This is a genomic window from Streptomyces sp. NPDC002463 (assembly GCF_042889835.1).
Classification (GTDB): domain Bacteria; phylum Actinomycetota; class Actinomycetes; order Streptomycetales; family Streptomycetaceae; genus Streptomyces; species Streptomyces nymphaeiformis.
The window spans coordinates 1-113,518 of the sequence record NZ_JBIARL010000004.1 but is presented as its reverse complement, the minus strand read 5'-3'; the positions used below and the strand labels follow the sequence as shown (position 1 = coordinate 113,518).

The window sequence follows — 113,518 nt, the reverse complement described above, 5'->3', positions numbered from 1 at the left end:
CGGCGCGCGAGTGCGGGTGCGGGGCCGCGTACGAAGCCTGGGGCGCCAGGGCGGTCCCGCGGCCGGGTAGCGGTGTTCGAGGCCGGCGGCGTGGAAGGCGAGGACGGTCGCCTGGTGGGTGCGTACGCGATCGGGATGCCCGGTCAGCTGACCGTACGCGTCATGGGCGATCAGGGTCTGCGGGCGTACCGCCCTGATGTGGACGACGATCGTTTCGACCAACTCGTCGATCGGCGTAGCCGAGCAGCCGCGGTTCCCCGGCGCCCGGAACGGTCAACGCATCGGCCGGCTGCCCGGGTGGCCCGGCAGGTGAAAACATCCGTCCCACGGAACGCCGTTGGGGGAGAGAAGGGCACCCGGACGCCTACCGGACCACGGCCCGGACCGCCACAATCCCGGTATGACGATCACGCCGGCCCCTCCGAGCGCACCGCCGACGCGCCGCACCCCCCTCGATCTCGCCCGCGGGATCCTCACGGGCGCGGTGATCGGGAGCTCGCTCGCCGCACTCGTCGTCGGCACTGTCCTCGAACACGTTCCCCTGCTGGTCGGCGGCCTGGCCGTACCCATCGCCTACGGACTGCTGGTCCTCGCCGCTGGGGCGCCCAAGCGCGCACGCGAGGCGGCCATCGTCCCCCGTACCGCGCTCGCCATGATCGAGAGCCTGCGCGCCACCGGCGGGGAGACCAGCGACGTGCCCGTCCGCTTCGACCTCACCGTCGCCCCGGACGGCGGACCGGCGTACCGCGTCGAGTCCACCCAGTCCGTCAATCTCGTCGACCTGCCCGACTACAAACCAGGCGGCATCGTCGTCGTCCAGTACCCACCGCACCAGCCGTGGGCGGTGAAGCTGGTGAAGCGCCCGACACCGGAATGGGAGGACCGCGCGACCGCGGCCCGCATCGATTCGGCGCCCGGCCCGGTCCTGGCCGGCGAGCCGCCCCCGGGCGGCACCGTCGGCGGCTACCTCACGCTCCTCGCCCTGCTGCTGGGCGCGGCCGGCGTGGTCTTCGTCTTCCGGGCCGAACTCTTCGGCCCGGAAGACCCCACCGACCGGCCCCCCTCGGCCGCCGGGCCCGTCGGCCCCGGCACCTCGTCCACCACGATCGTCTCGGCCGCGTCCGGCACCGTCGCCCTCGGCCCCGGACAGTCCCTGTTCGACGAGGGCCGGCTGCGTCAGGCGGTCGACTCGCTCACCAAGGGCGACGGCAAGAAGCGCCAGGCCCTCACCGTCGTCGTGCAGGACCGCCTCCTCACCGTCGTCTTCACCCCCGCGGGCTCGCAGGCACCCGGCTTCGACCTGGACGCCCTGCCCTACCCGCGCATCCCCGCCCTCGTCCGGGAGGCCAGGACCACTCTCGGCGTCCGCTCCCCGCGGACCTGGCAGCTCACCGCCGAGAGCCTGTCCGGCGCCCTCACCCTCAGGGTCGGGGTGACCGGCGCCGACGGCGCCGCCTCGTTGGAGGCGAACGGCGACGGCGAAATCGTGCGGCGCGTCCCGGCGCGCTGACGGGACGGACGGGACGGGCGCCCGGACAGAACGGGTGAGCCGGGCGGGGCAGGCGGTTTGGACCAGGAGGAGCACGGATGGGCTGGCACGGATATCTGGCGTTGTGGTGCGTCGTCCTCGGCGCCGTCGCCCTCGTCGGATACGGACGGTCGCTGGCCGGGGTGACCCGCGGCCAGCGGGCGGTCCGCGTCATGGGCCGGATCGAACGGGTCGCGGAGCCCCGGCACGGGAGCTCGGGACGCGAGGGGATCGCCGTGGTCGTCACCTTCCGCGATCCCGCCACGGGGCAGGAGTTCACCGTCACCAACGACGGCGAGTGCGGCGACCGGATCAGCACGGCCTGGACGGGCCGGGAGATCGGCATCCGCTACCCTCCTGGCCGCCCGCACGCCTACCGCTTCACCACCGACCCGGACGCCGGACGGAGCGGGCTCGGCTGGCCCAACTTCGCGGTCTTCCTCATCTACGTCGGGCTGGTCGTCGTCGCCTCGATCGACTGGGGCTGGCCGTGGGCCCTCATCGGCTTCGGCGTGCCCTGGACGCTGCTGGGCGCGACCTACCTGCCCGGGGCCGTACGCGACACACGCCTGCGCATCGAGGGCCTCGCCTCCGGCGGCCCGGTCCCGGGCCGCGTCATCGCGGTACTGAAGGACGTGACGGTCGACGAGGACGGTGAGACCCTCACCAGCCACACCCCGGTCGTCGCCTTCACCACCCACGACGGCACCGCCGTCACCGCCTACCGCACCGAAGGGCTGCGCGATCCCGTCGGCTCGCGCGGCCGGAACCTCACGATCCACTACCGCCCCGACGACCCGGGCGTCTTCACCACGGACCTCGCCGCCGAACACCGCTCCCGCGTCGGCGAGATCGCGTTCGGCGTCGTGGCCCTCCTCGTGGGGGTGGCGGCGGCCGTGGCGGGAGGGATCCTGATCGCGGGCTGACGCCCACCGCCCCTGACGAGCCGGCCCCGCGGCCGACACGACGTCAGACGACAGCCGGCGCGCCGAGTCGCCGCTCACTCCCTCGTCGTGCCGCAGCGCCAGCGGCGCGGCCCGGGCACCCGTCGAACGAGGCATGGCGCGGCTGAAGTCCTGGCAGATCTTCCGTAGATCCCGCATCAGCCCCAACCGCATGAGCGTCGTCACCAAAGCCGTCCTCACCCTGGAGAGGCACCGCTGAAAACGCTCAGTGTTCTGGCCCGCTCCAGGGTGAGGACGGCATTGGTGACGACGCTCACTGCTGAGCTATGAGATCCACCTGGCCTGCGACGGCCGTGGCCGTCCACTCGCCTGAAAACGTCGTGACGCGCGGCAACACCAACGACTGCACCCGGTTCACCACCGTGATGGAAGCGATCCGGTTGCCCCGCATCGGACCCGGGCGGCCCCGCATCCGACCCGATCACGTCCTGGGCGACAAGGGCTACGGCTCGAACGCGATCCGCGCCTGGCTCCGCCGCCGGGGCATCCCGCACACGATTCCCGAGCGGGCCGACCGGGTCGGCAACCGCGCCCGGCGCGGCGGCCACGCACGTCGGCCGCCGGCCTTCGACCGCGCGGTCTCCAAGCACCACAATGTCGCGTAATGGTGCTTCAACCACTTGAAGCAGTGGCGCGGCAGCGCCACCCGATACGACAAAGCAGCCGAATCCTACGAAGCAGCCGTCTTCCTCGCCTCACTCCTGATGGGCGTGACATTGGACGACAGAACCTGGGTCCAGCCTGAAGCGAATCACGCGATTCTCGAACGTTACTGAACGGCCACGTTGCGCTCTGGAACATAGACGCCTGCCGCACCCCTGCCTGGAGCTCCGTCGCGGGCTCCCAGTCACCCCCTATATCCGGTATCTCGATCATCCCAGTCACGACACACAGAGCTGATTCCAACCTGTCGGCGCTGTCCGTCAGCTGGGCGGCTCCGCAACGCGATGAAGCTCCTGGCAGGAGGTGTCACGACCAAGATCCACCGTGCCCCACCAGGAGCTTCGCGTGCTTGTCCACCCTTCCCCAAGCTCTCAACTCCGTTCGAGCAGGGGAGACCCCATTCCGCTACATACGCGAGGCCATCGATGCCTTGGCCGCCCTCGCGCCGACCCTGACCGAGGCGATGAAGACCATCCGGCCCAAGGCGTTCGTGATCCTGGACGGCACCCTCCTGCCGATCGACCGGATCGCCGCCGACACCCCGTACCACTCCGGGAAACACAAGCGCCACGGCATGAACGTCCGGGCCCTCACCGATCCGTTCGGTCGGCTGCTGTGGGCGTCCCCCGCCCTGCCCGGGTCCGTCCGCGCCCTGACCGCCGCACGGACCCACGGGATCATCGACGCGCTCGCCGCGGCCGAGCTGAAGTGCTGGGCGGGCAAGGCCTATCAGGGTGCCGGCCGCCCCGTTCGGGTGCCCTTCCGAGGTTGTCGTCTCAAGCGGTGGCAGCGCCGGCACAACAGCACGCACGCCAAGATCCGCTGTCTGGGCGAGCAGACCATGGCACACCGAAGGGATGGCACCTCTTGCGAAAGCTCCGCTGCAGCATCAACCGCATCACCGCCATCGGCCAGGCCGTCCTCGTTCTTCATCACATGTCAGCGTGAGGTTGGAGAAGGCTCATGGTGTGTGTCCCCCTCCAAGTCGTCCGAGAATGGCTGGATGCCGCCGGAAGGCTCCGGCTGCGCCCGTGACCTGGGGCGACGTACCTCCGCCGGTGGGTTTCAGGCCGACCGGCCCGGCTCCATGGGCCGGGAGCCCGTCCCGTACCGTCCGACTTGTCTGGTCAGCCTGTCTATTGACGAGTCATCACTTAATCGCACAGTGGTACGATCGCGGCGCAAGCGGGGCGGGCGGATGAGCGCGGAACGGCACCTCCGACTTCAGGGGTGTCCTGCGCAGGCGTCCCGATGCGGGCGATTCGCCAGTGCACCGCATTGACGGGAATCCAGCCACTGGCCGTCGGCCGCCTGAAGAGAGTCTTATGACGGAATACATACAGAACCCGATGCTCTGGGCTCTGTTGGTCCTCGTTCTTGCCGCCATCGCCGTCATCGTCCGCCAGCGTAAGGCGGCCCGGGCTTTGAGGCAGCAGATCGACGGGCTCCGGAGCCATTACTCCGACCTGGAGAACCACTACACGCAGTCTGTCGAGGCCGCGCAGGAACAGGCCGAGGAGGCGACGAAGACAGTCCTGAAGTCCGCGATGCGGACACTTCAGGGTCTCGCCGCCGAACAGCAGCTGGTCGTCTCACGGCTGCAGAGCAAGTACGGCGAGTCGGCCATGCTCCAGGACCTGCTCGAGATCGACCACACCAACTCGCAGTTCGGCCGGCGCGCGCAGTCCATCGCCGTGCTGTGTGACGGCTGGCTCGGTCGCCACCGTGACGTGGCGTCCGTGTACGACGTGGTCCGCAGCGCCCAGGGCCGGATCCGGCACTTCCGTCGCGTGGAGATCCTCTCGCGCGTCGACTTCGGCCTCACCAGCCGAGTCGTCGAACCGGTGGCGCTGGCGCTCGCCGAGCTCCTCGACAACGCCACCAGCTACTCCAGCCCGGACACCGTCGTCGAGATCAACACCCGCACCGTGCCCAAGGGCGTGTGCATCGTCGTCGACGACGCGGGCGTCGGCATGAGCGACGAGGAACGGGTTCGCGCCGAGCGACTGCTCTCCAGCAACCGCGTCACCGGAGTCTCCGGACTCGGCAACCCGCCGCAGTTCGGCTTCGCGGTGATCGGCGTGCTGTCCGAGCGCTTCGGCTTCGAGGTGTCCGTGGACTCGTCCTCGCCCTACGGCGGCGTCCGTGCGGTCGTCCTGCTGCCGCACGAGCTGCTCACCAGCATGCCGGTGCAGAAGTCCACGGCGCCGCCCGTGATCACTCCCGGCGTAACCAGCCCGGGTGGACCCGAAGCCGTGCTCGCGACGTCCTCGACCGCCGACGGCCTGCCCAAGCGGCGCCGCAAGCGGCCGATGGCCATCGTGCCCAGCAGTACGCCCGAGCGGGCTCCGAGCCGCTCCGACGCCGAAGCAGCGGCGATCATGGGTGCCTTCCAGCGAGGCACGGAGTCCGGCCGGGCCGCCTTCCCGGAGGAGCCGGACCGCACGAGCGGTACATCTCGTGCAAGCAGCGAAGGACATGAGGTCTCGTGAACGACGATCTGTCATGGATGCTCGACAGCGCCCTGGAGATTCCCGGCGCGTTGCATGCGGTCCTGATATCCGCCGACGGCCTGTTGATGGCCAGGTCGAACGGCTACGGCAAGGACAACGCCGACCGTGTCGCGGCCGCGATGAGCGGTGTGCAGTCGCTGAGCCGCTCGCTCGGTTTCTTCTGCGAGGACCCGAGTGCGCGGTGGCGGCAGACCCTGGTCGAGTTCGACGGCGGCTGGGTCTTCCTGATCTCCGCCGGTGAGGGTGCCTACCTCGGCGTCTCCGCGTCCCCGGACGTCGACATGGCGGACATCACCTTCCGGATGCAGCAGCTCGTGGGCCAGCTCGGCAAGGTGCTCATGACGCCGCCGCGCGAGAACCTCGGCACGCACTCATGACGGGACGCGAGGAGTGGGAGCCGGAGGCCGCCGAGCTGGTCCGGCCGTACGTCATCACCAAGGGACGCGGCCTGCCCGACGAGGAGCAGCTCTCCCTGATCACGCTGGTGACGGTGGCGCCGGAGGAGGGCCAGCGGCCCACCCGGCTCTCCCCCGAGGAGCAGCGGCTGATCGACATGTGTTCCGCCGGCTACCTGTCGGTCGCCGAGATCGCCGGCCACACCCGGCTGCCGCTCGGCGTGGTGAAGATCCTCCTCGCCGCCCTGGCCGAGGGCGGCTACCTCGTCACCCGTTCGCCGGTACGCCGGGCGGCCCTCGCCGACCGGGAGATCCTGGAGGAGGTGCTGAATGGTCTCCGCGCCAAGTTTGGGTGAGCAGGACTACGTGCGCGACGGCGCTTCGCAGATCCCGGTGAAGATCCTCGTCGTCGGGCACTTCGCGGTGGGCAAGACCACGTTCATCGGCTCGATCTCGGAGATCGAGCCGCTGACCACCGAGGAGCGGATGACGCAGGCCGCCGAGCACGTCGACGACCTCAAAGGCGTCCGGAGCAAGACCACCACCACGGTGGCCATGGACTTCGGTCGGCTGACCATCAGCGACCGCATCGTGCTGTACCTGTTCGGCACCCCCGGCCAGCAGCGGTTCGTGCAGATGTGGGAGGACCTCGCGCGCGGGGCCCTCGGCGCGCTGGTCCTCGTCGACCCCGAGCGGCTCGCGGACTCCTTCGGGGTCATCGACCTGATCGAGCAGTACGGGCTGGAATACGCCATCGCCGTCAACCACTTCGACGGCACGCCCTTGCGGGACGAAGCGGCGCTGCGCGAGGCGCTGGACCTGCTCGACGACACCCCCGTCGTCACCTGCGACGCGCGCGACGAGAAGTCGTCCGCCGGCGCACTCACCACCCTGGTCCGCTTCTTGCTGGACCGCACCCGACAGGAGCAGTAGCCGCCATGGACACCCAGACCCCCGCCCCGGTGCCCCCACCCGGCTGCCCCGCCCACGCCTCGGGAGCCCGGATCCCGCTGCACGGACCGGAGTTCGCCGCGGACCCGCAGGCGTACTACGCGTACATGCGCCACTACGGGCCCACCGCGCCCGTGGAGCTCGCCCCCGGGGTGGACGCCACCCTCGTCACCGACTACACCACAGCGCTCCAGCTGCTCCAGGACTCCGCGTCCTTCCGCAAGGACGCGCGTCTGTGGCGGGACTTCAACGAGGGCCGGGTCCCGCGGGACAGCCCCGTCGTGCCCCTCCTCGCCTACCGGCAGAACTGCATGTTCAGCGACGGCGGCGAACACCTGCGGCTGCGCCAGGCGATCACGGACAGCATGGCCCGGATCGACTCGCAGCGGCTGGCCCGGAACACCGAGCGGATCTCGGACTACCTGATCTCCCAGTTCGATTCCCGCGGGTCGGCCGACCTGCTCGGCGACTACGCCAAGCAGCTCCCGCTGTTCGTCTTCAACGAACTCTTCGGCTGCCCGGCCGGCATCGGCGACCGGGTGCTCTTCGGCATCACGGGGATGTTCGACGGGGTGAACGCCGAGAAGGCGACCGCCGTGCTGTTCGGGGCCGTGCAGGAACTGGTCACGCTCAAGCGGAGCCGGCCGGGCGACGACGTCACGTCCTGGCTGATGCAGCACCACGCCAAGCTGAGCGACGAGGAGATGGTCCACCAGCTGGCCCTGCTCCTCGGCGCGGGCGCCGAGCCGCTGCGCAACCTCCTCGGCAACACCCTGCACCGACTGCTCACCGACGACCGCTACGCCGACGGCGGCGGTCTGATCGACGAGGCGCTCGACGACACGCTGTGGGACAACCCGCCGATATCGAACTACGCGCCCCACTACCCGGCCAGGGACATGGAGTTCGCGGGCGAGAAGGTGCAGGCCGGGGACCTGATGCTGGTGAGCTTCGCCGCCGCCAACTCAAGCCCCGCCCTGGCTGCCGCCCGTACGGCCGGCAGCAACCGGTCCCACCTGGCGTGGAGCGCGGGCCTGCACGGCTGCCCGTCCAAGGAGCCGGCCCGGCACATCACCGTCACGGCCATCGAGCACCTGCTCAACCGGCTGCCGGACGTCGAACTCGCCGTACCGGAGGACAGCCTGATCTGGCGTCCCGGCCCCTTCAACCGGGCCCTGGGCGCGCTGCCGGCCAAGTTCACCCCCGTCCCGTCATCGGGACACGGCAGCGCCCGGCCCGGCGCGGGCGCCCCCGCGTCCGATGCGCAGTTCGGCGACCGGCCCGTCGGGGAGGGCAAGGGAGAACGGAAGGGCCGCTGGAGCCAGTTCCTGGCCTGGCTCACCAGCTGATCCACAAGTTTTCCATAGTCTCCATATCTCCGCATGACTATTCGATAGCGAGGGTAGTGATCGACGCGGCACCAATGTTGCGTATGAGGTAGAGGAGATGTCGTGGACCACATATCCACCGACACCGCTATGGCAGAGCCACCGCCCTGGGTCGGTGCGCACCGGGATACCCGCCCTCGTCGGCGGGTATCTTCATGCGTACCCGGATTTCTGGTGGGGTGCCGGTGACCGGCTTGCCGCTCGACATCCTCCCGAATCTGCGGTCCGGCACGCTCGGCGCCCTCACCCGGGCCCAGTTGGTGGGCCTCTGCGACGTGGCGGGACTGTCTCCGGCCGACACGGAGACGTATGCGCACACCCTGGTCGAGGCGCTGGGCCCGGCCGCCGAGCGGTCGCTGGCCCTGCCGCCCCCGGCGCGGACCTTCCTCTCGGACGACCACACCCCCGTCGAGTACTCGCTCTCCTTCAGCCCCGGCCGGGCCCCGGCGCTGCGTGTGCTGGTGGAGCCGGGCTGCGGGGCGGACACCCGGGCGGAGAACGGCCGGATCGGTCTGGACGTCGTCCGCGCGATGGGCCGGCGCTGGGACTTCTCCACCGAGCGGCTCGACGAGATCGAAGACCTGTTCTTCCCGGACCGGCCGAAGGGTCCGCTGGCGCTGTGGATCGCACTGGAACTGCTGCCCGGCGGCGTGCCCAAGGTCAAGGTGTACCTGAATCCGGCCGCGTCAGGGGCGAAACGTTCCGCCAAGACCGTACGGAAGGCCTTGCGTCGACTCGGGCATAAAAGGGCGTACGCGGCGCTGCTGAAGGCTGACGGCCACCCCTTCCTCGCCCTGGACCTGGGCCACTGGGAGACGCCGCGGGTGAAGGTCTACACCCGGCACCTCAACCTGTCGGCCACTGAGGCGGGCAACCTGTCCCGTACGGGCTCCGGCCCGGGACCGGCGGAGATCCAGGAGTTCTTCCGGGCCGCCGCCGCCACCGACGACCTCGACCGGCGCCCCGGCCTGTCCTGCCACTCCTTCACCGAGACGGAGACCGGCCGCCCCAGCGGCTTCACCCTCCACGTCCCGGTTCGCGACTACGCCCGCGACGACAAAGAGGTCCTCGACCGGGCGGTGGACATCCTGCGGAGCCACGGGATGGATCCCGCCCCGCTGGTCCGGTCACTGCCCGCCCTCACCACGAGACGGCCAGAGGACGGAGTGGGCCTCATCGCCTACCTCGCGCTCGTCCACCAGCAGGGCCATCCGCCCCGGGTGACCGCATACCTCTCGTCGGAGGCCTACGCCGTCAGACCGCCGACGAAAATGCGGCACCGCACAGCGGCGGAGGTCTAGCGACCCCCGACGATGGAGCTCCCGGCGGAGATACACCGGAGCTCCGTCGTCGAGGTCGGTCACGGAGCTTGGCCGGGCCTTCAGACGGTCTGGAGTCCTCGCATCTCCTTGAGGTAGGGACCGACGTCGACCTGGATGGAGGAGCCGCCCTCCGCCGTGCCGTAACGCTCGGCGATGCCCCTCAGGTATGCGTCGATCTCCTCGCGCATCGCATCCGCGTCCGGCAGGACGACCTCGCCGCCGATGATGCGCGCGACCCAGTGCGTCTGGCCCTCCACGAGCCGCGTGATCGCGCCCATCGGACGGACCAGGCCGACGAAGTACAGACCGGGCCGGCCGGGAGCGACGACCCGCCGGTACAGCTCGACCGACCCGCCCGGCCCGGCCGGGCACCCCTCGGGCAGGAACGGGAAGTCCATCCCGTAGCCGGTGCAGTAGACGATCGCGTCGGCCTCCTCCGAAGTCCCGTCGGTGAAGACCACCCGCCTGCCGTCGAGGTGGGCGATCCCGGGCCTGGGGTGCACCGCGCCGTGGCGTATGCGGCTGAGGATCTCGTCCGAGATGGTCACGGGGGAGGAGAAGAGCGGGTGGTCCGGCTCGGGCAGGCCGTAGTCGGACAGTCTGCCCCGCGCGATCCGCAGGGCGTTCTCGGCGAAGTCGACCTGCTCGGACAGGGACATGGCGGTGAACCACGGCACCTCGGCCATCTCGTCGACCGACATGCCGTAGAGCTGTTTGGGGACGATGTGCAGTCCCCGGCGCGCCGAGAGCACGGTGCGGGCGGCATGCCGGGAGAGGTCCGTGGCGATGTCCACCGCCGACGCGCCGAGGCCCACGACGACGACGCGCTGCCCGGCGAAGTCGGATCCGTCCTGGTAGTCGACGGAATGCAGAATCCTGCCGGCGAACCCGTCGGAACCGGGCGGCGCGGGCTTCGGCAGCGTCGGCACCGTGTTGTGCCCCGAGGCGACGACGACATGAGCGAACCGCCGCGACTCCAGCGTCCCGTCCGCCCCTCGACTGACGACCGTCCACGACGCGTCGTCGCCCTCCTGCCGCACCGACACGACCTCGACGCCGAACTCGATGCGGTCCACCACCCCCGCCCATTCGGCGAAGGACCGCAGATAGGCCGCGACCTCGCTGTGCCGCGGATAAAGGGGGTACGCGTCGGGCATCGGGAACTCGGTGTACCCCGTGAGCTGCTTCGCGGTGTTCAGATGCAGCGACCGGTACCCGGGCCCCGGCTCACCGGCCGACGGCTGCCGCCAGATCCCGCCGACATCGACCGCCCGCTCGAGACAGACGAAGTCGATCCCCTTGACCGCCAGAGCGTGTGCGGCCGCCAGCCCCGACAGCCCCGCACCGATCACGCACACACTCAAGGTTTCCCCCACAGAACGAACACTCTCCACTGGAACGATCATTCAATGCCCACCTGCCCCACGCCTCACACCCTCAACACCTGCAACACCCCGAGGAACCCGTCACACCCACCGCACCCCGCCGAGCAGCTCGACCACCAGATCCACCCGTTCTGCGCCCCGCGCACAGCCGGAGTCGGCGTTCCGCCCATGGGCACATCCTCGACGGTGGCCCGCAACACCCGAAGCTCTCGTCCCGCCATGTTCTGAGGGGAGGCGCAGTCTTGTCGGCGACTGGGAGCGCGTGGCCGCCGAAACCGTCGCCATCCTCCGCCTGGAAGCCGGACGCAGCACGCACGACCGGCGTCTCGCCGATCTGATCGGTGAACTCACGCTGAAGTCCGCGGAGTTCGCCACATGGTGGAACGACCACCGGGTGCTGCGCCGGACCCACGGCGCCAAGCACTACCAGCACCCGGTCGCCGGCGAGCTCCACTTCTCCTACGAGTCCTTCCAGGTCCCCGGTGACACCGAGCAGACCCTGTGCGTGTACAACGTCGAGCCCGGCTCCCCCACCGCCCGCTCCCTCCGGTTCCTCGCCGACTGGACCACTCCCCAGCCGGCGAGGACCGAACAGCACAGGTGGTAGTCGGCGCACGAGGCGAGGAAGTCCCGGTCGGCGGAACGGATCTCGTAGTAGTCGGGGCCCTGGATCCTGCTCACCGCCATCGGGGCGCCGCCGGACGTCGTGGGAGGCGATCCGTTCGACGACAAGGGCGTAGACCAGGCACCGAGTCGGTCCGTCCTCGGCTATGCGTTCACCGGGGCATCGACTGAAAATCCAGTCAATACATTGGACGGTGAAGCCGGCGTACCGAGCGAGTGGTGGCGCAACAGGGGGCGCGGGCTCGGCACAGGGGCCGGACGGTGCCGGAGCAGGCGCGGGCTCAGTGCAGGCCCGTCGGTGTCGGAGCAGCCGCAGGCTCAGCGCAGGCCGGCCAGCTCCGCTTCGATCGCTCCCCGCATCAGGTCGCGCGCGTGCTCGATCCGGATGCCGCCACCGAGCCAGCGCATGCTGAGCCCTTCCAGGAGAGCGGTGAGCCGCTCCCCCGCCGAGGCGAGCGCCGCGGCACTCGCCATCGGCTGCACCTGCCCGAGCAGGGCAGCCACTTCCTGGGTCCACGTCAGAGTGGCCCGGGCCAGGTCCTCGCGCAGCAGTTCGTCGAAGACGGCGCTGGCCCGGAGCTCGCCCCACGCCGCGCTGTTCTCCCGTACCTCGACGGTGTCCTGGAGCTCGAGGAGGAGCGTCTCCTCGAGCTCCTCCCGGGGGGTCAGGGGCGGCGCGTCGGGAGCGCGTTCGGCGGTGTAGCGCTCGGCGCGGTCGTTGATGAACTCCAAGGTGCGGCGCAGGATCCCCGAGCGGTCCTTGAAGTAGTAGTAGATGAGGGCCGTGGAGACCCCGGCCTCGCCGGCGAGTTCCTCCACGCGCAGCCCGCGGATTCCGCGTCGGGCGATCACCCGCGCAGCCGCTTCCAGGATCTGATCACTGCGGGTCGCCATGCCCGAACTCTACCCCGCACCCTTTCGCGTGCGACGGGCCCGTCGCGCCGTCACGAGCCCTCCGGTTCAGCCCTCCCGGTGGTGCCGGTCCAGGGCGATCGTGACGGAACCGTCCTCCGGGGCTTCGGCCAGGCGGGCGATCACGATCTCCTTCCGGTCCGCGCTCCACACGCAGAAGGGGCGTTCGCCGGCGAGGTCGGCGAACGGCAGTGCCGTCACCGGCTGCGTCTCGATCCCGTGCACGCAGTCGGCCACGGTCGGTTCGTCTCCGTCCGCGATGAAGGCGTCGCTCTCCCCGGACAGGACGAACGCGTCGGCGCCGCGGGCGAGGTACCAGGCGGCGGTGTCCCCGGGGACGACCTTTCCGGCCCGGAGATCGAACTCGTACGAGGTGTCGGGCGAGGTCGGTTCGACGTTCGTGCACCCGGGCACGTAGGGCGCGGCAGCCGTGCCGGCGGGACGGGAGGAGGGGCTCGACGGCTGTGCGGTGAGGGGTGACCGGGCGGTCGGCGTGCGACCGGCGTCGGGTGATTCCGCGTCGCCCGCCGGTACGCCGTCGAGTAGCGGACGGCTCTCCCGCCGGCCAGCAGCGCGCCGACCACGAGCAGGAGGACGAGCGGCATCCGCCCGCCGCGTCGGCGTGACCGGCGCGCGTCCCACGTCATGGCTCGCGATGTCGTCGCCGACCTGGTGGGGCAGCCAGCCGTCGGCGAACTCGGGCCGGCCGCCGACCATGGGGTGGGCGTGGACGGCGGCCATCAGTTCGGCGGTCGTCGGGCGGTCCTCGGGGCGCCGGCCAGGCAGCGCGCGAGCAGGTCCCGCAGCTCGACCGGGACCCGAGAGAGGTCGGGCTGCTCGTGGACCACACAGTAGAGCGCCGCGGACTCCTCCCGTCCCCGAAGGGCGCCGCGCCGCAGGCCATGTACGCGGCGAGGGCACCGAGGGCGAAGACGTCGGTCGCCGCCGTCACCTGCCGGCCCAGGGCCTGCTCGGGCGCCGTGGAGGCGGCGGTCCCGATCCGCAGCCCCGCCCCGGTCAGTGCGGCGGCGTCGGCGGCACGAGCGATCCCGAAGTCGATCGCCCTCGGGCCGTCGGAGGCCGTCAGCACATCGGCCGGCTTGAGGTCCCGGCGCACGACGCCCGCACCAGGGATCCCCTGGAGCGCCTCGGCGATGCCTCCGACAAGCAGAAGGGCCGTGCGGACCGGCAGCGGTCCGTGCCGCCGGACCACCTGCTGCAGGGCCGACGCGGGGACGTATGCCGTGGCGAGCCACGGGGTAAGGGCGTCCACGCCGGAATCGACCACCTGCGCCGTGACCAGGCCGTGGATCCGTCGGGCGCCGGCCACCTCCTGGGCGAAGCGCTCACGGAACCCGGGGGCCGCGGCGAACTCCTCTCTCACCGCCTTCAGCGCGATGGGGCGCCCTCCCAGGGTGTACGCCAGGTACACCACGCCCATGCCACCGGCCCCGAGCAGGCCGTGGAGGCGGTGGCCACCGATCTCGCGGGGGTCGTCGCGGGACAGCGCCGTCTGCGCGGGCCGTGCACACCGCGGCCCTGCCTTCCCCTCCCCCGCCGTGGCCCCCACGCCTCCGTCCTGCCAGTCCACGATCGGAGTCCCACGTGTCCTTCCTCCCCTCCCGACGTTCCGCCCTGCGCTCCTTCGCCGGGATCGGCGCGATCGCCCTCGGCACCTCCGCCTGCGGCCCCACGGATCCGGGCCCGGCCGACGCCCCGAAGAGCCCGGGTCCGGCGCTCGAGATCATCGACCTGCCGCAGCCCGACCTCGACAGGATCACCGGCGAGGGCGACGACTTCGTGCCGACGTACGCGAACTTCCACATCGCGAACGACGCCGTCTTCATGCCGAGGTTCGGCGACACGAAGGCCGACCAGCGGGCGAGGAGCATCCTCCAGGAGCACTTCCCCAAGCGCGACATCGTCCCGGTCCGGATCGACACCATCGCCTCCGGCGGCGGGGGCATCCACTGCTCCACCCACGACCAGCCCGGCAGGCCCGCCGCCTGACGGGTGGACGGCCACGAGGTCCGCGAGAACAGCACGGCCTGGGGCGAGCTGCGCGCCAGCGCGATCCTCGAACCGGACCTCCGCGCGGACCTGGCCCGGGCCTCCCCGACCTGGGTCCATGACGTCGCCGCGCTGCCGGCCCGGGTGTGTCCCGACGTGCCCGCCCCGGTGCTCACGGCGTCCGCCGAACGGCCGACGGCTCTCCTGGAGGGGCTCAGCACCCGCCGGCTCAGCGACGCCCCGACCTCACCCCACGCCCGCGAGCCGCTACGGGAGGCCCCGTCCGCAGAAATTTCGCATCTGCAAACTCGATGATCGAAGTGCGCCTCCCACTGCGCCGGGCGCGCCCCTTCCCGGTGTTACAGCGCTGTGCGCTCGCTGGATGAAGTGAATCGAGGTGCGCGTGTGTTGGTCCGTTTATGTCACCGGGCACCTTCCCCTCGGCGGTTCAAGCCGTTGAGAGGGACACGCAATGACGAGCCACACGACCGAAGTTGATCTGGAGAACCTTCTCCGTCAGGCGCTGCACGCCATGGGTACGGATGCGCGCTGGGCGGTCGAGGCGGACGAGACCTGGTGCCGGGTCGCGCCCGTGGCCGGGACACGGCGCACGCAGGGGTGGAAGCTGCACGTGTCGGCCACGTCCGCCTCCGCGCCGGCGGTCCTCACCAGGGCGCTGCGCGTGCTGCTGCGGGAGCAGTCGGGGTTCAAGTTCGCCCGTTCCCTCGAGCAAGTCGGCGCACTGAACTCCCGGGCGACCCCGCGGGGCAGCTCGGGCAAGTTCATCACCGTCTATCCGCGCTCCGACGCCGAGGCGGCCGGGCTCGCCCAGGAGCTGCACGCGGCCACGGCAGGGCTGGCAGGGCCGCGGATCCTGTCCGACCAGCCCTATGCCGTACGCAGTCTGGTGCACTACCGCTACGGCGCCTTCGTCGGACGGCGCCGGCTGTCGGAGGACGGTCTGCTGGTGTGGTTCATCGAGGACCCCGACGGCAACCCCGTGGAGGACAAGCGCACCGGCCACTACTCCCCGCCGTCCTGGGCCGTCTGTCCGTTCCCCGCCACGGTGCCTGCGGCGCCGCGCGGCGGGGAGGCGACGAGCCGTCCGGTGGTGCTCGGAGGGCGCTTCGCGGTACGCGAGGCGATCCGGCAGACGAACAAGGGCGGCGTGTACCGGGGCAGCGATGCCCGTACGGGTGCGGGCGTGGTGATCAAGGAGGCCCGGCCCCATGTGGAGGGCGATGCCTCCGGCGGCGACGTCCGGGACTGGCTGCGCGGCGAGGCCCGGACGCTGGAGAGGCTCAGCGGCACTGGGCTGGCTCCGGAAGCGCTGGCGTTGTTCGAGCACGGGGGTCATCTGTTCCTGGCCCAGGACGAGGTGCCGGGCGTGACGCTGCGCACCTGGGTGGCCGAGCACTTCCGTGACGTGGGTGGCGAGCACTACCGCGCCGACGCGCTGGCGCAGGTCGGGCGCCTGGTGGACCTGGTGGCGGCGGCGCACGCCCGCGGCCTGGTCCTGCGGGACTTCACTCCGGGCAACGTGATGGTCCGCCCGGACGGGGAACTGCGCCTGATCGATCTGGAGCTCGCGGTCCACGAGGACGAGGACGCTCTGCCGAGCCGTGTGGGGACGCCCGGTTTCAGTGCGCCCGAGCGCCTGGCCGACGCGCCCGTCCGCCCTTCGGCCGACTACTACAGCCTCGGCGCCACCGTGTGCTTCGTCCTTGCCGGGAAGGTCCCGAACCTCCTGGCCGAGGAGCCCGCCGGTACGCCGACCGAGCAGCGGCTCGCCGCATGGCTCACGGCCTGCACCCGGCCGCTTCGGCTGCCGGACGGTGTGGTGGACATGATCCTGGGGCTGATGCGGGACGATCCCGCCGAGCGGTGGGACCCGCACAGGGCCCGCGAGGCGCTGCGGCGGGCGGAGCAGGCTTCGCGGCCCCAGAGCGCGGCCGAGCCCTCCGTACGGCCGGGGTCTTCCACCGGCGCCGCGGTGGATGACGCGGTGGCCGGGCTCGTGGACCACCTCGTCGAGTCGATGACTCCGGGAGACGACCGCCTGTGGCCCGTGTCGACGCAGGCCGGGGAGAGCGACCCCTGCACCGTGCAGCAGGGCGCGGCCGGTGTCCTGGCCGTCCTGACGAGGTGCTTCGAGGTCACCGGCGATCCACGCCTGCCCGGACTCCTCTCCACGGCGGGTCACTGGATCGCGGACCGCACCGACACCCGCTCCCCACGCCCGGGCCTCCACTTCGGCGGCCTCGGCACCGCCTGGGCGCTGTACGACGCCGGGCGCGCCGTCGACGACCGGCGGCTCGTCGACCACGCGGTGGAGCTGGCTCTGGCGCCCCAGCTGGTGACGCCTCATCACGACATCACGCACGGCACGGCGGGCAGCGGGCTCGCCGCCCTCCACCTGTGGCAGCGCACCGGTGACACGCGTTTCGCCGACCTCGCCGTCGACGCGGCCGACCGGCTGACCGCCGCCGTCCGGCGCGAGCCGTCCGGGGTGGGCTGGGCGGTCCCCGCGGAGGCGGACTCCCCGGAGGGCGGCAAACGCTACCTCGGCTTCGCCCACGGGACGTCCGGCATCGGGTGCTTCCTCCTCGCCGCCGCGGACCTCTCGAAACGCCCCGAGCACAGGGAACTGGCCCTGGAGGTCGGCGAGTTCCTCGTCGCCGACGCCGTACGCACGGGCGAAGCAGCGCAGTGGCCCGCCCAGTCCGGAGACGTGCCCACGGCCGCGTACTGGTGCCACGGCGCGGCCGGCATCGGCACCTTCCTCGTCCGGCTGTGGCAGGTCACCGGGGACGACAGGTTCGGAGACCCGGCCCGCCGCAGCGCGCACGCCGTCATGGAACGCGCCTCCCGCTCCGCCCTCACCCAGTGCCACGGCCTCGCGGGCAACGGCGACTTCCTCCTCGACCTGGCCGAGGCCACGGGAGACCCCGTCCACCGGGACATGGCCGAGGAACTGGCCGGCCTCCTCCTGGCCGAGAGGGCCCATCGCCGGGGCCACGTGGTCTTCCCCAACGAGTACGGGGACGTGTCGACCAGCTGGAGCGACGGTTCCGCCGGAATCCTCGCCTTCCTCCTGCGGCTCCGTCACGCCGGCCCCCGGCACTGGATGGTCGCACGGCAGAGCTGAGCGGCCGGAAGCGCTGCCGGCCGGTAGCGCCCCACAGACTCCCGGTGCCGGATGGTCCGGATGCCGGGTCGAGCGGCAGAAGAGTGCTGCCGCCATCTCACAGAAGAAGGAGAATCCCATGGAGAACCAGGACCTCGAGCTGCTGGCCCGCCTCCACGCCCTCCCGGAGACCGACCCGGTGGGCGCTGACGGAGCGGCGTTCGCCGCGACGTGCGAGTGCATCGGCCTGCTGACGCTCCTCAACACGGTCTGCATCGGCATCAGCTGCGCCTAAGCCTGGCACACCATCCGGCCGGCGGCTGTCCCGGGCAGCCGCCGGCCGGAACCACGACCGGAACGCGTGGCCGGCCACGCCTCCCTGGTGGCCGGCCGACCCGTAGACGAGGACGGCACCCCATGCAACGACACGCCGGTGAAGACGATCTCGCCCCGACGGCCCTCAGGACGGCCGCCCTCGCGCGTACGCCCGCCGCGGACGACCCGCCCGAGCCCGCGTGCGCCATCAGCACGCGCGGTCTGGTCAAGAGCTATCCGGGACCGGACGGCACGACCACCCACGCCGTGAGCGGCCTCGACCTGGACGTGCGGCGCGGCGAGACGTTCGCCTTCCTCGGACCCAACGGCGCGGGGAAGTCCACCACCATCTCCCTGCTGTGCGCGCTGGCCCGCCCCACCTCGGGTCGGGCCACGGTGGCCGGCGCCGACGTCCTCACCCAGCCCCATCTGGTACGGCGGCGGGTAGGGATGCTCTTCCAGCACAGCGCGGTGGACCCCGATCTGACGGCCGAGCAGAACCTCCACATCCACGCACGCCTCTACGGCCTTCCCCGCCGCGACGCCCGCCGGCGCACCGCCGAGGTCCTGGAGACCGCCGGGCTGACCGACCGGCGCCGCTCCCCCGTACGGACACTGTCCGGCGGCATGCGGCGCCGGCTGGAGATCGCCCGCCAGCTGCTGCACGCCCCCGGGGTGCTGTTCCTCGACGAGCCGACCACCGGACTCGACCCCCATGCCCGGGCCGAGGTCTGGGAACATCTGCGTGCGCTGCGCGAACGGCACGGCAGCACCCTCTTCGTCACCACCCACTACCTGGAGGAGGCGGAGAACTGCGACCGCCTCGCCATCATCGACCGTGGACGGCTGGTGGCCCAGGGCACGCCCCTCGCGCTCAAGGCCGCGATCGGGGACGACCGGGTCGTGCTGCGTACCGACGACGACGTCGCGGCCAAGGAGGTCGTACGACGCCTGGCCCCGCCCGACCGCGCCGTCAGCGTCGACGCTGACGGCATCTCCCTGCGGCTGCCCGGCGGCAGCGCCTGGATCCCCCGCCTGTGCGCGGCGCTCGAAGCGCTCGGCATCGCCGTGAACGCCGCTTCGGCGACCCCGCCGACGCTCGACGACGTGTTCTTCCACCACACCGGGCGCAGCATCGGCGCCGCACAGCCCGGCCGGGCGGCCGCGGCCGCGACGCGGACCGGAGGTGACCGATGACCGCCCTCGCCTGGACGTCCCCGGAGGCCGCCGACGACGGACGGGCCACCCGGCTGCGGCGCGAACTGCGTGCCGTCCACGCCCTGGTCCACCGCGATCTGCTGCGCCTCACCGGTCAGCGCACCCATACGGCGATGATGCTGATCCACCCCGTGCTCTACCTCCTGATCCTCGGAGGCGGGCTTGCCGCGCTCATCCCCCAGTCGTCCCTGGGCGTCGACTACCGGACGTACCTCTTCCCCGGCATGCTGATGATGACCGTGCAGACGCCCGCCTTCATGGTCGGCATCCGGCTGATCACCGACCGGCAGAGCGGCTACCTGCGCGAGCTCCTGATGGCCCCGGTCCACCGCTCCACCCTGCTCCTGGGCAGCTGCGCCGGGGGCACCCTGACGGCCACCGTGCAGGGCGCCGTCCTGCTGAGTCTGGCCGGCGTGGCGGGCCTGCCCTACGACCCGCTCCTCCTGATCCTGCTCCTTGCCGGGATGATCCTGGCGTCCTTCGCCATCACCGCCCTCGCCCTCGCCCTGGCGGTGACCCTGCGCAGGCCCGAGACGTTCCACACGCTGATGGGTCTGGTGATGATGCCGCTGCTGTTCCTCTCCGGCGCCTTCTTCCCGCTCACGGCCCTGCCCGCCTGGGCCCGCGTCCTGTCCGACGTCAACCCCCTGGCGTACGCGGTCGACCTGCTCCGCCGCACCATCGCCCTGCGGGTGCCGGACCAGGCGGCCGCAGCCGGTATCGAATGGGCCGGCCGGCAGCCGCCCCTGCCGCTCGAAGCGGCCCTCCTCCTGACCGGCGGCGCACTCGCCCTGCTGTGGGCGGCACACCGCTTCAGCCGCCCCGAGTGACGGCCCTCCCGCCCCCCTCCGGGAGCCAGGACCGATTGTCAGTGCTGGGTGAGACGGTGGGAACACCAGACGGAAAGAGGGGGAAACTGTCTTGTCCGGAGCGCAGAACTACATCAACCACGTCGCCCTTGTCCTGGACGCCAGTTCGTCCATGTCGCACCTGAGCCGCAAGGTCGTGGAGGTCGCGGACCAGCAGATCGCCTATCTCGCCCGCCGGTCGAGGGAGCTCGACCAGGAGACCCGCGTCACGGTGTACGTGTTCGCCGACAAGGTGGAGTGCGTCATCTACGACAAGGACGTGCTGCGGATGCCGTCGCTGAAGCAGCTGTACCGGGTCGGCGGCATGACGGCTCTGCTCGCGGCCTCGCTGAAGTCGCAGCGGGAGCTGGCGCAGACCGCCCAGCTGTACGGTGACCACAGCTTCCTGACGTTCGTCCTGACCGACGGCCAGGAGAACGCCAGTCACCGCTGCCCCGACGCCCCTTCCGGCAAGCCGCGCGATCTGGTGAAGGCCATGGCCGAGATGGTCGCGGCCCAGGAGGACAACTGGACCCTCGCCGTCCTCGTGCCCGACCAGATGGGCAAGCGCGAGGCGATGAACTGCGGCTTCCCGAAGGAGAACATCGCGATCTGGGACGCCACGAGCACCCAGGGCCTGGAGGAGGCCGGTCAGGTCATCCGCGAGGCCACGGAGAAGTTCATGGTGGGCCGCACCAAGGGCATCCGTGGATCGCGGGCGGTGTTCTCCACGGGCGCGGAAGCGGTCAACAAGGACACGATCAAGGCGGCCGGGCTCACGCCGGCGGACCCGTCGGAGTACCAGCTGCTCCCGGTGGCCCGTGACGTGGCGATCCGGGAATGGGTCGTCGAGTCCGGGCACACGTACCGCACGGGCTGTGCCTTCTACCAGCTGAGCAAGCCGGAGAAGATCCAGGCCCGCAAGCAGATAGCGGTCCTCGAGAAGACGACGGACCGGGTCTACACGGGGCCCCAGGCCCGGGCCCTGCTGGGCCTGCCGGACGTGGAGACGCGGGTCAGGCCCGACCACAACGACGAGTTCACCATCTTCGTGCAGAGCACCAGCGTCAACCGGAAGCTCGTCTCCCGGACCCGGCTGCTCCTCATGAACTGACGGGTCGTCCGGCGTCGAGATGCGCCGCGATACGGGTGAGGGTCCGGGCGTTGTCCTCGAACAGATGGGCCTGCATGCCCACCGCCCGGGCCGCCTCGACGTTGACCGCGACGTCGTCGACGAAGAGGCAGCTCTCCGGCCGCACGCCCAGGGCGGCGCACACGGCTTCGAAGGCGAGCGGGTCGGGCTTCTCGATGCCGATCTCGTGCGAGTAGACGATCCGCTCGACCAGTTCGTCGAAGCCGTACAGCTCCGTCTCCCGCTCCCGGGCGCCGACGAAGCTGTTGCTCAGGATGCCGAGCCTGCACCGTCCGCGCAGTCCTCGGACGTGGTCGATGAGCTCGTTGTTCGGGTTCCCCAGATACTCCGCCCAGAGATCGGCCATGAAGGCCTCGACGTGGGGGCCGTCGAGGCCCAGGCGTGACGCCACCTCGGCGTGCACGTCGTGCTCGCCGATGGCGCCGACGCTGCCGGCCGCCCACACGTCCCGCATCCGCTCGCTCACGGTGCCGTGGGGCAGCGCCAGCCGCTCCTCCCACCGTTCCACCCATCCGGTTTCCGGCGTGAACTCCAGCACGCCGCCGATATCGAAGATCACACAGGTCTCGGACATCCGGACACTCTGGCCTTCCGCTCCGGGTGGCGGTCAAGCGACGGCCGAGACCTGTGACAGCCCTGTCGCAAACCGTCACCCCCATCCCGCCGGAACGCGTACGGGTCGCCCCTTCCGTACCCTGGCCGCATGCGCATGCGCCCCACCTTGAGCTGGACGCCGGACGAGGACCTGCCACCGGGTACGACGGACCTGGGGCCGGTCTCCGACGCGCTGGAGGCCGGCGGTGTGCTGGTGCTCAGCGGTGCCGGGATCTCCACGGAGTCCGGCATCCCCGACTACCGGGGCGAGGGCGGAAGCCTCAGCCGGCACACTCCGATGACCTACCAGGACTTCACCGGCAGCGAGCAGGCCCGGCGGCGGTACTGGGCGCGCAGCCATCTCGGCTGGCGCACCTTCGGTCGCGCCCTGCCCAACGCCGGGCACCGGGCCGTCGCCGCCTTCGCACGGCACGGGCTGCTCTCGGGCGTGATCACCCAGAACGTCGACGGTCTGCACCAGGCCGCCGGCAGCGGAGGGGTCGTGGAGCTCCACGGCAGCCTGGCGCGGGTCGTCTGCCTGTCCTGCGGCACGTACAGTCCGCGCCGGGAGCTCGCGGCACGCCTGGAGGAGGCCAACGCGGGCTTCGAGCCGGTGGCGGCCGGCATCAACCCGGACGGTGACGCCGACCTCACCGACGAGCAGGTCGGCGACTTCCGTGTGGTGCCGTGCGCGAACTGCGGCGGGGTCCTCAAGCCCGATGTCGTGTTCTTCGGCGAAGCCGTCCCGCCCCAGCGCGTCGAGCACTGCCGCGCCCTGGTCCGCGAGGCGGCCTCGCTGCTGGTTCTCGGTTCCTCGCTCACGGTGATGTCGGGGCTCCGCTTCGTCCGCCAGGCGGCCGAGGCCGGGACCCCGGTCCTGATCATCAACCGGGACCCGACCCGCGGGGACCGGCACGCCCTCTCCCGTATCGCCCTCCCCCTCGGAGCCGCCCTGACCAGCCTTGCCGAGCGGCTCGACATCCCCGCCGACCCTCAGGCGGAGCTCGGCTGAGGCACCGAGGCCGTGCCGGTCATCGGTGCTGAAGCCAGTACACGAGAAACGTCACGGCCGCGGATCCGGCGGCGCCCGCGGCGCCGATCGCGGCTTGCAGGATGAGGCGACGCCACACGGGTGTGCTGGGCTGCTCGCGTGCGACGTCGCCGGTGCCGGTCATTCCTGGTCCTCCTGGGTCCGCCGGGTCCTCGTCTGGCGACGATCCCGGCTCGTGGTGTGTGGCGACCATCGTTGCCCGGGCGTGAGGCGGAAGGGGGAGCTGCGGTGTTGCCGGTTGGAGGTGGCATCGGGGACGCGGCCGGCGGTCGTGTTGCCGACTCAGGTGGCAACACCCGCACCAGGACGCATCCCTGTCGCGCGACGGATACTGCGGGAATGCCTGACAGGACAGTCGAGATGACGGATGCGAATCCCGACCGGCGGCGGAAGCCGGCGCAGTTGGCCGCGCTGAAGGACAGCCTGCCCGCCGAGAAGCGCGCGCTGGCCGAGGATCTTCGAGCGTTGTTCGGTGCGCTGGGCATCAGCGTCCGGCGGTACGCCGCGCGCCGTCATCTCGACGCGAGTTCCGTGACCCGCTACCTCAACGGCGAGCGCGTTCCGCCGTGGGAGTTCGTCGCCGACCTGGTCGGCACGGTCCGGGAGGTCTCCGCGCCGTTGACGCCCCAGGCCGAGGCCGCGCTGCGGGAGACGCACCGGACGGCGCTGAAGTCGAACCGCCGCAGCGGCAAGTTGCAGGAGCTGCAGGACGAACTGGCCGACGTCGACGAGGAGAGCCGTCGCATCAGGACGCGGCAACGCGCTCTGGAGGAGGCCCTGCTCGACCGGGAGCGCAGTCTCTCCGATTCGCTGCGGCGCTGCGAGAACCTCGAACTGAAGCTGGACGAGCAGCAGTCGGCCCATCGGGCGGATGTGGCGCTGTGGGAGGGCGAGTACGAGCAGCTGCAGAGCGAGTGCGGCGACCTGCGTCAGGAGGTGCTCTTCCTGCAGGAGGCGCTCGCCGTCACGAGGGCCGAGCTGATCGCGGCGGAGGAGCAGTGCCATCGTCTGGAGACCGAGCTCGACGCGCTCGCCGAGCTGGAGCGTCCGGGTGAGGGCGCGTCGTCGTTGATGGCCGCGCTGGAGGCGGCCGACCGTACCGCCTCCGTCGCGGAACTGGTCGCGGTCGTGGGTGATCTGGAGGCCCGTACCCAGCAGGCGATGGCGCGGGAGCTCGTGTCGTCGGCGAGCCGTTCCCGCCGGGTCGAGGAGGTCGCGGCGCTGCTTTCGGGCTTACGGCAGGCCGGTCTCCACGCCCATGCGGAGACGGCGGTTCCGGCCCTCGTGATGACACGGCCCGTGGCGGAGACGGCCGCGCTCGCCGCCGCTCTGCACCGGGCGGGCTTCGAGGACGGGGTGGCGACGCTGCTGCGGTCGTCGGTCGAGCTGCATGCGCCGTGCGACATCATCGGTCTCTGTCTCGGTCTGCACCGGGATCAGCTGGGCGAGCTGGCGGAGAGCCTGCTCGCGGCCGCCTTCGTCGTGCGCACGGTGACCGACGTGGTCGCCGTCGTGGTGTGGGCCGCCGGCACCGAGGTCGAGCCGGCGACCCTGTCGGCGCTGGGTCTTGCCGCGGGTCACCGCAGCGCGCAGGAGCTGGCGGAGCTCACCGTCGCCCTGCGCAACGCGGGCCGTGATGGACACGCCCGGTCCCTGCACGACGCGGTGGCGGACCGCGGTGCGGCGAAGGACGTCGTCACCACCGTCGAGTGCTTCACGGCGAGGGGGTTGACCGAGGACGCCGACCGGATCCTCGCGGCGACACAGGACCGGGGGGTGTCCCACGTGCTGTCCCTGGTGAGGTGTCTGGTGCAGGCGGGATACGGCGCCGCCTCGGCGGAGATCGTGGATCGCGCCGTGGAGCGTTGGCAGGTCGACGAGATCGCCGGCCTGATCGCCGCCCTCTACAGCATGGACTGCTTCTCGCAGGCCTCGCAGGCCTTGATGGGCGCCATGCGTCTTTCGGTCGAGTCGACGCGGTTCCTCTTCCGCTACCTGGACGATGTGTACCCCGGTGCCGAGGCGGTGGTGGAGATGGTCTCCGCTTCGGGCAGTCCCGAGCGGGCCGCGTATCTGCTGACGTCCCTGGATCGCGGTGGCCTTCCGTCGCTGGCCGAGACGGTGTTCCAGCAGACCGTGGAGCAGCGGCCGACCGGATACGCGGGGCTCTTCCTCCAGGTCCTGGCCGTGTCGGACGCCGAGGTGATGCGGGAGTCCGCCTTGTACGACCGGGCGTGCGCGGCCCCCGGGCCGGAGATGGCGCCCCTCCTGCTCGCGCTGGCCGCCGCCCGTCTCTTCCCGGCTGTCGACGCGGTGGCGCGAGGCTGCGCCGGCAGCCGGGACCCGGGAGGCCTCGTACTGCTGCTCAAGCGGCTCCACCACCTCGACCACCCCAGTCAGCCACGGGCCGAGAGCGTCGTCGTCCGGATCGTCGAGACGGTCGTGGACGGCTGGGAGGTGGCCGAGCAGGTGAATCTGGCGATCGCCCTGGCCCAGGCCGGACTGGCCCAGGATGCCGACCTGTTCACCCGCCAGGCCTCCGGCCGGCCACGGTTCGGGAACGCCTTGAGGAACGAACAGAACAAGCACGCGCAGAAGGTCTTCTCCCGCACCTTCTGGAGGAAGGGATCTCCGGGCGGGGAGTGACACGTGCCCTAACGTGGGTGCATGCCCACGACGACGCCACGGGTGGCACTGCACCCGCTCACGCACTCCGACCAGGACGAGTTCTGCACGCTCGTGCGGGCCAGCTCGACGCTGCACCATCCGTGGATGCAGCTGCCCGCGACCGCGGCGGAGTTCCAGGACTGGATGCACCGCTTCGACGACGGCAGCAACCTGGGCTTCCTGATACGCGTGCGGGAGACCGGCGAGGCCGCCGGCATGGTCAACATCAACTCGGTCATCCGGGGCCGCTACCAGGGCGCGTCCCTCGGCTACGCGGCCTTCGCCCCGTCCGCCGGGTCCGGGTACATGACCGAGGGCGTCGCCCTGACCCTTCAGTACGCCTTCACCGAACTGCGGCTCCACCGCCTGGAGGCCTGCATCCAGCCGGGGAACAAGGCGTCCCTGGCCCTGGTCCAGCGGCTCGGCTTCCGCTTCGAAGGGGTCTCGCCCGCCTACCTCTACATCGACGGGGAGTGGCGCGACCACGAGCGCTGGGCCGTCAGCGCCCCACAGCCGTGGACACCCGATCCCTCCCTGCCCGAGGTCTGAGCCGCGGACGGCATGACCTCATCCGGCGAGGAACTCCCGGACTCCCCTGAGGCGGGTGCCGATCCGGCGCTGGGTCGCACGGCCGTCGAGGACGATACGGAGGCCGCCGGGCAGGTCCGTGTCGGCGCGGCGGCCGGTCGCGAGGCGTGAGGCGTCGAGGCCGTCCCTCCGCGCGATGAGCGTGCCGAGTTCGTGTCGGGTGACGGCCTCCGGGCCTGCCAGGTGGAAGACGCCGGTCGCGTCGGACCCGGCGAGTTCCCAGAGCGCGGCGGCCAGGTCCCCTACGTGGACGGGGCAGCGGACGTCGTCGGTGAACAGGGCTCCGCGACGCGTGCCCGCCACCAGGTGGTGGACCCTGCGCTCGTGCTCGGACCGGCCGTCGCCGACGATCAGCGAGGTCCGTGCGACGACCGCGTCCGCGCACAGCAGCCGCACGGCGGTCTCGGCCGTCGCCTTCGCCGCCCCGTACGGGCTGACCGGGTCCGGCTCACAGGTCTCGTCGTACGGGTCGGGGCGGCCCGCGAACACGGCGTCGGTGGAGACGTGCACCAGCCGGATGCCCCGTTCCGCGGCCGTCCGGGCCAGACGCACGCCGCCCTCGGCGGTGACCGCCCAGTCCGCCCCGCCGCTGCTCGCGTTGATCACCGCGCTGGGCTCCACCACGTCCAGGAGCTCCCGCAGGCGGGTGGGATCACGCAGATCCAGGCGATGCCACGTCACCCCGGGCGCCTCACCCGGGCGCGAGTGGAAGGTGGCGGCCGTGTCCCGGCCCGCCGCACTGCCCTGGCGGGCGAGTTCGGTGCCGAGATGACCACTGCCGCCGACGATCAGTACCGTCATGCCGCACCACGCTATGCCCACGACGCGGCGAGCGGTGCGGACTTCCGGCCGATGTCACCCCTCAGGGGCTTTCCTCGGGATTTACCGGACCCCGGGCAGGTCAGCGGTCTAGCGTATCGGCATACCATGCCGCCGGCCGCTGTCATACGAGGAGAATCCTGTGCCATCGTCCTGCGACCCCCAGTACGCCCCCGCCGGTGATGTGAGTGCGGCGATGATGCTGGTCGACTCCCGGCTCAAGGCCATCTACGACGGCAGGACCGAGATCGACCCCGAACGGCGCAGGCTGGACGAGCAGTTCACCGCGTCCCTGGGGCCCACGGGGGCCCAGGACCTGCTCGACGGCGTGTGCACGATCATCTTCATGTACATGAAGTGGCTGCGGTTGGCCTGCGAGGAGCACGACAAGGACGTGGTCGAGTACGTCGTGCCCAACCTGGTGACCACGATGCTCCGGATGTCGAGGAGCATCCGGCCCGCGGCCGTCCCCACCATGGCCGGCCTGGCCATCGCGGCGGGCACCGGCCTCAGCCCGAGCCTGTGGCGTCAGCAGTACGGGGACTGGACCCGGGACGAGATGAACGCCCTGGAGGCCACCGCGTTCCTCCTGGCGGAGGTCATCAACCGGATCACCGACGACGAGGACTTCGCCACCCGCCTGGTCACCGACGCCCTGACGAGCGCGGACCGGTCCTGACGCGCAGGCGTCGTCCTCACATACGGTCGGCCATGAAGGCCGTCAGGTCCCGGAGTACGCGCTCCGGGGCCTCCCAGTACGGGACATGGCCCACGCCCTCGTAGATCAGGAGGCGGGAGTCGGGGATCGTGTCGAGGATCGTCTGCTGGTCCTCGCGGGTCAGGAGGGGGTCCCGGTCGCCCCAGACGACCAGGGTGGGCACGAGGATCCCGGACAGGGTGGCCCGGAGGTCGGTCTCCAGGAGTCCGCGCAGAGTCTCGCGCCAGACGTGGGCCGGGGCCTTGATGTTCTCGTCGGCGACGGTCTTCAGGAAGCCGCGTGCCACCGGGGTCGTTGTCAGACCGTCGGCGAAGTCCACGGCGAGTGCGGGATCCACGGGGTCCCGCAACTCCCGCACGGTCTCCCAGAACGCGGCGGCCTGCGGCTTGTCGGCGAGCGTCGCCGGGACGCCGAGCAGGACGAGGCCGGCCACGCGGTCCGGTCGGCGGCCCGCGACGATGCGGGCCTGCACCCCGCCGCTCGATCCTCCGACCAGTACGGCCCGCTCGATGCCCACGCTGTCCAGGAAGGCGACCAGGTCCTCGGCGAAGTCCTCCGGCAGGTAGCCGTCGGGCGGCTTGTCGGCGTCGCCGTGGCCCCGCTGGGTGGGGGCGTACGCGTGCAGGCCGGGAGGCAGGCTGCGCAGCAGCGGCTCGAACGTCCACCAGGAGTCCAGATAGCCGTGCACCAGGACGAGCGGTACGCCCCCCGGACTGCCGGCCTCCGCGTACGGAAGCGTCGGGCGCCCCTCCCCCAGGACGGCACTGTGCACGGCGACGGCGGCCATCGGCGGCCCTCCTCACCTCTCCTTCCTCCAGGATAGGAAGGAGAGGTGAGGGGGGACAGTCGGGGCGCTCGCCGGGGCCCTCAGCGGCTCAGGGCGGTCTCGCCTGCCAGGTACGACAGCTTCTCGGGGTTGCGCACGGCGTAGAGGCCGGTGATGAGGCCGTCGTCGACGCGCATCGCGAGGACGGTGTCGATCTCCCCGTCCAGCCGGACGATCAGCGCCGGATCGCCGTTGATCCCGGCGGGCTCGAGTACCGCCACGGTGGCGATCCTGCCCAGGACCCGTACCACCTCGTCGGCGCCCACGACGGGCGCCAGGGCGGCCCGTACGGCCCCGCCGCCGTCGGTCAGCAGGACGACGTCCGGCGCGAGGACGTCGAGCAGGCGTCGCAGGTCGCCCGTCTCGACCGCGCGGCGGAACGCGTCGACGGTGCGGCGGGTCTCCGCGGCGGAGGCGACGCCGCGCGGCCGGCGCGCGGCGACGTGGGCCCGCGCCCGGTGGGCGATCTGGCGGACGGCGGCCGGTGTCTTCCCGACGGCTTCGGCGATCTCGTCGTACCCCAGGTCGAACACCTCGCGCAGGACGAACACCGCCCGTTCGGTCGGGGTGAGGGTCTCCAGGACGAGCAGCATCGCCATCGAGACGCTGTCGGCCAGTTCGGCGTCCTCGGCGACGTCGGGCGTGGTCAGCAGCGGCTCGGGCAGCCAGGGGCCGAGGTAGGACTCCTTGCGGCGGCCGAGCGTGCGCAGGTGGGTCAGCGCCTGGCGGGTGGTGATCCGGACGAGGTACGCGCGCTGGTCGCGTACGGTGCCGGGGTCGACGCCCGCCCAGCGCAGCCAGGTCTCCTGCAGGACGTCCTCGGCGTCGGCGGCGGAGCCGAGCATCTCGTAGGCGACGGTGAAGAGCAGTCTGCGGTGGGCGACGAACGCCTCGGTGACGTCACGCGTCCCGTCCTGCCTCGCCGCATCGTCCCTCTTTCGGTCGTTCATCGCCCGCTCCCGCCCGTTCGCTCTCGTGTGCGCCGTGCACGAGACGCCGGCCGGCGCCGTTCCGTGACACCCGGTTCCGGTGATCCAGGCCACAGTGCCGTGCCGTCACACGGACGGGGGCGGCGGCGTCTTGTGGTCACCCCGTGCGACGGCGCACGGCATCACGGATGAGGACGACGTCATGGAACCCCGTTTCAACCTGTTCGACAGCCCCACCGCCGCGAAGGTCGCCAAGCGGTTCTACAACGCCTCCCTGGCGCTGGAGGAGTCGACGCTGCCGAAGTCCCTGCGGGAGCTGGTGCAGCTGCGGGTCGGTCAGATCAACGGCTGCGGATTCTGCGTGGACGCCCACGCGAAGGAGGCCGCGGCCGAGGGCGAGTCGGCCGTACGGCTGAGTCTGGTCGCCGCCTGGCGGCACAGCACCGTGTTCACCGAGGCGGAGCGGGCGGCGCTCGCGCTCGCCGAGGAGGGCACGCGGCTCGGCGAGCACGGCGTGTCCGACGAGACCTGGGCCGAGGTGCGCAAGCACTACGACGACGACCAGGTCGGCGCGCTGGTCTGTGTGGTGGCGCTGATCAACGCGGCCACCCGGATGGCCGTGATCGTGCGCACCCTGGGCGGCTCGTACGAGCCCGGGCTTTTCGCCCGTACGGCCGGCTGACCGGCGGAGAAGGGCGCGGGCCCGTTCCTGGATCGCTCGATCCTGGAACGGGCCCGGCGCGCGTGTTCGGATCAGCCCTTCACTGCGCTTCTGGCTGCCGCCCCGTCGTGGACGTGGCGGCGCAGGCTGTCGAGGGTCACGTCCTCGAGGCTTTCGGCGAAGATCCTGCCGGGGCCCGGCGGCACCGGCAGGAGGGAGGGGACGACCAGGACGGCACAGCCTGCGGCGTCGGCCGAGGCCGCTCCGTCCGGGGAGTCCTCGACGGCCACGCACGCCTCCGTGGGGACGCCGAGCCGCTCGGCGGCCGCGCGGTACGGGTCGGGGTGCGGCTTGGTCCGTACGGTGTCGTCGGCGGAGAGCGTGAGCGCGAAGGGGACGTGCGCGAGCGCGCCGCCGACGACCGAGTCGACGACCGAGCGGGGCGAGGCGCTGACCAGCGCGAACGGCAGGCCGGCCCGGTCCAGTTCGGCGAGGAGGCGGTCCGCTCCCGGGCGCATCGGGGCGCCCTCGTCGACGCGCTTCTGGAAGGCGGTGGTCAGTGCCGTGGCGACACCGTCCGGGTCGCTCGCGCCGGTGGTGCGTACGAGGTGGGCGGCGGTGTCCTCGACGGCGCGTCCGACGACCTCGGGCGCGTCGGTCTCGGTGAGCCGGTGGCCGAGCCCGGCGGCGATCTCCTCCACGACCTCCCACCACAGGACCTCGGTGTCGACGAGGGTGCCGTCCATGTCGAAGAGGACGGCGGCGAGTCCGCTCACCGCTCCGCCCTCGGGACGACGAGTGCGGGGTGCGGGGCGATGCCGACGGTGGCGCGGGTGCCGGGGGTGAGGTCGCCGGCGTCGCGCGACGGGAGGTCGGCCTTGACCGTCGTACCGCGGTGGTCGAGGTGGACGCGGGTGACGGAGCCGAAGAAGGACGTGGAGACGATCACGGCCTCGCCTTCGGTGTCGGCGGTCACGGTGATGTTCTCGGGGCGGACGAGCACCTCGACGTCGCGGGTGTCGGGGACGTCTCCGTCGACGGGGAGGCGGCTGCCCGCGGCCTCCACCTGTCCGGAGTCGGTGAGGTGGCCCGGGAGGCGGTTCATGGTGCCGACGAACTCGGCGACGAAGGCGGTCGCGGGCCGGCGGTACAGCTCGGCCGGGGCGGCGCACTGCTCCAGCTTCCCGGCGTTGAGGACGGCGACGCGGTCCGCCATGGACAGCGCCTCCTCCTGGTCGTGGGTGACGAACACGGTGGTGATGCCGAGGGAGAGCTGGAGCCGTCGGATCTCCTCGCGGAGGCTGAGCCGGACCTTGGCGTCGAGCGCGGACAGCGGCTCGTCCAGGAGCAGGACGCGGGGCCGGAGGGCGAGGGCGCGGGCGAGGGCGACGCGCTGCTGCTGGCCGCCGGACATCTGGTGCGGGTAGCGGTCGCCGTGCTCGGGAAGGCCGACGAGGTCGAGGAGTTCGGCGGCGCGGGCGTGGCGCTCGGCCGTCCTGGCCTTGCGGACGCGGAGGCCGAAGGCGACGTTGTCGCGGGCGGTGAGGTTGGGGAAGAGGCTGTACGACTGGAAGACCATGCCGGCGTCGCGGCGGTTGGCCGGTACGTGGGTGATGTCCGCCCCGTCCACGAGGACCTCGCCGGAGTCGGGGCGTTCGAAGCCGGCCAGGACCCGCAGGGCGGTGGTCTTGCCGCAGCCCGACGGGCCGAGGAGCGCGAGGAGTTCGCCGGGTTCGGCGGTCAGGTCGAGGCCGTCGAGGGCGGTGGTGGTGCCGAACGCGCGGCGCAGGCCGCGGAATTCGACGCGGGCCCCGGTGGCGGCGGTGGACTCCGTCCGTTCCGCTGTGGCAGAGGTCATGGGTCAGGACTCCTTGCGGGAGGTGCGGGGGGCTCCGGGCGTGCCGGTCGGGGCGGTTCCGGCCCGGGACAGGACGAGGAGCAGGGCCCAGGTGATGAGGAGGCTCAGGAGGGAGACGGCCACCGACATGCGGGCCTGGGCTCCGGAGATGGAGACGATCCACACGGCGAAGGGACGGAAGCCGAGGATCGAGGCGGTGGTGAACTCGCCGAGGACGAGCGCGAGGGTGAGGAAGGCGGCGCCGGCGAGCGAGGAGCGCAGGTTGGGCAGGATCACGCGGAGCATGACGTACGGCCAGGAGGCTCCGCAGTTGCGGGCGGCCTCGACGAGCGTGGGGACGTCGACGGCGCGCAGTCCCGCGTCGAGGGAGCGGTACACGAACGGCAGGGCCATGACGGTGTACGCGAGGACCAGGACGAAGGGGAAGTCCTCGTTCTGGACGGCGAGGAACGTCTGGTAGAGAGGGGTCCGCGACAGGTGGTCGGGGCCCCAGCGCAGGACGGTGCTGATGCCGGTGACGAGGGCGATCGGCGGCACCACGAGCGGCAGCATGCACATCACCTCGACGACCGGCCGCAGGCGCGGCGCGCCGAGCCGGACGGCCACCAGGGCGGGCACCGCGAGCAGCAGGGACAGCGCGATGGTGGCGGCGGCGAGGCCGAGGGAGAGCAGCAGGCTCTCGGTGAACCCGTCGGCGGAGAGCAGCGCGGTGTACGCCTCGAAGGAGACGCCCTGGCCGGGGGTGTGCACGGTGAACACGAACGAGGCGACGAGCGGGACGAGGAAGTACGCGCCGCCGAGGCCGAGGACGAGGCCACGCCACACGCGGGGGCGGCGCCGGGTCCGTACGGGTGCGGTGGACCGGGCCGCCGGGCGTGTCCCGGACTCCGGGGTGACGTCCGGGGCGGTGGGGGTCATCGCAGCCATCGGGCGCTCCTGCGCTGGAGGGGGAGGTAGATCGCCATGACCAGGCCGGCGATCAGGATCATGTCGAGGCCGAGGGCGAGGGCGACGTTCTCCTGGCCGACCATGACGTTGCCGGAGAGGGCGTCGGCGATCTTGAGGGTGACCAGCGGTACGGAGCCGCCGACGAGGGCCGCCGCGGTGGCGTGGGCGGCGAAGGCGCTGCCGAAGAGCAGCACGAACCCGCCGAGCAGCGAGGGCGCGAGGACCGGGATGCCGACGTGGCGCCAGTACTGCCACCCGCCGGCGCCCGCGTTCTGCGCGGCCTCCCGCCACTGGGGGCGCAGGCCGTCGAGGGCGGGCATGATCACGAGGACCATGAGGGGGATGAGGAAGTACAGGTAGACGACGGCGAGGCCGCCGAAGGAGTACAGGTTCCAGCCGAGGCTGGTCAGGTCGGCGAGCTGGGTGACGACGCCGGAGATGCCGACGGTCGCGATGAACGCGAACGCGAGGGGGACGCCGCCGAAGTTGGCGAGGACGCCGGAGGCGGTGAGGACGGCGCTGCGCAGGGCCTGGGAGCGGGAGGTGACGACGGCCTGGGCGATGAGGACGCCGAGGACCGAGCCGATCAGGGCGGTGAGCGCGGAGAGTTGCACGCTGCCGACGAGGGAGCCGAGGTAGGGGCCCTGGAGCGAGCGGCTCAGGTGCTCGCCGGTCAGGGCGGTGGCGCCGGTGGCCGGATCGGTGCGGGTGACGGCGCCGAACAGGAGGGCGCCGAGGGGCAGTCCGAAGGCGAGGGCCGTGAAGGCGATCAGGGGGAGGGCGGCGAGCCAGGTGCGGGGGCCGCGCCGCCGGCGGCTGGTGCCGCCGGCGGTTCCCTTGGTGGGGGTGGCTGAGGACATCAGGAGAGGGCCTTGTCCCACTTCTCGGCGAGGGTGGCCTTGGCCTTGTCGAGCTCGGCGGAGGCCGGGAAGGAGGGGGTTCCCTCGACCTTGGGGAGCTTGGCCAGGAGCGTCTTGTCGGCGGTGCCGTCGGTGGTCATGGCCGGCAGCAGGACGGGGCGGGCGTAGCCCTTGAGCCAGAGGTTCTGGCCCTCGGTGCTGTAGAGGAACTCCATCCACAGGCGGGCGGCGGCGGGGTGCGGGGCGTCCTTATTGAGGGCCTGGGAGTAGAACTGGGCGTACACGCCGTCGGTCGGGACGGCGACCTGCCAGTCGACGCCCTTGCCCTTGAACTGGTCGGCGTAGCCGGCGTTGAGGTAGTCCCAGTCGATGCTGATGGGCGTCTCGCCCTTCTCGACCGTGGCGGGGGTGGACTCGACGGGGATGAAGTTGCCGCTCTTCTTCAACTTGCCGAAGAAGTCGATGCCGGGCTGGATGTCCGCGAAGGAGCCCTTGTTGGCGAGGCTGGCCGCGTACACGCCGCCGAAGGCGGAACCGGACTTGGTCGGGTTGCCGTTGAGGGCGACCTTGCCCTTGTACTCGGGCTTGAGGAGGTCCGCGAAGGTCTTCGGGCAGTTCGGGATCCGCTTGGCGTCGCAGCCGATGGAGACGTAGCCGCCGTAGTCGTTGTACCAGCGGCCGTCGGCGTCCTTCTGCGCCTCGGGGATCTTGTCCCAGGCCTCGACCTTGTACGGGGCGAAGAGACCCTCCTCGGCGCCGCTGCGGGCGAAGGCGATGCCCAGGTCGAGGACGTCGGGGGCACGCTTCTGGCCCTTGCGGGACTTGACGGCGGCGATCTCGTCGGCGCTGGCGGCGTCCGGGTTCTCGCTCTCGACCTTGATGCCGTACTTCGTCTCGAACGCCTTGATCAGCTCGCCGTAGTTGGCCCAGTCCGGCGGCAGCGCGATGACGTGCAGCGCGCCTTCCTGCTTCGCCGCCTTGACGAGGGCGTCCATGCCTCCGAAGTCCTTGGCCGACGCCGCGGTGGCCGACTTCGCGCCCTCGGCGCCGGCGGCGCCCTCGGGAGCGGCACCACAGGCGGTGACGGTGGTGAGGACGACGGCGCCGAGCAGGAATGCGGCGCCGCGGACGGGGGTTCTGCGCACGGGTTTCTCCCAGAAGCAAATGGAGCGACTGAAGCGAGGGGCGGAACTTGTCTGAACAAGCCGCCCTTAGTTCGCCTGCGCTTCCTGTCCGGAAAATGAACGGGACATGACCGAATCCGGTCGCCTCCCGGAAGAGCCGGGTGCCGTGAACCACGGGTGACGTCCGTGGACTTGAGGTGAACCAGCAGAGCGATCCGGTGCCTGATCGGCGGGTTAGGGTGGGTGTCGGGACCGCACGCGCCGTGACGTGCTGCGCACAGCCAAGGACGAGATGGGGGCATTGTGACGACGCTCTACGTGGAGATCGCGGAGGAACTCCGCCGCTCGATCCTCAACGGCGAGTACCCCGTCGGCGCCCGCCTGCCCTCCGAGAGCGACCTCGCCGACCGCTGGTCCGCCTCACGCGGTACGGTGCGCCAGGCCGTCGCCGTGCTCACCGCGGAGGGCATCATCGGCTCCCGGCAGGGCGCCCGGCGCATCGTGCTCCGCCGGGAACGCCGGCACAGCTTCGCCGAGCTCCACAGCTTCGCCCAGTGGGCCCGCACGATGGGCTACCGGTCGGCGAGCCGGTTCCTCCACCGGGAGCGCCGCCGGGCCACGCCCGAGGAGGCACGCCGCCTCGGGCTCCCGGAGGGCGCCGCGGTCCTGGACGTCCTGCGGCTGCGCTGCCTGGACGACGAACCGGTGATGGTGGAACGCACCGCGTACGCGGAGTGGGTCGCGCCCAGCGTCGAGTCCCTGCCCGTCGACTGCGCCTCCATCATGGACAGCATGGCCGAGGACGCGGGGATCATCGCCCACTACGGCGAGCACCTCATCGACGCCGTCCCCGCCGGGAGCGACGACGCCCGTCTGCTCCGCGTCCGCCGGGGCAGCCCGCTGCTGCGACAGCGCCACCTGACGAGCAACCAGGACGGCCGCCCGATCGAATGGACCGAGGACCGCTACCGCGCGGGAAGCGTCACCTTCAACGTCAGCAACTCGGTGGGCACCGCCCCTCTGGTCAGGGATCCCGGCTCGCTGCTGATGTGACACCGGGAGCACCTCACCCACCACGAGCCCCTGCTGCATCCGCGCCGCCCTCGCGCCCGGAAGTCGAAGGTGACGGACACCGTCGGGCCGGGGGCGCAGGCAGGCACCCGTCCGGCGGACGAGCGCCACCGCGCCAGGGACGAAGAGGAGGTGTCGCCATGGGCACGTCGCATGCCGGGCGGTACGACGTGGTGATCATCGGGGCCGGGGCCGCCGGGCTCGCCTGCGCGGCCGACCTGTGCGCGGCCGGCCTGCGCGTGCGGCTGCTGGAGGCGGCGGGGGCGGTCGGCGGGCGGATGCGCACCGACCGCGTCAAGGGATTCACCGTCGACCGGGGCTTCCAGGTCTTCAACACCTCCTATCCCCAGGTCCGGCGTCGGCTGGATCTGAAGGCGCTCAAGCTGCGGCCCTTCACGCCCGGCGTCCTCGTGCACACGGAGAACGGCCCCCGCCGGTTCACGGACCCCACCCGCAGGCTCCGGGAGATCCGTGATCTTCTCCCCGGCAGGCTCGCGTCGGCGCGTGATCTGGCGGCCGTCGCCGCGCTGACGGCCCGGGACGCGCTGGCACCGGCTTCCGCGCTCCGGCGGGGCCCCGACGGCACCACGCGTACGGCGCTGGCCGATGCCGGTGTGTCACCGGAGCTGGTGGAGACCTTCTTCCGGCCCTTCCTCTCCGGGGTCTTCCTGGAGGACGAGCTGGAGACCTCGGCCCGTTTCTTCCATCTGGTGTGGCGGAGCCTGCTCCGCGGCACCCTCGCCCTGCCGGCCGAGGGGATCGGGGCGGTTCCCGCCCAACTGGCCTCCCGGCTGCCGCCACACGTACTGCGGAGCGGCTGTCCCGTCACGGCCGTGACGCCCGGCGAGGTCGCCGTGGTGGGCGGCGACACGCTGCGGGCCCGCGCCGTCGTCGTCGCGACCGGGCAACGGGCCGCGGCCGACCTGCTCCCGGGCCTCCGCGTGCCGGACGGCCGAACGGTCACGACGCTCTACCACGCCCCGGCCGAACCGCCCACGACGGAACCCCTCCTCTTCGTCGACTCCCGGCGCAGGTTCCTGAACACCTGTGTCCTGAGCGCCGTCCAGCCCGGGTTCTCGCCCGACGGCAGGGCCCTGGTGTCCACTTCGGTGCTCGGCTCCCCCGGCCCGGCGGAGACGGCGGCGGTCCTGCGGGCCATGGGCGAGGTGTACGGCGCGGACACGGGCCACTGGGAGCTCGTCCACCGCGTCACCGTTCCCGAGGCGCTGCCCGCGATGGCCGGCCCCGTCCCGCTGTCACGGACCACGCGGTTCGCCCCCGGTCGGTACGTGTGCGGGGACCACCGGGCCACCGGTTCGCTCCAGGGCGCGCTGGCCTCGGGTGCGCGTGCGGCCCGCGAGGTGCTCGAGGACCTTGCCGGTCACGGGCCCCGAGGGACCGGCTCCTGAACGCTTCACGAGCCTACGCCCGACCTTCGCATCGATTCCGCATCGTATGGTGGGAACATGTCCGACACAGCCCACGGGATCACGACGGGCGCCGTGGCACGGCGGCTGGGCGTCTCCCCCACCACCGTGCGTTCCTGGGACCAGCGGTACGGCATCGGACCCGCCGCGCGGGTGGACGGGCGCCACCGGCGGTGGAGCCCCGCCGACGTCGCGATGCTCGAGGAGATGTGCCGGCTCACGGCGTCGGGCGTCCCGCCCGCCGAGGCGGCACGGGCCGCCCAGCAGGTCCGGACCGACGCGGAGACGGCCGTCCCCGACGCGACCGCCGACGCCCCTGCGGCGGTACCCGAGGCGAAGGCGGGCTCGATCGTGCCCGCGGAGGACGTGCCTCCGGCGGGAACCGGGCGCGCCGGCCCCGGCAGCGGGCTTCCTCTGGGCGCCGTACGGCAGGAGTGCCGCGGACTCGCCCGTGCCGCCGTGCGCCTCGACGCCCCGGCCATGGAAAGACTGCTCCAGGAGGTGCTCGCGGAACACGGGCTGGTCACCGCGTGGGAGGAGGTCATGGCCCCGACGCTGCACGCGGTGGGCCGGAAGTGGGAATCGTCGGACGACCGCTACGTCGAGGTGGAGCACCTGCTCTCCTGGCACGTCTCCACGGCGCTGCGGCGGGCCGCCTCGACCGGACCGGCGATCGCTTCCTCGACCGCCCCGGTCGTCCTGGCCTGCGTGCCCGCCGAGCAGCACACGCTGCCCCTCGAGGCACTCGCCGCGGGACTCGCGGAAAGGGGCCTGCCGACGCGGATGTTCGGCGCGGCCGTGCCCGCGGAAGCCCTCGACGCGGCGGTGCGCCGGTCCGGGCCGGCTGCCGTCACCCTCTGGTCCCAGGCGAGGTCCACCGCCGACCACGCGCTGGCCCGGCACGTCGCGACCACGGCCTTCGGTGTCCGGGGAGCACGCACGGCCCCCCTGGTCCTCCTCGCGGGTCCCGGCTGGCTCGGCCGGCCGCCCGCTCCCGGCATGGTGCGTCCCACCGGACTGCGCGAGGCGATCGGCGTGATCTCCCGGCTGTACGGAGAGCCGGCCGGAGATGCCGCAGGCTGACAGGGCGTCCTCCTCTACGGACGTGGAGGGCGCACCGACCTCCCGGTCGCGCCGTCGTCCACCCGTTCCGCGGCCGGCAGCGGGCGGGGAGGCCGGGGGAGGAAGCCGCTCGTGCGTGCCTGATAGGCCGCGTACCCGGGGCGGCCGGCCATATGGGCCTCCAGGAGCCGCTTTCCGCTGCCCCAGATCAGCAGGGCGCTCATGACGAGCGGGGAGACGAGGGTGAGGGCGGCGGTCCGCCAGGTGGCGCAGGACGTGAGGTACAGGCCCCACCACACGAGGAAGTCGCCGAAGTAGTTGGGATGCCGGGTCCAGCTCCACAGCCCCTGGTCCATGACGCGGCCCCGGTTCGCCGGGTCGGCCTTGAACCGGGCGAGCTGCCGGTCCCCCACCGCTTCGAAGGCGAGGCCCACCGCCCACACGGCGAGGCCCGCCCAGTCGGTCGCCGTCAGCGGTCCGGGCAGCAGGACCGCGACCTGGACGGGGAGGGAGACGAGCCACACGAGGGCGCCCTGGAGGAGGTACACCTTCCACAGCGCGTGGAGAGTGGGGTTGCCGCGGGCGCGGGCGAGCATCCGGGCGTACCTGGGGTCCTCCCCGTGACCGCGCCCGCGGCGGGCGATGTGGGTCGCGAGCCGTAGTCCCCAGACGACGGTGGCGAGCGCGACGGCGGTCCGGCGGACGTCGTCGCCGTGGCCGGCCGCGAGGATCCAGGCCACGACGGCGACGGCGGCGAAGGCGACGCCCCAGGCGATGTCGACGATCCGGTGCAGACGTCTCGCGGTGCCGATGGCGAAGGTGACCAGCATGACCGTCAGCGCGGTGGCCGCCGAGGCGGCCAGGACGAGGCCGAGGGTCTCCGTGTCGACGCCGCTCATGAGCCCTCCCCGCTCCGACGGGCGGTGGCGGCGGGCGGCGCGGACCCGGGCCTGCGGCTCGCGGGGCTCATCCTGCGGCCTCCGAGTCGTCGGCCGTGAGCCGGAGTTGGAGGACGTCGAGGTAACGGGAGCGGAATCCGGCCTCGGAGTAGGCGAGGTAGAAATCCCACATGCGCCGGAAGACGGGGTCGAAGCCGAGTGCCGCCACGGCGGACTCCTCTCGGAGGAAGCGTGCGCGCCACTGGCGGAGGGTCTCTGCGTAGTGGTCGCCGTAGCTTGCTCGGTGGGTGATCCGCAGGCCGGCGGCGGCGCTCTCCTCCGCGATGGCCCGTGGGGAGGGGATCAGACCGCCGGGAAAGACGTACTTGCTGATCCACGTGTGGGTCCGGGCGGTGGCGAGCATGCGTGCGTGCGGCATGGTGATGGCCTGGAGGGCGACGCGGCCGCCCGGGGCGAGGAGGCGGCGGAGCGCGGTGAAGTAGTCGGACCAGTACTCGGCGCCGACGGCCTCGATCATCTCGACGCTCACGATCGCGTCGTAACTGCCCCGGACCTGACGGTAGTCGAGCAGTTCGACGGTCACGCGGTCGTCGGCGCCGGCACGCGCGACGCGTCGGCGCGCGAGGGCGAGCTGTTCCTCGGAGAGGGTGACGGTGCGGACGCGGGCGCCCCGGGCGGCGGCACGGATCGCGAGTTCGCCCCAGCCGGTGCCGATCTCCAGGAGCTCGGTGCCCGGGCCGGTCCCGGCCAGGTCGAGAAGCCGGTCGATCTTGCGGTGCTGGGCAGCGGTGAAGTGTGCGTCGGAGAGGATCCCGGGCTCTCTCCGGAGGGGGTCGAAGACGGCCGAGGAGTAGCTGAGACCGGGGTCGAGGAAGAGGGCGAAGAGCTCGTTGGAGAGGTCGTAGTGGCGGTGGATGTTCTCGCGCGCCCCGTCGGGCGTGTTGCGGTCGGCAACGGGCCTGCGCCGGACCCAGGCACCCCGGAACCGGTGCAGCGGGGCGGGAACGAGGTCGTCGACGTGACGGGCGAGGACGGTGAGGACACCGACGAGGTCGTCGGCGTCCCATTCACCGGCCATGTACGACTCGCCGAAGCCGATCAGCCCGTCGGCGCCGATCCGCCGGTGGAAGGCTTCCGGATCGTGGAGCACGAGGGTCGGCACGTCGGCGCCGGTCCGCCGGTTTCCGAGGGGCACGCCTCGGCCGGCGCTCGTCCGCAGGGGCAGCCGGGCGAACGCCCGCTCCACGAGCCGGCGGGCGACGGCGGTGCGCACGGCGGAGGCACGAGGCAGCCGGGCTACGTCGGGCCAGCGGTCCGGGTCCACCGGAACGTGGCCGGCGGACGGCGTGGCCTGCGGAAGGGAGAGGGTCACGGGGTGCCTTCCTGCGGGGCGGGGACGGTACGGGGACGGGGGCGGACGCGGAGCCCCTTGAGGTAGAGCCGGATGCCGTGGCGACGGATGCCGAGGGAGACCGAGGCGGTCGACCAGGGGTGGCGGACCGCCGCCGCGAGCAGGGTGCTCGGGCGGGCGGGCCGGCGGGTGCCGCGGACGGTGGCCGTCAGGGGGCGGGAGCCGTCCGTGCGGCGGAGCTGGACGGTCAGGTCGAGGCGGTCGCCGGGGAGTGGCAGCCGCATGCGGTAGGCACCCTCGACGTCGAGGAACGGCGAGACGTAGAACTCCTTGGCCGTCACCGCGCGGCCCCGTGCGTCGGGCTGCAGCAGATAGGTGTGGCGCCCGCCGTAGGTGTTGTGCACCTCGGCGACGACGCAGCGGGGACGTCCGGCCCGGTCGTGGCACCAGTACAGGGTGAGCGGGTTGAAGACGTGTCCGAGGACGCGTGCGTGGGCGAGCATCAGCACCTGACCGTCCGCGTCCGCCACGCCGTGGGCCGCGAGGCAGGCCTCCAGGCCGGCCCGCAGGGTGGGGGCGCCGCCGTCGAAGTGGTCGGACGGATCGAAGCGGGCGAGGGGACGCAAGGGCAGGGGAAGGACGGGCAGGTCGTCGAGGTCGACCAGCCACAGGTACGTGCGGTGGCGGAGCGCGTAGCGGAAGGGAGTGACGCGGGTGTGGGCGACCTCGGTCTCGTAGAGGGCGGGGACGGGCGGTGGGTCGGCGCTGCTCATGAGGCGTCCGCTCCCAGGTGGCGGGCGGCCTCGACGCCGGAGCGGCAGCCGTCCTCGTGGAAGCCCCAGCCGTGGTAGGCACCCGCGTAGGCGGTCACCGGGGTGCGCAGGGCGGGCAGAAGGCGCTGCGCGGCCACGGACTCCGGGGTGTAGACGGGGTGTTCGTACGTCATGCGGGCCAGGACGGTGGACTCGTCGACGCGGTCGCCGGGGTTGAGGGTGACGATGTGCGGGCGGCTGTCCGGGAGTCGCTGCAGCCGGTTCATGTCGTAGCTGACCTGGACGGATCCCGGGCGCGCCGTGCAGGAGGGCAGCCAGTAGTTCCAGGAGGCCCTGGCGTGCGGCGAGCGCGGCAGGAGGGTGGTGTCGCGGTGCAGGACCGTCGGGTTGCGGGAGTACGTGAAGGCGCCGAGGACGCGCCGTTCGTGTGCGGTGGGATCGGCCAGGAGGCGCAGGGCCTGGTCGGGGTGGACGGCGATCACGACGGCGGCGTGTTCGGCCGCCTCGCCGTCGGCGGTGACGACGGTCGCGCGGTCGGCTCCGCGCACGACGGTGCGCACCGGGGTCGCGGTCCGTACGGAGGTGAGACCCTTCGCGATCCGTTCGACGTAGGCGGCCGATCCGCCGGTGACGGTCTTCCACCGGGGCGATCCGGTCACGGAGAGCAGACCGTGGTGGTGGAGGAAACGGAACAGGTACACGGCAGGGTGGCGAAGGGCGGTGTCGGGGGCGCAGGACCAGACGGCGGAGACGAGGGGGATCGCGAAGTGGCCGACGAAGTGGGCGGAGAAGCGGTGGGCCCGCAGGAAGTCCCCGAGGGTGGAGGTGGTGTCGTCGGCGGACATCAGGCGGCGCGCGAGCCGGTGGAAGCGGGGGACCTCGGCGAGCATCCGCAGGTGGCGGCCGCGGCGGACGTTGCCGCCGCCGAGGAGGCCGCCGATTCCGCGCGCGCCGGCGTATTCGAGGCCGCATCCGTCACAGCGGACGGACATGCTCATCTCGGAGTCCTGCGTGGTGACGCCGAGTTCGCGGAAGAGGCGCAGGAGGTGGGGGTAGGTCCGCTCGTTGTGGACGATGAAGCCGGTGTCCACGTGGAGCGTCCCGCCCTCGGCGGCGGGCAGTTCGTGCGTGTGCGCGTGGCCGCCGAGCCGGTCCTCCGCTTCGTACAGCACCACGTCGTGGACGCGGGACAGGAGATGGGCGGCGGTGAGTCCCGCCACCCCCGCTCCCACCACCGCGACGCTTCGTCCGTTCATCGTCTCCACCCCTTGTGTGTGCCGCCGGCCGGTCGGGGCGGCGGGTCTGTCTCGTGTCGGTCTTCGGAGCCCCTGGGGCGGCCGTACGACCCGGTCAGCCTCCGGCGGCGGCGAGCTCCAGGCTGTGGCGCATGCGCTGGAGGCCGCGCCGTGCATGGCTCTTGACGGTGCCCAGGGGCAGGCCGGTGCGGTCGGCGATCTGTGTCTGGGTGAGGTCGGCGAAGTAGGCGAGTCGCAGCACGTCGCGCTGGACGCGGGGCAGTCTGGCCAGTTCGTCGGTGACGACCATCCGGTCGAGGAGCAGCTCGGGCTGATCGCCCGTCCGGGCCTCGTGCTCCAGGGTGGCCCCGAGGGTCGTCGCGAGCTCGGTGCGGCGGGTGCGGGCGGTCAGCGCGTCGGCGATCTTCCGGCGGGTGATGCCGGTGAGCCACGCCGGCAGGGTGCCGCGTTCGGGGCGGAAGTTGCCTCGCCCGCTCCACGCGGCGACGAACACCTGCTGGGTGACGTCCTCCGCCTCGCGGGGGTCCCCCAGAGCCCGGGCCGCCAGGGTGTGGACCAGGCGGCCCCAGCGTCGGTAGGCCGCGGCCAGACAGTACTCGTCGCCGCGGACCAGGCCACGGGCGATCCAGTCGTCGCCGTCGCCGGGCGGCGTGTGACCGGGAGGCCGTTCCGACTGGCGGGCGGAACAGCCGGTGAGCCGGTGTGCGGTCATGACGCTTCCTCCTCCGGGCGGTGGCGTGGGACGTCCACCGGGGGCTTGCCGCGGCGGGAGCGGCGTCGGGAGTTCACCGGCCCCGCACACCCTCACGGTCCGCCCCGCACCCCCTTCGGCACAATTCGCATCGTTCTTGCATCGAAATCCCGGTGCACATCGATGCGAAGCGAGGGCACCGGATCAGGCCGCGCTCCGGGCCTGCCGGAATCGCTCCAGGGCCTCGGGGAGCTCGACCAGCGGGTCCGGGTAGTCGACCGACGCCCGGTCGAGTCCGGTGAGCCGCCAGGGCTCGTGGACGACCGGTCCGTCGAGGTCCGCGAGCTCCGGAACCCAACGCCGGACGTAGCTGCCGTCGGGGTCGTACCGCTTGCCCTGCCGCACCGGGTTGAGGACGCGCTGCGGCCTGGTGTCCGTGCCTGTGCCCGCCACCCACTGCCAGTTGAGCTGGTTGTTCGCGACGTCACCGTCCACCAGCAGCGACAGGAAGTGACGCGCCCCCTCCCTCCAGTCGATGTAGAGCGTCTTCACCAGGAAGGACGCGGTGATCAACCGGCCGCGGTTGTGCATCCATCCCTCGTGGGCGAGTTGCCGCATGGCGGCGTCGACGACGGGATAGCCGGTACGCCCCTCCCGCCAGGCGGCGAGGTCTGCTTCGGCGTCGGCGCCCCGCCTCCAACGGTCCTGGCGCGGACGGTAGTCCGCGCCCGCCGCCTCGGGTCGCGCGGCCAGGACCTGATGGTGGAAGTCGCGCCAGCACAGCTGCCGCACGAAGGCGTCGGCTCCCTCACCGCCCCGCCTGCTCGCCCGGTGCACCGCCTCGGTGGCGGACACGGCACCGAAGTGGAGATAGGGCGAGAGGCGGGACGTGACGTCACCCGCCAGATCGTCGTGGCGGTCCTGGTACGTGTCGAGGTGCTGCGCGAGCCACGAGCCGAGCAGCCTGCGTCCCTCGCTCTCCCCTCCCACGGCGAGGGCCGGCGACACGTCCGCGACCGCGGAACGCCGCCGGATGCGCTCGGACCGCACGTCCGAGGGGACGTGCAGGGATGTGGGGGCGGACAGGGGCGTCCGGAGCGGCTCGGCGGTCCAGCGTTTGTAGTAGGGCGTGAACACCGCGAAGTGATCCGATCCGTGGGGGAGGACGTCGCCGGGTGGCACGACGGTGACCACGCCGTCGTGTACGTACAGCCGACAGCCGTCGTCCTCCAGCGCCTTGCGCAGTCGCGCCTCCCGTTCCCTGGCGAACGCCGTCACACCGGCCGCCATGTGCACCTCGTCGGCCTCGGTCTGCCGCACCAGGGTCCGCACCTCGGACACCGTGTCGCCCTCCCGCACCACGAGACGGCCGCCGCGGTCCGCCAGCCCCCGGTCCAGGTCCGCGAGGCAGTCGGCGAGGAAGGCCAGCCGGTTGGGGGCCGCGAACCCCGCGCGGTCCACGGCCGGGTCGCGGACGAACAGCGGAACCACTTCCTGCGCTCCTTCGAGCGCGGCCCTCAGCGGCGGATGGTCGTGGACCCTGAGGTCAGAGGTGTACAGAACGACGGAGACGGTCATCGCGCCCTCCCTGTTCGGACGCCGGTCGCGAACAGGTCACGTCGGCGTACTGGTTTCGGACTCCTGCATCCGCGGTTCCCCGAAACCCCGTGCGGCGGATGCACCCGTCGCGGCCCCCGACCGGGTGTGGGGGCCGCGGCGCCTCTGGAGCCGTCTCCGGCGCACCTGCGTTCTCATGCTCCGTGCCCGGCCGGGAGTCAGGGGCGGTGCCTCAGCGAGCCGGGCCACCAGATCACGGGGCCGATGTCCCGGACGAGGGCGGGAACCAGGAGCGAGCGGACCACGAGGGTGTCGAGCAGCACGCCGAAGGCCACGATGAAGGCGATCTGGACCAGGAACGCCAGCGGGATGACGCCCAGTGCGGCGAAGGTGGCGGCGAGGACGACGCCGGCCGAGGTGATGACCCCGCCCGTGGCGACCAGCCCGCGGCGCACGCCCTCGCGCGTGCCGTGCACGGTCGTCTCCTCGCGCACCCGCGACATGAGGAAGATGTTGTAGTCGACACCGAGGGCGACCAGGAAGACGAATCCGTACAAGGGGACGGCCGAGTCGGTTCCGGTGAACCCGAAGACGTGCTCGAACACCAGGGCGGAGACGCCCAGCGTGGCCAGGAAGTTGAGCCCCACCGTCGCCACCAGCAGCACGGGCAGCAGCAGGGAGCGCAACAGGCCGACGAGGATCACCAGGATGATCGCCAGCACGACCGGGACGATGAGCGCCCTGTCCCGTTCGGCCGTGAGCCTGGTGTCGTACTGCTGGGCGGTGTAGCCGCCGACGAGGGCGTCGGCTCCCGGGACGGCGTGCACCGTGGAGCGCAGGCGCGCCACGGTGTCCTTGGCCGCATCGGAGTCCGCGGCGTCCTGGAGGGTGACGTCGATCCGGACACGCCCGTCGGCGACGAGCGGCCGTGCGGTGCCGGGGGTGGCGAAGAGCGTCGCGGAGTCGACTCCGTCGACCTCCTGCGCGGCGGTGCGCACCTCCTGGGCGGCCGCCACGTCGGCGATGACGACGGCGGGGTTGCCCGCGCCCCCGGGGAAGTGCCGGCCCAGGCGCGCCTGGGCGGCGACGGAGGGGGCGTCCTTGACGAAGATCTCGTCCAGCGGGACTCCCTTCGATACGAGTGTGGGAGAGAAGGCGGCGCAGAGGAGCAGAGCGGTGAGGGCGACGGCCCAGACCCTGCGAGGTGCGCGGTCGACGAGGGACGCGACCTTGCGCCAGACGGGATGCGCCTCGTCGTCGGCCGTAGCCTTGGGACGGGCCGGCCAGTACGCGGCCCGCCCGAGCAGGACCAGGGCTGCGGGGAGGAAGGTCACCGCACTGAGGAGGGCGCAGGCGATGCCGATGGCGCCGACGGGGCCGAGCGCCCGGTTGTTGGTGAGGTCGCTGAGCAGCAGGGCGAGCAGGCCGAGCGCGACCGTGGCGGCGCTGGCCGCGATCGGGCCGAGGGACTGCCTCAGGGCGGCGCGCATGGCCGGGACCCTGTCCCCGTCGCGTGCGCCGAGCTCCTCCCGGTAGCGGGCGGCCAGCAGGAGGGCGTAGTCCGTCGCCGCGCCGATCACGAGGATGGACAGGATGCCCTGCACCTGGCCGTCGACCCGCACGAGGTCGTGGTCCGCCAGGACGTAGACGACGGCGCAGGCCAGGCCGAGGGCGAAGACGGCACCGACGATGATCAGCAGCGGCAGCAGGACGCTCCGGTAGACCAGGAGAAGGATCACCAGGACGGTCGCCAGCGCGACGACGAGGAGGAGGCCGTCGATGCCGGCGAAGGCGTCACGGAGGTCCTCCTGCGTCGCGGCGGGGCCGGCCAGCCATGCCTCGGTCCCCTGTACGGCGGAGACCGCGGCCTCGATCTCGTCCAGTGTCGCGGGCAGCTCGTCGCCGAGGTCGGGGCGGAGCTGGACGATTCCCCGCAGGGCCTCGCCGTCCCCGGACGGGAACGCCGGGGTGGGGGTTCCGACCACGCCGTGCGCGCTCTTGAGGGTGGCCAGGGCCCGCGTGGCGGCCGCCTGCGTCGACGGGGGGACGCGCCCTCCTCCCTCGGCGGTCCAGACGACCAGGGCCGGCAGGGTCTCCTCCTGACGGAAGGCTTCCTGCTCCCGCAGGACCAGGGTGGATTCCGCGGTGCGCGGCAGGAAGGCGGACTGGTCGTTGGTCGCCACGTCGCCGAGCCTGCCGGCGTAGGGACCGAGCCCTCCCCCGATGACGAGCCACGCGACCAGCACCAGCAGCGGCAGCAGTCTGCTCGGCCACCGGAGGGATGAGGGCATGGGAACTCCTCGCAATGTCTCTCGACGATTGATTATCTCAATGATCGAGATAGATTGAAGCACGGACACAGGGAGGGGACACCGCCGGGCGGGACGTCCGGACGGCCGCGCCCTCGACGACCTTCCGTGCTTCGCTCGCCGATGGATGCAGCCTTCGGGAAACGGCATCGCGGCCGGGAGACCGCGCCGGCGGAGCGAACCGCGGCGGGCAGCGTCAGCGGCGGGGCGCGCGCAGCTCGCCGAGCTCCTCGTTCAGGGCGTCGAGGTACCTCAGAACGACCGCGAGTTCGTCCTCCGTGAACCGGTCGCGCGCACGATCCGCCGCCTGCGCGAGCGGCATGAAGTGGGCCCGCGCCGCGGCTCGGGCCCCCGGGACGTAGTGGATGCGTACGACGCGCCGGTCGTCGTCAGCCCTGCTGCGACGGATGTGGCCGGCCTTCTCCAGACGGTCGAGGCAGGCGGTGACCGCTCCGGAGGTCAGACCGAGATGCTCTCTCAGCAGTCCCGGTGTGGCCGTATCGGGATGGTCGAGCACGAACGAGAGCGCGTGGACGTCGGTGGGGTGCAGGTTCTCGGTGGACGCGAAGCCGTGGACCAGACGGTTCACCTCTCCGACGGTCCGGCGCAGCGCCACCGCGAACTTCTGCAGATCGGCCCTGCTCCCGTCGTCCGTCACGATCGCCCCCGCATGCCCGTCATCCACACGGCCAGCCTATGCGGACGTCGTGAGGTACACGGAACCGACTCGGTGTCGGGGCGGGTCCCGGACCGTCGCGGCGCGCGGACCGGTGCCCTCCGGCGCGTCCGGTGCCCGCGCGGGGCCGCGTTCGTCCGGCATCAGCGATGACCTCCGTTCACGGTGCGCCCCGGCGCGGGCTCCGTCTCGGCGGTCCGGGCGATGTTCCTGGCCATGCCGCCGAAGACCACCGCGTGGAACGGGGCCACGCTCCACCAGTACGTCTGCCCCGCGAGGCCTCTGGGGTGGAAGAGTGCCCTCTGCCGGTACGAGGTCCGGCCCCGTTCGTCCTGGTCGACGGCCATCTCCAGCCACGCGAGGCCCGGCAGGCGCATCTCCGCCCGGAGCCTCAGGAGGCGTCCGCGGTCGATCTCCTCGACGCGCCAGAAGTCCAGCGCGTCACCGACCCGGAGGCGCTCCGCGTCCCGGCGGCCCCGGCGCAGCCCCACTCCCCCGACGAGCCGGTCCGCCCAGCCGCGGACGGCCCAGGCCAGCGGGAAGGAGTACCAGCCGTTCTCCCCGCCCACGCCCTCGATGACGCGCCACAGCGACTCCGGGCTCGCGTCGACCGTGCGCGACCGCTCGTCCGTGTACAGGCTGCCGCCCGCCCAGTCCGGGTCGGTCGGCAGCGGATCGCTCGGCGCCCCCGGCGGCGAGGCGGAGGTCCAGCGGGTGGTGACCCGCGCCTCGCGCACGCGGCGGAGGGCGAGCCGCAGGGACTGTTCGAAGGGGATGGGCGTTCCGGGGCCGTCCGGAACGTACCGCGTGATGTCGTTCTCGGTGCAGACCACCTCGTGCCGGAGCGATTCGGTGAGCGGCCGGGCCAGGGAGGCCGGGACCGGCGTGACGAGACCGATCCACTGGCTGGACAGCCTCGGCGTGAGGACCGGTACGGGGACGATCAGGCGTTTGCGGAGCCCGGCGACCTGCGCGTACAGCACCATCATCTTCCGGTAGGTGAGCACGTCGGGGCCGCCGATGTCGAAGGTCCGGCTGACGCCGGGGGGCATGTCGGCGCTGCCCACCAGGTACCGCAGCACGTCGCGGACCGCGATGGGCTGGACCCGGCTGCCGACCCAGCTCGGCGTGACCATGACCGGCAGCCGTTCGGTCAGGTACCGCAGCATCTCGAAGGAGGCCGATCCGGAGCCGATGACGACGGCCGCCCGCAGCACGGTGGTCGGGACGCCCGAGTCGAGGAGGATGCGGCCCACCTCGGCACGGGAGCGCAGGTGGGGCGAGAGCTCGTCGTCCCTCGCTCCCCGGGGAGCGAGACCGCCCAGGTAGACGATGCGCCGGATCCCGGCGGAGCGGGCCTCCGCGGCGAAGGTGCGGGCGGCGAGCCGGTCGGTGTCCTCGAAGTCCGCCGTCGAGCTCATGGAGTGCACGAGGTAGTACGCGATGTCGACGCCGGCGAGCGCCTCGCGGAGGCTCGCCGCGTCGGTGACGTCCCCGCGCACCGTCTCCGCGCGGTCGGCCCAGGGGAAGTCGCGGAGCTTGTCCGGGTGCCGCGCGAGACAGCGCACGCGAAAGCCGCTGTCGAGCAGTTCCGGGACGAGGCGGCCCCCGATGTAGCCGCTCGCGCCGGTGACCAGACACCGGACGCCCTCGGACGGTGTGGGAGTGTCCATGCGCTGATCCGTTTCACCGATTGCCGTGGCGTACACGCCCTGTGCCACTTCTTCCCCGTCGTGGCGGCACTCGGATGCAAGGGGGGCGGGAGGCGCCTGGGGCGGGCCCCGGCGCATCGACCGTCCTCACGCGGGGACGCGGACCGCCCGAACCCGGCGGAACGCATGTCGCGGGGCTGCCGTCACGCCCAACCCGGTTTCCCGGGTGCCCATATGACAGCACGTCATCACGAGTCGGCACGTACACTCGTGGACATGGCATGCCGCATCACCGAACTGGTCCTCGACTGCGCCGAGCCCGAGCGGCTCGCCGCGTTCTGGAGCGAGGTCCTCGGGTACGTCGAGATCGGCCGGGAGGGCGACGGAAGCATCCAGATCGGACCGCCCGGCACCGGCTGGGGCGGACCGCAGCCCACCCTGCTCCTCAGCCCCAGCAGCGACCCGCGGGCCGGGAAGCTCCCCCTGCACATCGACGTCAACTCCACCGACCGCGACCAGGACGCGGAGCTGGAGCGCCTGCTCGCCCTCGGTGCCAAGCCCGCCGACGTCGGCCAGGACCCCACCGTCAGCTGGCACGTCCTCGCCGACCCGGAGGGCAACGAGTTCTGCCTGCTGCGGACCCGGATCAAGCCCCTCTGACCGCCTCCTCCCACGGCGGCCACCCCGAACTCCCACCCGGCTGGCAGACACGCTGCCCGGGGCCGAAGCGCGACCCGGAAAGTATGATCAATCGATGTCTGACATGACTGAGACCACGCCCGGCTGGCTGACCGCGGACGAACTGGGCACGGCCAGGGCCCGGATGCCGATCCTCTACGTCGAGGCCGTCCCCGTGCGCGTGGACGACAGCGGCGAGGTCACCAGCATCGGACTGCTCCTGCGGATCGGCGCGGAGGGGACGATCAGCCGCACTCTGGTGTCCGGCCGTGTCATGTACCACGAGCGGGTCCGTGACGCACTCCTCCGCCACCTGGAGAAGGACCTCGGACCTGTGGCCCTGCCGCGCGTCCCCGCTTCCTTGCAGCCCTTCACCGTCGCCGAGTACTTCCCCACGGCCGGCGTCACCGCCTTCCACGACCCGCGCCAGCACGCCGTGTCCCTGGCGTACATCGTCCCGGTCACCGGCGACTGCCGCCCGCGGCAGGACGCCCTGGACCTGGTCTGGTTCAGCCCGCAGGAAGCGGCCTCCCCGACCGTGCAGAACGAGATGCCGGGCGGCCAGGGAACGCTCCTCAAGCAGGCCCTCGCCCACGTCGGTCACACCTACTGAACCCCGCTCCCCCGCAGGGCCGCCCGCGCGGCCCCGTTTGACCTTGACACGGTGACAAGGTCTTCACTGTGGCCCAGGAGGTGGTCTCGATGACCATGACGAACGAGGGCACGACGGTGATGCGGGCTCTGCGGGGGCTCGGCGACGACAGCGCTTCGGTCCGGCTGCGGGCGGCGCTCGCGGTGGGCACGGCACCCGACTCGCGGTACGTCGACGGGCTCGTCGGGCGGTGCGCGATCGAACCCGACTTCCAGGTCCGCGAAATGCTCACCTGGGCCCTCACCCGCCACGCGTCCGCGCTGACGCTCCCCCGGCTCCTCGGCGAGCTCCGCTCGGACCGGTCCCAGGCGCGCAGCCAGGCCCTGCACACGCTGTCCAAGATCGGCGACGGTCGGGCCTGGCCGGCGATCACCCGGGAGCTCCTGACCGACGCCGACGACGAGGTGGCACGGAGCGCCTGGCGGGCGGCCGTCGTACTCGTCCCCGAAGGCGAGGAGTCCGAGCTGGCCGGAACGCTGGCGAGCCGGCTCGGGCAGGGCGGGCGGGAGACGCAGCTGAGCCTGAGCAGGGCGCTGATCGCGCTCGGCGAGGCGATGACACCGGTCCTGCGCGCGGCCATGTCGGATTCCCGCCCCCACGTGCGTCAGCACGCGATCGCCACGGAGAAGCTGTCGCGCGACCCGGACGCCGGCTTCGACTTCGCGATCGAGGAGGCCAAGCGGATCGTGGCCCTCGGCCCGACCGGCCAGGAGGAGTGAGAGTCTGTGTTGATCGGTGATGTCGCGCGGCACTCCGGGGTCAGCGCCCGCATGCTCCGGCACTACGAGTCCCTCGGCCTGGTGCGGCCGACAGGTCGTACGGGCGGCGGCTACCGGGAGTACTCCGACGCGGACATCCGGCGCGTCTTCCACATCGAGAGCCTGCGCTCCCTGGGGCTCTCGCTGCGCGAGGTCGGGCGCGCGCTCGACGATCCCGGTTTCGCTCCCGCGGAGCTCGTCGCCGACCTCGCCCAGCAGACGCGCGCACGCATCGCGGCCGAGACGGAACTGCTCACGCGGCTGCGCCGGATCGACTCCGCGGAACCCGCCGGCTGGCAGGACGTCCTCCAGATCGTCGCGCTCCTCCAGGCCCTCGGGTCGAAGAGCCCCGAGACGAGGCAGCGCGCGGCCCTGTCCTCCGCCGAGGAGGCCCCGGTGCCGGTGGAGGCACTGGTCGAGGCGGTGCTGAGCGAGACGGACCCGAGCGTGGCGGGAGCCCTCCGCTGGGCCATCGCACGATCGGGCGAGGCCGGACTGCCGCTCCTCGCCCGTGGGCTCGGCTCACGGCAGGCCGATGTGCGGACACGCGCGGTCCGGTCCATCGCCGAGATCCCCGGCGACCTGGCGACGGAGCTGCTGCGGGAGGCGCTGGCGGCCGACGACGCCTCGGTGCGGAGGTACGCAGCCCTGGAGCTGGGGGTACGGGGTGCGGACGAGGCCGTCCCCACCCTCCTCGACATGATCGTCGAGGAGGTGAACGACGTGCCCGCGGCCGACGCTCTGGGCGCCCTGGCGAGCCGTCCCGCGCTCGCGGACCGGATCACCGGCCTGCTCGTGGACCGCCTCGCCCACGAGGACACACGGCCGCCCTCGCGCCTCCGCCTCGTTCAGGCCCTCGCGGACATCCCGGGAAGCACGGCGTCACACGCCCTCGCGGACCTGTCCCAGGACGAGGACCGCGCGGTCGCGCTGACCGCCACGTACATCCTCGGGATTCGCGAGGAACGCTGAAGGCCAGGACGACCTCCCGGCCACGTAGGGGCGTAGCGGCCGACTACGGACGGTCGTACCGGCGGATGCGGTAGCGCAGGCCGGTCGTGGAGTCCTGCCAGCCGGTGTCCTCCGAGAGCCGCCAGTCGGCGTCGAGGGCCGGGGCGTAGGTGTCGCCGGCCGTCGGGCTGTCGACCTCCGTCACCGAGAGCGTCGTGGCGTGGGGCAGGGTGGCGCGGTAGATCTCGCCACCGCCGATCACCCAGGCGGCCTCGCCGCCCGGCTCCTGCGACCCTGCCGCCAGGTCGAGCGCGGCCTCGATCGATCCGGCGCGCTCCGCGCCCTCGGCCGTCCACTCCGCGTCGCGGGTCACCACGATGTTGCGGCGGCCGACGAGGGGGCGGAAGCGCGGGGGCAGCGAGTCCCAGGTCTTGCGGCCCATGATCACGGGGTGGCCGAGGGTGGTCGCCTTGAAGTGCGCCATGTCCTCGGGGAGCCGCCACGGGATGGCGTTGTCGGCGCCGATCACCCCGTCGGTGGTCTGCGCCCAGATGAGCCCGATGGCCGTGCGGTCGTGCATGCGCTCGCTCATACGGCGACCGGAGCCTTGATCGCCGGGTGGTGCTGGTAGCCCACGATCTCCACGTCGGCGTAGGCGTAGTCGAACAGCGAGTCGGCCTTGTGCAGCTTCAGCTCGGGAAACTCGTACGGCGTGCGCGAGAGCTGCTCGGTGACCTGCTCCACGTGGTTGTCGTAGATGTGGCAGTCGCCGCCGGTCCAGATGAAGTCACCCGGTTCGAGGCCGGTCTGCTGCGCCACCATGTGGGTGAGGAGGGCGTAGCTGGCGATGTTGAACGGGACGCCGAGGAAGAGGTCCGCGCTGCGCTGGTACAGCTGGCAGGAGAGCTTGCCGTCCGCGACGTAGAACTGGAAGAAGGCGTGGCACGGGGCGAGCGCCATCCGGTCGAGCTCGGCGACGTTCCAGGCGGACACGATCATCCGGCGGGAGTCGGGGTCGCGGCGCAGGGTGTCGAGGAGCTGGCCGATCTGGTCGATGTGCCGGCCGTCGGGGGTGGGCCAGGAGCGCCACTGCACGCCGTAGACGGGGCCGAGCTCGCCCTTGTCGTCGGCCCATTCGTCCCAGATGCTGACGCCGTTCTCCTGGAGCCAGCCGACGTTCGAGTCGCCGCGGAGGAACCACAGCAGCTCGTACACGATGGACTTGAGGTGCACCTTCTTGGTGGTGACCAGCGGGAAGCCCTGCGAGAGGTCGTAGCGGAGCTGGTGCCCGAAGACACTCCGGGTGCCTGTGCCCGTCCGGTCGGCCTTGGCCGTTCCGGAGGTGAGCACCGTTTTCAACAAGTCTTCGTACTGGGTATCCGCCACGGTCGTCGAGTCTACCGCCGGCCATGGAGCGGCCCCGACCGGCAGCGCGCGACAGACCTCCGCCCAGGCCTTTGAATGGAGACGTGAGCACCGTTCGATGGCTTGCCGCGGCGGGACTGGCGGCGGCGTTTGTCGGCGCCGCGTCACCCGGCCCCACGCCGCCCCCCGCTCCGCCGCCCGCCCAGCCCCCGCCCCAGCTCGACGACGCGGACGTGCAGCGCGCCGTCGACCGGCTCGACGGAGTCGTCCGGGACGCCATGAAACGCACCGGAGTGCCGGGCGTGGCCGTCGCCGTCGTCCACGACGGCAAGGTGATCCATCTGAAGGGGTACGGCGTGCGGAAGGCCGGCGAGAGCGCCGCCGTCGACGCCGACACCGTCTTCCAGCTCGCCTCCGTGTCGAAGCCGATCGCGTCGACGATCGTCTCCGGGGCCGTGGGCACCGACGGCTGGACCCAGCCGGTCGCCCCGCACGTGCCGGGCTTCGCCCTCAAGGACCCGTGGGTCACCTCCCACGTCACGGTCGCCGACCTGTTCTCGCACCGCAGCGGCCTCCCCGACCACGCCGGTGACCTGCTCGAAGACCTCGGCTACGACCGGCCGTACATCCTGTCCCACCTGCGCTACGAGCCCCTGGCCCCGTTCCGCGCCAGTTACGCGTACACGAACTTCGGTCTCACGGCCGCCGCGCAGGCGGTCGCCGACGAGAAGGGCGTGCCGTGGGAGAAGCTCGCCGCCGACACCCTCTACAAGCCGGCCGGCATGAACTCCACGAGCTCGCGCTTCGAGGACTTCGCGAAGGCGTCCGACCGTGCCTGGGGCCACGTCAAGGTCGACGGCGCCTGGAAGCCGGAGTTCGTACGGGACCCGGACGCCCAGGCCCCCGCCGGAGGCGTCAGCTCCAGCGCCCGTGACATGGCCACCTGGCTGAAGCTCCAGCTGGCCGACGGCAAGCTCGACGGCAGGCGGATCATCGACGCCGACGCCCTGGAGCTCACCCACCGGCCCGAGTCGGTGTCGAACCCGCCGCACGCCCCGGCCGGCCGGACCGGTTTCTACGGCCTTGGCTGGAACGTGAGTTACGACGACGAGGGCCGGCTCAGGCTCTCGCACACGGGAGCGTTCGCCGAGGGCGCGCACACCAACGTGACGATGCTGCCCGGCGAGCAGCTCGGCATCGTCGTGCTGACCAACACCTCGCCGGTCGGCGTCGCCGACGCCGTCGCCCTCGACTTCTTCGACATCGCGCAGACCGGAAAGATCAGCCGCGACTGGATCCCGCTGGTGAACGCGCTGTACGAGCAGGAGGCGAACGAGGGCGTGTCGAAGACCGACTACGCCCACCCGCCGTCCGGTGCCGCGCCGGCGCAGGCCCCCGACACGTACACGGGCACGTACGACAGCCCGTACTACGGCCGCGCGGAGGTCGTCGCCGGCCCGGACGGCGCCCTGACGCTCCGTCTGGGCCCGAAGCCCCGGTCGTACCCGCTCACGCACTACGACGGCGACACGTTCAGCTTCCCGACGGCCGGCGAGAACGCCGTGGGACTGACCGGGGTCACCTTCACCCCGGAGGGAAAGTCCTTCACCGTCGAGTACTTGAACACCGAGGGTCTCGGCACGTTCACCCGGACCGACTCCGGTCAGGGCTGATCGACGGTCCCCGGAGTCGAGGGCTCGGGTCCGGGCCGGTCGGCCGTCCACGGCCAGGCGGCCTCGCGGCCCGCCTCGATGAGGCCGACCATGCGGAACGCGGCGTCCGTGAGGCCGCCGAAGGTGTGGCGGTGGGGGCCTGTGGGGCCGTGGGCGGGCCGGTAGCCCGCCAGGTTCCAGGTGTAGACCGGGACGTCGGCCGGGACGGGTTCGGTCGGTCCGGTGGGCTCGTAGGCGGCGACCTGCTCGTCGGTGACGATCAGGACCCGGTCGTGCTCCTCGTAGTGCTTCCGGATCGCCTTCGTGGTGTAGGTGCCTCCGAGGCTCCGGAAGCGCTTCAGCACGTCGAGCACCGGCTCGTCCGGTGTGAACGGCACCTCGGCGCTGCCCCAGCCGAACTCCACCAGATCCGCCTGCTCGGCCCGCATGGCCAGCGCGGTGCCGAACACGGCCGCCGCGTCGGCGCGGGTGAGCCTGGACCGCTCGGAGACGGTGTCCCAGAACATGGAGTCGGACCGGTCCACCAGGATCAGGGTCCGGCCGGGCAGGGCCGGCACGTTGGCCAGGGAGTGGGCCAGTGCCCGCTCCAGCGGGGCCGCCCAGCGCGGCGACGGCGCGTGCTGGTGGGCGGCCAGGTAGCGGAAGGGGAACTGCCGCGACCGGGCGACCTCGGCGGCGTCCGAGAGGCGCCCGGCGACGAGGGCGGCGGCCGCGTCCGAGACTCCCGCCCCGTCGAAGTTCCGCAGGTTCCTCAGGAGCGCCATCGGCCCCATCGCGGGGATCACGGCCTCCCAGACGGCGGCGTCCATCGGGCCGTGGAGCCAGCCCGCCAGGGCCTCCCACGTCATGCCCGCCGCGGCGAGCCGTTCGGAGCCGCCCGGCCCGGCCACCACGGCCCGCCGCTCGTCCACGGGCGTCTCCATCAGGGCCCGGTGAGCGGTCAGGAGGTGGTCGGAGGCCGGCGGAAGCGCTCGCTCCGGGTGGTGGCGGCGGTCCAGGGCGTACCGGAAGAGCGCGCCCTGCCAGGGTTTGGCCGGGTCGGGCGTGGCGTGCACCAGGTTGAGCACGTCGCCGAAGCGGAAGCCCTTGGAGGCGGTGTCGTACTTGAGCAGGGACCGGGACGTGTAGAGGCGGCGCACCCCGTCGGCGATGCCCCGCTTCACGGGCTGCGGCACCTTGCGCCCGTACGCCGCGATCCAGTGGGCGAGCAGTTCGCCGGGCTCGTCGGCGCGCTGGAGCACGGAGTCGATCACGGACCGGTTGGAGGGGCCTGCGGATGCCCCGGCCTCCAGCCGGGCCCGTACGTACGCGGCGGCGCCCACCAGGGACGCCGTGCGCATGTTGCCCTCGCCGCGCAGCCAGCGCAGCAGACCGGCCGTCCACTCGGGGTCCTCGACGGCGAGTTCACCGACGAGCCGCGTGAAGCGGGCGTCGCGCTGCTCGCCGCTCTCGTAGAAGGTCTGCCCGCCGACGAAGTTGCCAACAGCGAGGAGGAAGAGCTCGTCTCGGGGCTCCCGGACGAAGGCCGGACCGGAGGCATGGGTGCGGAACTCAGGTCCGGCGGGGCTGTGATGGAGCCGTGGTGACGACGGGGGCATGGCGCGGGCGGCGGCCGAGACGTGCGGGGCCACCAGCATCTCGGACCAGACCTTGGAGACGCGTGGGGTGTGACGAGGCAGTGAATCCCCCCGGATTCAAAGGATCGGGCGGCCCCGGCCACGACGTCGGGCGGGGCGAGGCCCCGCGGGCGCCATGCCCGACGGGGCGAACACGCGCCCGCGCCTGCCGAGATCAGAAGTGGCGGCGGCGTCACTTGGTTTCGGAAGGAAGTAGCCGCAGCCGAGCGCATCGGAGGCGCGGTCGCGAAGCCAACGTACAAGGCACGCCGACCGTCGCACCAGCGATTATCGCCACGCCGCCGATCGCTGCGTCCCGCCCGCCTGCCGTCGGCGCAGGGCGAGGCCGAGAAGCAGCGCCGCGTACGCGCCCAGTACGGCGACCCCCGCCCACCAGGGAAGGGGGAAGTAGCCGGCGGAGGGCGCGTAGTGGGCGGTCACCTGCGGGTGTGCGACGAGGGTCTGCCGGGTGGCGAAGCCGGCGGCCGGGGTGACGCGCAGAAGCCACTGTGAGAGGCCGTCGGGGAGCAGCGGGAACGAAGTCGCCACGTACGGGAGCAGGATCGTCAGGACTGCGACGGGGATCGCGATCCAGGCCCGTCGCAGCAGCGCGCCGAGCGCGAGGGCGAGGACGGCGGCGAGGGCGAGGGCGGCGGCCGTTCCCACGACGACACGCGCTTCGGTGAGCGCGGACACGGCGAGGACGGGGATGCCGTTCCCCTTCAGGATCGCCACGCCGACGGGTATCACGACGCCGAGGGCGAGGAGGCCGGTGACGAACGTGGCGGCTGCCAGGACGGTCGCCTTCGCCGCGAGTTCCGCGCGGGTGACCGGTGCGCCCCCGGTGGTTTCGCGGCGGTACGCGGAGGTGGCGAGGCGCACCGCGACCACGAGCACGACGAGCAGCGCGAGGGCCAGGCCGCCGAGGGTGCTCTCCGCCGGTCGGGCGCCGTCCTCGGCGCCCGACGGAGCGATGTCGCCGGATCCGGTGACGGTGATCGTGCCGTTCTTCTCCACCGCGCCGGCTGCCAGGTACTTCTTCTCCCAGTCGGTCGTGTTCGCCTCCCCGACGGTGTCGCTCCGCCAGCCGGAGGCGGCATCCGTGCCCTTGAGGCCGACGTGGTCGAAGACGCCGCCGGCCTGGGTCCAGCGCACCTGTTCCGTGGCGCCGCCGAGGCCGACGGACCGCAGGGTCAGGTCGCCGGGAGAGGTGGCGAACAGGCCGACCTGCGCGGTCCCGGAAAGCCCCGGGAGCCGGGCCGTGCCGACCTTCGTCCAGCGCGCGCCGTCGGCGGACTCGTGGCCCGTGACGGTGTCGCCCGACCGGGTCAGCCGCAGCCAGCGCGGGGCCTGGACGGAGACTCCGCCGCCGCTGCCCGCGATGTCGTGGCGGTAGTCGTACTGCATGCGCACGCCGTGGCTGGCGGTGACCATCAGCGCCGCGTACGAGGATCCCTGGCGGACACCGTCCTTGATGATGATCCCGGCCTTCGCCCAGGGCACGAGGCCCGGGACGATCTGGTCGTGGTGCGGCGGCGGGTAGGTGATGGTGCCCGTCATGGACGTCAGCCGGACCGTGATGGCGCCGTTCTCGCCCAGGTCCCTGTGCATGAAGGAGAACTGGTCGTGGACGAGGTCGCCGTCCGGCCCGGTCGGAGGGGCGGCGCAGAGACCGTTGCAGGACGCGTGGTTGCCGAACGCGTACAGCAGGCCGAGGACGACGACGGCGAGGGCGGCGGTCGCCATGGCGATCAGCCGGCCGGGACGTCGGAAGGCGGTCCACTCCCGGCGGACCGCGTGGAGGATGTCGTTGGTCGATTGCATGACAACGGTTCTACGGAGGCCGGCATGACGTGGTCCGAACCGTGGCTGTCACCTCGCTGTTAGGTACGGCGGGGCATGCTGGTCGCGGCCACCTACGGGCGCGAAGAGGAGCACGGGCATGCTGCGGGGCGGAACGGTCGGACGGCGCTTCACGATCTTGTACGCCGCGGGGTTCCTCGGGTCGGGGATCGTGCTGCTCGCCCTGACGTACCTGATGTCCGGGGTCCGGTCGACCACGCCCGCGGAGCCTTCTCCCGGCGCGTCCGACCTCACGGCCGCCCGGGAGCAGATCCGCGCGCTGCAGTCGCAGCTCGCGGACGCGCACAGTCGGCAGGAGCACCGCTGGGTCCTCGCCTCGCTGATCGCCCTGGTGGTGATGGCGGGCCTCTCGCTCGTACTCGGCCGCGTCCTGGCCGGCCGGGTCCTGCGCCCGCTGCGGCTCATCACGGCGGCGACGCGGCGGATCTCCGCGGAGAACCTGCACGAGCGGCTGGCCGTGACCGGGCCCGCCGACGAGGTGAAGGAGCTCGCCGACACCGTCGACGGCCTCCTCGAACGCCTGGAGGCCTCGTTCGTCGCGCAGCGCCGCTTCGTCGGCAACGCCTCGCACGAGCTGCGCACACCGCTGGCGACGATGCGGGCGTCCCTTGACGTGGCCGTCGCCAAACCCGATCCCGCCGCGCAGACCCTCGCGCTCGCCGGCCGTCTGCGGACCGAACTCGACCGCGTGGACCACCTGCTCGACGGCTTCCTCCTCCTCGCCCGCGCCGAGCACGGCGCCTTAGCCGACCGGACCCTCGTGACGCTGGACGGGCTCGCGCGGGAGGCGCTGGACGCCCGCGCCCCCGACATCACCGCGAAGGGCCTCGCGGTCCACACCGAGGTACGGTCGGCGGTCCGGACGCGCGGCAGCGCGGCGCTGCTGTCCCGGATGGTGCAGAACCTCGTCGACAACGCGATCGCGCACAACGAGGAGAGCGGCTGGATCCGGGTCACCACCGGCGGCGACGGCGGCGCCGAGGCGCGGCTGGTCGTCGAGACCGGCGGGCGTGTGCTGGACCAGGGCGAAGTCGACCGGCTGGGAAGGCCGTTCGAGCGGCTCGGCGCCGCCCGTACCGGATCGGAGGCGAGTTCGGGCCTGGGCCTGTCGATCGTGGCCGCGATCGTCGCCGCACACGGCGGCCGCCTCGTACTCCTGGCACGTCCGGAGGGTGGTCTGCGCGTCACGGTGACGCTGCCGTCGGCCTCCCCCGTACATGAAACGGTGACGGCATGAGGATTCTGGTCGTGGAGGACGCGCGGTCGCTCGCCGAGGTCGTCGCGGAGGGGCTGCGGGACCAGGGGATGGCCGTCGACCTCGCGTACGACGGTCTGGAGGCCGCGGCCAAGCTCGACGTGAACGCGTACGACGTGGTCGTCCTGGACCGGGATCTGCCCGGCATCCACGGTGACGCGCTCTGTCAGATGATCACCGGGCGGGACGACCGTCCGATGGTGCTGATGCTGACCGCGGCCGGGGCGCCCGGCGACCGGGTCAGCGGTCTCACGCTCGGGGCCGACGACTACCTCGCCAAGCCCTTCCACTTCCCCGAACTGGTGCTGCGCATCCGGTCCCTGGCCCGTCGCAGGCCGGCCGCCCGCGCCCGTACGCTGCGCGCCGCCGGTGTGGAACTCGACCCGGTTCGCCGCACCGCGCTCCGGGACGGCCGCCCGCTCGCGCTGTCCGTCAAGGAGTTCGCCGTCCTGGAGGCGCTCCTGCGGGCCAGTCCGGGGTTCCTGAGCGCCGAGGACCTCCTGGAGCAGGTGTGGGACGAGCACGCCGATCCGTTCACGAACACGGTGACGGTCACCGTCGGGCGGCTGCGCAGGAAGCTGGGCGGCCCGCCGGTCATCACGACGACGACGGGGGTGGGCTACCGCATCGCGGACGCTCCGGCCGGCTGAGGGGGCGCCGGTGCCTCGCGGCGGCGGGCCAGGGCGCTCAGGCCCGCGGCGAGCAGCGCGCAGAGGGCGCCGGCGAGCCAGACGGCGCGGTAGCCGTTCTCGCCGGGCTGCCCGGAGGCCGGGGAGGTGAACGCGCCCAGGAGCGAGGCGAAGACGCCTCCGGCGACCGCGCCTCCGAGGGTCTTGATGTTGTTGTAGAGGGCGGCCGCGATGCCGGTGCGGGACAGGTCCGAGGCCTCGACGATCACGGTCGGCATGGCGCCGAGCGCCAGACCGATGCCGAGGCCGAGGAGGGAGGATCCCGCCGCCATGTGCCACACCTCGTCGTGGAGCACGGCGTACTGGAGGAACGCCGCCGCCACCAGGAGGAACGCCGTGACCAGGGTGGGGCGGTAGCCGAGGCGCCGCGCGACGGCCGCGGTGGCGAAGGAGCCGAGGACGGCGGTGAGGTAGCCGGGCAGCGAGACGAGCGAGATCGCCAGGGCGGACATCCCGAATCCGTACCCGGTGGTCGCGGGATCGGCGGCGAAGAAGGTGGCGTTGGGGGCCTGGCTGCCGAAGTAGAAGATGCCGAAGAGGAACGCGCCCAGGTAGAAGGGGGCCGCGTCGCGGCCGGCGAGGGCCCTGAGGTCCACCAGCGGTTCCGCGGCGCGCAGCTCCACGAGGGCCCAGACCGTCAGCAGGACCGCGCCGAGGAGGACCGGGCCGAGGACCGCGAGGCTGCTCAGGGCTCCGTTCTTCGCGGCGCCGACACCGCCGAGCAGGGCGAGCACGGCCGTGCTGAGCAGCGTCACCCCGGGCCAGTCGACGCGGCCGCCGGCCCGGCGGGTGGACTCGGGCACGGCGACGAAGGACACCGGTACGCAGATCAGGGCGAGCACCGCGGGTACGAGGAGGACCTGGCGCAGGTCGCCCGCGGCGGAGTGGAGCAGCCCCATCGCCACGCCGCCCACGAGTGAGCCGAGGGCGAGCGAGCCGACGAGGAGGGCGATGGCCCGGCGCGCGCCGGCGACGGGGAGCCGGTCCCGTACGAGCGCGATCTCCAGGGGCAGCAGCGCGGCGAGCGGCCCTTGGAGGAGACGCCCGGCGAGGACGAGCGGATAGGTGTCCGCGAGCGCCACGAGCAGGGTGCCGGTCGCGGTGAGGGCGAGCGCGATCCGGAGCATGCGGCGGTGGCCGTGGAGGTCGCCGAGGCGTCCGAAGAGCGGCACGCACACGGCGGCCGCGAGGAGTTGGACGGAGACGATCCAGTTGGTGTCGACGGCGTCGACGCCCAGGTGTGCGGCGAGGTCGGGCAGGAGCGGGGCGATGCCGGTCTGGACGAAGCCGCTGGTGAGCTCGAAGAGGACGAGCAGACCGACGACGGCGGTGACGGCGGGCGCGGGCCGCTCCGTGACCGGCCCTCTCGGTGTCGTGGTGGGGGTCATGGTCACTCCTGCGCGGTGAGGGCGAGGCGGCGGAGGGCGAGCCCTGCCAGGAGGGCCGCGGCGTGGGGCAGTGCGCCGTCGTCGTAGACGGCCTGCGGCGAGTGGTTCATCGGGGCGGTCGCGGGGTCGGTGCCGGCCAGGCAGGCGCCGAGCCCGAGGAACGCGCCGGGCACTTCGCGCAGGACGAAGGAGAAGTCCTCCGAGCCGGCCATCGGCGTGGGCGCGGGGAAGACCCGGTCCTCGCCGAGGATGTCCCGGGCGGCGTCGAGGGCGAACGCGGCCTCGCCGTCGTGGTTGACGGTCGGCGGGTACTGGTGGACGTAGTCGATGTCCGCGCGGACGCCGTGGGCGGCGGCGAGGCCGTGCACGGTCCGTTCGAACGCGGCGCGGACGGTGGCGCGCGAGGCGTCGGAGAAGGTCCGGACGGTGGCGGAGAAGCGGCCCGACTCGGGGATGACGTTGGGCGCGGTGCCGGCCTCCAGGCGGCCGACGGTGACGACGGCCGGGTCGAAGATGTCGATCTCGCGCGTGACCAGGGTCTGCAGGGCGGTGACCATCGCGCACAGCGCGGGCACGGGGTCGACGGCGGCGTGCGGGGACGAGCCGTGGCCTCCTTCGCCGCGGACGGTGACGTGGACCGTGTCGGAGGCCGCGAGCATGGGGCCCGGTCGGGTGGCGGCGTAGCCGGTCGGGGCGCCCCGGGAGACGACGTGCAGGGCGTACGCTGCGACGACCCGCTCTCCGGCGGCGTCGAGCACCCCCTCGTCGATCATGATCTTCGCGCCGCCCTGGCCCTCCTCGCCCGGCTGGAACATGAACACGACGTCTCCGTCGAGCTGTTCGCGGCGGGCCGCGAGGAGGTGCGCGGCTCCGACGAGGCCGGCGGTGTGCAGGTCGTGTCCGCAGGCGTGCATCCGGCCGTCGACGACGGAGGCGTACGGGACGCCGGTGTCCTCCTGGACGGGGAGGGCGTCCATGTCGCCGCGCAGCAGGACCGCCGGTCGGGGGCGTCCGCCGCGCGGGGCCGCCTGTCCGGGCTGTCCGCCGCGTGGAAGTGCCGGTCCGGGACTTCCGCCGCGCAGGACGGCCGTGACGGAACTGAGGGCCCGGCCCGGGGTGATCTCCAGGCCCAGCCCGTCGAGCGCGGCGATCACCTTCGTCTGGGTGAGGGGGAGGTCGAGGCCCAGTTCCGGTTCCCGGTGCAGGGAGTGGCGCAGTGCGGTCAGGACGGGGGCCAGAGCGTGTGCGTCGTGCAGCAGATCCATGGGGGGTATCGTGGCCATCCGCCTCAATGACAGAGATCATCCGCAGGAAACCACCGTTCATGAGCATTCCGCTGCTGGAATCGGCCACGGCCTCCGACGTTCTCGACGAGCTCGACCACCTGCTGATCACCGCGCTGCAGACCTCGCCGAGGGCCCGGTGGGAGCGGATCGGCGCGGCCGTCGGCGTGGACGCGTCGACGGTGGCGCGCCGCTGGAAGCGGCTGACCGAGGCCGGTCACGCCTGGATGAGCTGCCATCCGGCGGGGATCGGCCCCACTCCGCCGACCGTGGCCGTCATCGAGGTCGACTGTGTCTCCGGGAGCCTGCACGAGGTGGCGGCCGCCATCGTGGACGACCCGCATCTGATCACCATCGACCACGTCACGGGCTCGCGGGACCTGGTCCTGACGGCGGCGTTCCCCGACCAGGTGGCGCTGGCCCGCTATGTGGGCCTCCGGCTCGAGGCCCTTCCCGGGGTCGCCGCGACCCGCTCGCAGATCGCCTCGACCGTGCACGCCGTCGGCAGCCGGTGGCGCCTCGACCGGCTCGCGCCGGGGAGCCGGGAGAACCTGGCGCGGGACGCGTCGGGCGGCGCCGCCGGCAGCGGTCGGGGTACGCCCTCCGGCGGCGGCGCCGGGATCGGCCGGGGCCTGCCCTCCGCCGACGACCTGGACCTCCAGCTGCTCGACCTGCTCGCGCAGGACTGCCGGCAGTCGGTCGCGGCGCTCGCCCAGAGCAGTGGGGCCAGTGCGAGCACGGTACGGCGGCGCCTCGACCGCTTCCATCGCGCGGACGCCCTCGTCTACCGCTGCGAGGTGGCCCGTTACCTGTCCGGCTGGCCGGTCGCGGTCACCTTCTGGGGTGTCACGCCGCCCGACGCGACGGCCCGGATCACCGCGCAGCTCATCACGCAGCGCGAGACGCGCCTGTGCGCCTCGCTCTCCGGCCCGCACAACCTGCTGCTGACGGTCTGGCTGCGCTCGGTGGAGGACCTGCCGTCCTTCGAGGCCCGGCTGTACGCGCGCTTCCCCGAACTCACCGTCACCGACCGGGCCGTGACGCTCTGGCCCCTCAAGCTGGCCGGCCAGATCCTGGACCCGCGGGGCCGCCGCATCCGGGGCGTACCCGTGGCCTTCTGGCACGACCCGGCCGTCGAACGCTCGGAGGCGGACCTGATCCGCCGCCTCGCGACACCCCGCTCGGGGTGAGCACGGGCGCCGCCGGGAGACTCAGCCGTCGCTCGCCCTCAGTGTGAGGGCGAGTCGCTCCAACAGGTCCGCGAGCTGGGCCTGTTCGTCCGTGCCGAGCCCGGCGAGGAGCCGGCGCTGGTTGTCGAGATGGACGGCGATGAGCTCGTCGGTCAGGGCGACGCCTTCGGCGGTGAGGGTGATGAGGCGTCCGCGGGAGTCGGCCTCGTCGACGGTCCTGGCGACGAGGCCGCGGGCTTCGAGCCGGTCGACGCGCTTGGTGATGGCGCCGGTGGTGACGAGGGCGGTGCGGCTGAGGTCGCCCGCGGACAGGGCGTACGGCTCGCCGGCGCGCCGGAGTGCGGCGAGCAGGTCGAAGTCGCCGCTTCCGAGGCCGGCGGCGGCGAAGGGCGGGCGCAGTTGCTGGTCGAGCGTGTGGGTGAGCCGGAAGAGCCGGCCGATGACGAGCATCGGCGTCGCGTCCAGATCGGGGCGCTCTCGTTTCCATTGATCGACGATGGCGGCGATGGCGTCGGACTCCATCTCTTCACTCTATCTTCCACGGATGATAAATTATCTTCCGTGGAAGATACCTGCGTTTCCGAGGCCGCGCAGCCGGCGGTCCAGACCTCCCCCGGTGCCGTCCCCGCCCGTCGCCGCCTGATCGCCTCAAGCCTCGCGACGTCGATCGGCGACGGCATCTACGTGCCCCTGACCATGCTGTTCATCCACGGACTCACGGGCCTGTCGCTCACGTCGATCGGCGCGGGCCTCACCATCGCGGGACTCAGTGCACTGGCCTTCATGCCCGCCGCGGGCATCCTCATCGACCGCTTCGGCGGGCGTCGCGTGCTCATCGCCGTGCTCGCGTTGCGCGCGCTCGGCTTCGCCGCCTACCCGTTCGCCGACTCCTACCCGGCCTTCCTGACGATCGCCCTCGTGGTGGCCGTGGGCATGTGGGCGTCCTCGCCGAGCCAGCAGTCCCTCATAGGCGACCTCGCCCAAGGCGCCGAGCGGGACAGGCTGCTGGCGTGGGACCGCAGCCTCCGCAACGCCGGCATGGGCTGCGGCAGCCTGGCGGCGGCCGGCATGCTCGCGTGGAACGGCACCACCGGCTTCATCGTCGCCGCCGAGTCCCTGGCCGCGGTCTTCGCCGTCGCCGCCGTCCTGGTCGCCCGGATCCCCCAGGTCCGCAGCGCCACCAAGCGGGCGGACACGCGCGGCGGATACCGGCAGGTCCTCGCCGACCGCCCGTACCTGCTCATCACGACGGCCAACTTCCTCATCGCCTTCGGCTACACGACCCAGGCCATGGCCCTGCCGGTCTTCCTCACCCGGGACGTCGAGATGCCCGACGCCCTGGCCGGCGCCGTCTTCGCGGTCAACACCGTCCTGGTCGCCCTCCTCGGCGTACCCGTCGCCCGCCTCACCTCACGCGGCAGACGCACCCGTACGGCAGCCCTGGGCGCGGCCGTCTTCGCGCTCTCGTTCGCCGCCTTCGCCGCCCTCCCCCACCTGGTCCGCGGCGCGGACGCCCTCGTCGCCGTCCTCGCGGTCGCCGTGCTCTACACCGCCGGCGAACTCGTCCACTCCGCCCCCTCCCAGAGCCTGTCCGTCCAAGCCGCCCCCGACCACCTCAGGGGCCGCTACCTCTCCGTCTACCAGCTCTCCTGGTCGGTCTGCCGCACCATCGCCCCCATGCTCCTGGGCTTCCTCCTCGACACGGGCCCCTGGCACCTGTGGACGGTCCTCGCCCTCCTGGTCCTGACGGGCGCGGCCATCCTCCTCGCCGCCGAACGCTCCCTCCCGTCCCACACGAACCTCCCCGGCGCCCGTACGCCGGCGATATGAGGTGGACTCGACGGTCACTCCTGCTGTTGCATCGAGCGACGGAAGGGCCGGACGGGTCGAGTCGTCGAGGAGGAACGGGTGCGGGACGCACTGCTGGGGCTGGCCGGGAATCCGGCCCTCACCGACGAACTGTTCGCCCGGCTGGTGGCGGACGGCGACGAGGACGTCCTGTACGCGCTGGCCGGTCGTGAACGGCTGACCGCCTCTCAGGTCAGGGCGCTGCTCGGCGTCGGCGACCCGGAGGTCACGAGCCACCTGGTGCGCATCGGTCTCGTTCCGTGGCCCGACGTTCCCGAGGACCGTCCAGGACGGGCACTGGACGCGGTGATCGGCGGGGTGGCTCCGCTCGGCATCTGGTGGGAGGCCGCCGCCGATCCCGATCCGGGGGTACGGGAGGAGGTCGCGTACGAAGCCGACGCGCCCGCCGCAGTGCTCGCCGCCCTCGCCCACGACGTGGACCCCGGGGTCGTACGGGGCGCCGCCGGGAACCCGTGCCTCCCGCCCACGTTGTTCCCCGGGCTCGCCCGTCACCCCAGCACCGTCGTCCGCGAGGCCGTCGCCGGCAACGAGAACGCGCCGGCCGCGCTGCTCGCCTCGCTCCTCTCCGACGGCGGCCGGCCGGCACCGACGCGCTGCGGCGCCTGCCACCGGCGCGAAGCCGCCTGCCCCGACCACGCACCCGGCGTGCGGCGCGTCCGGCTGGCGGCGGCCGCACATCCGGCCGTTCCACCGGCGGGACTCGCCGCGTTCCTGGACGCTCCCGAAGCCTGGACGTTCGCGGCCCGCACCGACCTCCCGCCCGGGTTCCTCGACCGGCTCGCCGAACACCCCGACGCCGACGTCCGCGCCGTGATCGCCGCCAACCCCGCCGCCCGTGAAGCCCTGCTGCGTACGCTCGCCTCCGACCCGGACCCGGAGGTCCGCCGGGCCGTCGCCGAGAACCCGGCCGTCCCGCTCGACCTGCTCGCCACCGTCGCCGCGCACGAACGGCTGCCCGACGAGCCGGCGCCACGGGTCGAATCCGCCACGGAAGCCGAGCTCCGCTCCCTCGCCGGCAGTCGGGTGGCGCAGGTCAGGGCACTCGTCGCCGACCGGACCCGGCTGCCGGGCGACCTCGTCGAGCAGCTCGCCGCCGACCCGGACCCCGGGGTGGCCCGGCGGATCGCGGCCCGCCCGGACCTCGCTCCCGAGCAGCTCGCCGACCTCGTGGAGCGCCACGGCCCGCCGGTCTTCAGCGCTGTGGCCCGCCACCCGGACTGCCCCGCCACCGTGTTGCACCGCGTGGCGGCGCACCCGACCACCGGCCGTCGCGTACTGCGGGACATCGCCCGCCATCCGGCCGCCCGCGCGGAGACCCTGCTGCGCTGCCTGACGGCCGAGGACCCGGACGTACGGCGGTACGCGGCCGGCCACCCGGCCCTCCCGGTCGCGGTCCTGGAGTCGTTGCTCCACGGCCCCGACGAAACCCTCGTACTCGCGGCCGCGGAGAACCCGGCACTGCCGGAGACACTGATGAGACGGATCATCGAATGAGTCAGGATTCCCGCCCCGAGCGCCGGCTGGCGCTTCTCGGGGGTGGTTTCTCCACCGACGACGACGGGTTGCTCGACGACTGGGTGCTCGGTCGGGTGCGGGCCGCTCGGCCCAGAGTCTGCTTCGTGCCCACGGCCAGTGGGGACGCCCCCGGCTATGTCGAGCAGTTCCTCGTGGCGTTTCGGTCGCGGGGTTGTGAGCCCCGTGTGCTTCCCCTGTTCCGGCGCGAACTCGACGACGACGCCCTGCGGGCCTTCCTGCTCTCTCAGGACGTCGTGTACGTGGGCGGGGGCAACACCGCGAACCTGCTCGCGGTGTGGCGGGTGCACGGCGTGGACCGGCTGCTGCGCGAGGCCTACGACCGCGGGATCCTGCTGTGCGGGATCAGCGCCGGCGCGAACTGCTGGGCCGACGGCTCGCACACCGACTCCTTCGGGCCGCTGAGACATCTGTCCGACGGGCTCGGTCTGCTGCCCGGCTCGGTCTGTCCGCACTACGACAGCGAGCCGGGGAGGCGCGCGTCCTATCGGGCGGCCGTGGCGGAAGGCACGCTTCCCGGTGGGTGGGCGGTGGAGGACGGCGTCGGGGCGCTCTTCACGGACGGCGTGCCGACCGACGCCGTGAGCCGTGTCCCGCAGGCTCGGCTGTACCGGGTGGAGTCGGACGGGAAGGGCGGAGCGACTGAACGGGCTCTGCCCTGTCGGCCTCTCGGGATCAGTCGCAGCGGTACGTGAAGGCGCCCTCCGCCGTGTGCGCGGTGAGGGACGTGATCACCAGGCGGGCCACGGCGTGGTGGGTGCCTCGCCCCTGGAAGGTCCACAGAAGGTGGAGTCGGGCCTCCTTCCGGCCGCGGGTCAGGGTCTCGCGCAGGGGCGCCGAGCGGGTGCCGTCGCTGCGTTCCCAGTGGTACGTGAGGGTGCCCCGGCGGCCGTCGGTGCGTACGACGCCCAGCACGTTCGCCGTGCCGTCGCAGCCCAGCGGACCTTCGGGAGTCGTGACCGCGACGTCCCGCACGGAGACGCCGGGGCCGTACTCTCGCCAGGCCAGGAGGGCCAGGGCGACGAGGAGGATCAGGGCCGCCGGCACGTACCGGAGCGACCGTCGCCGGCGGCGTGGTGGGGTGCCGTGCCAGATCTGGGCCGCCGTCGGCGTGTTCCCGGCACGTAGGGCGGCGGCCGCGGTCACCCCCGGGCCGAAGCGGAGGACTTCGCCCTCCACCCGGTCGGGGGTCGGGTCCGGTGCCGGGCCCTGGAACCAGTGGCTGCCCAGTTCGGTGGCGCTGTAGTCGTCGTCGTTCACGTGATCACACACCGTCGGATGAAGGTCTGCTGCAGGGAGCCGCCGTTCGCGGCGGGAGGGTCCGTGGTCGCGCGCACTCCCCAGTAGCAGCCGGCGCCCCGGACCACATGCGGGAGCGTGAGGGTGTACGTGTCGGCCCCTTCACGACGGAAGGTCTCCGAGCCGTCGGGTGTGCCGGGCACGCCCTTCTCGTCGCCGGTGAACCACTCGACGAGCAGTGTCACCGGCCCCGGCCCGTCCGTCGTGATCTCGACGGTGGCCTCCGCGTCCGTCGGCCCGATCTGGCGCAGGCTCGTGACGGAGACCGCCGTGACCGAGACCGGCGGCGTCGTCGTCGGTGCGGTTGTCGGTGGCGTCGTGGGTGGGGTCGTGGGCGGAGGGGGTGGCTCCGTGGTCGTCGTCGTGGTCGTGGGCGGCGGTGGTGGCGTTGTCGCCGGCTCGGTTGTCGACTCGGCCGTCGGTGCGGATTCCGGGGGCTCCGTCGAGGCCTGGGGCTCCTCCGTCGTCGGCATCGCCGTCGGCGTCGTACTCGGGTCCGGTGGACCGGCGCTCGGTGAGGTGTTCGTCGTCGCCACGGCCTGGGCGGCCTCGTCCCCGGTCGTCGACGCTCCCCCTGCCCGCGCCGCGAGAGCGAGGAGGAGCGCCAGGACGAGCGACGCCGCGGCCGCCGGCAGCCCCCGGGGGAGGCGTCGCCAGAGGCGTGGTGGCGGTTCGGGCAGGGTCGTCGTGGCGAGCGCGGTCGTGCCCTGGGCCGTACCTCCCGAGGAGGGGAAGAGCAGTGGCAGGAGTGCGGCCAGGGCCGCGAGCCGGCCGCGTCCCCGCTCCTCCCAGTCCGGTCCGTACACAGCTGTGGCGACCGACTCCAGTTCGCTGACGAACGCGTCCGCGTTCTCCGGCCGCTCGTACGGGGACTTGGCCAGGCCGCGGCGGATGAGCGGGCGCAGCGGCTCCGGGGCCTGTCCGTCGGGTACGGGTGCCTCCAGGTGCTGGAGGGCGAGTTCGGCGAAGTTGTCGCCCGCGAAGGGCTTGCGTCCGGTGAGGCACTCGAAGAAGGTCGCGGTCGCCGCGTAGACGTCGGCCGCGGGCGAGGCGGGGGCGCCGTTCCACTGCTCGGGTGCCATGTAGGCGGGCGTTCCGGCGATGCCGGCCCTGGTGTCGCGTCCGGTCGCGATGCCGAAGTCGACTAGCTTGGAGGACCCGTCGGCGGCGACGAGGACGTTCTCGGGCTTGTAGTCGCGGTGGACGACGCCCGCCCGGTGTGCGGCGGCGAGGCCGAGGAGCGAACCCTTGAGGACCGCGAGGGCGGCCTCGGGGCCGGTCGAGCCCTCCCGGGCGAGGAGGGCGCGCAGCGCGACGCCGTCCACCAGCTCCATGACGATGGCCGCTCCCTGCGGCGCCTCGACGTACTCGTAGAGGCCGACGACGTGCGGTGTGTCGAGGGCGCCGAGGAGCCGGGCCTCGGAGCGGAAGCCGCGGACGAACGACGCGTCCGAACGGAGCCGCTCGCTCAGGTACTTGACGGCCACCGGCATGCCGGTCGCGTCGTGGGTGGCCAGCGTCACGCGTCCGCTGCCGCCCGCGCCCAGTTCCCGGGTCTCCGTGTATCCCGGGACCACCCATGCGCTCATCCGCGTCCCCCCTCGGCGCCGTGGCAGCCTTCCTCCACAGGGACAGATTCTGGCCACGGCCGGTTCCCGGCGAAAGGGGGGAAGTCGGTGTTTGTCGGCGGTACGCGCGAACAGCGCGTACGGACAAGGGGATGGCCCCCACGGTGTGGGGGCCATCCCTGCTGCTTCTCACCACTCGGTTACGGCGTGACCTTCAGCAGCTTGTTCGCCGTGCCGGAGGTGGCGTTCTTGATGGCGTCCGGCGTGGCCGCCCCGGTCAGCGCCTCGGCCGTCTCGGCGGGCGTCGCCGACGGGTGGGCCGCCAGATAGAGGGCCGCGGCGCCCGTCACGTGCGGCGTGGCCATGGACGTACCGGAGATCGTCTTGGTGCCGGTGTCGCTGTCGTTCCAGTCCGAGGTGATGTCCGAGCCCGGGGCGTACAGGTCCACCACCGCGCCGAAGTTGGAGAAGTCCGACTGCTCGTCGTCCTTGGTGCTGGACGCGACGGTGATGGCCTCGGGCACCCGGGACGGCGAGCCCTGGCCGGCGTCCGAAGACTCGTTTCCGGCCGCGACGGCGAAGGTGACACCGGAGTCGATGGCGCGCTTGACCGCGGCGTCGAGCGCCTCGTCGGCACCGCCGCCGAGGCTCATGTTCGCGACGGAGGGGCCGGAGTGGTGCTGCGTCACCCAGTCGATACCGGCGACGACCTGCTCGGTGGTGCCGGAGCCGTTGTCGTCGAGCACCCGGACGGCGACGATCTTCGCCTTCTTGGCGACGCCGTGGGCGGTGCCCGCGATGGTGCCCGCGACGTGGGTGCCGTGGCCGTTGCCGTCATCGGCCGAGTCGTCCTTGTCCACGGCGTCGAAGCCGTGGGTGGCGCGGCCGCCGAAGTCCTGGTGGGTGATCCGGACGCCGGTGTCGATGACGTACGCGGTGACGCCCTCTCCCCCGCCGTCGGGGTACGTGTACTTGTCGTCGCCGGCCGTCTCGGTCTGGTCGATCCGGTCCAGACCCCAGGACGGGGGCTTCTCCTGCGTCTCGTTGATGGTGAAGCGCTTGTTCTGCACGACGGTCCCGACGGCGGGGTCGGCGGCGAGCCGCTTGGCCTCCTGGACCGTCAGGCCCGATGCCGAGAAGCCGTTGACCTCGGAGCCGTACGAGCGCTGAAGGGTGCCGCCGTACTTCTTCGCGAGTTCCGCCTTGTTCGCGGATGCGTCGAGGATGACGACGAAGCTGCCGTCGACGGCGCCGGGGGCGCCGAGTCCGTACACGGTCCCCTCGGCCGGGGTGGCCGCCCCGGCGAGGTTGCCGGCGAGCAGGGCCGTGACGGCCGCGGCTGCGACACCCGTGGCTATGGTCGCATTGCGAAAGCGCTTGGATCGCTTGTGAGTTGCCATGAAAGAGGTTCTCTCCTCGTGTTGACGTGTGGGGCGTCAAACGTTCGAGAGAACCCTGTGCGGATTGGCAGGAGCAAATCAAGCGCGAACCGGGGGTACGGGTTATTCAACAAGGTTTCTGAATAAGCCCTCCGCATCGCCTCCACGTCGCACACGCCGTGTCGTGAACTCCTCCGTGAAATGGGCACGTTCACCGGAGATCCGAGTGAGGCGGGGCCGGTCCGCAGCACGGTGTCCCGTCGGCGACACGGGCCGGCGACACCGTCCGTGCCGCCGGCCGGCGTTCAGACGTCGAGGCCCGCGTTCAGACGGGTGTTGAGGCGGGCGGCCTGCCGTGTCAGGTGGTCGCGTTCCAGGAGGTCGGTCGCCTTCCTCGCCGCCTCGGTGTACAGACGCGCCGCCGTCCTGAGATCGCCGGCGCGTTCATGGAGGTACGCCGACACCGCCCCGTACCGCGGAAGTGTCCCGTCCAGCTCCGCGAGCGCCGCCAGGCCGGCGCGCGGGCCGTCGGCCTCGCCCACGGCGACCGCCCGGTTGAGCCGGACGACGGGGCTGTCGGTGAGGCGGGCGAGCTCGTCGTACCACTCGACGATCTGCACCCAGTCGGTCTCCGCGGCCGTGGGGGCGTCGGCGTGGAGCGCGGCGATGGCGGCCTGGGCCTGGAACTCGCCGAGGCGGTCGCGGGCGAGGGCCGCCTGAAGGATCCACACGCCCTCGGCGATGGCGGCGGTGTCCCAGCGGCCGCGGTCCTGCTCGGCGAGCGGCACCAGGCTGCCGTCGGGCGCGATCCGGGCGGCTCGGCGGGCGTGGTGGAGCAGCATGAGGGCGAGGAGCCCCGCCACCTCCGGGTGGTCGCTCACGGCCGCGAGCTGCCGGGTGAGCCGGATGGCCTCGGCCGCGAGGTCGAGGTCGCCGGAATAGCCCTCGTTGAAGACCAGGTAGAGGACGCGCAGCACGGTGGCGACGTCGCCCGGCCGGTCGAGGCGTACGCCCGAGACCGTGCGCTTGGCCCGGCTGATGCGCTGCGCCATGGTCGCCTCGGGCACCAGGTAGGCCTGGGCGATCTGGCGGGTGGTCAGTCCACCGACGGCGCGCAGCGTGAGCGCGACCGCGGACGAGGGCGTGAGGGACGGGTGGGCGCAGAGGAAGTAGAGCCGGAGCGTGTCGTCCACGGAGGGCGCGGGGCCGGGCGCGGGCTCCTCCTCGACGAGGTCCTCGCGCCGGCGCCGGGCGGTGTCCGCCCGGGTCGCGTCGAGGAACTTGCGCCAGGCCACGGTGACGAGCCAGCCCTTCGCATCGCGGGGCGGGTCGTCGGGCCAGACGCGTACGGCCTCCACCAGCGCGTCCTGGACGGCGTCCTCGGCCGCCGCGAAGTCGGCTCCGCGGCGGACGAGGACGGTCAGCACGCTCGGTGTGAGGCTCCGGAGCAGGGCCTCGTCCATGGGACCGGTCACTCCGTGATGGTGGGCGGCGCGGCCATGAAGGGGCGCAGTTCGAGCCACTCGTGGATCGGCTTCCCGCCGGCCCCGGGGGCGGCCGAGAGCTCCCCGGCGAGCTCGAGGGCGCGCTCGTAGCTGTCGACGTCGATCACCATCCAGCCGGCGATGAGGTCCTTGGTCTCGGCGAACGGGCCGTCGGTGACCGGCGGGCGGCCCTCGCCGTCGTAGCGGACCCAGACCCCCTCGGGGGCGAGCCCCTGGGCGTCGACGAACTCTCCGGTCTTCTCCAGCTTGGCGGCGAAGTCGTGCATGTACTGCACGTGGGCCGAGATCTCCTCCGGCGTCCACTGGTCCATGGGCACGAAGCCCTCCGGGCACGGGGCGCCACGGTAGTGCTTCAGCATCAGGTACTTGGCCATGATGTTCTCCTCGGTCCTTGTGCGGCCCATTCTGGTCGCTCTCACACCGGGGACGGAGCAGGGCTCGGGTTCTCGACATCGTCGGCGAAATCATTTTCCGGCGGGGTCACGGGCCTCCCTCACAGGTGCGCGGCCGGGAGGTCGCGGCGGCCGCGCAGGGGGGAGAGGAGGGTCGGGAGGCAGCTCAGGCAGATGAGGGCTCCACCGGCCCAGAGGGCCGCGCGCGGCGAGTGGTGCGCACCGATGGCCCCGGCGAGGGCGGCGGCGACGGCCATCGACCCGGTGAGGAGGAACCGGAAGGTGGCGTTCATACGGCCGAGCAGGTCGGCCGGGGTCAGGCGTTGGCGCAGGCTCACGCCCAGGACGTTGGCCGTCCCCGTCCGCACGGCGAACGCGACCCATCCGGCGACCGCCGCCCACAGTCCGACGCCCCGGTCCATCAGGGGAACCAGGAGGCCCGCCGGGGACAGCCACAGGCCCGCCAGGACCAGCCCCCGGCCGTGGCCGAAGCGGTCGGCCAGCGGACGGGCGAGGCGGGCCCCGAGGAACAGGCCGACGCCGCCGGCCGCCCAGAACAGGCCGAGCGCGCCCGCCGACAGTCCGAGTTCACGGGTGAACACCACGGGGAGCATCGTGTTCACCATCACCGTGCCCAGGTTCCCGACCGCGCCGCTGACCGCGATGGCGCGCAGCTCCGCGTGGCCCAGGACGTGGCGCAGTCCCTCGGCGATCTGGGCGCGCAGGCCGGGTCCTCGGCCGGCCGCGGCGTGAGGCTCCGGCGCGGCCGGGTGCGCGGTCCCCTCCGTCGTGCGCGCGTCGCCACGCCCCATCCGCAGCAGTCGGAGCGCCGAGCCGAGGTGGCCCGCCGCGGCGCAGACCACCGCGAGCGGTGCTCCGAGGAGCTGTACGAGCGCGCCGCCCGCTCCCCGCCCGGCCACGTTGCCCGCGGCCATCAGGCTCACGAGGGCCGAGTTCGCCGGGATCAGGGCGGCGGGGCCGACGAGCCGGGGCAGGACGCTCTGGGAGGCCACGTCGAAGAGGACCGTGGCGGCCCCGCTCAGGAGCACCACCGCGCACAGGACGTCGAAGGTCAGGACGTCGAACCACCAGGCCACCGGGATCCACGCGAACAGCGCGGCGCGCAGCAGGTCCGCCGTGATCAGCACCGTGCGGTGGCGCATCCGGTCGACCCACGCGCCCGCGGGGAGGCCGATGAGCAGGAACGCCGCCGTGCTCAGGGAGGCGAGCAGGCCGACCTGGCCGGGTCCCGCGTCGAGTGCGAGGACGGCGACCAGCGGGACGGCGACGTAGGTGACGTTCGTCCCCAGGGTGCTCAGGACGGACGCGGAGAAGAGGACGCGGAAGTCCCCCGAGCGCCAGGGGGACCGCGTGCCGTCGGGGGTCTGTGCGCGCCGGGGCGACCGGACGCGCCGGGAGGCGGGGAGGAAGGTGGGCATGCCCGGTACGGTGGCCGGTCCTCACAGCCCGGGGCCAATGTTTTAGCCTCACGTAAATCAGAGGAGCGCCGGTGGGCCGGGAAGGGCAGGGGTGTCCGTGCTGGAGATCGAGTTCTCGGCGGAGGACGTCGCACGCACCCGTTTCGCCATCTCACCGCTCTGGGAGGTGGTGGCCGGGGCCCGGGTCCTCGTGGGGGCCGGTGAGCAGGCGCTGCACCGGCGGTGGGCCGAGCAGGTGCGCGCCCGGATCGCGGCCGCGCGGCTCGATCTGACACCGCTGACCTCGCTGGTGCCGGTGCCCGCGCCTTCGATCCCCGGTTTCCTCTGCCCTCCGCCGAGCACGTCCGGCCCGACGCTCGGCGTGGAGCTGGCCGCCCTGCGCGCCACCCCGCCCGAACGGCTCCGGGCCTCCGCGCGCGAGGCGCAGCCCGGCGTCGACGCGCTGCGGGCCGACCCGGAGCGCGGGCTCGGGCGGCTCGCCGACGTGATCGCGGCCTTCTGGGAGCTCGCGATGGCCCCGTACTGGCCCCGTGTCCAGACGCATCTGGAGGCCGACATCCAGTACCGGGCCCGTCGCTTCGCCGAGGGCGGGACGCGGACCCTCTTCGAGGACCTGGAACCCCGACTCGCCTGGAACGCGGGCACGTTGAGCGTGGAGCACCGCTTCGTCCACGGGGCGCGCCGGCTGGACGGGCGCGGGCTGCTGCTCGTGCCGTCGGCGTTCGTGTGGCCACGGGTGTTCTCGACGACGGACCCGCTGTACCAGCCGACCCTGCGCTATCCCCCGCGCGGCATCGGCACCCTGTGGGAGGCGCCGCCGGAATCGGCCTCCCGGGCCCTGTCCGGGGTCCTCGGCCGGTCGCGGGCGCAGCTGCTCGCGGAGCTCACGGCACCGGCCTCGACGACCGACCTGGCCGGACGCACGGGCCTCACCCCCGGCGGGGTGTCGCAGCACCTCGGCGCCCTCCGCGCGGCCGGTCTCGTCTCGGCCCACCGGGCGGGACGGCACGTCCTGTACGCACGCACGCGCGTGGCGGAGGAACTCGTCGCGGGAGCAGGCCGGTGACGGCCCGGTCCTGAGGGTTGAAGCTGCCGTTGCGGCAGCTTCTACCGTCCTGACCAGGGCCGGAGAGACCGGCCCTGCGACGCACTCGTACGGGAGGCGGAGATGGACTGGCCGATCGCGGAGGTCGCCCGGATGGCGGGCGTCACCGCCCGGACCCTGCGGCACTACGACGAGATCGGCCTGCTGCCGCCGGCCCGGATCGCCGCCGGCGGCCACCGCCACTACGGGGAGCAGCAGCTCCTGCGCCTGCAGCAGATCCTCGTGCTGCGGGCCCTCGGCGTGGGCCTGCCCGAGATCGAGCGGATCCTCTCCGAGCAGGTCGACGAGGTGGAGGCCCTGCGCGGTCACCACCGGCGGCTGCTCGCCGAGCGGGACCGGCTCGACGCGCTGGCCGGCACCGTCTCCCGCACGATCGTCGATCTGGAGCAGTCCAGGAAGGACGGCACACCCATGAACGCGATCAACCGACCGGAGAACCTGTTCGAGGGCGTCGAGCCCGCTCTGTACGAGGAGGGTCTGCGCGACTTCCCGGAGCACGCCGAGGCGGTCGCCCGCCGGGTCACCGGGATGACCGCGCGGGACGTCGAGGCCGGGCAGCGCGAGCGTACGGCCTCGATGGTCCGGCTCGCCGAGCTGATGGCCGCCGGTCTGCCGGCCGACGCCGCCCCCGTACAGGCCGAGACGGACGCACAGTACCGGGCCCTGACGGAGCTGCGTGCCGTCTCGGTCGAGGAGTACCGGGCCATCGGGCGCTCCTGCGTGGACAACGAGCAGTGGCGCGCCGCGTACGAGGCGATCGCCCCCGGCCTCGCCGCGTACCAGCGTGACGCGATCGAGGCGTACGCCGCGTCCAGGCTGAGCTGAACCGGGAACGGGCCGCCGGCCTGGGGATACACCCCCTGGTCGGCGGCCCTCGCCGTCATGGCGGGGCGGCACCCTGCGCCACGGGCGTCACCGCTGGGCCAGGCTCGCCGTCGCCGACGGGGTCTGCGCTCCGTCGCGCGGTACGAGGACGTGGGGGCGCGGGTGAGGGGTCGGAGCGCCGGTGGCCGTCGCGGCGAGATCGAGGGTCGCGAGGAGGAGGCGCAGGGCACGGCGGGCCTGCGGGGCGTCGAGCCGGGCTTCGAGGTCCGCGAGGGCGCGGCCGGCACGGTGCCGGGAGCGGCCGGCGCGACCGGCGCGGTGGTCGGCGAAGGCGCGGGCGTAGTGGGCGAGGGCCGTGGCCCAGGCGTCGTCGGCGCAGTCGGGCTGTGCGAGCGCCCGGCGGGCGGTGCGGGCCGCCGCCGCGGGGGCGTGGTGGGCCTGCACCACCGCCAGGGCGGCGAGGCTCACCGCGGGCGAAGGGCCCCCGGGCGCACCGCCGGGGGTGGTGCCCGCCGCCTGCCGGTAGTACCGGGCGGCCGCGGTGGGATCCTGTCGCTGCCAGGCCAGGGTTCCGTGCACATGGGCGATGCGGCCGAGGAGGGCGTCGTCGCCGGAGAGCACGGCCGCGGGCCAGGCGAGGGACAGCAGGTGGTGCGCGGTGCGCGGGTCCCATGCCGTGCTGAGCCAGGCCGCGAGCCATCGGCCGCGCGCGAGGAGCGGGCTGTCGGCGGGCAGCCGGGGCAGGAGTACGCGCAGCCGGTCGCTGCCCTCTCGGGCGTGGTCGTGGACCGCCCACCAGAACCAGAGGTTCAGCATGGCCTCCAGGGCCGTCTCGGCGTGACCGGTCCCCTCCTCGGCACGGTGCACGAGGGCCATCAGGTCGTCGTGTTCGTCCCGGACGGTCTCGATCGCCTGCCGCTGGAGGCCGGTGTTCCACAGGGTCTCGGCGACGGCCGCGACGCCGCGGAAGTGGGCGGCGTGCCGGTCCCTCGTCACCGGGCGCTCGCCCGCCGCCGCGAGCCGTTCCGTACCGAAGTCGCGGGCGGCCCGGGCCATGCGGTAGCGAGGTGGGCGCACCGCGCCCGCCTCGCCGAGGGCCTGGAGCACGCCCGTGGCGCTCAGCATCGCCAGGGCGGACGGCACTTCGTGCGGTGCGAGGTCGGAACCCAGGCACACGAAGACCGCGGCGGCCTCCGTGAAGGGCCCGGCGAAGACGCTGAGCCGGCGCCAGACCTTGCGCTGTGCGGGTTCGCACAGCGCGTGGACGGCCCCGATGGTGGTGCGCATCGTGCGGTGCCGCAGCAGGAGCGGCGCCGGGTCGGACAGCCGGCACTGACCGGCTTCGAGGTGGGTGGCAAGCTCCTCCATCGTCCACTCCCCCAGGCGTCCCGCGGCGAGTTCGAGCGCCAGGGGAACGCCTTCGAGCAGACGGCAGACCCGGGCCACGGCGGCCGGGTCCGCCTCCTCGCTCCATCCGCGCTCCCGCGCGCGGGAGACGAGGAGCTCCGCGGCGGGGGGCGCACCCGCCTGGCCCGGCGCCGGCTCCAGGGGCAGGGGCCCCAGCCTGATCACCTGCTCGTCCCCGAGCCCGAGCGGCCGCCGCGCGGTCACCAGGACCCGTACCGCAGGCTCGGTCATCAGGAGCGTCTGCACCAGACCGATGCACTCCGTGTGCACGGGATCGACGTCGTCGAGGAGGAGGAGCACCTCTGCCGGGTCCGTGGGTACCGGACCGGCATGGACGGTGTGCGGCGGCTTGGCGGGGTCCCTACGTGCCGGCCCGGCCGGTTCGGTGTACGAGGACCCGGCGGGGTCCGGCCCCGCCGGGTCCCACGGCAGTCCGGCCGTGCTCAACTCCCTGGCCACCCGCGCGGTCAGCGCCCGGCGTCCCACGGGGATGCCGTCGTGCCAGCGGACCCGCACCACCGTCCGCCCGGGGCCGTCGACGGGTGGCGTGACGGCGGCCTGGGCCAGCCGGCTCTTGCCCGTCCCGGCCGCTCCCGTCACGGTCACCAGCCGGTGTCCCGACACAGCGGCCCGGAGCGCGGCGAGCTCCCCGTCGCGTCCGACCAGGGCGTCACCGTCACGGAAGCAGTCCACGAACCGGGCGTCGTGTCCTTCGCCCCGATTCCACATCTCCGGCACCGCGCACCATCCAGATCTTCGTTCTCGCCGTCGACCCACCAAAATCGGGAGTCGACACAGAACCCGCAGGTCCCGAATGCAGAACCGTCACTGCACCGGGCGTCACGGCAACCCCAACGCGCTCCCCCGCCCGTGGGTGGCGCGGACGGGAGACGAACCACCCGCCGCAATGAACGGGAGAACACATGACCGATCCGGAGGTCACAATTCCATTGGCTTGAAAGCGATCTGATGAACGTTCCTGGCAGTTGATGATCAGTTCAAGTACTCTTCGAACGCGCCGGGGGCGTCAGGGGATCACCCGGGATCAGAACCTGGGGGGCCTGTGTCCAAAGCCACCACGCTCGACCTGCCGTTTCCGCCTCGCAGCAACCCGAACCAGGCATCCGTCGTACAGCGCCATCGGGACTGGCTCCTCCACCACGAGGGCCTCGCGGTCACCATCGACCTGCCGGCGTACGACAAGTGGGACGTGCCCCGACTCGCCGCGTTCACCAGCCCGGACTCCGCCGACGACGACCTCGTCCTCGCCTCGGACCTGCTCGGCTTCTATTTCCTCTTCGACGACCGGTTCGACTCGGAGCTCGGCCGCTCACCGGCCCAAGTGGCCGAGATATGCACCCGCCTGACGGGCCTTCTGCACGGCGACGGGCCCGCGCCCGACGCCCGTACCCCGGTCGAGCGGGCCTTCGCCGACCTCTGGGAGCGCAGCGCGCGCGGCATGTCGGCGCGGTGGCTGGCCCGCTCCGCGTACAACTGGGAGTGGTACTTCGCGTGCCACCCCGCCGAGGCCGCCGGCCGGCTCGCCGGGCGCCTCCCCGACCGGGAGAGCTATCTGGCGCTCCGGCGCGGCACGGCCGCCATGGAGACCCTCTTCGACATGGTCGAGCGGCTCAACCGGTTCGAGCTGCCGCAGGAGGTGCTGCACCACCCCGCCTTCCGGCGGATGCGCCAACTGGCGGCCGACATACCGTCGTTCACCAACGACGTGCACTCGTACACCCAGGAGCTCGCCCGGGGCGACGTCGCCAACATCGTGATGATCGTCCGCGAGGAGCTCGGCAGCACCCCCGAGGAGGCGGCCGCCGAGGTGATGCGCGAGGCCCAGACGATGGTCGACCGGTTCGTGGAGCTGTCCTCCGAAGTCCCCGAGATCTGCGATCTCCTGGGCCTCTCCCCGGCCGCACGCGAGGCGGCCCGCCTTTACGTCGACGGCCTCGCCTCCTGGATCGCCGGCTACCACCGCTGGGAGATCGACACGGGTCGCTACGGCCACTGAGTCCCCGTACGCCTCCGCCTCCCGGGCTCAGGGGACGAGAACGACCTTGCCCATGTTCCGCCGGGACTCGACGAGTTCATGGGCACGGGCCGCCTCGGCGAGCGGGATCTCGGCACAGACGCGGGGGCGGAGCGTGCCGTCGCGGTGGAGGTCCCACAGCTCGTCGCGCCAGCGCGCGTACAGCTCGGGCTCGCCCCGGGCGATGGCCGCCATCTGGAAACCGATGACGGAGGCGCCGCGGACCAGCAGTTCGTACGCGTCGATCGTGCCGCCGCCCGAGCTGAACGCGACCAGACGGCCGCCGGGAGCGAGGGCCCGCACGGCGGGACCGAGGAGCTCGCCGCCGACCCCGTCGAGGACGACGTCGACCGGTTCGCCCCAGTACTCGTCCTCGTAGAGCACGACCTCGTCGGCCCCGAGGGCGCGCACGAACTCCGCCTTCTCCGCGCTGCCGACGGCCGCGACCACGCGGGAGGCCCCGCCCGCCCCGGCGTACTGCAGGGCGAGGGTGCCGACCGCACTGGCCGCCGCGGTGACCATGACGGAGTCGCCTGGGCGGGGGCGCCCCACCTCGTAGGCGCCGCGCGCCACGAGTCCGCTGCGGACCAGGGCGACGGCGTCGACGGCGGACGCCCGGTCGGGAACGCGGGAGGCCATCGCCTCGTGGACGAGGGCGAGTTCGGCGTAGGCGTGGGAGAAGCAGAGGCCGGTGACGCGGTCGCCCACGGAGAAGCCGGTGACGCCTTCGCCGACGGCGGCGACGACGCCGGCCACCTCACCGCCGAGCGGGCCGGGTTCGGCGGCCTCGCGCACCTTCCGCACGGCGGGCAGGGTGACTCCGACGGCTTCGTTACGGACCAGCAGCTCACCGGGGCCGGGATCCGGCGCGGAAGCCTCCTCGACGAAGAGAACCTCGGGACCGCCGGTCACTTCGTACCGGACACGACGCATGGACACCTCCAGGGGAGACGAGGGCGCGGGGACACGGGATCATCCACTTCATTGGGATCCCCAATGATTCTCACCGTAGAGATAGACCGTTGGGAAGTCCAATGAATTCGCGATAGCCTGCCCCCATGACCCCCACGGAAGACCCGCACGCCCTGGCGCACATCCAGTCCCTGCCGAGCTGGCTGGTCGGCCGCGTGGCGGCGCGCGGCCGGAGTCTGGTCGCCGAGGCGATCGCCGAGGAAGGGCTGAAGCTCCCGCAGCACGCCGTGCTCGCTGCGGTGTCCGAGTACGGCCCGGTCGCCCAGGCCGATCTGGTGCGCAGGCTCGGCTTCGACGCGAAGGACGTGGTCCTCCTCCTCAACCACCTGGAGACGGCCGGCCTCGCGCGACGAGAGCCCGACCCGAAGGACCGCCGCAAGAACGCGGTGACGGTGACACCGGCGGGCGCACAGGTCCTGGCGCGGTGCGCGGAGCTGGCCGAGCACGCCAACTCCGCGCTCCTGGCCCCGCTCAGCGAGGCTGAGGCCCGGCAGCTGATGGAGCTCCTGACCCGGGTGCACGAGGCGTAGCCCCAGCCGGCACCGCCTGGGCCAGGCCCGCGTCGATGATGTGCTCGGCGAGGTCGCGGGCCGCTGCGGCGGGTTCGACGTCGGGCCGGGTCGCACCGGCGGCGAGGAGACCGTCGACGAGGATGAGCAGCTGATCGGCCGCGAATGCGGGCCGCGCGTGCCCGAGGGCGGCGAACTCGTCCGCGAACAGGCCGTGGACCGTACGCCGGTACTCCCTGGTGACCTCGTGTCCGGGGTGCGCGGGATCCGTGAGCGCGAGGTCGGCGGCGAGGTACCGGCAGCCGCGGAAGTCCGGGTCGGCGGCGATGCGACCGAGCCGGTCGACGACCGCGAGGAGCCGGGCCCGGGGATCGTCCCCCGCGGCGCCCATGGTGGCGCGGTACCGCTCCACGTCCTCGGCGGTGCTGCGGCGCAGCACCTCGGCGACGAGACCGTCCTTGCCGCCGAAGTGCTCGTACAGCGAACGACGGGCGACACCGGCCCCCTTGAGGAGGGCGTCCACGCCGACGCCGACTCCCTGACTGTAGGTCAACTCCTGGGCGGCGAGCAGGAGTCGCTCGCGCGGGCCCGGCTTCACGGAAGTACTCATGCAGAGATTCTGCGCCTGTTGACACGGTAGATCAACCGGTCTATCTATATCTCTCGCAGACCGAACGTTCTATCTCTTCCGAGGAGGCGTCATGTCCGTTCGCACGACCGCCGAGGTCATCGCCCGTTTCAACCGCGCGTTCACCGACCGCGAGTCCGCTCTCCTGGCCGATCTGATCGCCGAGGACTGCGTCATGGAGAGCGTCCAGCCCGCGCCGCGCGGGGAGCGGGTCTCCGGACGCGAAGCCTGTACGCAGTGGTGGACCGCTCTCGTCGACGACCTCACCTCGCAGTTCACCCCGCAGGAGGTCATCGTGGCGGGCGACCGCGCCACCATCGTGTGGACCTACCGCTTCGGCGAGGGCCCCGACCAGTGGGTGCAGGGCGTCAACGTCATGCGGGTGACGGACGGCCGGATCGTCGAGGCGCTCGGCTTCGGCAAGACGGCGGGAGAGGTACCGCTCGCCGCAGAGCCGGACGCCGCATGACACCCGGATCCGTCGCCCGACTCCCCTGCCGTCCCCACCTCTCACGAAGGGCTCGACCCATGCGGAGCTACCACCTCTCGCACAGCGGCGCCGGACTCTCCGGCCTCTCCGTCCGCGAGCACGACACCCCCGCCCCCGGCCCCGGACAGGCCCTGGTCGCCGTGCGGGCGACGTCCCTCAGCTTCCGTGAGCTCATGGTGCTCGACGGAACGTACGTCCTCCCCGTCGAGCCGGACGTCGTCCCCGTCTCCGACGGGGCCGGCGAAGTCGTCGCGGTCGGTCCCGACGTCGATGCGGTACGCGTCGGGGACCGCGTCGCCGCCACCCTCTTCCCGTCCTGGCAGGACGGCCCGTTCGCCGTCGAGCACGTCGCCCAGCGCGGCGGCTCCCTGGACGGCATGCTCACGGAGTTCGCCCTGGTCGACGCGGACTCGCTCGTGACCATGCCCGCGCACCTGACGTACGAGGAGGCCGCCACACTGCCCTGCGTGGCGGTCACCGCCTGGAACGCGCTGACCGGCGACGGAGCCGGCGTCCGCCCCGGCGACACCGTCGTCGTGCAGGGCTCCGGCGGCGTCTCCCTCTTCGCGCTCCAGTTCGCCAAGGCGCTCGGTGCACGCGTGATCGCCACGACCGGCAGCTCCGCCAAGACGGCGCGTCTGCGCGAGCTCGGCGCCGACGCCGTCGTCGACTACGCGGCGACCCCCGACTGGGCCGGTGAGGTCCGCTCCCTCACCGGCGGACGGGGCGCCGACCGCATCGTCGACGTCGCCGGGCTGCTGCACGAGTCCGTCCGCGCCATCGCCCTGGCCGGCGCCATCGCCTGCGTCGGCTTCACCGGGAGGACCGCCCCGCCGCTCGACCCCCACGCCCTCTTCGCCTCCGGTGCCACGCTCCGCAGCGTGGCGGTGGGCAGCCGCGCCCAGTTCACCGAGATGAACGAACTGATCGAGGCACACGGGCTCCGGCCCGTCATCGACCGCGTCTTCCCCTTCGACGAGGCCGCCGACGCCTACCGCCACTACGCCGCCGGCACCGCCTTCGGCAAAGTGGTCATCCGCCACCCCTGATCCCGTCCCTCACCGCTCCCAGTACTGGGCGAGTGCCCCCTCGCGGTACGGGGCCGGGCTCACGCTCAGTTCGCCGGCGAACGGGCGGTCGAGGACGAAGACCAGGAGCAGGCTGAAGCCGATGAGGCCGGCCACGGAGGCGACGAAGAGGAGCTGGATCCGCAGCTTGCGCATGCCGTAGAGGAAGGTGAGCGGGACCAGGACGATCGCGCCGCCGAAGGCCAGGACCTGGAGCAGGGGCGGGAGTTCCTGCTCGGCCATGTTCAGGCGGGCGCGGCGCTGGGCGGCGACGTCGTTGAGGTGGGTGACCGCCTCCCGGTAGAAGACCTCTTCGCGCGGGGAGGCCGGGTCGTACGCCTGGAGGACGGTGAAGGCGGACCGGAGGTGCGACTCCGTGGCCCCGTAGCTGGGCTGCCCGGCGCGCATGCGGGGCCACTGGTCCTCGACGACCGCGTGGACGTAGCCGCTGAGGGCGGTGTCGAGGTCGGCGCGGACCGCGGGCGGGAAGGCGGCGGCGTCGCGGGCGATGAGCGCGGCGTCGGTGGCCTCGCTGGAGACGATCGTCTGCGTGCTGTCGAGCTGGGTCCAGAGGGTGACGATGACGAAGGCGAGGATGATGCCGTAGATCGCGCCGAACATCCCCAGCGTCACCCCGACCATGTCGTTGTGCTCTCCCCTGGCCAGCGACGGATACCTGCGGCGGAGCAGCACACTGCCGGCCACGGCGAGGACGACGGTCCCGCCGACGGTGACCACGGCGAGGGTGAAGGTGCTGAAGTGGTTGAGGAGCCAGAGCGACATGTGCGGGGAGTCTAGGTGTGGCTCGCGGCCGTTCCCGACCCCTGGCCGCGATCACGGTGAATGATCACTCGCCCGTGTCGGGGATGGAACACACTGTCGTCAGGCCGCACGGTGCAGAGGCACCCGTCAGCCTTATGCGAGGGAACTGTTGACGGCCTGTCAGAAGCCGCCGCCGCAGCTGAATCCGCCGCTGTGCCCTCCACTGAAGCCTCCCGTGCCCCCGGTGGCCGTGCCCCCGGACGGATTGCCCCGGTACGACGAGCCGCGGGGAGGAGGCGGCGCGGTGAACGTGCGGTGGTCCTCGTGGAACTGGTCCCGCCACCAGCGCCCGAAGCCGACGCCCTCCAGTTCGCGCTCCGTCTCGGCGAGCGCCGGCCCGTCCCACAGGATGTCGGGCAGGTCGAGCTCCTTGAGCGCGCGGCGCAGACCCGCCAGGTCCACGCACGGGCTCGCCTGCGGAGTCGTAGGAACCGGCGCTTCCCCTCCGGGGACGTCGTGCCGGAAGACGTACACGGCGGATCGGCCCTCGTCCGTCACGACCGACCAGCCCCAGACGTCCCGCCCGGCGAGCCGCGCCCTGCGCTGCCTGGCCTCCTCCACAAGGCGGGCCTGTTCGCGCGCCCGCGCGGCGGACTCCTCCTCCGCCACCCGGATCGCCTGCCGGATCTCCCGGCCGACGGGCTCGTACGCCTCGGCGGCCTGCCGCATCGTCTCCTCGTATCGCTGTCTGGTGGTCTCCCAGGCGTCGAAGGCGCGGCGTGCGGCGCGGTGCCGCCACCACGGGACGGTCGCGGCCCGCCGATGGGCCGCCGACAGTTCGGCGGTGGCCTCGCGCACGACGGTGGTGTAGTCGACGACCGCCCGGACCCAGCGGTCGCACGCCTCCGGCGTGCACGCGACCAGGACACCCCGGCCGCCCACCCGCGCCGGGGACCGTACGAAGAAGACGGCAGGCGCCCATTCCCCGTCGAGCAGTCTGCGGTGGGAACACTCGTCGACGCGGACCCGGCCGTGGAGCGGCTCCACCAGCTCACGTTCCTCCTGGGAGGGGTCCAGCTTGCCGTGGTCGGTGAGGTACGGCAGTTCCCGGCGCGCCATCGAGTCCACCCCCGCGATTCCGTTCCCCTCAGCCTTCCCCCTCCGTCGGGCGCCGAAGCCCGCGTACGGTTCCGGTTCGGGCGCGGCGGGCCGCCGCGGGCTCTTACGGGCCGACGACCGGCGCCGGACCGACGACCGTCAGGGGGATGCCCAGGCCCTCGCACATCCGGCGGGCACGGGCGAGCGCGCTGAGCGACGCGGGCGAGGGTTCCGCGGTGGGCAGCTGCATCCTGACCAGGCGCGGGCGGTGCGCGAGGAGGAGCGTCTCGATCTGCAGGGCGGCCGCGGCGCGACTGGAGACGTCCAGGTCGCGCAGGAGCGCGAGGTGCAGGACTCCGTCCTCGACCAGATGCCTGATGAGCATGGTTCCTCCTGCTGCGGCCGGCGCTTCCCGCGCCTCGCCGCAGGACGCTCCGCTCCGTACGGGCACGGCGGAGGGCGGCACGAGCATTATCTGCGCAAACGTGCTCCATGGGCAGTTGTGGCGCGTATGCCGTGTGGTCGTGCGGTTCGTCCGGGCCGCGGCGGACCGCCGCCGCGGGGACGTGCTGCCCCGGCTCGGCAGCACGTCCTGAGGGGAGCGGTCCGGCCGGGATCGCACGTCGGGCGCCGTGTGCTCGTCACCGGCGCAGGGCCACGGCGGCGTGGTGGCCGTCCGGGACGGTGACGTCGGTGAGGAACCAACCGGGTGGGGCGGACGGGACCGGTCCCGCACCGACGTACTCGGCGGCCGGGTCGGCCCCGAGACCGATGCCGAGTCCCTTGAGGTAGGCCTCCTTCCTGGTCCAGACACGGGCGAACGCGGCGGACCGGTGGGCGGGGGTGAGGGCGGCGAGCTCCGCGGCCTCGGCGGGGTGCAGGACCTCCGAGGCCTCGCTGACGGTGTGCGCCGCCGGCACCCGCTCGATGTCCACGCCGACCGGCGTCGACGCGACGGCGATCAGGCTCAGTCCCTCGCAGTGGGAGAGCGAGAAGTGCAGGCGCCCGTCGGTCAGTACGGGACGCCCGTGCGGCTCCCCGCAGCAGGGGCAGGGCGCCCGGGCCACCGACACGGTTCGCGGCGCGACGCCCAGGTGGGCGCCGAGCAGGCGGCGCAGCCCGACGTGCGCGCACAGGTAGGTGGCGCGGTCGCCGGAGCGGCGGAACTCCTCGGCGCGGGCCAGTTCCTCGGTGGCCAGGACGAGGGGGGCGAACCGGGTGACGGTGTCCTGGTGGGCCTCGGTGGCCACCAGCCACAGCTGCGGCCGGACCGGGCGGAGGCCGGGGAGCCGGGGCAGGGCCGTGGTCAGGGGCGGCAGCGTGGTCGGGATCAGCGGGCCGGCCGGAGGAGCCGGCGGGAGTGACGGGGAATCCGTCCGGCCCGCCGGAGGAGCTGCCGGAAGGGGCGGAGAGACCAGCGGGCCGGACGGAAGAGCTGCCGGAAGGGGCGGGGAAACCAGCGGGATCATGTCTGCCTCACACGGAAGTGGCGGTGGGCTCCGGTGCGGTACGGGCCGGGGCGTCGACGCGCGGCGTGGCGGTGGCCGCCCCGCCGCGCAGGGCGACGGACGCGGCGACCGGGGAGAGCAGGGCGAGGCCCGCGCACAGGAGCCAGGTCCCGGTCACGCCGAGGTAGAGCGAGACGGGGGTGAACACCGCGAGGGACAGGGGTGCCGCGCCGATGCCGGAGAGCGCGAAGGTCGACATCGCGGCGCCCATCCGGCCTTCGGGGACGGCCTGCTGGTAGGCGGTGACCAGGGCCGGCCCGTTGAGGCCTGAGAGCAGGCCCACGACGCCGGCCGTGCCGGCGAGGACGACGGCCGAGGGGACGAGGGCCATGGCGGCCATGCCGGCCGCGAGGCCTGCTCCGGTGACCACGAGCTTGGTGTGCGCCGGGATGCGGTGGGCGAGCGCCGCGCCCAGGGCGGCCGACGCGAGCGCGCCGGCGCCGAACACGGACAGGACCATGGCGACGGCGCCGACGCCCCAGCCCTCGTCGGCCGCCCGCAGGGGCAGGGCGACCTCGGCCGGCCAGAGGAAGGCCAGGTCCATGCAGAAGCAGGCGATGAACATCCAGCGCAGGCGCGGGTGCGCGGCGAGCAGGCGGAAGCCGTCGCCGGACCGGCGGAGCAGGGAGGGGCCCTGGGGTGCGCGCTCGGGGCGGGACATGCCGTGCGTGACGTGGGCGGCGCAGGCCAGCCAGACGGCGCAGCCGACGGCCGCGGCCGTCATCGCCACGGGCAGGCCTCCGACGACGACCAGCCAGGCGCCGAGGGGCGAGCCGGCGATGGGGGCGAGCCGCAGCACCATGGAGAAGAGGGAGTTGGCCCGGCCGAGCTGCTCCTGTGGGGCGAGGCGCGGCAGCAGGACGCCGGAGGCGGGGCCCGTGAGGCCGAGCAGGACGCCGTCGACGAGGGCGACGGCGATCAGGGGCCACAGGCTGTGGGTGGTGGCGGTCACCACTGTCCCCGCCGCGAGGACGAGGACGCGGACGCTCGTCGCGCGGAGCAGGACGGCGCGGGGGCCGAGCGCGTCGGCGAGCGCGCCGCCGAAGAGGAGCAGCAGGGCGCGCGGGAGGGTGGCGGAGAGGGTCACGTACGTGACGGCCTCACGGCCGCCGAGCTGGACCGCCGTCCAGCTCATGGCGATCAGGAGGGCGAAGCTGCCCGCCTGGACGGCGGCCTGGCCGATGACGAGACTGCTGACGCGACGCCAGTCGACGACGGGTTCCTTGCCCGCCGGTGCGCTGGTCGTGGGGGTCGTTCCCATGGGGTCGGCTTTCTGTGGTCGAGGGGCGGGACGCGGCGAGCGCGCCGTCGCTTGGGCGGGCGGACAGGGGTGGTGGACGGGGGCCGAGCGGGTCGGGGCGGTGAGGGACGGCAGCTGCCGTCCCTCACCCGGGTGGGCGGATGTGGACGCGGGTTCCGGTGGCCTCGCCCCGGAGGGTGGCCGCGACGGCCAGGGCCACGGCACGGTCGGCGGCGCGGCGCACGGCGCGCCGCCGGCGTGTGCCGAAGGCGCTGGGCCGGGAGGTGGCCGGGGCGGTGGTCCGGGGCGTACGCAGTTCGACGCGCCCGCCGAGGTAGCCGCGGCCCGCCTCGGCGAGGGCGCGCTGGGCCGTGTGCCGGGCGGAGGTGACGAGGCCCGTCCCGCCGTGCGTGACCGCCACGGTGATGCCCGGGGTCTCCCGTACGGAGAAGCAGGCCTGCACGGCGGCCCGGTCTCCGCCGCGCCGGCGGTACACGGCTGTCCGGTCCCCGCCACGCCGGCCGTGCGCGGTCACGGCGCCGCTCCCGCCGGGTCGGCGAGGCCGAGGAGCGGCACGTCGGCGCCGTACGACGGGTGGCCGTCCGGCCACCACAGGTCCTCGGGTCCCAGGGCGGCGACCTCGTACTTGCCCAACGCGCTGATGAGGAGCTGCAGTTCGAGGGCGATGCTGTCGACGAGGCGCTCCAGACCGTGTTCCGGGTCCTCGTCGACGGCCACGAGGGCCGCCCGGCCGAGGCCGACGGCGGTGGCCCCGAGGGCGAGGGCGCGCACGGCGCGGCCGCCCTCCCACATGCCGCCGGTGGCGAGGAGGCAGCCGTCGGGGCGGCCGATGCGGCGCAGGCATTCGCCGAGGGGCAGGCCGACGTGGTCGAGGAAGACGCCGGGAGCCCAGCCGGTGCCGCCCTCGGCGCCGTCGACGGTGACGGCGTCCGCTCCGGCGGCCCAGGCGGTGCGGGCGGCGTGGGCGATGTCGCGGCCCGGGTGGAACTTCACCCAGGTGCGGGCCTTGGGGAAGTTGTTCCGCATGAAGCGCAGCTGCTGACGGAGGATCTCGTCGGTGAAGGTGCCGGGGGTGGCACAGCGCAACTGGCGCTCGCCGTCGGGGTCGAGGACCTCGCGGACGGTGAAGCGGCGGGCGAGCTGCTCGGCCTCGGCGCGGTCGACGACGGTCATGCCGCCGAGGCCGGGCTTGGCACCCTGACCGGTCTTCAGCTCGAAGGCGAGCCGGCCGGTCTCCAGGAGGGGCCGGAAGGCGGGGTCGCTGTAGAGGAGGTTCCAGACCTCGGAGTCGGCGTCCTCGGTGGACTGCTGGACGACGACGCCGCCGATGCCGTCGGGGGCGGCGTCGAGGTAGGCCTCGACACGGGCGAGGAGCGCGGAGCGGGTGGCGTCGCCGGCACGGCGGTAGCCATGGACGGGGATCATGTTCTCCCCGATGACCATGGGGATCCCGAGGCGGGCGGCCTGCCTGCCGGCGTGAACGGCGAGGTCGCCGCTGCCGGCGCGGGTGGAGCCGAACGCGGACAGGTAGAGGGGCAGCCGGGCGGTGAAGCCGCCGACGCGGGAGCCGAGGTCGACGTCCGTGAACTCGGGTTCCCGGGCGAGGTCGATGAGCTTCTCCAGGCGTTGCGGCATGAAGACGGGCGGGACGATGCGCGCCCGGTCGAGGCCGTCGGCGGCGGCGCCCGTACCCGGTCCGTACAGCCGTGTGCCGTACGTGCGGGAGTCGGGGAAGACCTCGGCGGTGCCGTTGCGGGCCCGGGCGCGGATCTCGGGCTCGGGGAAGCCGGGAGTGCTGAGGGCGGTCACGGGGCCACCACCCCGGGGAGCTTCGGGTAGGCGCTGACCTGCCAGAGGGCGTCGAGGCCGGTGAGGAAGCGGACCAGGCGCTGGAGGCCCATGCCGAACCCGGCGCTGGCCGGCATGCCGTCGCGGGCCTCCTTGAGGTACCAGGCGTACTTGGCGGGGTTCTCGCCGCTCTCCCGCATGCGGGTGACGATGGTGGCGTAGTCGGCCTCGCGCTCGCTGCCGGAGACGAGCTCGCCGTAGCCGTGCGGGGCGATCAGGTCGAAGTTGCGCAGGACGCCGGGGCGTTCGGGGTCCTCACGGTCGTAGAAGCCGCGGGAGCCCTTGGGGTAGTCGTTGACGAAGAAGGGGCGGTCGCTCTCCAGGGAGAGGAGCCGTTCGCCGGCCCAGTCGATCTCGCCGTCGGGGTTCTGCGGGTGACCGGCGGCGAGGAGGCGGTCGACGGCGTCGTCGTGGGTGCACACGTCGTACTTGCCGGCGCGGATGTCGGCGAAGTCGCCCTCCACCCGGCCGAGTTCGCTCAGGATCTCGGGGACTGCGGTCCACACGTGCTCGGTGACGTGGGTGAGCAGGCCGGCGGCGATCTCCTGGGCGTCCTCGCGGCTCCCGTCGGCGATCTCCACGTCGATCTGGTGGAACTCGACGAGGTGACGGCCGGTGGTGGCGGTCTCCTCGGGTTCGACGCGCACGTTGGGGGCGACGTAGAACAGCCGGGGGAAGCCGCGCAGGGACGCCTGCTTGTAGAGGATGGCGCTGGTCATCAGCTTGTACGGGTGACCGTAGTAGTCGACGTCGAGGGCCTTGGCCCCGCGGCCGCCGGGGTCGGTGACGGGCCCGACGAGCGGGGGCAGCAGCTCGGTGAAGCCCTCGCCGCGCAGGAACGCGCGGGCGGCGTGGAGGGCTTCCTGCTGGACGAGCATGGCGGCGCGCAACCGGGGCGAGCGGAGGTGTTCGCCCAGCGGGGGCGGGGTGGCCGGTGCGCCGGCGGGAAGGGGCTGCTCCATGACGGGGGCTCCTTTTCTGGATCGTCGGGCGGCTGAGTACGGGGATGTGTACGAGGCTGCTTGCGGGGCCGTGTACGGGTCAGACCGTGAGCGCGGTGGCCTGGGGGCGGTCGTGGTCGTCGCCGCTGTCGCGGTGCCGGGGGCTGTCGTAGCGGTCGGCGACGTGGTGGAGGGCGGTGAGCAGGCCGGCCGAGGTGAGCGGGGCCGCGTCGGCCGCCGCGTCCGGGCGGATCGGCATGGCTCCGGTGCGGGCCCAGCGGAGCCGGCCCCCGGGGTCGACGAACCCCAGGGAGCGGCCGGCGTTGTCGGGGTGGAGGCAGAAGGGCACGTCGAGCAGCCCTCGTTCGAAGGCGGCCGGCAGGGCCCTCGCCAGGTCGGGGTGGAGGCCGAGGACGGTCTCGATCAGGGTGCGGGCCTCCTCGTACACCTCGCCGTCCCCTCCGGCCGTGGGGCCGGGAGCGGGGGGTCCGGCGAGCGCGGCGGCCGCGGCGGCGGTCTCCAGGGCGCGGACGTTCTCCTCGACCGTCGGGATGCGGTGGGCCTCCGCCGTGGTCTTGACGATGAGGCGGCCGGCGCCGGAGCGGACGGCGAGCCGGGCGGAGGCCTCCAGGAGGCGGGTGGCACCCTGTTCGGTGCGGGGGTAGACGCCCATGTACGTGTAGAGGACGACGTGGTGGTCGACGTCGGCGGGCAGGAACTCGGCGGCGAGCCGGTGCAGGGCGCGCAGGGCCTCCTCGTCCTGCGCCGGGTCGGTCTGCTGGGCGTAGCTGAGCGAGACGCTGCGCAGGCCGAACCGGGCGAAGAACAGGCACTCCAGGACGCTCGTCGCCACCAGCAGGCCGGGCGGGCAGAGCTGGCCGAGCAGGCAGCCGCCGAAGCTCTCCAGATGGGGCACGGCGCCGGGGCGGGCGCCGGTGGCGAGCAGTTCGCAGGCACGGGCCCAGGCGGTGACGGACTCCCGCAGGGGGGTACGGCCGTAGGGCAGGCAGTACGAGACGGGGCCGCCCTCGGTGGCGTCGAGGCCGGCCGCGGTGAGGGCCCGGACGATGGCCAGGGGGCGGGCGGAGCCGTGCCGGACCTGTACGGGGAAGTCGGCGTCGCACAGACCGTCGAGGACGGTACGGGTGGTGGCCGGGGAGTGCGCGGCGATCGGGTAGCCGTTGAGGCGGGCTCCGTCGGCGACGGCGGCGCGGGCGGCGGCGAGGTCGCCGACGCGGGTGTAGCTGTCGACGGTCAGGGTGCCCGCGGTGTGGGCGGTGGCGGCCCTGGTCCGGGCGAGTCCGTCCCGCATGCGGGCGGGGTCGCCGAAGCCCATGCGGGGCTGGACGACGAGCCGGCCGGCGGCCGCGGAGGCGGCGACGAAGCGGCCGAAGTCGGCGGCGGGAGCGGCGGTCAAGCCGGCACCTCCCTGCGGGCGCGCGCGGCGAGGAACTCGCGCAGGGCGTCCAGGTCCTCGCCGAGGACGGCGTCGCAGCCCGCCTCGGTGAGCCGTGCCACGTCCGCCTCCTGGCGGAGCCCGGCGACGCCGAGCTTGCCCCCGAGGACCACGGGGATGCCGGCCAGGGCGGGTTCGGCGCGCAGCCGGCGGACAGCGGCGAGTCCGTCGCGGTAGCCGTGCCCGTTGACACTGCTGAGCACCACCGCGTCGGGCGCGTGCCGGAGACAGCCGGCGACCAGCAGCTCGGCGGGGGCGCAGGGCCCGAGCCCGACGACCTCGTGGCCCTGTTCCTCGAGGAAGAGACGGAGGTACACGAGATTCCATGTGTGGGAATCCGATGCGGTTCCGCTCAGGAGTATCTTCATGTGTCGAGGATAGATTTCCGGGGATTCCGGAAGCGGAAGTACAACCGGCAGCAAGGACCGGCACTTTCGCCGATGAATTCCTGTGTGCGAGGGAACGGAAAAAGCGCCGTGCCCCGCAAGGAATGCGGGGCACGGCGCCGGCGACCGGTGAAGGTCAGGCGTACTGGGCGACGAGGCTGCGCGGGCGGATGTCGGTCCAGTGGGTGGTGATGTACTCCAGGGCTCCGTCGCGGTCACCGGCACCCCAGATGCTGGTCCAGCCCGCCGGGATGTCCGCGAAGGCGGGCCAGAGGGAGTGCTGGCCCTCGTCGTTCACGACGACGTGGAACGAACCCTCGGCGTTGTCGAACGGGTTGACGGACTCGCTCATGACTGGCTCCTCGTTTCTTCCTTCTGAAGCGCGGAGAGTTTCTCCGCGACTATTCTTCCGATCGTTTCAAGAGGTTCCGGTTCGGCCATCTGGAGATGGCCGCATTCGACGGTGTGATTGTCGATGACGCCTTCGGTGAAGGGAATCCAGGTGGCGGCGAGAGCGCCTTCCCGCTCCCCCGGCCTGCGGGCGGTGAAGAACACGGTGTCGGTGTCGGCGACGCCCGGCACGTGCTGCGCCATGAGGGCGGCGTGGGTCTCGGAGGCGTGGAGCACCGCGCGGAGCTCCGCGTCGGAGAACCCGGCGAGGACGGGGTCCTCGCGGCGGATCTCCTTCAGCGCTTCGGCGAGGTCCCGCGCCTTCGCGGCCCTCTCCTCGGGCGGGAGCACGGAGACGCTGCCGGGCCCGGTCTGGTGGACGTCCATCAGGGCGAGCAGTTCGACCCGCTCGCCGGCCTCGCGGAGCCGTACGGCCATGGTGTGGGCGACGAGCCCGCCGTACGACCAGCCGAGCAGCCGGTACGGGCCCCAGGGCTGGACCTGCCTGATCTGCTCCAGATAGTCGTCGGCCATCGCCTCGACGCTGCGCGGCCGGTGGCCGGGCTCGCTCAGCGCGCGGGCCTGGAGCGCGTACAGCGGCTGGTCGTCGCCGAGATGGCGGGCGAGCCCGGCGTACGCCCAGCCGACGCCGGTGCCGGGGTGGACGCAGAACAGCGGGCGGCGGGTGCCGCGGGTGCTGAGCGGGAGCAGGACGCCCAGGGCGGCGGCCGTGCCGTCGCCGTCGTCCTCGGGCAGGCCGAGGAGTCCGGCGGGGGTGGGCAGGCGGAACAGGTCGCGGACGGTGCGCTCGATGCCGAGGACGCCCCGGATCCGGTTGACCAGGCGGACGCCGAGCAGCGAATGGCCGCCCAGGGCGAAGAAGTTGTCGTCGATGCCGACCTCGGGCACGTCGAGGATCTCGGCGAACAGCCCGCACAGCACCTCCTCGCGGGCGTTGCGGGGCTTCCGGCCGCCCTCGGCGGCGACGGGCCGGTGCGGGGCGGGAAGCGCGGCGCGGTCGGGTTTGCCGTTGACGGTCAGCGGCAGGGCGTCGAGGACGACGACGGCGGACGGCACGAGGTGCTCGGGGAGGGTGGCGCGCGCCGCGTCGAGCAGCTCGGCCTCCGTCACCGACGGGCCCGAGGTCACCGACGCGTCCGCGCGGGGCACGACGTATCCGACGAGGCTCTTCTCGCCGGGCCGGTCCTCGCGGACCACGACGAGCGCCTGGCCGACCGCGGGGTGGGCGGCGAGGGCCCGCTCGACCTCCCCCGGTTCGATCCGTACGCCGCGCAGCTTGATCTGGCCGTCCGCCCTTCCGAGGAACCGGAGTTCGCCGGCGGCGGTCCACATCACGCGGTCGCCCGTGCGGTACATGCGGCTGCCGTCCCCCTCGAAGGGGTCGGGCACGAACCGCTCGGCGGTGAGACCGGCCCGGCCGACGTATCCGCGGGCCACGTGCGCGCCGGCGATGTACAGCTCGCCGGGAACACCCGGCGGGACGGGGCGCAGGGCGTCGTCGAGGACGTGGCTGCGGGTGTTGTCCATGGGCCGGCCGAGGTGGAGTCCGGCGCCCCGCAGGGCGCGTTCGCCGGTGCCGAACCACTGGTTGTGGGAGGCGAAGGTGGTCTCGGTGGGGCCGTAGGAGTGGACCAGGACGGTGTCCGGGCAGTGGGTGAGGACCCGTTGGACGGAGGCGGGGCCTGCGACGTCGCCGCCGGTCCACACCTCGCGGAGCTGCCGGAGGGTGTCGAGGCCCTCGTCTGCCATGACGTGGAAGAGGCCGACGGTGAAGTAGGCGGTGGTGACGGCGTGTTCGCGTACGGCGCGGGCGGTCTCGGCCAGGTCGGTGCCGTCGCCGTGCATGAGGACGAGGCTGCCGCCGTTGAGGAGCGGCACCCAGATCTCGAAGACGGAGGCGTCGAAGCCGGTCGCCGAGTGGACCAGCATCCGGGGCGCCCCGCCGGCGCGGACGTCGCGGTCGCGGGCGAGCTCCACGACGTTGCGGTGGGTGACGCCGACGCCCTTCGGCCGACCGGTCGACCCGGACGTGAACATCACGTACATCAGGTCGTCCCCGGTGGCGCGGGATTCCTCGCCGAGTGCCTCGCCCGCGCCGACTTCGCCGACTTCGTCGACGAGCAGCACGGCCGGGGCGGCGACGGCGGTGGCGTGCTCCCGGTCGGTCGCCGTCAGACGCACTCCCGCGTCCTCCAGCATCAGCCGGAGCCTGGCTTCCGGCAGTCGCGGGTCCAGGGGGAGATAGGCGGCGCCGCACTTCAGGACGGCGAGGGCCGTCACGACGAGGGACGCACCGCGCTCGAGAAGGACACCGACGGTGTCGCCCCTGCCCACGCCGGCGGTGCGGAGGCGGGCGGCCAGCGCGTCGGCACGGGCGTCGAGCACCCCGTAACCGAGGGTCTCCTCGTCAGTGATGAGCGCGGGCGCGTCGGGGGTGCGCACGGCCCGGCGGGCGATCAGCTCGTGGATCGTCTCCGGGGCGCCGGGGAGCACGGTGGCGGTGTCGTTGTACTCGCTGACCAGCCGGAACCGGTCGGCGGCGGTGAACAGTCCGACGTCCCCGATCCGTACGCCGGGGTCGGCCGCCGCGGCGAGCAGGGTCCGCTCCAGGTGGGCGGCGAGCAGCGAGGCGGTGGGGGCGTCGAACAGGTCCGTGGCGTACTCGAGGCCGCCGGTCATCCCGGCGGGCCGTCCTTCCTCGTCCCGCAGCTCGTCGAGGGCGAAGGTCAGGTCGAACTTGGTGGAGACGGTGTCGAGGAGACCCGGTCCGCCCGCCTGGAAGAGGTCCTTCGCGGCGGCCGCGCCGGGGGCGTCGCGGGTGTAGTCGTGGTGGAGCTGGACGACGATCTGGGCCAGCGGGTAGTGGGCGGTGGTGCGGAGCGGGTTGAGGTGTTCGACGACCCGGTCGAAGGGGAGCTCCTGGTGGCCGTACGCGGCGAGGTCGGTCTGCCGTACGCGGTCGAGGAGTTCGGCGAAGGTGGGGTCGCCGGAGGTGTCGGTGCGCAGCACCAGGGTGTTGACGAAGAAGCCGACCAGGTCGCCGAGCGACTCGTCGTCGCGTCCGGCGGTCATGGTGGCGAGGGGGAGGTCGGTGCCCGCGCCGTGCCGGGTGAGGACGGCGGCGAGGGCGGCCTGCAGGACCATGAACAGGGTGGCGCCGCTGCGCCGGGCCACGGCTTCGAGGGCCTGGTGGGTGGCGGCGTCGACGGTGACGGGGGCGCGTCCGCCGCGGTGGGTGGCCTCGGCGGGGCGGGGGCGGGCGGAGGGGAGTTCGAGGACGGCGGGCGCGCCGGCGAGGGTCCGCTCCCAGAAGTCGAGGTGGGCGGCGGCGGCCGGGCCGTCGATGAGGTCGCGCTGCCAGAGGGTGTAGTCGGCGTACTGGACGGGCAGCGGCCGCCAGGTGGGGTCGCGGTCCTCGGCGCGGGCGCGGTAGGCGGCGGTGAAGTCGGCGAGGAGGGGTCCGGTGGACCAGCCGTCGGCGGCGATGTGGTGGACGAGCAGGACGAGGACCTGTCCGGCGCCGTCGTCGGGGATGACGAGGGTGGCCCGCAGGGGCGTCTCCCCCGCGAGGTCGAAGACGTGTCCGGCGGCTTCGGCGACGGCCTCCTGGAGCCGGTCGGCGGGGACTGACCGTACGTCGAGGGCGGGCCGGACGGTGGGCAGGATCTCCTGGTGGGGTTCGCCGTCGACGGTCCGGTAGCGGGTGCGGAGGACCTCGTGCCGGTCGGAGAGGTCGGTGAGGGCCTCCGCGACCGCGTCGGGGTCGAGGGGTTCCACCGGCCTGAGGACGAGGGGGATGTTGTAGGAGGCGCTGGGGCCTTCGAGGGTGTCGATGAACCACAGCCTGCGCTGGGCGTACGACAGGGGGATGCGTTCCGGGCGGTCCGTGCGCGGCACGGGGCGGGGGCGCGTGGGCTCGGGCTCGCCGTCGGCGCCCGGGGTGGTGGAGCGGTCGGCGATGCGGCGGGCGAGGGCGTCCGGGGTGGGCGCGAGGAGCAGGTCGCGGACCTGGACGTCGACGCCGAGGCGGGCGCGGATCCGGTTGGCGAGGCGTACTCCGCTCATGGAGTGGCCGCCGATGGTGAAGAAGCCCTCGTGGGGGCCGACCTGGTCGAGGCCGAGGACCTCGGCGAAGAGTTCGCGGAGGGTGTCGGTGTGGGCGGCGGGCGGTTCCGTGGTGGTGGGCACGGTCGCCTCTGCGGCGGTTGCGGCGGTCTCGGCGGTGCGGGCACGCCGCTCGTCCAGGGCGTGCCGGGTCGCGGGGTCGACGAGGCCGGTGTCGGGGACACGGTCCTCGGGGTGTGCGGCGGCGGCGCGCAGGGCGCGCTCCAGGGCGGCGAGCAAAACGCGGACGGTGTCCTCGTCGAGCACGTCCTGCGCGTACTCGAGACCGAACCGCAGTCCGGCGGGGGCGCCCTCGCCGTCGCGGAGTTCCTCGAAGGCGGCGGTGAGGTCGAACTTGGTGGTGGCGACGGACTCGCCGGCGAAGCGGCCCTCGAGGGCGCCGAGGCGGAAGGGGCCGCCGTCGGGGCCGGTGGTCCGCAGGGTGAGCATCACCTGGAAGAGCGGGTGGACGCCGGGCGTGCGGGGCGGGTTGAGGTGCTCGACGAGGAGGTCGAAGGGCAGCCGCTGGTGGGCGAAGGCGGCGAGGTCGGTGTCGCGGACCCGGTGCAGGAGCTCGGTGAAGGCGGGGTCGCCGGAGGTGTCGGTGGGCAGCACCAGGGTGTTGACGAAGAAGCCGACCAGCTCGTCGAGGGCCTCGTCGTCACGTCCGGCGACGGGGGTGCCGAGGACGGTGCGCTCGCCGGCGCCGGCGGCGCGCAGGGCGAGCCCGAGCGCGGACTGCAGCACCATGAGAAGGCTGGCGTCGTGCTGTTCGGCGAGGCGGACGAGGCGCGCGTGGACGGCCGGTTCGACCTCGGCGGTGACCAGGCCGCCGTCGTGGGCGCGGACGGCGGGGCGCGGCCGGTCGAGGGGCAGGTCGGTCGTGTCGGGCAGGCCGTCGAGGGCGGCGCTCCAGTGGGCGAGGCCCCGGGCCGTGACGGAGTCGGGGTCGTCGGCGTCTCCGAGGAGGTCGTTCTGCCAGAGCGTGTAGTCGGCGTACTGGACGGGCAGCGGCTCCCGGTCGGGGGCCCGGCCCTCGGCGCGGGCGGTGTAGGCGTGGGCGAGGTCGGTCATCAGCGGGTTGAGCGACCAGCCGTCCCCGGCGACGTGGTGCAGCAGTACGGCGAGGGTGGCACCGGAACCGTCGTCCGGCAGGAACAGGGCGACGCGCAGCGGGAGTTCGCGGGACAGGTCGAAGGTCTCGGCGGTGAAGCGGGCGACCCGCTCGGCGCGTTCCTCCGCCGGGCACTCGACGGTGCGCAGCCGGACGGCGGTGGGGGCGAGGACGTGCTGGTACGGCTCGTCCTCGGGCGCCAGGAGGACGGTGCGCAGCACCTCGTGCCGTTCGGCGACGTCGGTCACCGCGGCGGCGAGCGCGGCCCGGTCGGGGGCGGCCTCCAGGTCGAGGACGATCGGCATGTTGTAGGCGGCGGACGGGCCGTCGAGCTGGCCGACCAGCCACAGCCGGCGCTGGGCGTGGGAGAGCGGGACGCGGTCCTCGGCGGGGAGGGGTTCCTCGTCGACGACGGGCAGGCGCGGGTCGGCGGTGCGCAGCGCCTTGCGGTTGATCTTGCCGGAGCTGGTACGGGGCAGGGCGACGACGACGGAGACGGCGGGCACGGCGGCGGCGGGCATGCGCGCGCGCACCCAGTCGCGCAGCTCCTCCGCGCCCGTGCCGCCCTCGGTCACGACGAACGCGACGAGGCGCTTGACGCCGTCGGCGTCCTGCTGGGCGACGACGGCGGCCTCCCGCACCTGCGGGTGCCCGGCGAGGACGGAGTCGACGGCGGCGGGGTCGATGCGCTGGCCGCCGATCTTCACCTCGTCGTCGAGGCGCCCGTGGTAGAGGATCTGCCGGTCCTCGGAGATGGTGACGAGGTCGCCGGTGCGGTAGGCGCGCTCGCCGTCGAGTGCGGTGAAGCGGCGGGCGTTGAGTTCGGGCCGGTGGAGGTAGCCGCGGGTCAGGCCGCCGCCGAGCAGCCACAGTTCGCCGTCGACGACGGCGGCGCGGACGCCGGGCAGCGGCCGGCCGATGGGGATGGGCCCGGCGTCGTGCCGGCTGAGGTCGGCGACGGTGGCCACGACGGTGGTCTCGGTCGGCCCGTAGCCGTTGAGAAGACGGATCCGGTCCCCTACGAGGGATCGCCACTGGGCGACGCGCTCGGGCAGGGCGGCCTCGCCGTAGATCATGACGGTGCGCAGGTCGTCGGGGAGGCGGACGGAGCCGGTGGTGAGGACGTAGACGAGCTCGTGCCAGTAGGCGGCGGGCAGGTCGAGGTAGGTGACGCCGTGCCGGGCGCAGCCCGTGAGGAGTTCGCCGACGTCGAGCATGTCGTCGGTACGCAGGACGAGGGTGCCGCCGGCGCCGAGGGTCGTGAAGATCTCCTGGATGCTGGCGTCGAAGTGGAGCGGGCTGAACTGGAGGACGGCGTCGCGGGGACCGATGCCGTACGCGGGAGTCGCCCCGGCGATGAAGTGGGCGAGCGAATCATGGGCGACGACGACACCGTTGGGGGTGCCGGTGGATCCGGAGGTGTAGATGACGTAGGCCGCGCCCTCGCCGGCGCCGGGGCCGCCGAGGACGAGTTCGCCGTGGCGGGCGACGTCCGCGGGGGCCGGCGCCAGGTCGCCGCAGGCGTCCTTGAGGATCGCCTCGTTGCGGGCGTCGGGGGCCTGGACGTCGAGGGGCAGATAGGCGGCGCCGGTGGTGAGGACGGCGAGGAGCCCGACGATCGCGTCGATGCCGCGGGGCCGGTGGAGCGCGACGAGCCGACCGGGGCCCGCGCCCTGCGCGGTGAGCTCCCGGGCCCGCTCCGTCACGGCGGCGGCGAGCTCTCCGTAGGTCAGGCGGGCGTCGGCGTGGACCAGGGCGGTGGCGTCGGGGCGGGTACGGGTCTGGTGGGCGATCAGGTCGAGCACGGGCGGGGCGGGGGCGGGAGAGGGTCCGCCGTCGAGCAGGTCTTCCGTTCTGCTGGGGGGCATGCTGAGTTCCTCCGGTAAAGGGCCGAGAGACCGGGGCGAACGGTTCCTCTCGCCTCCGTGCCCTTCACGCTAGGCGCGCGGCGGGCTCCCCCTGGGCAGTCGGCCCGGCAGCCGGATCGGCAGAAGCCGGCTGCCGTGAGCTGCCGGTGGCGGGCCGGTTCTTCCCCTCGGTGGCGGCTGAGGCTCGTCCCGCGGTGTTGATCGGCGCCCGGGTGCGGGCGGACGTGGTCACCGCGCCGGGAACCGGATGCCCCAGGGTTCCTCGTCCAGGAGGAGCCCGTTGGCCAGACAGCTGATGGTCCGGTACCAGCCGATCAGTACGAGGAGTTCGAGCAGCTGAGCCTCGTCGTAGTGAACGCGCAGGGCGTCCCAGGCGGGCTGCGTGAGCCGGCTCGTGTCGTGCAGCTCGTCGACTGCGCGGAGAAGCGCCGTGTGGCGTGGCGACCACGGAGCACCGGCTGCCGCGTCGGTTCGGGTGGTCGCCCTGAGTTGTTCCGGGCCGAGTCCGGCTCGCTGCGCGAGGGTCGCCGCGTGCACGCCCCATTCGTACGGGCAGTCGGAGCGCGCGGTCACGCGCGCGATGACGACCTCGCGGTCGGCGGCAGGGAGGAGCCCATGGCCCAGCAGGCCGGCGCCCAGGGCGAACATGCGCGAGGCCAGCTCCGGGTTGCGGTGCAGCACTCGGAACAGTGCGAGTGGCTCGTGGGGCACGCCTGGCGGCATCCAGCGGCGGAGCGCCTGGTCGACAGCGGAGGTGTAGGGCGGGGCGAGCGGTTCGATACGCGGCATTGCGGTGCCTCCTGCTTCGATTTTCGCATCACTATGATGCTTCGGTAACCGAAGCGCAAGGAGTGGGCATGGAAGCCAGAACGCCACGGCCGGGTGTGCCGGTACGGGGATCGGAGTCGGGTCGGCCGGTGATGGCCGCACTCGACCTGCTCGGACGGCGCTGGGCGATGCGGATCCTGTGGGAACTGAGCCAGGCCCCCGCCGGCTTCCGCGAACTGCAGCGCCGATGTGAGCGCATGTCCTCCAGCGTGCTCAGCACCCGACTGGACGAGCTGACCAGCGCTCGCCTACTCGCCCAGGAGGGCGACGGCTACCGCCTCACCCCGCTCGGTCAGGACCTTGTCGAGGCACTGAGCCCGCTGGACGCCTGGAGCCGACGATGGGCCGAGGAAGCAGGGCCGGAACAGCCCGAGGGCTGAAATGATCACGAACTGGCCGGTGTGACCCGCCGGCGCCTGTGCACGGGTGCGGGTTCATGACCGTGTGACCGCCCTCGGGCGCCGCCGGCCTGCGATTTCGTTCGCCCGGCGCGCTGGACGATGCTGGTCGGCATGCCGTCGACACACGCGTTGACCCACTGGGACAGCCCCTTCGTCAACTTTCGGGACTTCGCGTTCCCCGACGGTCGGGGGCACGGCCACCGATGGGTCCACATGAAGCGCTTCCGCCTGTCGGCCGGTGCGCCGGACGACCAGAACCTACTGACCGCCCTGCTCGCGCATCCGGAGTTCCGGGACACGTACGACGGTGCCGGCGTCTGGCTCGAACCACGCCATGGACAGTGGTGGGCGGACCGCATCACCCCGGACGCCTACCTGCCCGTTGACGACGCGACCGCCACCGGTGTGATCCGCTCATGGGCCGCCGGCGGCGTCGGCGTCCCCGCCGGTCTGGCCGAGCGGCTGCAGGAAGCGGTCTACACACCGATCCACCAGGCGACGAGCCGGTACGTGCTGGGGGACCTCCCCGACGATGCGCACCACGACTACGGCCCCATCCACGTCGAGTTCCACGAACTCGTCCTCGTCGACCGCCGCGCAGGCGTTCTCACCCTTCTGGTCGCCGCCGACGACTGAGGGCGGCGGCGACCGCAGCGGCCGGCCGGCAATCGCAACGACTGCGAGGCGCGGGCCTCAGTTGGGGCGGCGGGCTCCCGCTGCCGTGCGGCGGCGCAGGGTCGGGGCGGCGGACGGGCGGGGTGCCCCCGTGGAACGGTCCGCGGGCGCGGCCGTCTCGGACAGGCGGCGGGCGAGGGTCGACGCCGTCGGGTTGCGGAAGACGTCCCGGAGCGTGAGGTCCTGGCCGAACTCGGTGCGGATGCGGTTGAGGAGCCTGACCGCGAGCAGCGAGTGCCCGCCCGACTTGAAGAAGTTGTCGTCGCGGCCGACGGAACGTCCGCCGAGGACGTCCCGGAAGACCCCGAGGAGCTGTTCCTCGCGGCTGTCCGGGCGGCCCGTGGCCTCCGCCTCGGCAGGAGCCTCGGCGTGCTCGCCGGGCGCCGGCAGGCGCGGCACGGCGACGACGCGGACGGGCGCCAGGTACTCGGGCAGCCGCTCCGCGGCCCAGCGCCGTAGCGTCGTCTCCTCGGCGCCGCCGGGCAGCCGGGTGACGTAGGCGTACAGCCGGTCGTCGCGGACGGCGACGGCCGCCCCGGTCACGTCGGGATGCCGGCCGAGCACGTCCTCGACCCGGCCGGGCTCCACCGGGTAGCCGCCCGCGGTGAGGGTGGCCACGGGTCGCAGCGTCCCGTCGGCCGAGGCGTAGGCCCTGCGCCCGCCGGCACGCAGGCCGCCGCCGGGGGTCCGCTGGTGGACCTCGCCGGGTACCCGTACCGGCGCGGGCAACCCCCGCTCGTCGAGGACGACTTCGCGGCCGCCAGGAGCCGCCGGGCGGCCGTACGGCATCGCGGAGATCGCCATCGACGGGTCTGCGGCGAGTGCGTCGAGGGTCTCCGTCAGCCGCTCGGCCAGGAGCGCCGCGGTCTCCGCGTCGTACAGAGCCGTGGCGTACTCCAGAGCCCCCCGGAGACCGGTCGGCGCACCGTCCGCGTCGACGAGTTCGGTGAGCGCGAACGTGAGGTCGGACTTGGCGCCCACCGCGCTGAACGCGACCGGTTCGCCGTCGAGGACGGACGGGGCACCGGTCCCGGTGGCCGCCGCGTGGACCTGGAGCATCACCTGGACGAGCGGCGCGTGGGCGGCGGAGCGGTGCGGGCTGAGGTGTTCGACGAGGCGGTCGAAGGGGAGGTCCTGGTGGCTGTAGGCGGCGAGCCCGGACGTGCGGACCCGGCGGACCAGTTCGGTGAAGTCGGGGTCGCCGGAGGTGTCGGTGCGCAGCACGAGCGTGTTGACGAAGAAGCCGACGAGCGGGTGCAGGGCGTCGTCCGCGCGGCCGGCGACGGTGGTGCCGATGGCGATGTCGGTGCCCGCGCCGTGCCGGGTGAGGAGGGCGGCGAGGGCGGCCTGCACGACCATGAAGAGGGTGGCGCCGCTGCCCCGGGCGCGGCGCAGCAGGGCCTGGTGGGTGGCGGCGCTCACCTCGAAGGCGGTGAGGGCGCCGGCGCCGTCGCTCTCGGCGGGCCGCGGCCGGTCGGTGGGCAGGGCGAGGAGCGGCGGCAGCCCGTCGAGGGCCTCGCGCCAGTGGGCGAGCTGTTCGCCGGCGACGCCGTGTTCGCCGTCGAGGAGCTCGTTCTGCCAGAGGGTGTAGTCGGTGTACTGGACGGGCAGCGGCTCCCAGCCGGGAGCACGGCCCTCGGCGCGGGCGCGGTAGGCGGTGTCCAGGTCGGCGAGGAGGCAGTTCGTGGACCAGCCGTCACCGGCGATGTGGTGGACGAGGAGCACCATGGTCTGCCCGCCTCCGTCGTCCGTCACCAGCCAGGCCCGGAAGGGGATCTCGGCGGCGAGGTCGAAGACGTACCCGGCGGCCGCGTCGACGGCCGCGCGCACGGCCTCCGGGCCGTCGGCGGCGACCTCCTGGAGGACGGGCGCCTCACCGGTCAGCACCTGCTGGTACGGCTCGCCGTCCGCCGTCCGGTAGACGGTGCGCAGCACCTCGTGCCGGTCGGCGACGTCCGCCAGGGCGGCGGCCAGGACGGCGGGCTCGACGGGGCGGTGCAGCCGGGTCACGACGGGGATGTTGTACGTGGCACTGGGCCCTTCGAGCCGGCCCACGAACCAGAGCCGGAGCTGCGCGGCGGACAGCGGGACGCGGGCGGGGCGCAGGGCGTCGGGCACGGGCCGCAGCGGGGGCCGGGCGGGCCCGTCGCCGTGCTCGCCGAGGCGGCGGAGCAGCTGCCTCGGGGTCGGGGCGAGGAACACGTCACGGATCGCGGCCTGGAGTCCGAGGGCTCCCCGGATCCGGTTGGTGAGCTTGCCGGCGAGCAGGGAGTGTCCGCCGAGCTTGAAGAAGTTGTCCTCGGGCAGCACCTCGTCCCGGTCGAGGACCTCGGCGTACAGGCCGCGGAGGATCTCCTCGCGGGGATCCGCCGCGGCACCCGCACCCGTCCCCTGCCCGTCCCTGGAGGCGGCGCGCCGCCTCTCGGCGAGGGCGCCGGCGAGCGCGTCGTGGCGGCGGTCGAGCCCCCGGCGCTCCTCGACGGTGAGCAGGTCGACCCCGCTCAGCGGTGTGTCGTCGGCCCGCTCGGCGAAGGCCGTCAGCGCGCGCTGGAAGAGGGCGAGGAGGATGCGCGCGGTGTCCTCGTCGTACAGGTCCGTCGCGTACTGCAGCCCGAGCAGCACTCCCCCGGGTTCGCCGCCGGTGTCGTGCGTCTCGGCGCAGTGGAAGGCGAGGTCGAACTTGGCTCCGGCGAGGTCGGCGCCGTCGGCCGTGCCGGTGATGCCGCCGAGGCGGACGGCCGTGTCCTGGGCGGTCTGCGCGCTGACCATCACCTGGAAGAAGGGGTGGCGGCCGAGGGAGCGCTCGGGGTTGAGGTCCTCGACGAGGAGGTCGAAGGGCAGGTCGTCGTGGGCGAAGGCCGCCAGGTCCCCGTCCCGCACGCGCCGCACCAGTTCGGCGAGGGTGGGGTCCCCGGACAGGTCGGTGCGCAGGGCCAGGGTGTTGACGAAGAACCCGACGAGGTCGTGCAGGTCCTCCTCGGGCCGGCCGGCCACTGCCGTGCCCACGACCACGTCGTCGCCCGCGCCCGCCGCCCGCAGGGCGAGGGCCAGGGCGGCCCGGACGACCATGAAGAACGTGACCCGCCGGCCGCGGGCGACCGCGGCGAGTGCCTTGTGGACCTGGGCGTCGAGCTCGGCCGTCACCACCGCACCCCGGTGGCCGGGTTCGGTCGGCCGTGGCCGGTCGGCGGGCAGCCGGGTCTCGTCCGGGATCCCGTCGAGGGCCTTGCGCCAGTAGTCCAACCGGCCGTCCAGGATGCCGTGTTCGCCGTCGAGGAGCTCGCGCTGCCAGAGGGCGTAGTCGGCGTACTGGACGGGCAGCGGCTCCCAGCCGGGAGCACGGCCCTCGGCGCGGGCGCGGTAGGCGGTGTCCAGGTCGGCGAGGAGGGAGCCCACGGACCAGCCGTCGGTGGCGATGTGATGGATCGAGAGGACGAGCACCGCCGTCCCGTCCGCGACCTTGAACAGCCTTGTCCGTATCGGCAGTTCACGGGTCACGTCCAGCGGAGTCCCGGCGAACCCGGTCGCCCGCGCCTGCGCGTCCTCCGGAGTGGCGCACTCCTCGACCTCGACCCGCACCTCCGGAGCGTCGAGGACACACTGGTACGGCTCTCCGTCCCGTACCGGATAGACCGTCCGCAGCACCTCGTGACGGCGCATCACATCCCGTACGGCCGCCTCCAGGACGGCCGTCGCGGGCTGGGCGTCCAGGGTGAGCACCATGGGCGCGTTGTACGCCGACGAGGAGCCTTCGAGCCGGTTGAGGAACCACAGCCGGCGCTGGGCGTACGACAGGGGGACCGGGTCGGGGCGGTGGGCGTCCGGCACCGGCCGCAGGGCCGGGCGGCGGGGGCCGTCGCCCCGCCCGCCGAGGCGGCGGAGCAGCTGCCGGGGAGTCGGGGCGAGGAAGACGTCCCGGATCGCGGCCTGGAGACCCAGCGCTCCCCGGATGCGGTTGGTGAGTTTGCCGGCGAGCAGGGAATGCCCGCCGAGCTTGAAGAAGTTGTCGCCGGAGCGTACGTCGTCGCGGTCGAGGACCTCGGCGAACAGGCCGTTCAGGATCTCCTCGCGGGGGTCCGCGGCCGAACGGCTTCCGGCCCGCCCGCTCTCGTGCGCCTCCTCCCGGGTGGTGGTGCGGGTCCGTGCCGCCTCGGACAGGGCCCGGTGCCGGCGGTCGAGGGCGGTGCGCTCGTCGTCCGTGAGGAGCCGGATCCGGCTGAGGGGGGTGTCCGCCTGCTCTTCGGCGAAGGCCGTCAGCGCGCGCCGGAACAGCGTGAGCAGGAGGCGCGCGGTGTCCTCGTCGTACAGATCCGTCGCGTACTGCAGCCCGAGCAGCACCCCGCCGGGCTCGCCGCCCTCGTCGGGGGTCTCCTGGCAGTGGAAGCTCAGGTCGAACTTGGCGGTGGCCAGGTCCGCGTCGTCGAGGACGGCGGGGACGGGCCCGAGCCGGACGGCCTCGTCCGCCTGCCTCGACTGCGTGCTCAGCATGACCTGGAAGAACGGGTGGCGGCCGAGGGAGCGCTCGGGGTTGAGGTCCTCGACGAGGAGGTCGAAGGGCAGGTCCTCGTGCGCGAACGCGACCAGGTCCGTCTCGCGGACGCGGTCCACGAGAGTGCCGAGGCCGGGGTCGCCCGACAGGTCGGTGCGCAGGGCCAGGGTGTTGACGAAGAACCCGACGAGGTCGTGCAGGTCCTCCTCGGGCCGGCCCGCGACCGGCGTGCCGACCACCACGTCGTCGCCCGCGCCCGCCGCCCGCAGGGCGAGGGCCAGGGCGGCCCGGGCCACCAGGAAGAACGTGCCCCGCCGGGCGCGCGCGAGGGAGGTGAGGGCCCGGTGGGATCGGGCGTCCAGCTCCGCCGAGACCACCGCGCCCCGGTGGCCGGGCTCCGTGGGCCGGGGCCGGTCGGCGGGCAGCCGCGTCTCGGCCGGGATGCCGTCCAGGGCCTTGCGCCAGTGGGCGAGCTGCTCGTACGCGGTGCTGTCGGGGTCCTCGGGGTCTCCGAGCATGTCCCGCTGCCACTCGGCGTAGTCCGCGTACTGGACGGGCAGCGGCTCCCAGCCGGGGGCGCGGCCCTCGATGCGGGCGCGGTAGGCGGCGTCGAGGTCGGCGAGCAGGCAGCCCACCGACCAGCCGTCCGTGGCGATGTGGTGCACGAGGAGCACGAGGACGGCCGTCCCGTCGTCCACCTTGAACAACCGTACCTGGAGGGGCAGTTCGCGCGTGACGTCCACGGGGATCCGGGCGAAGGCCGTCGTCCTGGCCGTCACGTCCTCGCCCGCGCCGCACTCCTCCACCTCGAAGCGCACGTCGACGTCGTCGAGGATCTCCTGGTACGGCTCCTCGTCCCGGGCCGGGTACACGGTCCGGAGCACCTCATGACGCTCCACCACGTCCCGTACCGCCGCTTCGAGCGCCGCCGGGTCGGGCATCGATCCCAGCCGGAGCACCACGGGGGCGTTGTAGGCCGAGGAGGAACCCTCGAGCCGGTTCATGAACCACAGGCGGCGCTGGGCGTAGGACAGGGGGATCACGGTTGCTGCTCCTCGTGTGTGGCGGGGGCGGGCGGGTGGACCGGCGGCAGGCACGGCGGTCGTGGTGGGGACGGCGGCGCCGGCGTGGCGCGCGGTGCTCGTGGTGCGGACCGCTGTCAGGCATCCTTCGTGGCCAGCAGCTCCTCGATGTGGGCGGCGAGGTCGCGCAGCCGCGGGTGGGAGTACACGGCCTTGACCGGGAGCGCCACGGACAGCTCGATCCGCACGCGGGAGACGAGCTTGATGGCGAGGAGGGAGTGGCCGCCGAGCTTGAAGAAGTTGTCGTCCGGGCCGATGGACGCGGTGCCGAGGACCTGCGTCCAGACGCGGGCGATGAGCTCCTCGGCACGGCCGTTCAGACCGTCGGTGCCTTCGCCGCCGGGGGTCAGGGGCCCGGTCTCCGGCGACGCTTCGAGGCGGGTGGGCAGCGCGGACCGGTCGAGCTTGCCGCTGGGCGTCGTGGCGAACCGCTCCACCGCGACGAACGCGCTCGGCACCATGTAGGCGGGCAGGCTGTCGGAGAGCGCGGCCCGCAGGGCCGCGGTGTCGCCGCCCCGGTGGTAGGCGATCAGGCAGGCCGTGCCGCCGGCGTCCTCGCCGAGGATGACGGCCGCCTCGGCGACACCGTCGATCCGGGTGAGGGCGGCCTCGATCTCGGGGAGCTCGATGCGGTGTCCGCGCAGCTTGACCTGGCCGTCGGCGCGGCCGAGGTAGACGAGCCGGCCGTCGGGCAGCAGCCGGCAACGGTCGCCGGTGCGGTACATCCGCGCGCCCGTGGAGTCGCCGATGTCGGCGACGAACCGCTCGGCCGTCAGTCCGGGCCGGCGCCGGTAGCCGCGGCCGACGCGCGGCCCCGCGAGGTACAGCTCGCCCGACTCCCCCGGCCCGACCGGCGCGAGGTGCTCGTCGAGCAGGCGCATCCGGAGCCCCGGCAGGACCGTGCCGATGTGCGGCTCCCCCGGCCCGTCGATCCAGCCGGCGGTGGCGTCGACGGTGCACTCGGTCGGCCCGTACACATTGAGCGCGCGCAGCAGTCCGGACCGGTGGGCGGCGACGAACCGGTCCCACAGGGCCGGGCTGATCGCCTCGCCTCCGACGAGGAGGGTCAGCGGGCGCGGGCCGCCGTCCTCCGTCAGCAGGTCGAGGAGCGGGTCGGCGTGCGAGGGGGTGATGTCCAGGTCGGTGAGGGCCTGCTCGTCGACGAAGGCGGCGAGCAGGGACGGGTCGCGGCGGGTCTCCTCGTCGATCATGACGAGGGTGTCGCCCCGGCAGAGCCGCGTCCACTGCTGCACGGAGGCGTCGAACGACGGGGAGGCGTTCCACCCGACCCGGCATCCCTCGCCGGTGGCGGCGCCCGCCGCCTCCAGCTCCTCCAGGAGCAGGGAGGCCGAGGCGCGTCCGATCTCCACGCCCTTCGGGCGGCCGGTGGAGCCGGAGGTGTAGATGACGTAGGCGAGGGTGTCCCCGGTGACGGGCACCGGAGCGTACGGCACCGGGACAGCGCTCGGGGCGGCGGTCAGCTCGGCGACGGTCACGGCACGGGCGCCGGGGGCCGGGGAGCCGTCCGTGCCGTCCACGACCACCAGGTCGGCGCCGGAGTCCTCGACGAGGTAGCGGCGGCGGTCGGCGGGCAGGGCGGGGTCGACCGGCAGGTAGGCGGCGCCGGCGGTGAGCGTGCCGATGATCGCGGTGACGAGGGCGGCGCTGCGCGGCAGGCAGAGCGCCACGACGCTCTCCGGCCCGACGCCGAGGGCGTCGAGACGCCCGGCGATCACGGCGGCCCGGGCACGCAGCTCGTCGAAGGTGAGGCGCTCGTCGCCGGCGACGACGGCGGTGCGCCCGCCGGGGGCGGCGGCGAGCCGGGCGAGGAGGTCGGCCGGACCAGTACCGGCGGCGGCGCAGGCGCCGCAGACGCAGGCTGCCGTGGAGCAGGCGAGGGGGGCGGCCGGGGCGGTGGTGCGCTCGGGGAGGACGGCGGTCATGGCGGGGCTCACCTTCCGTACAGGGTGGTGGAGGGGGCGGTGGTCGGGGAGCAGTCGGCGAGCCGTACCGGCTCGCCCATGGCGACGAGGATCTTCCGGTCGCCGGTGTACGACTCCCGGCCGTGCGCGCAGAGGATGTTGTCGACGAGCATCAGGTCGCCCGCCTGCCAGCTCTCCCGCAGCGTGACCGCCTGGTACACGTCGTTGATCGCGTCCACCTCGGCGTCGGTGAGGGCGGTGCCGTCGCCCAGGCGGGTGTCGAAGGGCAGGCCGTCGGCGCCGAACGTGTCGGTGAGGACCTCGCGGACGTCCTCGTCGAGGCTGCGGGCGTTCCAGAAGGCGAAGTGGTTGAACCAGGACCGCTCGCCGGTCACCGGGTGGGTGATGATCGCGGAACGGCGCTGGCGGGTGCGCAGGGTGTCCTCGTCGAGCCACTCGTAGCCGATGGAGTGGGCGTCGCAGTACTCCTCCGCGCCCGCGGGTTCCTCCGAGGAGAAGGCCTTGCGCCACGGCATGCCCGCCAGGTCGGAGTAGTTGCGCACGAGGAGCCAGCCGGCCTCGGCGAAGCGGGCGACCAGGTCCTCCGGCAGCATGGCGAGGGCCCTGCGCATGTCGCCGACGGTGGTCGCGCCGCCGGTCTGCGGGGCGGTGACGCAGCCGAAGAGCAGCACGCCGGGGAAGTCGAGGGTGTAGCTGTTCTCGTTGTGCAGGCGGATCGGCTGAGCGGCCGGAAGGTCGGTGGAGGAGAACACCCCTTCGCCGAAGTCGGTGCGGGGGGTGGCCTTCTCCTTGTATCCGGCGCGCTGGGCGATCAGCGCGTCACGCGCCTCGGCGAACGTCGCCGCGTCCGTCATCGGAAGCCCGCGCAGCATGACCGCTCCCGAGCGGTGCAGTTCGGCCTGAATGGCCGGGAGCTGGGCCGACAGCCAGGCGGTGGCCTCCGCCATGGTGTCGAAGGCAGGCGTCTCGACGAGGGCCGGCTTTCCGGGCTCCCGGACGACGGTGATGCCGGCGGCGGCCGGGCTCTGGGCGTACGTGGTCATGGTGCGCTCTCCTCGTGATCCCTCGGGGGGCAGGTCTGTCGACGGTCGGTCAGGCGTTGCTGGGGGCGGAGGCGTGCAGGGTCTCCAGGACCGGGTTCAGGCGGGCGAAGAAGCCGGGGAGGTCCTGCTGGAAGTAGAAGTGGTCGCCGGTCAGCACCTGGGGCACGACCGGGTGCCCGGCCACGAGGGACCAGCCGTCGAGCATGTCGACCGGGACGATCGGGTCGGCGTCCCCGCCGAACACCGCGACCGGGCAGTCGAGCCGCACGGCCGGGGCGGTGCACCGGTAGGCGTCGTCGATGGCGAAGTCGGCCCGGATGGACGGCAGGACGATCTCGCGGAGCTCCTCGTCGTCGAGGATGCCGTCATCGGTACCGCCGCGCTCCTTGATGGCCGCGACCAGCTGGTCGTCGTCGAGCCGCTCCGGGTGCACCGGGCACTGGTTCGGCAGCACCGGCGCCCGGCAGGCCGAGGCGATCAGGCCCTGTGGGGCACGGCCGACGGCCTGGAGGGCGCGGGTCACCTCGAAGGCGACCAGGGAGCCCATGCTGTGCCCGAGCACCACCAGGTCACCCGTGTCCGCGGGCAGGGCCTCGACCACCGGCAGCGCCAGGTCGTCGACGGACTCGGGCAGGTCCTCGCTGAAACGGGCGCCTCGGCCCGGGTACTGCCCGATGAGCAGCCGCACATCGGCCGGGAGGTGCTCACGCCAGGCACTGTACGCGTGCGCGTTGCCTCCGGCGTGCGGGAGCACGAGCAGCGACAGGCGGTGCGGCAGGTCGCCGGGCAGGTCCCAGACGACGTCCTCGGGGGCGGGGGTCGGGAAGGTGGTCATCAGCTGATCCGTTCTGTCGCGGTGGCGGTGATGATCTAGGTGTCGGCGTCGGCGTCGGGCTCGGCGTCGGCGTCGGCGTCGGCGTCGGGCTCGGCCTAGGCGACCGGCTCGGTCTTGGTGACCGGTTCGGTCCTGCTGCGGCGGCGGAGGGCCGGACGGGCCTTCTTCGCCGGCGCCGCCTTCAGGGACTCGATGTGCTCGGCGAGCCGGGCCGGGGTGGGGTGCTGGAAGACGTCGCGGATGGTGAGCCGCACGTCGAGGGCCCCGGCGATGTGGTTGGTGAGGCGGGCGCCCAGGAGGGAGTGGCCGCCGTGGTGGAAGAAGTCGTCGTCGATGGTGAGGTCGGTAGTGGTGTCGAGGGTGCGGGCGAAGAGCGCGAGCAGGGTCTCTTCCAGCGG

At 73.0% G+C, this 113,518-nt stretch carries 100 protein-coding genes and 3 pseudogenes; 46 read left to right on the top strand and 57 right to left on the bottom strand.

Annotated features, from left to right (window positions below):
- The first annotated feature begins 400 nt into the window (after positions 1-400).
- From ACFYX3_RS10675 to ACFYX3_RS10625, 11 genes and pseudogenes are all read left to right on the top strand, one after another.
- Positions 401-1,510, top strand: coding sequence for a hypothetical protein (locus tag ACFYX3_RS10675; protein ID WP_389010806.1), 1,110 nt, complete (start codon positions 401-403; stop codon positions 1,508-1,510).
- Positions 1,511-1,587: 77 nt separating this feature from the next.
- Positions 1,588-2,454 (top strand): DUF3592 domain-containing protein, encoded by an 867-nt coding sequence (locus ACFYX3_RS10670; RefSeq protein ID WP_389010803.1) that lies wholly within the window; start codon positions 1,588-1,590, stop codon positions 2,452-2,454.
- A gap of 97 nt (positions 2,455-2,551) precedes the next feature.
- A pseudogene (locus tag ACFYX3_RS10665) lies at positions 2,552-2,692 on the top strand (IS5/IS1182 family transposase); the annotation flags it as partial.
- Between the two features lie 121 nt (positions 2,693-2,813).
- Positions 2,814-3,098, top strand: a complete 285-nt coding sequence (locus ACFYX3_RS10660) for a transposase (protein WP_389010800.1) — start codon at positions 2,814-2,816, stop codon at positions 3,096-3,098.
- Between the two features lie 452 nt (positions 3,099-3,550).
- Positions 3,551-4,104 (top strand): annotated as a pseudogene (locus tag ACFYX3_RS10655) (transposase family protein); the annotation flags it as partial.
- A gap of 377 nt (positions 4,105-4,481) precedes the next feature.
- Complete coding sequence (locus ACFYX3_RS10650) at positions 4,482-5,648, top strand: sensor histidine kinase (RefSeq protein WP_389010797.1); 1,167 nt, start codon at positions 4,482-4,484, stop codon at positions 5,646-5,648.
- The gene (locus ACFYX3_RS10645) at positions 5,645-6,046 is read left to right on the top strand and encodes a roadblock/LC7 domain-containing protein (protein ID WP_369142201.1); all 402 of its coding nucleotides are present in this window, start codon (positions 5,645-5,647) and stop codon (positions 6,044-6,046) included. The genes ACFYX3_RS10650 and ACFYX3_RS10645 overlap by 4 nt, the downstream gene beginning before the upstream one ends.
- The gene (locus ACFYX3_RS10640) at positions 6,043-6,420 is read left to right on the top strand and encodes a DUF742 domain-containing protein (RefSeq protein WP_389010794.1); all 378 of its coding nucleotides are present in this window, start codon (positions 6,043-6,045) and stop codon (positions 6,418-6,420) included. Before ACFYX3_RS10645 ends, ACFYX3_RS10640 begins: the two co-directional genes overlap by 4 nt.
- Positions 6,395-6,997: an ATP/GTP-binding protein gene (locus tag ACFYX3_RS10635; protein ID WP_369142203.1), complete on the top strand. Its 603-nt coding sequence runs from the start codon at positions 6,395-6,397 to the stop codon at positions 6,995-6,997. The genes ACFYX3_RS10640 and ACFYX3_RS10635 overlap by 26 nt, the downstream gene beginning before the upstream one ends.
- Before the next feature lie 5 nt (positions 6,998-7,002).
- Positions 7,003-8,364: a cytochrome P450 gene (locus tag ACFYX3_RS10630; protein ID WP_389010791.1), complete on the top strand. Its 1,362-nt coding sequence runs from the start codon at positions 7,003-7,005 to the stop codon at positions 8,362-8,364.
- 224 nt (positions 8,365-8,588) lie between these two features.
- Entirely contained in the window at positions 8,589-9,704 is a 1,116-nt protein-coding gene (locus ACFYX3_RS10625) for a tryptophan dimethylallyltransferase family protein (protein ID WP_389010788.1), read from the top strand.
- Positions 9,705-9,784: 80 nt separating this feature from the next.
- On the opposite strand, the gene ACFYX3_RS10620 is transcribed toward ACFYX3_RS10625, so the two are convergent.
- Positions 9,785-11,089: a flavin-containing monooxygenase gene (locus ACFYX3_RS10620; protein WP_389010785.1), complete on the bottom strand. Its 1,305-nt coding sequence runs from the start codon at positions 11,087-11,089 to the stop codon at positions 9,785-9,787.
- Between ACFYX3_RS10620 and ACFYX3_RS10615 the strand changes: the two genes are divergently transcribed.
- Positions 11,025-11,717, top strand: a complete 693-nt coding sequence (locus ACFYX3_RS10615) for a transcriptional regulator (protein ID WP_389010782.1) — start codon at positions 11,025-11,027, stop codon at positions 11,715-11,717. The genes ACFYX3_RS10620 and ACFYX3_RS10615 overlap by 65 nt on opposite strands.
- 335 nt (positions 11,718-12,052) lie before the next feature.
- Here ACFYX3_RS10615 and ACFYX3_RS10610 read toward each other — a convergent pair whose 3' ends face one another.
- The 3 genes from ACFYX3_RS10610 to ACFYX3_RS10600 form a co-directional block, all read right to left on the bottom strand.
- Positions 12,053-12,628, bottom strand: a complete 576-nt coding sequence (locus tag ACFYX3_RS10610) for a TetR/AcrR family transcriptional regulator (protein WP_389010779.1) — start codon at positions 12,626-12,628, stop codon at positions 12,053-12,055.
- 66 nt (positions 12,629-12,694) lie between these two features.
- Positions 12,695-13,387: a hypothetical protein gene (locus ACFYX3_RS10605; protein WP_389011568.1), complete on the bottom strand. Its 693-nt coding sequence runs from the start codon at positions 13,385-13,387 to the stop codon at positions 12,695-12,697.
- Positions 13,290-14,216, bottom strand: a complete 927-nt coding sequence (locus ACFYX3_RS10600; protein ID WP_389011506.1) for a serine/threonine-protein kinase — start codon at positions 14,214-14,216, stop codon at positions 13,290-13,292. The genes ACFYX3_RS10605 and ACFYX3_RS10600 overlap by 98 nt, the downstream gene beginning before the upstream one ends.
- Positions 14,217-14,383: 167 nt before the next feature.
- On the opposite strand from ACFYX3_RS10600, the pseudogene ACFYX3_RS10595 reads away from it, so the two are divergent.
- The 7 genes and pseudogenes from ACFYX3_RS10595 to ACFYX3_RS10565 all read left to right on the top strand — a co-directional run.
- Positions 14,384-14,656 (top strand): annotated as a pseudogene (locus tag ACFYX3_RS10595) (agmatine deiminase family protein); the annotation flags it as partial.
- Between the two features lie 3 nt (positions 14,657-14,659).
- Positions 14,660-14,971: a hypothetical protein gene (locus tag ACFYX3_RS10590; protein WP_389010776.1), complete on the top strand. Its 312-nt coding sequence runs from the start codon at positions 14,660-14,662 to the stop codon at positions 14,969-14,971.
- A gap of 157 nt (positions 14,972-15,128) precedes the next feature.
- Positions 15,129-17,804 (top strand): class IV lanthionine synthetase LanL, encoded by a 2,676-nt coding sequence (gene lanL, locus ACFYX3_RS10585; protein ID WP_389010773.1) that lies wholly within the window; start codon positions 15,129-15,131, stop codon positions 17,802-17,804.
- Between the two features lie 118 nt (positions 17,805-17,922).
- On the top strand, positions 17,923-18,078 hold the full coding sequence (locus ACFYX3_RS10580) for a VenA family class IV lanthipeptide (protein ID WP_181924742.1): 156 nt from the start codon (positions 17,923-17,925) through the stop codon (positions 18,076-18,078).
- Positions 18,079-18,200: 122 nt separating this feature from the next.
- Positions 18,201-19,295, top strand: coding sequence for an ATP-binding cassette domain-containing protein (locus ACFYX3_RS10575; protein ID WP_389010770.1), 1,095 nt, complete (start codon positions 18,201-18,203; stop codon positions 19,293-19,295).
- A complete protein-coding gene (locus ACFYX3_RS10570) occupies positions 19,292-20,146 on the top strand; it encodes an ABC transporter permease (RefSeq protein ID WP_389010767.1) in 855 nt (284 codons plus the stop codon). The genes ACFYX3_RS10575 and ACFYX3_RS10570 overlap by 4 nt, the downstream gene beginning before the upstream one ends.
- A 91-nt stretch (positions 20,147-20,237) precedes the next feature.
- Positions 20,238-21,278, top strand: coding sequence for a vWA domain-containing protein (locus ACFYX3_RS10565; RefSeq protein ID WP_389010764.1), 1,041 nt, complete (start codon positions 20,238-20,240; stop codon positions 21,276-21,278).
- Here ACFYX3_RS10565 and ACFYX3_RS10560 read toward each other — a convergent pair.
- A complete protein-coding gene (locus ACFYX3_RS10560) occupies positions 21,268-21,891 on the bottom strand; it encodes an HAD family hydrolase (protein WP_389010761.1) in 624 nt (207 codons plus the stop codon). The genes ACFYX3_RS10565 and ACFYX3_RS10560 overlap by 11 nt on opposite strands.
- Positions 21,892-22,020: 129 nt before the next feature.
- On the opposite strand from ACFYX3_RS10560, the gene ACFYX3_RS10555 reads away from it, so the two are divergent.
- Positions 22,021-22,923 (top strand): NAD-dependent protein deacetylase, encoded by a 903-nt coding sequence (locus ACFYX3_RS10555; protein ID WP_389010758.1) that lies wholly within the window; start codon positions 22,021-22,023, stop codon positions 22,921-22,923.
- Positions 22,924-22,942: 19 nt separating this feature from the next.
- On the opposite strand, the gene ACFYX3_RS10550 is transcribed toward ACFYX3_RS10555, so the two are convergent.
- Positions 22,943-23,086, bottom strand: a complete 144-nt coding sequence (locus tag ACFYX3_RS10550) for a hypothetical protein (RefSeq protein ID WP_181924741.1) — start codon at positions 23,084-23,086, stop codon at positions 22,943-22,945.
- Positions 23,087-23,322: 236 nt separating this feature from the next.
- On the opposite strand from ACFYX3_RS10550, the gene ACFYX3_RS10545 reads away from it, so the two are divergent.
- Positions 23,323-25,608 (top strand): hypothetical protein, encoded by a 2,286-nt coding sequence (locus ACFYX3_RS10545; protein WP_389010754.1) that lies wholly within the window; start codon positions 23,323-23,325, stop codon positions 25,606-25,608.
- Positions 25,609-25,629: 21 nt separating this feature from the next.
- Positions 25,630-26,178 (top strand): GNAT family N-acetyltransferase, encoded by a 549-nt coding sequence (locus ACFYX3_RS10540; protein ID WP_389010751.1) that lies wholly within the window; start codon positions 25,630-25,632, stop codon positions 26,176-26,178.
- 18 nt (positions 26,179-26,196) lie between these two features.
- Here the strand turns inward: ACFYX3_RS10540 and ACFYX3_RS10535 are convergent, their stop codons facing one another.
- Positions 26,197-27,018, bottom strand: coding sequence for an SDR family oxidoreductase (locus tag ACFYX3_RS10535; protein WP_389010748.1), 822 nt, complete (start codon positions 27,016-27,018; stop codon positions 26,197-26,199).
- Positions 27,019-27,178: 160 nt separating this feature from the next.
- Here ACFYX3_RS10535 and ACFYX3_RS10530 point away from each other — a divergent pair, with 160 nt between their 5' ends.
- Positions 27,179-27,715, top strand: coding sequence for a hypothetical protein (locus ACFYX3_RS10530; RefSeq protein ID WP_116163419.1), 537 nt, complete (start codon positions 27,179-27,181; stop codon positions 27,713-27,715).
- A gap of 16 nt (positions 27,716-27,731) precedes the next feature.
- Here ACFYX3_RS10530 and ACFYX3_RS10525 read toward each other — a convergent pair whose 3' ends face one another.
- Together ACFYX3_RS10525 and ACFYX3_RS10520 are read right to left on the bottom strand one after the other, a co-directional pair.
- Positions 27,732-28,541 carry an alpha/beta fold hydrolase gene (locus tag ACFYX3_RS10525; RefSeq protein ID WP_389010745.1) on the bottom strand — a complete coding sequence of 270 codons (810 nt, stop codon included), beginning with the start codon at positions 28,539-28,541 and terminating at the stop codon, positions 27,732-27,734.
- Between the two features lie 80 nt (positions 28,542-28,621).
- Complete coding sequence (locus ACFYX3_RS10520; RefSeq protein WP_389010742.1) at positions 28,622-29,530, bottom strand: RNA polymerase sigma-70 factor; 909 nt, start codon at positions 29,528-29,530, stop codon at positions 28,622-28,624.
- Between the two features lie 181 nt (positions 29,531-29,711).
- On the opposite strand from ACFYX3_RS10520, the gene ACFYX3_RS10515 reads away from it, so the two are divergent.
- The gene (locus tag ACFYX3_RS10515) at positions 29,712-30,191 is read left to right on the top strand and encodes a carboxymuconolactone decarboxylase family protein (protein WP_389010739.1); all 480 of its coding nucleotides are present in this window, start codon (positions 29,712-29,714) and stop codon (positions 30,189-30,191) included.
- A gap of 71 nt (positions 30,192-30,262) precedes the next feature.
- Here the strand turns inward: ACFYX3_RS10515 and ACFYX3_RS10510 are convergent, their stop codons facing one another.
- The 5 genes from ACFYX3_RS10510 to ACFYX3_RS10490 are packed head-to-tail and all read right to left on the bottom strand — an operon-like array spanning position 30,263 to position 34,948.
- Positions 30,263-30,946 (bottom strand): HAD family hydrolase, encoded by a 684-nt coding sequence (locus tag ACFYX3_RS10510; RefSeq protein WP_382656747.1) that lies wholly within the window; start codon positions 30,944-30,946, stop codon positions 30,263-30,265.
- The gene (locus ACFYX3_RS10505) at positions 30,943-32,028 is read right to left on the bottom strand and encodes an ABC transporter ATP-binding protein (RefSeq protein ID WP_389010735.1); all 1,086 of its coding nucleotides are present in this window, start codon (positions 32,026-32,028) and stop codon (positions 30,943-30,945) included. The genes ACFYX3_RS10510 and ACFYX3_RS10505 overlap by 4 nt, the downstream gene beginning before the upstream one ends.
- A 3-nt stretch (positions 32,029-32,031) precedes the next feature.
- Entirely contained in the window at positions 32,032-32,955 is a 924-nt protein-coding gene (locus ACFYX3_RS10500) for an ABC transporter permease (RefSeq protein ID WP_181924740.1), read from the bottom strand.
- Complete coding sequence (locus ACFYX3_RS10495) at positions 32,943-33,836, bottom strand: ABC transporter permease (RefSeq protein WP_376586873.1); 894 nt, start codon at positions 33,834-33,836, stop codon at positions 32,943-32,945. The genes ACFYX3_RS10500 and ACFYX3_RS10495 overlap by 13 nt, the downstream gene beginning before the upstream one ends.
- Positions 33,836-34,948, bottom strand: coding sequence for an ABC transporter substrate-binding protein (locus ACFYX3_RS10490; RefSeq protein ID WP_376587037.1), 1,113 nt, complete (start codon positions 34,946-34,948; stop codon positions 33,836-33,838). Before ACFYX3_RS10490 ends, ACFYX3_RS10495 begins: the two co-directional genes overlap by 1 nt.
- A 315-nt stretch (positions 34,949-35,263) precedes the next feature.
- Between ACFYX3_RS10490 and ACFYX3_RS10485 the strand changes: the two genes are divergently transcribed.
- The 3 genes from ACFYX3_RS10485 (at position 35,264) to ACFYX3_RS10475 (ending at position 38,541) form a co-directional block, all read left to right on the top strand.
- A complete protein-coding gene (locus ACFYX3_RS10485; RefSeq protein WP_389010730.1) occupies positions 35,264-36,013 on the top strand; it encodes a GntR family transcriptional regulator in 750 nt (249 codons plus the stop codon).
- A gap of 158 nt (positions 36,014-36,171) precedes the next feature.
- Positions 36,172-37,440, top strand: coding sequence for an NAD(P)/FAD-dependent oxidoreductase (locus ACFYX3_RS10480; protein ID WP_389010727.1), 1,269 nt, complete (start codon positions 36,172-36,174; stop codon positions 37,438-37,440).
- Positions 37,441-37,497: 57 nt separating this feature from the next.
- Positions 37,498-38,541 (top strand): MerR family transcriptional regulator, encoded by a 1,044-nt coding sequence (locus ACFYX3_RS10475; protein WP_389010724.1) that lies wholly within the window; start codon positions 37,498-37,500, stop codon positions 38,539-38,541.
- Between the two features lie 14 nt (positions 38,542-38,555).
- Here ACFYX3_RS10475 and ACFYX3_RS10470 read toward each other — a convergent pair whose 3' ends face one another.
- The 9 genes from ACFYX3_RS10470 to ACFYX3_RS10430 all read right to left on the bottom strand — a co-directional run bounded on the left by ACFYX3_RS10470 (position 38,556) and on the right by ACFYX3_RS10430 (position 49,705).
- The gene (locus ACFYX3_RS10470) at positions 38,556-39,419 is read right to left on the bottom strand and encodes a DUF1295 domain-containing protein (RefSeq protein ID WP_389010721.1); all 864 of its coding nucleotides are present in this window, start codon (positions 39,417-39,419) and stop codon (positions 38,556-38,558) included.
- Positions 39,420-39,486: 67 nt separating this feature from the next.
- Complete coding sequence (locus ACFYX3_RS10465) at positions 39,487-40,791, bottom strand: class I SAM-dependent methyltransferase (RefSeq protein WP_389010718.1); 1,305 nt, start codon at positions 40,789-40,791, stop codon at positions 39,487-39,489.
- Complete coding sequence (locus tag ACFYX3_RS10460) at positions 40,788-41,543, bottom strand: DUF1365 domain-containing protein (RefSeq protein ID WP_389010715.1); 756 nt, start codon at positions 41,541-41,543, stop codon at positions 40,788-40,790. The genes ACFYX3_RS10465 and ACFYX3_RS10460 overlap by 4 nt, the downstream gene beginning before the upstream one ends.
- Complete coding sequence (locus tag ACFYX3_RS10455; RefSeq protein WP_389010712.1) at positions 41,540-42,799, bottom strand: NAD(P)/FAD-dependent oxidoreductase; 1,260 nt, start codon at positions 42,797-42,799, stop codon at positions 41,540-41,542. The genes ACFYX3_RS10460 and ACFYX3_RS10455 overlap by 4 nt, the downstream gene beginning before the upstream one ends.
- A gap of 94 nt (positions 42,800-42,893) precedes the next feature.
- Positions 42,894-43,511, bottom strand: coding sequence for a sigma-70 family RNA polymerase sigma factor (locus ACFYX3_RS10450; RefSeq protein WP_389010709.1), 618 nt, complete (start codon positions 43,509-43,511; stop codon positions 42,894-42,896).
- Positions 43,512-43,694: 183 nt separating this feature from the next.
- The gene (locus ACFYX3_RS10445; protein WP_389010706.1) at positions 43,695-45,068 is read right to left on the bottom strand and encodes a cryptochrome/photolyase family protein; all 1,374 of its coding nucleotides are present in this window, start codon (positions 45,066-45,068) and stop codon (positions 43,695-43,697) included.
- A 197-nt stretch (positions 45,069-45,265) separates the two neighbouring features.
- Positions 45,266-47,338, bottom strand: a complete 2,073-nt coding sequence (locus ACFYX3_RS10440) for an MMPL family transporter (RefSeq protein ID WP_389010703.1) — start codon at positions 47,336-47,338, stop codon at positions 45,266-45,268.
- A 214-nt stretch (positions 47,339-47,552) separates the two neighbouring features.
- Positions 47,553-48,041 (bottom strand): MarR family winged helix-turn-helix transcriptional regulator, encoded by a 489-nt coding sequence (locus ACFYX3_RS10435; RefSeq protein ID WP_389010700.1) that lies wholly within the window; start codon positions 48,039-48,041, stop codon positions 47,553-47,555.
- Between the two features lie 134 nt (positions 48,042-48,175).
- A complete protein-coding gene (locus tag ACFYX3_RS10430) occupies positions 48,176-49,705 on the bottom strand; it encodes an SDR family oxidoreductase (RefSeq protein ID WP_389010697.1) in 1,530 nt (509 codons plus the stop codon).
- A gap of 255 nt (positions 49,706-49,960) precedes the next feature.
- Here ACFYX3_RS10430 and ACFYX3_RS10425 point away from each other — a divergent pair, with 255 nt between their 5' ends.
- The 4 genes from ACFYX3_RS10425 to ACFYX3_RS10410 all read left to right on the top strand — a co-directional run bounded on the left by ACFYX3_RS10425 (position 49,961) and on the right by ACFYX3_RS10410 (position 52,744).
- On the top strand, positions 49,961-50,344 hold the full coding sequence (locus tag ACFYX3_RS10425) for a VOC family protein (protein ID WP_389010694.1): 384 nt from the start codon (positions 49,961-49,963) through the stop codon (positions 50,342-50,344).
- 103 nt (positions 50,345-50,447) lie between these two features.
- Entirely contained in the window at positions 50,448-50,975 is a 528-nt protein-coding gene (locus tag ACFYX3_RS10420) for an NUDIX hydrolase family protein (protein ID WP_382657539.1), read from the top strand.
- An 89-nt stretch (positions 50,976-51,064) separates the two neighbouring features.
- On the top strand, positions 51,065-51,733 hold the full coding sequence (locus ACFYX3_RS10415) for a HEAT repeat domain-containing protein (protein ID WP_389010691.1): 669 nt from the start codon (positions 51,065-51,067) through the stop codon (positions 51,731-51,733).
- Between the two features lie 6 nt (positions 51,734-51,739).
- A complete protein-coding gene (locus tag ACFYX3_RS10410; RefSeq protein WP_389010688.1) occupies positions 51,740-52,744 on the top strand; it encodes a HEAT repeat domain-containing protein in 1,005 nt (334 codons plus the stop codon).
- A 43-nt stretch (positions 52,745-52,787) separates the two neighbouring features.
- On the opposite strand, the gene ACFYX3_RS10405 is transcribed toward ACFYX3_RS10410, so the two are convergent.
- On the bottom strand, positions 52,788-53,315 hold the full coding sequence (locus ACFYX3_RS10405; RefSeq protein WP_376586912.1) for a dihydrofolate reductase: 528 nt from the start codon (positions 53,313-53,315) through the stop codon (positions 52,788-52,790).
- On the bottom strand, positions 53,312-54,109 hold the full coding sequence (locus ACFYX3_RS10400; RefSeq protein ID WP_382656788.1) for a thymidylate synthase: 798 nt from the start codon (positions 54,107-54,109) through the stop codon (positions 53,312-53,314). Before ACFYX3_RS10400 ends, ACFYX3_RS10405 begins: the two co-directional genes overlap by 4 nt.
- An 83-nt stretch (positions 54,110-54,192) precedes the next feature.
- On the opposite strand from ACFYX3_RS10400, the gene ACFYX3_RS10395 reads away from it, so the two are divergent.
- A complete protein-coding gene (locus ACFYX3_RS10395) occupies positions 54,193-55,761 on the top strand; it encodes a serine hydrolase (protein WP_389010683.1) in 1,569 nt (522 codons plus the stop codon).
- On the opposite strand, the gene ACFYX3_RS10390 is transcribed toward ACFYX3_RS10395, so the two are convergent.
- Together ACFYX3_RS10390 and ACFYX3_RS10385 are read right to left on the bottom strand one after the other, a co-directional pair.
- Positions 55,752-57,398 (bottom strand): TROVE domain-containing protein, encoded by a 1,647-nt coding sequence (locus tag ACFYX3_RS10390; RefSeq protein WP_389010680.1) that lies wholly within the window; start codon positions 57,396-57,398, stop codon positions 55,752-55,754. The two genes, ACFYX3_RS10395 and ACFYX3_RS10390, sit on opposite strands and share 10 nt — an antisense overlap.
- Before the next feature lie 267 nt (positions 57,399-57,665).
- Positions 57,666-59,201 (bottom strand): hypothetical protein, encoded by a 1,536-nt coding sequence (locus tag ACFYX3_RS10385; protein ID WP_389010677.1) that lies wholly within the window; start codon positions 59,199-59,201, stop codon positions 57,666-57,668.
- A gap of 118 nt (positions 59,202-59,319) precedes the next feature.
- On the opposite strand from ACFYX3_RS10385, the gene ACFYX3_RS10380 reads away from it, so the two are divergent.
- Both ACFYX3_RS10380 and ACFYX3_RS10375 read left to right on the top strand, forming a co-directional pair.
- Positions 59,320-60,477, top strand: a complete 1,158-nt coding sequence (locus ACFYX3_RS10380) for a sensor histidine kinase (protein ID WP_389010674.1) — start codon at positions 59,320-59,322, stop codon at positions 60,475-60,477.
- Positions 60,474-61,145: a response regulator transcription factor gene (locus ACFYX3_RS10375; protein ID WP_376586928.1), complete on the top strand. Its 672-nt coding sequence runs from the start codon at positions 60,474-60,476 to the stop codon at positions 61,143-61,145. The genes ACFYX3_RS10380 and ACFYX3_RS10375 overlap by 4 nt, the downstream gene beginning before the upstream one ends.
- Here ACFYX3_RS10375 and ACFYX3_RS10370 read toward each other — a convergent pair.
- Positions 61,115-62,572 carry an MFS transporter gene (locus ACFYX3_RS10370; protein WP_389010669.1) on the bottom strand — a complete coding sequence of 486 codons (1,458 nt, stop codon included), beginning with the start codon at positions 62,570-62,572 and terminating at the stop codon, positions 61,115-61,117. The genes ACFYX3_RS10375 and ACFYX3_RS10370 overlap by 31 nt on opposite strands.
- Positions 62,573-62,574: 2 nt before the next feature.
- Positions 62,575-63,837: a M20 family metallopeptidase gene (locus tag ACFYX3_RS10365; protein WP_389010666.1), complete on the bottom strand. Its 1,263-nt coding sequence runs from the start codon at positions 63,835-63,837 to the stop codon at positions 62,575-62,577.
- Between the two features lie 59 nt (positions 63,838-63,896).
- Here ACFYX3_RS10365 and ACFYX3_RS10360 point away from each other — a divergent pair, with 59 nt between their 5' ends.
- Positions 63,897-65,045 (top strand): Lrp/AsnC family transcriptional regulator, encoded by a 1,149-nt coding sequence (locus ACFYX3_RS10360; protein WP_389010663.1) that lies wholly within the window; start codon positions 63,897-63,899, stop codon positions 65,043-65,045.
- Between the two features lie 21 nt (positions 65,046-65,066).
- On the opposite strand, the gene ACFYX3_RS10355 is transcribed toward ACFYX3_RS10360, so the two are convergent.
- Positions 65,067-65,567 carry a MarR family winged helix-turn-helix transcriptional regulator gene (locus tag ACFYX3_RS10355; RefSeq protein WP_382656812.1) on the bottom strand — a complete coding sequence of 167 codons (501 nt, stop codon included), beginning with the start codon at positions 65,565-65,567 and terminating at the stop codon, positions 65,067-65,069.
- Between the two features lie 39 nt (positions 65,568-65,606).
- Here ACFYX3_RS10355 and ACFYX3_RS10350 point away from each other — a divergent pair, with 39 nt between their 5' ends.
- From ACFYX3_RS10350 to ACFYX3_RS10340, 3 genes are all read left to right on the top strand, one after another.
- Positions 65,607-66,875 (top strand): MFS transporter, encoded by a 1,269-nt coding sequence (locus ACFYX3_RS10350; RefSeq protein WP_389010659.1) that lies wholly within the window; start codon positions 65,607-65,609, stop codon positions 66,873-66,875.
- Between the two features lie 78 nt (positions 66,876-66,953).
- Positions 66,954-68,408, top strand: coding sequence for a hypothetical protein (locus tag ACFYX3_RS10345; protein WP_389010656.1), 1,455 nt, complete (start codon positions 66,954-66,956; stop codon positions 68,406-68,408).
- Positions 68,405-69,142: a Type 1 glutamine amidotransferase-like domain-containing protein gene (locus ACFYX3_RS10340; RefSeq protein ID WP_389010653.1), complete on the top strand. Its 738-nt coding sequence runs from the start codon at positions 68,405-68,407 to the stop codon at positions 69,140-69,142. The genes ACFYX3_RS10345 and ACFYX3_RS10340 overlap by 4 nt, the downstream gene beginning before the upstream one ends.
- On the opposite strand, the gene ACFYX3_RS10335 is transcribed toward ACFYX3_RS10340, so the two are convergent.
- The 6 genes from ACFYX3_RS10335 to ACFYX3_RS10310 form a co-directional block, all read right to left on the bottom strand.
- Positions 69,123-69,707 (bottom strand): hypothetical protein, encoded by a 585-nt coding sequence (locus ACFYX3_RS10335; RefSeq protein ID WP_389010650.1) that lies wholly within the window; start codon positions 69,705-69,707, stop codon positions 69,123-69,125. The two genes, ACFYX3_RS10340 and ACFYX3_RS10335, sit on opposite strands and share 20 nt — an antisense overlap.
- Positions 69,704-71,335, bottom strand: a complete 1,632-nt coding sequence (locus ACFYX3_RS10330; protein WP_382656826.1) for a protein kinase — start codon at positions 71,333-71,335, stop codon at positions 69,704-69,706. Before ACFYX3_RS10330 ends, ACFYX3_RS10335 begins: the two co-directional genes overlap by 4 nt.
- A 179-nt stretch (positions 71,336-71,514) precedes the next feature.
- Positions 71,515-72,714: a S8 family serine peptidase gene (locus tag ACFYX3_RS10325; RefSeq protein WP_389010646.1), complete on the bottom strand. Its 1,200-nt coding sequence runs from the start codon at positions 72,712-72,714 to the stop codon at positions 71,515-71,517.
- Positions 72,715-72,998: 284 nt separating this feature from the next.
- Complete coding sequence (locus ACFYX3_RS10320; RefSeq protein WP_389011502.1) at positions 72,999-74,156, bottom strand: RNA polymerase sigma factor; 1,158 nt, start codon at positions 74,154-74,156, stop codon at positions 72,999-73,001.
- A gap of 8 nt (positions 74,157-74,164) precedes the next feature.
- Positions 74,165-74,572 (bottom strand): YciI family protein, encoded by a 408-nt coding sequence (locus ACFYX3_RS10315; RefSeq protein WP_376586953.1) that lies wholly within the window; start codon positions 74,570-74,572, stop codon positions 74,165-74,167.
- A 119-nt stretch (positions 74,573-74,691) separates the two neighbouring features.
- Positions 74,692-76,029 (bottom strand): MFS transporter, encoded by a 1,338-nt coding sequence (locus tag ACFYX3_RS10310; RefSeq protein ID WP_389010643.1) that lies wholly within the window; start codon positions 76,027-76,029, stop codon positions 74,692-74,694.
- 97 nt (positions 76,030-76,126) lie between these two features.
- Between ACFYX3_RS10310 and ACFYX3_RS10305 the strand changes: the two genes are divergently transcribed.
- Entirely contained in the window at positions 76,127-77,095 is a 969-nt protein-coding gene (locus tag ACFYX3_RS10305) for a DUF5937 family protein (RefSeq protein WP_389010640.1), read from the top strand.
- Positions 77,096-77,197: 102 nt separating this feature from the next.
- Complete coding sequence (locus tag ACFYX3_RS10300) at positions 77,198-77,959, top strand: MerR family transcriptional regulator (RefSeq protein ID WP_389010636.1); 762 nt, start codon at positions 77,198-77,200, stop codon at positions 77,957-77,959.
- Positions 77,960-78,046: 87 nt separating this feature from the next.
- On the opposite strand, the gene ACFYX3_RS10295 is transcribed toward ACFYX3_RS10300, so the two are convergent.
- Positions 78,047-80,059: an ATP-binding protein gene (locus ACFYX3_RS10295; RefSeq protein ID WP_389010633.1), complete on the bottom strand. Its 2,013-nt coding sequence runs from the start codon at positions 80,057-80,059 to the stop codon at positions 78,047-78,049.
- Positions 80,060-80,429: 370 nt separating this feature from the next.
- Here ACFYX3_RS10295 and ACFYX3_RS10290 point away from each other — a divergent pair, with 370 nt between their 5' ends.
- The gene (locus ACFYX3_RS10290) at positions 80,430-81,383 is read left to right on the top strand and encodes a hypothetical protein (protein ID WP_389010630.1); all 954 of its coding nucleotides are present in this window, start codon (positions 80,430-80,432) and stop codon (positions 81,381-81,383) included.
- Between the two features lie 27 nt (positions 81,384-81,410).
- Here ACFYX3_RS10290 and ACFYX3_RS10285 read toward each other — a convergent pair whose 3' ends face one another.
- Positions 81,411-82,334 (bottom strand): zinc-binding alcohol dehydrogenase family protein, encoded by a 924-nt coding sequence (locus tag ACFYX3_RS10285; RefSeq protein ID WP_389010627.1) that lies wholly within the window; start codon positions 82,332-82,334, stop codon positions 81,411-81,413.
- Positions 82,335-82,459: 125 nt separating this feature from the next.
- On the opposite strand from ACFYX3_RS10285, the gene ACFYX3_RS10280 reads away from it, so the two are divergent.
- Positions 82,460-82,903, top strand: a complete 444-nt coding sequence (locus ACFYX3_RS10280; RefSeq protein WP_389010624.1) for a MarR family winged helix-turn-helix transcriptional regulator — start codon at positions 82,460-82,462, stop codon at positions 82,901-82,903.
- On the opposite strand, the gene ACFYX3_RS10275 is transcribed toward ACFYX3_RS10280, so the two are convergent.
- A complete protein-coding gene (locus ACFYX3_RS10275) occupies positions 82,845-83,492 on the bottom strand; it encodes a TetR/AcrR family transcriptional regulator (protein WP_389010621.1) in 648 nt (215 codons plus the stop codon). The genes ACFYX3_RS10280 and ACFYX3_RS10275 overlap by 59 nt on opposite strands.
- A gap of 91 nt (positions 83,493-83,583) precedes the next feature.
- On the opposite strand from ACFYX3_RS10275, the gene ACFYX3_RS10270 reads away from it, so the two are divergent.
- Positions 83,584-83,979, top strand: coding sequence for a nuclear transport factor 2 family protein (locus ACFYX3_RS10270; RefSeq protein WP_376586970.1), 396 nt, complete (start codon positions 83,584-83,586; stop codon positions 83,977-83,979).
- Between the two features lie 59 nt (positions 83,980-84,038).
- The gene (locus tag ACFYX3_RS10265) at positions 84,039-85,049 is read left to right on the top strand and encodes an NAD(P)-dependent alcohol dehydrogenase (protein WP_389010617.1); all 1,011 of its coding nucleotides are present in this window, start codon (positions 84,039-84,041) and stop codon (positions 85,047-85,049) included.
- A 9-nt stretch (positions 85,050-85,058) separates the two neighbouring features.
- Here ACFYX3_RS10265 and ACFYX3_RS10260 read toward each other — a convergent pair whose 3' ends face one another.
- The 13 genes from ACFYX3_RS10260 to ACFYX3_RS10200 all read right to left on the bottom strand — a co-directional run bounded on the left by ACFYX3_RS10260 (position 85,059) and on the right by ACFYX3_RS10200 (position 102,613).
- Positions 85,059-85,850: a hypothetical protein gene (locus ACFYX3_RS10260; RefSeq protein WP_376586975.1), complete on the bottom strand. Its 792-nt coding sequence runs from the start codon at positions 85,848-85,850 to the stop codon at positions 85,059-85,061.
- Between the two features lie 159 nt (positions 85,851-86,009).
- Positions 86,010-86,948, bottom strand: coding sequence for a hypothetical protein (locus ACFYX3_RS10255; protein ID WP_389010614.1), 939 nt, complete (start codon positions 86,946-86,948; stop codon positions 86,010-86,012).
- A gap of 103 nt (positions 86,949-87,051) precedes the next feature.
- Positions 87,052-87,312, bottom strand: a complete 261-nt coding sequence (locus tag ACFYX3_RS10250; RefSeq protein ID WP_389010611.1) for a hypothetical protein — start codon at positions 87,310-87,312, stop codon at positions 87,052-87,054.
- Positions 87,313-87,568: 256 nt separating this feature from the next.
- On the bottom strand, positions 87,569-88,396 hold the full coding sequence (locus ACFYX3_RS10245) for a 4'-phosphopantetheinyl transferase family protein (RefSeq protein ID WP_389010608.1): 828 nt from the start codon (positions 88,394-88,396) through the stop codon (positions 87,569-87,571).
- 7 nt (positions 88,397-88,403) lie between these two features.
- Complete coding sequence (locus ACFYX3_RS10240; RefSeq protein ID WP_389010605.1) at positions 88,404-89,696, bottom strand: MFS transporter; 1,293 nt, start codon at positions 89,694-89,696, stop codon at positions 88,404-88,406.
- A gap of 124 nt (positions 89,697-89,820) precedes the next feature.
- Positions 89,821-90,210 carry a hypothetical protein gene (locus tag ACFYX3_RS10235; protein ID WP_376586983.1) on the bottom strand — a complete coding sequence of 130 codons (390 nt, stop codon included), beginning with the start codon at positions 90,208-90,210 and terminating at the stop codon, positions 89,821-89,823.
- Complete coding sequence (locus tag ACFYX3_RS10230; protein WP_389010601.1) at positions 90,207-91,505, bottom strand: glutamate synthase-related protein; 1,299 nt, start codon at positions 91,503-91,505, stop codon at positions 90,207-90,209. Before ACFYX3_RS10230 ends, ACFYX3_RS10235 begins: the two co-directional genes overlap by 4 nt.
- Positions 91,502-92,506 carry an asparagine synthetase A gene (locus ACFYX3_RS10225; RefSeq protein WP_376586987.1) on the bottom strand — a complete coding sequence of 335 codons (1,005 nt, stop codon included), beginning with the start codon at positions 92,504-92,506 and terminating at the stop codon, positions 91,502-91,504. The genes ACFYX3_RS10230 and ACFYX3_RS10225 overlap by 4 nt, the downstream gene beginning before the upstream one ends.
- Before the next feature lie 79 nt (positions 92,507-92,585).
- Positions 92,586-93,902, bottom strand: coding sequence for a methylaspartate mutase (locus ACFYX3_RS10220; protein WP_389010597.1), 1,317 nt, complete (start codon positions 93,900-93,902; stop codon positions 92,586-92,588).
- Complete coding sequence (locus ACFYX3_RS10215; protein WP_389010594.1) at positions 93,899-94,309, bottom strand: cobalamin B12-binding domain-containing protein; 411 nt, start codon at positions 94,307-94,309, stop codon at positions 93,899-93,901. Before ACFYX3_RS10215 ends, ACFYX3_RS10220 begins: the two co-directional genes overlap by 4 nt.
- A 154-nt stretch (positions 94,310-94,463) precedes the next feature.
- Positions 94,464-94,679: an MbtH family protein gene (locus ACFYX3_RS10210; RefSeq protein WP_389010591.1), complete on the bottom strand. Its 216-nt coding sequence runs from the start codon at positions 94,677-94,679 to the stop codon at positions 94,464-94,466.
- A complete protein-coding gene (locus tag ACFYX3_RS10205) occupies positions 94,676-101,824 on the bottom strand; it encodes an amino acid adenylation domain-containing protein (RefSeq protein WP_389010587.1) in 7,149 nt (2,382 codons plus the stop codon). Before ACFYX3_RS10205 ends, ACFYX3_RS10210 begins: the two co-directional genes overlap by 4 nt.
- 228 nt (positions 101,825-102,052) lie before the next feature.
- Positions 102,053-102,613, bottom strand: a complete 561-nt coding sequence (locus ACFYX3_RS10200; protein WP_389010584.1) for a carboxymuconolactone decarboxylase family protein — start codon at positions 102,611-102,613, stop codon at positions 102,053-102,055.
- A 68-nt stretch (positions 102,614-102,681) separates the two neighbouring features.
- On the opposite strand from ACFYX3_RS10200, the gene ACFYX3_RS10195 reads away from it, so the two are divergent.
- Both ACFYX3_RS10195 and ACFYX3_RS10190 read left to right on the top strand, forming a co-directional pair.
- The gene (locus ACFYX3_RS10195) at positions 102,682-103,032 is read left to right on the top strand and encodes a winged helix-turn-helix transcriptional regulator (protein ID WP_376587002.1); all 351 of its coding nucleotides are present in this window, start codon (positions 102,682-102,684) and stop codon (positions 103,030-103,032) included.
- Positions 103,033-103,164: 132 nt separating this feature from the next.
- Complete coding sequence (locus ACFYX3_RS10190) at positions 103,165-103,689, top strand: hypothetical protein (protein ID WP_389010581.1); 525 nt, start codon at positions 103,165-103,167, stop codon at positions 103,687-103,689.
- 57 nt (positions 103,690-103,746) lie between these two features.
- On the opposite strand, the gene ACFYX3_RS10185 is transcribed toward ACFYX3_RS10190, so the two are convergent.
- From ACFYX3_RS10185 to ACFYX3_RS10165, 5 genes are all read right to left on the bottom strand, one after another.
- Positions 103,747-109,260 carry a condensation domain-containing protein gene (locus tag ACFYX3_RS10185; protein WP_389010578.1) on the bottom strand — a complete coding sequence of 1,838 codons (5,514 nt, stop codon included), beginning with the start codon at positions 109,258-109,260 and terminating at the stop codon, positions 103,747-103,749.
- A 116-nt stretch (positions 109,261-109,376) separates the two neighbouring features.
- Positions 109,377-111,242 (bottom strand): amino acid adenylation domain-containing protein, encoded by a 1,866-nt coding sequence (locus ACFYX3_RS10180; RefSeq protein WP_389010575.1) that lies wholly within the window; start codon positions 111,240-111,242, stop codon positions 109,377-109,379.
- 8 nt (positions 111,243-111,250) lie between these two features.
- On the bottom strand, positions 111,251-112,285 hold the full coding sequence (locus tag ACFYX3_RS10175) for a TauD/TfdA family dioxygenase (protein WP_382656887.1): 1,035 nt from the start codon (positions 112,283-112,285) through the stop codon (positions 111,251-111,253).
- Between the two features lie 49 nt (positions 112,286-112,334).
- Positions 112,335-113,120 (bottom strand): thioesterase II family protein, encoded by a 786-nt coding sequence (locus ACFYX3_RS10170; protein WP_382656890.1) that lies wholly within the window; start codon positions 113,118-113,120, stop codon positions 112,335-112,337.
- 95 nt (positions 113,121-113,215) lie between these two features.
- A partial coding sequence (locus tag ACFYX3_RS10165; protein WP_389010570.1) for an acyl carrier protein occupies positions 113,216-113,518 on the bottom strand: 303 nt, incomplete at its 5' end.

Coding starts and splice junctions, on each gene's coding strand:
- ACFYX3_RS10675 (WP_389010806.1), top strand. CDS start 401: ATGACGATCACGCCGGCCCCTCCGAGCGCACCGCCGACGCGCCGCACC.
- ACFYX3_RS10670 (WP_389010803.1), top strand. CDS start 1,588: ATGGGCTGGCACGGATATCTGGCGTTGTGGTGCGTCGTCCTCGGCGCC.
- ACFYX3_RS10650 (WP_389010797.1), top strand. CDS start 4,482: ATGACGGAATACATACAGAACCCGATGCTCTGGGCTCTGTTGGTCCTC.
- ACFYX3_RS10640 (WP_389010794.1), top strand. CDS start 6,043: ATGACGGGACGCGAGGAGTGGGAGCCGGAGGCCGCCGAGCTGGTCCGG.
- ACFYX3_RS10635 (WP_369142203.1), top strand. CDS start 6,395: ATGGTCTCCGCGCCAAGTTTGGGTGAGCAGGACTACGTGCGCGACGGC.
- ACFYX3_RS10630 (WP_389010791.1), top strand. CDS start 7,003: ATGGACACCCAGACCCCCGCCCCGGTGCCCCCACCCGGCTGCCCCGCC.
- ACFYX3_RS10610 (WP_389010779.1), bottom strand. CDS start 12,628: ATGGCGACCCGCAGTGATCAGATCCTGGAAGCGGCTGCGCGGGTGATC.
- ACFYX3_RS10605 (WP_389011568.1), bottom strand. CDS start 13,387: ATGGCCGCCGTCCACGCCCACCCCATGGTCGGCGGCCGGCCCGAGTTC.
- lanL (WP_389010773.1), top strand. CDS start 15,129: ATGACGAGCCACACGACCGAAGTTGATCTGGAGAACCTTCTCCGTCAG.
- ACFYX3_RS10580 (WP_181924742.1), top strand. CDS start 17,923: ATGGAGAACCAGGACCTCGAGCTGCTGGCCCGCCTCCACGCCCTCCCG.
- ACFYX3_RS10575 (WP_389010770.1), top strand. CDS start 18,201: ATGCAACGACACGCCGGTGAAGACGATCTCGCCCCGACGGCCCTCAGG.
- ACFYX3_RS10570 (WP_389010767.1), top strand. CDS start 19,292: ATGACCGCCCTCGCCTGGACGTCCCCGGAGGCCGCCGACGACGGACGG.
- ACFYX3_RS10560 (WP_389010761.1), bottom strand. CDS start 21,891: ATGTCCGAGACCTGTGTGATCTTCGATATCGGCGGCGTGCTGGAGTTC.
- ACFYX3_RS10555 (WP_389010758.1), top strand. CDS start 22,021: ATGCGCATGCGCCCCACCTTGAGCTGGACGCCGGACGAGGACCTGCCA.
- ACFYX3_RS10550 (WP_181924741.1), bottom strand. CDS start 23,086: ATGACCGGCACCGGCGACGTCGCACGCGAGCAGCCCAGCACACCCGTG.
- ACFYX3_RS10545 (WP_389010754.1), top strand. CDS start 23,323: ATGACGGATGCGAATCCCGACCGGCGGCGGAAGCCGGCGCAGTTGGCC.
- ACFYX3_RS10540 (WP_389010751.1), top strand. CDS start 25,630: ATGCCCACGACGACGCCACGGGTGGCACTGCACCCGCTCACGCACTCC.
- ACFYX3_RS10535 (WP_389010748.1), bottom strand. CDS start 27,018: ATGACGGTACTGATCGTCGGCGGCAGTGGTCATCTCGGCACCGAACTC.
- ACFYX3_RS10525 (WP_389010745.1), bottom strand. CDS start 28,541: ATGGCCGCCGTCGCCGTGCACAGTGCCGTCCTGGGGGAGGGGCGCCCG.
- ACFYX3_RS10520 (WP_389010742.1), bottom strand. CDS start 29,530: ATGAACGACCGAAAGAGGGACGATGCGGCGAGGCAGGACGGGACGCGT.
- ACFYX3_RS10515 (WP_389010739.1), top strand. CDS start 29,712: ATGGAACCCCGTTTCAACCTGTTCGACAGCCCCACCGCCGCGAAGGTC.
- ACFYX3_RS10505 (WP_389010735.1), bottom strand. CDS start 32,028: ATGACCTCTGCCACAGCGGAACGGACGGAGTCCACCGCCGCCACCGGG.
- ACFYX3_RS10500 (WP_181924740.1), bottom strand. CDS start 32,955: ATGGCTGCGATGACCCCCACCGCCCCGGACGTCACCCCGGAGTCCGGG.
- ACFYX3_RS10495 (WP_376586873.1), bottom strand. CDS start 33,836: ATGTCCTCAGCCACCCCCACCAAGGGAACCGCCGGCGGCACCAGCCGC.
- ACFYX3_RS10480 (WP_389010727.1), top strand. CDS start 36,172: ATGGGCACGTCGCATGCCGGGCGGTACGACGTGGTGATCATCGGGGCC.
- ACFYX3_RS10475 (WP_389010724.1), top strand. CDS start 37,498: ATGTCCGACACAGCCCACGGGATCACGACGGGCGCCGTGGCACGGCGG.
- ACFYX3_RS10470 (WP_389010721.1), bottom strand. CDS start 39,419: ATGAGCGGCGTCGACACGGAGACCCTCGGCCTCGTCCTGGCCGCCTCG.
- ACFYX3_RS10460 (WP_389010715.1), bottom strand. CDS start 41,543: ATGAGCAGCGCCGACCCACCGCCCGTCCCCGCCCTCTACGAGACCGAG.
- ACFYX3_RS10455 (WP_389010712.1), bottom strand. CDS start 42,799: ATGAACGGACGAAGCGTCGCGGTGGTGGGAGCGGGGGTGGCGGGACTC.
- ACFYX3_RS10450 (WP_389010709.1), bottom strand. CDS start 43,511: ATGACCGCACACCGGCTCACCGGCTGTTCCGCCCGCCAGTCGGAACGG.
- ACFYX3_RS10445 (WP_389010706.1), bottom strand. CDS start 45,068: ATGACCGTCTCCGTCGTTCTGTACACCTCTGACCTCAGGGTCCACGAC.
- ACFYX3_RS10440 (WP_389010703.1), bottom strand. CDS start 47,338: ATGCCCTCATCCCTCCGGTGGCCGAGCAGACTGCTGCCGCTGCTGGTG.
- ACFYX3_RS10430 (WP_389010697.1), bottom strand. CDS start 49,705: ATGGACACTCCCACACCGTCCGAGGGCGTCCGGTGTCTGGTCACCGGC.
- ACFYX3_RS10425 (WP_389010694.1), top strand. CDS start 49,961: ATGGCATGCCGCATCACCGAACTGGTCCTCGACTGCGCCGAGCCCGAG.
- ACFYX3_RS10420 (WP_382657539.1), top strand. CDS start 50,448: ATGACTGAGACCACGCCCGGCTGGCTGACCGCGGACGAACTGGGCACG.
- ACFYX3_RS10415 (WP_389010691.1), top strand. CDS start 51,065: ATGACCATGACGAACGAGGGCACGACGGTGATGCGGGCTCTGCGGGGG.
- ACFYX3_RS10405 (WP_376586912.1), bottom strand. CDS start 53,315: ATGAGCGAGCGCATGCACGACCGCACGGCCATCGGGCTCATCTGGGCG.
- ACFYX3_RS10390 (WP_389010680.1), bottom strand. CDS start 57,398: ATGCTGGTGGCCCCGCACGTCTCGGCCGCCGCCCGCGCCATGCCCCCG.
- ACFYX3_RS10385 (WP_389010677.1), bottom strand. CDS start 59,201: ATGCAATCGACCAACGACATCCTCCACGCGGTCCGCCGGGAGTGGACC.
- ACFYX3_RS10380 (WP_389010674.1), top strand. CDS start 59,320: ATGCTGCGGGGCGGAACGGTCGGACGGCGCTTCACGATCTTGTACGCC.
- ACFYX3_RS10375 (WP_376586928.1), top strand. CDS start 60,474: ATGAGGATTCTGGTCGTGGAGGACGCGCGGTCGCTCGCCGAGGTCGTC.
- ACFYX3_RS10370 (WP_389010669.1), bottom strand. CDS start 62,572: ATGACCCCCACCACGACACCGAGAGGGCCGGTCACGGAGCGGCCCGCG.
- ACFYX3_RS10365 (WP_389010666.1), bottom strand. CDS start 63,837: ATGGATCTGCTGCACGACGCACACGCTCTGGCCCCCGTCCTGACCGCA.
- ACFYX3_RS10360 (WP_389010663.1), top strand. CDS start 63,897: ATGAGCATTCCGCTGCTGGAATCGGCCACGGCCTCCGACGTTCTCGAC.
- ACFYX3_RS10355 (WP_382656812.1), bottom strand. CDS start 65,567: ATGGAGTCCGACGCCATCGCCGCCATCGTCGATCAATGGAAACGAGAG.
- ACFYX3_RS10340 (WP_389010653.1), top strand. CDS start 68,405: ATGAGTCAGGATTCCCGCCCCGAGCGCCGGCTGGCGCTTCTCGGGGGT.
- ACFYX3_RS10330 (WP_382656826.1), bottom strand. CDS start 71,335: ATGAGCGCATGGGTGGTCCCGGGATACACGGAGACCCGGGAACTGGGC.
- ACFYX3_RS10325 (WP_389010646.1), bottom strand. CDS start 72,714: ATGGCAACTCACAAGCGATCCAAGCGCTTTCGCAATGCGACCATAGCC.
- ACFYX3_RS10320 (WP_389011502.1), bottom strand. CDS start 74,156: ATGGACGAGGCCCTGCTCCGGAGCCTCACACCGAGCGTGCTGACCGTC.
- ACFYX3_RS10315 (WP_376586953.1), bottom strand. CDS start 74,572: ATGGCCAAGTACCTGATGCTGAAGCACTACCGTGGCGCCCCGTGCCCG.
- ACFYX3_RS10310 (WP_389010643.1), bottom strand. CDS start 76,029: ATGCCCACCTTCCTCCCCGCCTCCCGGCGCGTCCGGTCGCCCCGGCGC.
- ACFYX3_RS10300 (WP_389010636.1), top strand. CDS start 77,198: ATGGACTGGCCGATCGCGGAGGTCGCCCGGATGGCGGGCGTCACCGCC.
- ACFYX3_RS10285 (WP_389010627.1), bottom strand. CDS start 82,334: ATGCGTCGTGTCCGGTACGAAGTGACCGGCGGTCCCGAGGTTCTCTTC.
- ACFYX3_RS10280 (WP_389010624.1), top strand. CDS start 82,460: ATGACCCCCACGGAAGACCCGCACGCCCTGGCGCACATCCAGTCCCTG.
- ACFYX3_RS10275 (WP_389010621.1), bottom strand. CDS start 83,492: ATGAGTACTTCCGTGAAGCCGGGCCCGCGCGAGCGACTCCTGCTCGCC.
- ACFYX3_RS10270 (WP_376586970.1), top strand. CDS start 83,584: ATGTCCGTTCGCACGACCGCCGAGGTCATCGCCCGTTTCAACCGCGCG.
- ACFYX3_RS10265 (WP_389010617.1), top strand. CDS start 84,039: ATGCGGAGCTACCACCTCTCGCACAGCGGCGCCGGACTCTCCGGCCTC.
- ACFYX3_RS10260 (WP_376586975.1), bottom strand. CDS start 85,850: ATGTCGCTCTGGCTCCTCAACCACTTCAGCACCTTCACCCTCGCCGTG.
- ACFYX3_RS10255 (WP_389010614.1), bottom strand. CDS start 86,948: ATGGCGCGCCGGGAACTGCCGTACCTCACCGACCACGGCAAGCTGGAC.
- ACFYX3_RS10250 (WP_389010611.1), bottom strand. CDS start 87,312: ATGCTCATCAGGCATCTGGTCGAGGACGGAGTCCTGCACCTCGCGCTC.
- ACFYX3_RS10245 (WP_389010608.1), bottom strand. CDS start 88,396: ATGATCCCGCTGGTTTCCCCGCCCCTTCCGGCAGCTCTTCCGTCCGGC.
- ACFYX3_RS10240 (WP_389010605.1), bottom strand. CDS start 89,696: ATGGGAACGACCCCCACGACCAGCGCACCGGCGGGCAAGGAACCCGTC.
- ACFYX3_RS10225 (WP_376586987.1), bottom strand. CDS start 92,506: ATGGAGCAGCCCCTTCCCGCCGGCGCACCGGCCACCCCGCCCCCGCTG.
- ACFYX3_RS10215 (WP_389010594.1), bottom strand. CDS start 94,309: ATGAAGATACTCCTGAGCGGAACCGCATCGGATTCCCACACATGGAAT.
- ACFYX3_RS10210 (WP_389010591.1), bottom strand. CDS start 94,679: ATGAGCGAGTCCGTCAACCCGTTCGACAACGCCGAGGGTTCGTTCCAC.
- ACFYX3_RS10205 (WP_389010587.1), bottom strand. CDS start 101,824: ATGCCCCCCAGCAGAACGGAAGACCTGCTCGACGGCGGACCCTCTCCC.
- ACFYX3_RS10200 (WP_389010584.1), bottom strand. CDS start 102,613: ATGCCGCGTATCGAACCGCTCGCCCCGCCCTACACCTCCGCTGTCGAC.
- ACFYX3_RS10195 (WP_376587002.1), top strand. CDS start 102,682: ATGGAAGCCAGAACGCCACGGCCGGGTGTGCCGGTACGGGGATCGGAG.
- ACFYX3_RS10190 (WP_389010581.1), top strand. CDS start 103,165: ATGCCGTCGACACACGCGTTGACCCACTGGGACAGCCCCTTCGTCAAC.
- ACFYX3_RS10180 (WP_389010575.1), bottom strand. CDS start 111,242: ATGACCGCCGTCCTCCCCGAGCGCACCACCGCCCCGGCCGCCCCCCTC.
- ACFYX3_RS10175 (WP_382656887.1), bottom strand. CDS start 112,285: ATGACCACGTACGCCCAGAGCCCGGCCGCCGCCGGCATCACCGTCGTC.
- ACFYX3_RS10170 (WP_382656890.1), bottom strand. CDS start 113,120: ATGACCACCTTCCCGACCCCCGCCCCCGAGGACGTCGTCTGGGACCTG.